78 protein-coding genes and 1 pseudogene are annotated in these 82,836 nt (G+C 71.9%); 47 read left to right on the plus strand and 32 right to left on the minus strand.

The features are described 5' to 3' along the window. The first annotated feature begins 371 nt into the window (after nucleotides 1-371). From ACLBXO_RS21645 to ACLBXO_RS21675, 7 genes are all read left to right on the plus strand, one after another. A complete protein-coding gene (locus tag ACLBXO_RS21645) occupies nucleotides 372-1,121 on the plus strand; it encodes a pyridoxine 5'-phosphate synthase (protein ID WP_331318593.1) in 750 nt (249 codons plus the stop codon). After that, entirely contained in the window at nucleotides 1,118-1,528 is a 411-nt protein-coding gene (gene acpS / locus ACLBXO_RS21650; protein ID WP_331316994.1) for a holo-ACP synthase, read from the plus strand. Before ACLBXO_RS21645 ends, acpS begins: the two co-directional genes overlap by 4 nt. 158 nt (nucleotides 1,529-1,686) lie before the next feature. Further along, a complete protein-coding gene (gene lepB / locus ACLBXO_RS21655) occupies nucleotides 1,687-2,502 on the plus strand; it encodes a signal peptidase I (protein WP_331316995.1) in 816 nt (271 codons plus the stop codon). Beyond that, nucleotides 2,499-3,278: a ribonuclease III gene (rnc, locus tag ACLBXO_RS21660; protein WP_419539386.1), complete on the plus strand. Its 780-nt coding sequence runs from the start codon at nucleotides 2,499-2,501 to the stop codon at nucleotides 3,276-3,278. Before lepB ends, rnc begins: the two co-directional genes overlap by 4 nt. Next, a complete protein-coding gene (gene era, locus ACLBXO_RS21665; RefSeq protein WP_447686629.1) occupies nucleotides 3,275-4,273 on the plus strand; it encodes a GTPase Era in 999 nt (332 codons plus the stop codon). The genes rnc and era overlap by 4 nt, the downstream gene beginning before the upstream one ends. 151 nt (nucleotides 4,274-4,424) lie before the next feature. Next, the gene (locus tag ACLBXO_RS21670) at nucleotides 4,425-5,330 is read left to right on the plus strand and encodes a class I SAM-dependent methyltransferase (RefSeq protein WP_447686630.1); all 906 of its coding nucleotides are present in this window, start codon (nucleotides 4,425-4,427) and stop codon (nucleotides 5,328-5,330) included. Between the two features lie 13 nt (nucleotides 5,331-5,343). Then, nucleotides 5,344-6,084 carry a pseudouridine synthase gene (locus tag ACLBXO_RS21675; protein ID WP_447686631.1) on the plus strand — a complete coding sequence of 247 codons (741 nt, stop codon included), beginning with the start codon at nucleotides 5,344-5,346 and terminating at the stop codon, nucleotides 6,082-6,084. 17 nt (nucleotides 6,085-6,101) lie between these two features. On the opposite strand, the gene ACLBXO_RS21680 is transcribed toward ACLBXO_RS21675, so the two are convergent. Further along, nucleotides 6,102-6,359: a hypothetical protein gene (locus tag ACLBXO_RS21680; protein ID WP_447686632.1), complete on the minus strand. Its 258-nt coding sequence runs from the start codon at nucleotides 6,357-6,359 to the stop codon at nucleotides 6,102-6,104. A gap of 239 nt (nucleotides 6,360-6,598) precedes the next feature. Between ACLBXO_RS21680 and ACLBXO_RS21685 the strand changes: the two genes are divergently transcribed. From ACLBXO_RS21685 to dxr, 6 genes are all read left to right on the plus strand, one after another. Continuing rightward, complete coding sequence (locus ACLBXO_RS21685; protein ID WP_331291092.1) at nucleotides 6,599-7,666, plus strand: 30S ribosomal protein S2; 1,068 nt, start codon at nucleotides 6,599-6,601, stop codon at nucleotides 7,664-7,666. 118 nt (nucleotides 7,667-7,784) lie between these two features. Then, the gene (gene tsf / locus ACLBXO_RS21690; protein WP_331317005.1) at nucleotides 7,785-8,711 is read left to right on the plus strand and encodes a translation elongation factor Ts; all 927 of its coding nucleotides are present in this window, start codon (nucleotides 7,785-7,787) and stop codon (nucleotides 8,709-8,711) included. Nucleotides 8,712-9,173: 462 nt separating this feature from the next. Then, nucleotides 9,174-9,896, plus strand: coding sequence for a UMP kinase (gene pyrH / locus ACLBXO_RS21695; protein WP_026604897.1), 723 nt, complete (start codon nucleotides 9,174-9,176; stop codon nucleotides 9,894-9,896). 115 nt (nucleotides 9,897-10,011) lie between these two features. After that, complete coding sequence (gene frr / locus ACLBXO_RS21700; protein ID WP_012320386.1) at nucleotides 10,012-10,575, plus strand: ribosome recycling factor; 564 nt, start codon at nucleotides 10,012-10,014, stop codon at nucleotides 10,573-10,575. 19 nt (nucleotides 10,576-10,594) lie between these two features. Further along, nucleotides 10,595-11,452: a phosphatidate cytidylyltransferase gene (locus tag ACLBXO_RS21705; RefSeq protein WP_447686633.1), complete on the plus strand. Its 858-nt coding sequence runs from the start codon at nucleotides 10,595-10,597 to the stop codon at nucleotides 11,450-11,452. A 19-nt stretch (nucleotides 11,453-11,471) separates the two neighbouring features. Next, nucleotides 11,472-12,650 (plus strand): 1-deoxy-D-xylulose-5-phosphate reductoisomerase, encoded by a 1,179-nt coding sequence (dxr, locus tag ACLBXO_RS21710; RefSeq protein ID WP_331317009.1) that lies wholly within the window; start codon nucleotides 11,472-11,474, stop codon nucleotides 12,648-12,650. A 46-nt stretch (nucleotides 12,651-12,696) separates the two neighbouring features. On the opposite strand, the gene ACLBXO_RS21715 is transcribed toward dxr, so the two are convergent. After that, a complete protein-coding gene (locus tag ACLBXO_RS21715; protein ID WP_012320383.1) occupies nucleotides 12,697-13,335 on the minus strand; it encodes a TetR/AcrR family transcriptional regulator in 639 nt (212 codons plus the stop codon). 137 nt (nucleotides 13,336-13,472) lie between these two features. On the opposite strand from ACLBXO_RS21715, the gene ACLBXO_RS21720 reads away from it, so the two are divergent. The 9 genes from ACLBXO_RS21720 to lpxB all read left to right on the plus strand — a co-directional run bounded on the left by ACLBXO_RS21720 (nucleotide 13,473) and on the right by lpxB (nucleotide 25,195). Then, a complete protein-coding gene (locus tag ACLBXO_RS21720; protein WP_447686634.1) occupies nucleotides 13,473-14,723 on the plus strand; it encodes an HlyD family secretion protein in 1,251 nt (416 codons plus the stop codon). An 8-nt stretch (nucleotides 14,724-14,731) separates the two neighbouring features. Further along, the gene (locus ACLBXO_RS21725) at nucleotides 14,732-16,318 is read left to right on the plus strand and encodes a DHA2 family efflux MFS transporter permease subunit (RefSeq protein WP_447686635.1); all 1,587 of its coding nucleotides are present in this window, start codon (nucleotides 14,732-14,734) and stop codon (nucleotides 16,316-16,318) included. Nucleotides 16,319-16,484: 166 nt separating this feature from the next. After that, nucleotides 16,485-17,639, plus strand: coding sequence for a M50 family metallopeptidase (locus tag ACLBXO_RS21730; protein ID WP_331317015.1), 1,155 nt, complete (start codon nucleotides 16,485-16,487; stop codon nucleotides 17,637-17,639). 422 nt (nucleotides 17,640-18,061) lie between these two features. After that, entirely contained in the window at nucleotides 18,062-20,632 is a 2,571-nt protein-coding gene (gene bamA, locus ACLBXO_RS21735; protein WP_331317017.1) for an outer membrane protein assembly factor BamA, read from the plus strand. A 50-nt stretch (nucleotides 20,633-20,682) separates the two neighbouring features. Next, on the plus strand, nucleotides 20,683-21,744 hold the full coding sequence (lpxD, locus tag ACLBXO_RS21740; protein ID WP_331317019.1) for a UDP-3-O-(3-hydroxymyristoyl)glucosamine N-acyltransferase: 1,062 nt from the start codon (nucleotides 20,683-20,685) through the stop codon (nucleotides 21,742-21,744). A 109-nt stretch (nucleotides 21,745-21,853) separates the two neighbouring features. Next, the gene (fabZ, locus tag ACLBXO_RS21745) at nucleotides 21,854-22,330 is read left to right on the plus strand and encodes a 3-hydroxyacyl-ACP dehydratase FabZ (protein WP_331317020.1); all 477 of its coding nucleotides are present in this window, start codon (nucleotides 21,854-21,856) and stop codon (nucleotides 22,328-22,330) included. Then, complete coding sequence (lpxA, locus tag ACLBXO_RS21750) at nucleotides 22,327-23,145, plus strand: acyl-ACP--UDP-N-acetylglucosamine O-acyltransferase (RefSeq protein ID WP_331317021.1); 819 nt, start codon at nucleotides 22,327-22,329, stop codon at nucleotides 23,143-23,145. Before fabZ ends, lpxA begins: the two co-directional genes overlap by 4 nt. A gap of 11 nt (nucleotides 23,146-23,156) precedes the next feature. After that, a complete protein-coding gene (locus tag ACLBXO_RS21755; RefSeq protein WP_447686636.1) occupies nucleotides 23,157-24,020 on the plus strand; it encodes an LpxI family protein in 864 nt (287 codons plus the stop codon). Next, complete coding sequence (gene lpxB, locus ACLBXO_RS21760) at nucleotides 24,017-25,195, plus strand: lipid-A-disaccharide synthase (protein ID WP_447686637.1); 1,179 nt, start codon at nucleotides 24,017-24,019, stop codon at nucleotides 25,193-25,195. Before ACLBXO_RS21755 ends, lpxB begins: the two co-directional genes overlap by 4 nt. 9 nt (nucleotides 25,196-25,204) lie before the next feature. Here the strand turns inward: lpxB and ACLBXO_RS21765 are convergent, their stop codons facing one another. Both ACLBXO_RS21765 and ACLBXO_RS21770 read right to left on the minus strand, forming a co-directional pair. Beyond that, the gene (locus ACLBXO_RS21765) at nucleotides 25,205-25,894 is read right to left on the minus strand and encodes a peptidase inhibitor family I36 protein (RefSeq protein WP_447686638.1); all 690 of its coding nucleotides are present in this window, start codon (nucleotides 25,892-25,894) and stop codon (nucleotides 25,205-25,207) included. 22 nt (nucleotides 25,895-25,916) lie between these two features. Next, nucleotides 25,917-26,549 carry a 2OG-Fe(II) oxygenase gene (locus ACLBXO_RS21770; RefSeq protein ID WP_331317024.1) on the minus strand — a complete coding sequence of 211 codons (633 nt, stop codon included), beginning with the start codon at nucleotides 26,547-26,549 and terminating at the stop codon, nucleotides 25,917-25,919. 291 nt (nucleotides 26,550-26,840) lie between these two features. Between ACLBXO_RS21770 and ACLBXO_RS21775 the strand changes: the two genes are divergently transcribed. Together ACLBXO_RS21775 and ACLBXO_RS21780 are read left to right on the plus strand one after the other, a co-directional pair. Then, on the plus strand, nucleotides 26,841-27,158 hold the full coding sequence (locus ACLBXO_RS21775; RefSeq protein WP_331317026.1) for a hypothetical protein: 318 nt from the start codon (nucleotides 26,841-26,843) through the stop codon (nucleotides 27,156-27,158). Nucleotides 27,159-27,306: 148 nt separating this feature from the next. Then, nucleotides 27,307-29,418, plus strand: coding sequence for an ABC transporter ATP-binding protein/permease (locus ACLBXO_RS21780; protein ID WP_331317027.1), 2,112 nt, complete (start codon nucleotides 27,307-27,309; stop codon nucleotides 29,416-29,418). Between the two features lie 157 nt (nucleotides 29,419-29,575). On the opposite strand, the gene eda is transcribed toward ACLBXO_RS21780, so the two are convergent. The 3 genes from eda to ACLBXO_RS21795 form a co-directional block, all read right to left on the minus strand. Then, a complete protein-coding gene (eda, locus tag ACLBXO_RS21785) occupies nucleotides 29,576-30,202 on the minus strand; it encodes a bifunctional 4-hydroxy-2-oxoglutarate aldolase/2-dehydro-3-deoxy-phosphogluconate aldolase (RefSeq protein WP_331317028.1) in 627 nt (208 codons plus the stop codon). Between the two features lie 22 nt (nucleotides 30,203-30,224). Then, nucleotides 30,225-32,051 (minus strand): phosphogluconate dehydratase, encoded by a 1,827-nt coding sequence (gene edd / locus ACLBXO_RS21790; protein ID WP_447686639.1) that lies wholly within the window; start codon nucleotides 32,049-32,051, stop codon nucleotides 30,225-30,227. A gap of 310 nt (nucleotides 32,052-32,361) precedes the next feature. Further along, nucleotides 32,362-33,483, minus strand: coding sequence for an asparaginase (locus ACLBXO_RS21795; RefSeq protein WP_331317032.1), 1,122 nt, complete (start codon nucleotides 33,481-33,483; stop codon nucleotides 32,362-32,364). Nucleotides 33,484-33,653: 170 nt separating this feature from the next. Between ACLBXO_RS21795 and ACLBXO_RS21800 the strand changes: the two genes are divergently transcribed. Next, nucleotides 33,654-33,911 carry a hypothetical protein gene (locus ACLBXO_RS21800; protein ID WP_331317033.1) on the plus strand — a complete coding sequence of 86 codons (258 nt, stop codon included), beginning with the start codon at nucleotides 33,654-33,656 and terminating at the stop codon, nucleotides 33,909-33,911. A 29-nt stretch (nucleotides 33,912-33,940) separates the two neighbouring features. Here the strand turns inward: ACLBXO_RS21800 and ACLBXO_RS21805 are convergent, their stop codons facing one another. The 8 genes and pseudogenes from ACLBXO_RS21805 to ACLBXO_RS21840 form a co-directional block, all read right to left on the minus strand. Next, nucleotides 33,941-35,251 (minus strand): MFS transporter, encoded by a 1,311-nt coding sequence (locus ACLBXO_RS21805; protein ID WP_331317035.1) that lies wholly within the window; start codon nucleotides 35,249-35,251, stop codon nucleotides 33,941-33,943. Between the two features lie 147 nt (nucleotides 35,252-35,398). Next, on the minus strand, nucleotides 35,399-36,799 hold the full coding sequence (locus ACLBXO_RS21810; protein WP_447686640.1) for a sigma-54-dependent transcriptional regulator: 1,401 nt from the start codon (nucleotides 36,797-36,799) through the stop codon (nucleotides 35,399-35,401). Beyond that, the gene (locus ACLBXO_RS21815) at nucleotides 36,784-38,247 is read right to left on the minus strand and encodes a sensor histidine kinase (RefSeq protein ID WP_447686641.1); all 1,464 of its coding nucleotides are present in this window, start codon (nucleotides 38,245-38,247) and stop codon (nucleotides 36,784-36,786) included. The genes ACLBXO_RS21810 and ACLBXO_RS21815 overlap by 16 nt, the downstream gene beginning before the upstream one ends. Nucleotides 38,248-38,510: 263 nt before the next feature. Further along, nucleotides 38,511-38,714, minus strand: coding sequence for a hypothetical protein (locus ACLBXO_RS21820; protein WP_331317041.1), 204 nt, complete (start codon nucleotides 38,712-38,714; stop codon nucleotides 38,511-38,513). A gap of 104 nt (nucleotides 38,715-38,818) precedes the next feature. Continuing rightward, nucleotides 38,819-39,172, minus strand: coding sequence for a hypothetical protein (locus tag ACLBXO_RS21825; RefSeq protein WP_331317043.1), 354 nt, complete (start codon nucleotides 39,170-39,172; stop codon nucleotides 38,819-38,821). Between the two features lie 72 nt (nucleotides 39,173-39,244). Then, entirely contained in the window at nucleotides 39,245-40,054 is an 810-nt protein-coding gene (locus ACLBXO_RS21830; protein WP_447686642.1) for a YfdX family protein, read from the minus strand. A gap of 145 nt (nucleotides 40,055-40,199) precedes the next feature. Beyond that, a pseudogene (locus ACLBXO_RS21835) lies at nucleotides 40,200-40,522 on the minus strand (low molecular weight protein tyrosine phosphatase family protein). Next, a complete protein-coding gene (locus ACLBXO_RS21840) occupies nucleotides 40,519-42,306 on the minus strand; it encodes an ABC transporter ATP-binding protein (RefSeq protein ID WP_447686643.1) in 1,788 nt (595 codons plus the stop codon). Before ACLBXO_RS21840 ends, ACLBXO_RS21835 begins: the two are co-directional and overlap by 4 nt. Before the next feature lie 506 nt (nucleotides 42,307-42,812). Here ACLBXO_RS21840 and ACLBXO_RS21845 point away from each other — a divergent pair. Beyond that, complete coding sequence (locus ACLBXO_RS21845) at nucleotides 42,813-43,154, plus strand: Hpt domain-containing protein (RefSeq protein WP_331317047.1); 342 nt, start codon at nucleotides 42,813-42,815, stop codon at nucleotides 43,152-43,154. A 21-nt stretch (nucleotides 43,155-43,175) separates the two neighbouring features. Here the strand turns inward: ACLBXO_RS21845 and ACLBXO_RS21850 are convergent, their stop codons facing one another. The 7 genes from ACLBXO_RS21850 to ACLBXO_RS21880 all read right to left on the minus strand — a co-directional run bounded on the left by ACLBXO_RS21850 (nucleotide 43,176) and on the right by ACLBXO_RS21880 (nucleotide 52,097). Beyond that, complete coding sequence (locus ACLBXO_RS21850) at nucleotides 43,176-44,417, minus strand: sensor histidine kinase (protein ID WP_447686644.1); 1,242 nt, start codon at nucleotides 44,415-44,417, stop codon at nucleotides 43,176-43,178. Nucleotides 44,418-44,677: 260 nt separating this feature from the next. Next, entirely contained in the window at nucleotides 44,678-46,309 is a 1,632-nt protein-coding gene (locus ACLBXO_RS21855) for an ABC1 kinase family protein (protein ID WP_331317051.1), read from the minus strand. A gap of 153 nt (nucleotides 46,310-46,462) precedes the next feature. Then, nucleotides 46,463-47,164: a molybdate ABC transporter substrate-binding protein gene (locus tag ACLBXO_RS21860; protein ID WP_447686645.1), complete on the minus strand. Its 702-nt coding sequence runs from the start codon at nucleotides 47,162-47,164 to the stop codon at nucleotides 46,463-46,465. A gap of 60 nt (nucleotides 47,165-47,224) precedes the next feature. Then, a complete protein-coding gene (locus ACLBXO_RS21865; protein ID WP_447686646.1) occupies nucleotides 47,225-48,055 on the minus strand; it encodes an NAD-dependent epimerase/dehydratase family protein in 831 nt (276 codons plus the stop codon). A gap of 45 nt (nucleotides 48,056-48,100) precedes the next feature. Next, a complete protein-coding gene (locus tag ACLBXO_RS21870) occupies nucleotides 48,101-49,396 on the minus strand; it encodes an MFS transporter (protein ID WP_447686647.1) in 1,296 nt (431 codons plus the stop codon). Nucleotides 49,397-49,556: 160 nt separating this feature from the next. Continuing rightward, nucleotides 49,557-50,612, minus strand: a complete 1,056-nt coding sequence (locus tag ACLBXO_RS21875) for a lactonase family protein (RefSeq protein WP_447686648.1) — start codon at nucleotides 50,610-50,612, stop codon at nucleotides 49,557-49,559. Between the two features lie 177 nt (nucleotides 50,613-50,789). After that, complete coding sequence (locus ACLBXO_RS21880) at nucleotides 50,790-52,097, minus strand: alpha-hydroxy acid oxidase (protein WP_447686649.1); 1,308 nt, start codon at nucleotides 52,095-52,097, stop codon at nucleotides 50,790-50,792. Between the two features lie 178 nt (nucleotides 52,098-52,275). Between ACLBXO_RS21880 and ACLBXO_RS21885 the strand changes: the two genes are divergently transcribed. From ACLBXO_RS21885 to ACLBXO_RS21895, 3 genes are all read left to right on the plus strand, one after another. Further along, complete coding sequence (locus tag ACLBXO_RS21885; protein WP_447686650.1) at nucleotides 52,276-53,325, plus strand: LacI family DNA-binding transcriptional regulator; 1,050 nt, start codon at nucleotides 52,276-52,278, stop codon at nucleotides 53,323-53,325. Between the two features lie 84 nt (nucleotides 53,326-53,409). Next, complete coding sequence (locus ACLBXO_RS21890; RefSeq protein ID WP_331317062.1) at nucleotides 53,410-54,081, plus strand: aspartate/glutamate racemase family protein; 672 nt, start codon at nucleotides 53,410-53,412, stop codon at nucleotides 54,079-54,081. 2 nt (nucleotides 54,082-54,083) lie between these two features. Further along, a complete protein-coding gene (locus ACLBXO_RS21895; protein WP_331317064.1) occupies nucleotides 54,084-54,878 on the plus strand; it encodes a hydroxypyruvate isomerase family protein in 795 nt (264 codons plus the stop codon). Nucleotides 54,879-55,009: 131 nt separating this feature from the next. Here the strand turns inward: ACLBXO_RS21895 and ACLBXO_RS21900 are convergent, their stop codons facing one another. Both ACLBXO_RS21900 and ACLBXO_RS21905 read right to left on the minus strand, forming a co-directional pair. Next, nucleotides 55,010-56,041 (minus strand): hydroxyacid dehydrogenase, encoded by a 1,032-nt coding sequence (locus ACLBXO_RS21900; RefSeq protein ID WP_331317066.1) that lies wholly within the window; start codon nucleotides 56,039-56,041, stop codon nucleotides 55,010-55,012. A gap of 5 nt (nucleotides 56,042-56,046) precedes the next feature. After that, complete coding sequence (locus tag ACLBXO_RS21905) at nucleotides 56,047-57,252, minus strand: amino acid aminotransferase (protein ID WP_447686651.1); 1,206 nt, start codon at nucleotides 57,250-57,252, stop codon at nucleotides 56,047-56,049. A 238-nt stretch (nucleotides 57,253-57,490) separates the two neighbouring features. Between ACLBXO_RS21905 and ACLBXO_RS21910 the strand changes: the two genes are divergently transcribed. The 3 genes from ACLBXO_RS21910 to ACLBXO_RS21920 all read left to right on the plus strand — a co-directional run bounded on the left by ACLBXO_RS21910 (nucleotide 57,491) and on the right by ACLBXO_RS21920 (nucleotide 60,076). Then, nucleotides 57,491-58,624: a branched-chain amino acid ABC transporter substrate-binding protein gene (locus tag ACLBXO_RS21910; RefSeq protein WP_447686652.1), complete on the plus strand. Its 1,134-nt coding sequence runs from the start codon at nucleotides 57,491-57,493 to the stop codon at nucleotides 58,622-58,624. 211 nt (nucleotides 58,625-58,835) lie between these two features. After that, nucleotides 58,836-59,111, plus strand: a complete 276-nt coding sequence (infA, locus tag ACLBXO_RS21915; protein WP_012320343.1) for a translation initiation factor IF-1 — start codon at nucleotides 58,836-58,838, stop codon at nucleotides 59,109-59,111. Continuing rightward, nucleotides 59,108-60,076 (plus strand): DMT family transporter, encoded by a 969-nt coding sequence (locus ACLBXO_RS21920; RefSeq protein WP_447686653.1) that lies wholly within the window; start codon nucleotides 59,108-59,110, stop codon nucleotides 60,074-60,076. The genes infA and ACLBXO_RS21920 overlap by 4 nt, the downstream gene beginning before the upstream one ends. On the opposite strand, the gene ACLBXO_RS21925 is transcribed toward ACLBXO_RS21920, so the two are convergent. Beyond that, nucleotides 60,046-60,348 carry a hypothetical protein gene (locus ACLBXO_RS21925; protein ID WP_012320341.1) on the minus strand — a complete coding sequence of 101 codons (303 nt, stop codon included), beginning with the start codon at nucleotides 60,346-60,348 and terminating at the stop codon, nucleotides 60,046-60,048. The genes ACLBXO_RS21920 and ACLBXO_RS21925 overlap by 31 nt on opposite strands. A gap of 158 nt (nucleotides 60,349-60,506) precedes the next feature. Here ACLBXO_RS21925 and ACLBXO_RS21930 point away from each other — a divergent pair, with 158 nt between their 5' ends. Both ACLBXO_RS21930 and ACLBXO_RS21935 read left to right on the plus strand, forming a co-directional pair. Then, nucleotides 60,507-61,112: a sulfite oxidase-like oxidoreductase gene (locus ACLBXO_RS21930; RefSeq protein ID WP_091927177.1), complete on the plus strand. Its 606-nt coding sequence runs from the start codon at nucleotides 60,507-60,509 to the stop codon at nucleotides 61,110-61,112. Nucleotides 61,113-61,152: 40 nt separating this feature from the next. Next, nucleotides 61,153-61,884 carry an FAD-binding oxidoreductase gene (locus ACLBXO_RS21935; protein WP_447686666.1) on the plus strand — a complete coding sequence of 244 codons (732 nt, stop codon included), beginning with the start codon at nucleotides 61,153-61,155 and terminating at the stop codon, nucleotides 61,882-61,884. A 114-nt stretch (nucleotides 61,885-61,998) separates the two neighbouring features. Here the strand turns inward: ACLBXO_RS21935 and ACLBXO_RS21940 are convergent, their stop codons facing one another. Further along, the gene (locus ACLBXO_RS21940; protein ID WP_447686654.1) at nucleotides 61,999-63,096 is read right to left on the minus strand and encodes a calcium:proton antiporter; all 1,098 of its coding nucleotides are present in this window, start codon (nucleotides 63,094-63,096) and stop codon (nucleotides 61,999-62,001) included. A 320-nt stretch (nucleotides 63,097-63,416) separates the two neighbouring features. Here ACLBXO_RS21940 and ACLBXO_RS21945 point away from each other — a divergent pair, with 320 nt between their 5' ends. Then, entirely contained in the window at nucleotides 63,417-65,168 is a 1,752-nt protein-coding gene (locus ACLBXO_RS21945; protein WP_331317073.1) for a DEAD/DEAH box helicase, read from the plus strand. A gap of 51 nt (nucleotides 65,169-65,219) precedes the next feature. Here ACLBXO_RS21945 and ACLBXO_RS21950 read toward each other — a convergent pair whose 3' ends face one another. Further along, nucleotides 65,220-66,125, minus strand: a complete 906-nt coding sequence (locus tag ACLBXO_RS21950; RefSeq protein ID WP_447686655.1) for a hypothetical protein — start codon at nucleotides 66,123-66,125, stop codon at nucleotides 65,220-65,222. Between the two features lie 289 nt (nucleotides 66,126-66,414). On the opposite strand from ACLBXO_RS21950, the gene ACLBXO_RS21955 reads away from it, so the two are divergent. The 7 genes from ACLBXO_RS21955 (at nucleotide 66,415) to ACLBXO_RS21985 (ending at nucleotide 71,801) form a co-directional block, all read left to right on the plus strand. Continuing rightward, nucleotides 66,415-67,896 (plus strand): ATP-binding protein, encoded by a 1,482-nt coding sequence (locus tag ACLBXO_RS21955; RefSeq protein ID WP_447686656.1) that lies wholly within the window; start codon nucleotides 66,415-66,417, stop codon nucleotides 67,894-67,896. Further along, nucleotides 67,893-68,567 carry a response regulator gene (locus tag ACLBXO_RS21960; protein WP_012320334.1) on the plus strand — a complete coding sequence of 225 codons (675 nt, stop codon included), beginning with the start codon at nucleotides 67,893-67,895 and terminating at the stop codon, nucleotides 68,565-68,567. Before ACLBXO_RS21955 ends, ACLBXO_RS21960 begins: the two co-directional genes overlap by 4 nt. A gap of 3 nt (nucleotides 68,568-68,570) precedes the next feature. After that, entirely contained in the window at nucleotides 68,571-69,254 is a 684-nt protein-coding gene (gene tenA, locus ACLBXO_RS21965) for a thiaminase II (protein WP_447686657.1), read from the plus strand. Between the two features lie 181 nt (nucleotides 69,255-69,435). Further along, nucleotides 69,436-70,086: a DJ-1/PfpI family protein gene (locus ACLBXO_RS21970; protein ID WP_331317079.1), complete on the plus strand. Its 651-nt coding sequence runs from the start codon at nucleotides 69,436-69,438 to the stop codon at nucleotides 70,084-70,086. Between the two features lie 113 nt (nucleotides 70,087-70,199). Then, on the plus strand, nucleotides 70,200-70,661 hold the full coding sequence (locus ACLBXO_RS21975) for a tellurite resistance TerB family protein (RefSeq protein ID WP_447686658.1): 462 nt from the start codon (nucleotides 70,200-70,202) through the stop codon (nucleotides 70,659-70,661). Between the two features lie 15 nt (nucleotides 70,662-70,676). Beyond that, nucleotides 70,677-71,081, plus strand: a complete 405-nt coding sequence (locus tag ACLBXO_RS21980; protein ID WP_447686659.1) for a CidA/LrgA family protein — start codon at nucleotides 70,677-70,679, stop codon at nucleotides 71,079-71,081. Nucleotides 71,082-71,084: 3 nt separating this feature from the next. Then, entirely contained in the window at nucleotides 71,085-71,801 is a 717-nt protein-coding gene (locus ACLBXO_RS21985) for an LrgB family protein (RefSeq protein WP_447686660.1), read from the plus strand. A 4-nt stretch (nucleotides 71,802-71,805) separates the two neighbouring features. Here the strand turns inward: ACLBXO_RS21985 and ACLBXO_RS21990 are convergent, their stop codons facing one another. Continuing rightward, nucleotides 71,806-72,903 carry an NAD(P)/FAD-dependent oxidoreductase gene (locus ACLBXO_RS21990; protein WP_447686661.1) on the minus strand — a complete coding sequence of 366 codons (1,098 nt, stop codon included), beginning with the start codon at nucleotides 72,901-72,903 and terminating at the stop codon, nucleotides 71,806-71,808. A gap of 303 nt (nucleotides 72,904-73,206) precedes the next feature. On the opposite strand from ACLBXO_RS21990, the gene ACLBXO_RS21995 reads away from it, so the two are divergent. Further along, nucleotides 73,207-73,614: a MucR family transcriptional regulator gene (locus ACLBXO_RS21995; protein WP_273559390.1), complete on the plus strand. Its 408-nt coding sequence runs from the start codon at nucleotides 73,207-73,209 to the stop codon at nucleotides 73,612-73,614. A 41-nt stretch (nucleotides 73,615-73,655) separates the two neighbouring features. Here the strand turns inward: ACLBXO_RS21995 and ACLBXO_RS22000 are convergent, their stop codons facing one another. Then, the gene (locus ACLBXO_RS22000; RefSeq protein ID WP_447686662.1) at nucleotides 73,656-76,328 is read right to left on the minus strand and encodes an MGH1-like glycoside hydrolase domain-containing protein; all 2,673 of its coding nucleotides are present in this window, start codon (nucleotides 76,326-76,328) and stop codon (nucleotides 73,656-73,658) included. Between the two features lie 167 nt (nucleotides 76,329-76,495). Continuing rightward, entirely contained in the window at nucleotides 76,496-77,173 is a 678-nt protein-coding gene (locus tag ACLBXO_RS22005; RefSeq protein ID WP_447686663.1) for an HAD-IA family hydrolase, read from the minus strand. A gap of 199 nt (nucleotides 77,174-77,372) precedes the next feature. Between ACLBXO_RS22005 and trpA the strand changes: the two genes are divergently transcribed. The 4 genes from trpA (at nucleotide 77,373) to ACLBXO_RS22025 (ending at nucleotide 81,656) form a co-directional block, all read left to right on the plus strand. After that, on the plus strand, nucleotides 77,373-78,212 hold the full coding sequence (trpA, locus tag ACLBXO_RS22010) for a tryptophan synthase subunit alpha (RefSeq protein ID WP_331317090.1): 840 nt from the start codon (nucleotides 77,373-77,375) through the stop codon (nucleotides 78,210-78,212). Nucleotides 78,213-78,292: 80 nt separating this feature from the next. After that, nucleotides 78,293-79,189 carry an acetyl-CoA carboxylase, carboxyltransferase subunit beta gene (gene accD / locus ACLBXO_RS22015; RefSeq protein WP_447686664.1) on the plus strand — a complete coding sequence of 299 codons (897 nt, stop codon included), beginning with the start codon at nucleotides 78,293-78,295 and terminating at the stop codon, nucleotides 79,187-79,189. 8 nt (nucleotides 79,190-79,197) lie between these two features. Further along, entirely contained in the window at nucleotides 79,198-80,523 is a 1,326-nt protein-coding gene (locus tag ACLBXO_RS22020; RefSeq protein WP_331317093.1) for a bifunctional folylpolyglutamate synthase/dihydrofolate synthase, read from the plus strand. A 233-nt stretch (nucleotides 80,524-80,756) separates the two neighbouring features. Continuing rightward, nucleotides 80,757-81,656, plus strand: coding sequence for an outer membrane protein (locus tag ACLBXO_RS22025; RefSeq protein WP_331317095.1), 900 nt, complete (start codon nucleotides 80,757-80,759; stop codon nucleotides 81,654-81,656). A gap of 119 nt (nucleotides 81,657-81,775) precedes the next feature. Here the strand turns inward: ACLBXO_RS22025 and trxA are convergent, their stop codons facing one another. Both trxA and ACLBXO_RS22035 read right to left on the minus strand, forming a co-directional pair. Then, nucleotides 81,776-82,099 carry a thioredoxin gene (trxA, locus tag ACLBXO_RS22030; protein ID WP_010682902.1) on the minus strand — a complete coding sequence of 108 codons (324 nt, stop codon included), beginning with the start codon at nucleotides 82,097-82,099 and terminating at the stop codon, nucleotides 81,776-81,778. Between the two features lie 206 nt (nucleotides 82,100-82,305). Then, nucleotides 82,306-82,836, minus strand: a 531-nt coding sequence (locus tag ACLBXO_RS22035; protein WP_447686665.1) for a PD-(D/E)XK nuclease family protein, incomplete at its 5' end; no start/stop codon positions are given.

Here is an 82,836-nt window from a genome sequence, read left to right on the forward strand (position 1 = left end):
GCGGCGTGCGGGTGCGGACGATGACGCTGCCGGACGCCTACCAGGACCACGACAGCCCCGAGAAGATGTACGCCGAGGCCGGCCTCGACGCCAAGACCATCGTCAAGACAGCCCTCGACACGCTGCCCGAGCGGAAGGATAGCCGGTCGCGCCTGCGGCTCGCCTGATCGGGCGTCCCGGCCTCGCGGCGCCGCCGGCTCGGGCGGCGCCCGGTCGGCCGCGCGCGACCAACCGTGACGCCCCCGGCCCCGGCCGTCTTGCCGGCGCGCGCGATCCTCCGCATATCGCCGGCACGGGGTGAGGGCGCGCGGCGCCTTCCGAACCCCCGGGTGAGCCTGTCGCACCGCGCCGACACGGGGACGAACGAGCGGATGACCTCCGAGAAACTGCGCCTGGGCGTCAACATCGATCACGTCGCGACCGTCCGCAACGCCCGCGGCGGCGACTATCCGGACCCGGTGCGGGCGGCCCTGCTCGCCGTCGAGGCGGGCGCCGATGGCATCACCGCGCATCTCCGCGAGGACCGGCGCCACATCCGCGACACCGACATCGCGGCGCTGAAGCGCGGCCTGTCCGTGCCGCTCAATTTCGAGATGGCCGCCACCGACGAGATGGTGGCGATCGCGCTCGACACCCGCCCGCACGCCGCCTGCCTCGTCCCGGAGAAGCGCGAGGAGCGCACCACCGAGGGCGGCCTCGACATCGTCGGCGGCCGCGCGCACCTCGCGCCGCGCATCCGCGCCCTCGCGGAGGCCGGCATCCGCGTCTCGCTGTTCGTCGAGCCCGAGCCCGCGATCATGGACGCCGCACGCGCCCTCGGGGCGCCCGTGGTCGAGCTGCACACCGGCAGCTACTGCGAGGCGGCGCTGGAGGACGACGACGCCCGGACCGCGCGCGAGCTCGCCCGCATCCGGCGCGCGGCGGAGCACGGGGCCGGCCTCGGCCTCGAGATCCACGCGGGCCACGGGCTCACCCTCGGCAGCGTCGGGCCGGTGGCGGCCCTGCCGCAGATCCGGGAACTGAACATCGGCCACTCGCTGATCGCCGACGCGATCTTCGTGGGGCTCGACCGGGCGGTGCGCGACATGCGGGCCGCCATGGATCGGGCGCGGCACCCATGATCGTCGGGATCGGCTCGGATCTCTGCGACATCCGCCGGATCGCCCGGACCCTGGAGCGGCACGGCGAGCGCTTCACCCACAGGGTCTTCACCGACGGGGAGCGGGCCCGCTGCGACCGGCGGGCCGCCCGCGCCGAGGGCTACGCCCGCCGCTTCGCCGCGAAGGAAGCCTGCGCCAAGGCACTCGGCACCGGCCTCAGCGCGGGCGTGTTCTGGCGCGACATGGAGGTCGTGAACCTGCCCTCCGGGCAGCCGACCCTGCGGCTCGCGGGCGGCGCGGCGGAGCGGCTCGCCGGACTCCTGCCGGCCGGGCACGCGGCGCGGCTGCACGTGAGCCTCACGGACGATCCGCCGATGGCGCAAGCCTTCGTGATCATCGAAGCCTTGCCGGTCCCCGTCGCCGGTTGAGGCCGGGGTCGCGGATTAGCCAGCGGCGGTCGCGCGTTGCGGGGGGCTCGCGCATGGTCTAGACCGCCGATCACGGTGGACACGATTGCGGCGCATTCCTCGGGACAACCGCACATCAGGCCGCGCGCGGCGGGGCCGCGCCCCGCGGATCGCGGGCGATGAACCTCAACCGAAGACGGAACGCGCGCGTGGATTACGACGGCAAGCCGCTCAGGAAACCTGCCGAGACCGGCACCTGGGCCAGCATCCGCGAGACGCTGAAGGTCGGCATCCAGGCGCTGCTGATCGCCCTGGTGGTGCGGACGCTGCTGTTCCAGCCGTTCAACATCCCGTCCGGCTCGCTGGTGCCGACCCTGCTGATCGGCGATTACCTGTTCGTTTCGAAATATTCCTACGGATACTCCAAGTATTCGCTGCCGCTGTCGGAATACATTCCGATCCAGGCCGACGGCCGGATCTGGGGCGCCGACCCGAAGCGCGGCGACATCGCGGTGTTCAAGCTGCCCAAGGACAACTCGACCGACTACATCAAGCGCGTGATCGGCCTGCCGGGCGACAAGATCCAGATGATCGACGGCGTGCTCAACATCAACGGCAAGGCGGTCAAGCGTGAGCGGATCGCCGATTACGAGACCACCGATCCCTACGGCCAGCCGACCAAAGTGCCGCAGTACCTGGAGACCCTGCCCAACGGCGTGGTCCACCGGGTGATCGAGCGCGACGGCGACAACGGCTTCTGGGACAAGACCGAGCTGTACACGGTCCCGCCCGGTCACTTTTTCATGATGGGCGACAACCGCGACAACTCCACCGATTCGCGCGATCTCGCCAATGTCGGCTACGTGCCGTTCGCCAACCTGGTCGGGCGCGCCGAGATGATCTTCTTCTCGATCGACGAGGGTACGCCGGCCTGGCAGGTCTGGAACTGGCCGGCCCACGTGCGCTGGTCGCGCCTGTTCACGACGATCCATTGACCGGCCCGGACTTGGACGACGCCGCGCAGCCCCGGGCCAACGCCCGATCCCGGCGGGCCCACAAGCCGCGCCCGCCCCTGACCGCGCTCGAGGAGCGGATCGGGCACAGCTTCGGCGATCAGGACCTCCTCACCCGCGCGCTGACTCACACCAGCAAGGCGAGCGGCCGCGGCGGCAGCTACCAGCGCCTCGAATTCCTCGGCGACCGGGTGCTCGGGCTCGCGGTCGCCGACCGCCTCTACGGCGCCTTCCCGGAGGCCGACGAGGGCGACCTCTCCCGGCGCCTGGCCGCCCTCGTCCGGCGCGAGACCTGCGCAGCCGTGGCCGCCTCCTGGGAGGTCGGCCCGCACCTGATCCTCGGCCAGGGCGAGGTCATGGGCGGCGGCCGGCGCAACCAGACGATCCTGGCCGACGTCTGCGAGGCGATCCTGGGCGCGATCTACCTCGATGCCGGGTTCGACGCCGCCCGCGCGGTGGTCGAGGCGCATTTCCGCCCCGGCGAGCCGACCGCGGCGGCGCGGGGCCGCGACGCCAAATCCGCTCTGCAGGAATGGGCCATGGGCCGCAGCCTGCCGATCCCCACCTACGCGGTGGTGGAGCGCACCGGTCCGGACCACGCTCCCCGGTTCCGGATCGCCGTGCAGGTCGAGGGTCTGGAACCCGGTCTCGGTGACGGCACGTCGAAGCGGATCGCCGAGCAGGCCGCCGCCCGGGCCCTGATGGAGCGGGAGGGGATCGGGGCCTCCGCGGATGCGGAGCCGACGGAGACAGCATGAGCGCGCACGAGCAGGACGATCACGACGCGCAGGACGGGCCCGACGCGGCGCCGCCCCGGGAGCCCGCGCGCGACCCGTCCACCCTTCCCGGCACGCCCGCCGACGCCCGGGCCGGTTTCGTCGCGCTGATCGGCGTGCCGAATGCCGGCAAGTCGACCCTGCTCAACAACCTCGTCGGCACCAAGGTCTCGATCGTCTCCCGCAAGGTCCAGACGACCCGGGCCCTCGTGCGGGGCATCCTCATCGAGGGCTCGGCCCAGGTCGTGCTGGTCGATACGCCCGGCATCTTCGCGCCCAAGCGCCGCCTCGACCGCGCGATGGTCCACTCGGCCTGGAGCGGCGCGGCCGACGCCGACGCCGTCTGCCTGCTGGTCGACGCGCGCAAGGGTGTCGACCCGGAAGTGGAGGCGGTGCTCGGCCGGCTCGGCGAGGTGAAGCGCGAGAAGCTCCTGATCCTCAACAAGATCGACCTCATCCCGCGCGAGCGTCTGCTCGATCTCGCCGCCAAGCTCAACGCCGCCGCGCCCTTCGCCGAGACCTTCATGATCTCCGCGCTCAACGGCGACGGCGTGGCCGACCTGCGCCGGGCGCTGGCCGCCCGCATGCCGGCGGGCCCGTGGCTGTACCCGGAGGATCAGGTCTCGGACGCGCCCCTGCGCATGCTCGCCGCCGAGATCACCCGGGAGAAGATCTACGACCGGTTGCACGAGGAGCTGCCCTACCGCTCCACGGTCGAGACCGACCAGTGGCAGATCCGGCCCGACGGCTCGGTGCGGATCGAGCAGACGATCTTCGTCGAGCGGGAGAGCCAGCGCTCGATCGTGCTCGGCAAGGGCGGCCAGACCATCCGGTCGATCGGCCAGGCGGCCCGCGTCGAGATCGCCGAGGCGGCCGACGCCAAGGTCCACCTGTTCCTGCACGTGAAGGTGCGGGAGAACTGGGCCGACGACCCGGCCCGCTACCGCGAGATGGGACTGGAATTCCCGCGGGGCTGACGCGGCGGGACCCGCGCGGGAGGCTGGGCTTCCGGGCCGGTTCCGGTATAAACGCGGTGTTCCCCCCGGATGAACCGAGTCGGGCGCGGGTTTACCCCGCTCCGCCGCGGATTCGCGTTCCGGAATCGGCACTCCAAATCTCGAATTGTCTATGCGCCATGCCGTCTACGGCCTGCCGCCGGTGGACCTCGCCGAGGTCCCAGGCGACGCCGTCCAGCTTTCCCCCATGATTCCCGGCGCCGCGCGGCTCGAGGATCTCGCCGAGAACAGCCTCGACTCGGCCACCGTGCTCGCACCGCCCGGAACGGTCGAGCGGCGCTACGTGCTGGCCCAGGTGCTGCGCGCCCTCGGGCCGGGCGGCCGCATGGTCGCCCTGGCGCCGAAGGATCGCGGCGGCACACGCCTCGCCAAGGAGCTGACGACCTTCGGCTGCGCGGCCGCCGACCAGCCGCGCCGGCACCACCGGATCTGCACGGCGGAGCGCCCGACGGCGCCGGCCGGCCTCGCCGAGGCGATCGACGAGGGCGGCCCGCGCCACGTCGACAACCTCGCCCTGTGCACGCAGCCCGGCATCTTCTCGTGGGACCGGCTCGATCCCGGCACGGCGCTGCTGCTGGCGAACCTCCCGGCCCTCAAGGGTCGCGGCGCCGATTTCGGGTGCGGCCTCGGCATCCTGTCGCGGGCCGTCCTGGGGTCCGAGGCCGTGACCGCCCTGACCCTGCTGGAGATCGACCGGCGCGCCGTCGAGATGGCCCGCCGCAACGTTGCCGACCCGCGGGCGACGATTCTCTGGGCGGATATCCGGGCGTCCGGCGCCGTGCCGGACCACCTCGATTTTGTCGTCACGAACCCGCCGTTCCACGAGGGCGGGAGCGAGGATCAGGCGCTCGGCCGGGCCTTCATCGCGCGGGCCGCCGAGGCCCTGCGCCCCGGCGGGGCGCTGTGGCTCGTGGCCAACGCGCATCTGCCCTACGAGGCGAGCCTGCGCGAGGCGTTCCGACACGTCGCGGTGACCGTCCAGGCGAACGGCTACCGGGTCTACGAGGCCCGCCGGTGAGCGCGCCGTTTCCATGAGCGCGGCGCGATCCGTCCGCCTGGACAAGCTCCTCGCCAATCTCGGCTACGGCTCCCGCCGCGAGATCCAGGCGCTCGCCCGCGCCGGCGCGATCCGCCTCGACGGCGCGGAGCTGGCGGATGCCGGCGACCGGATCGCCCTCGCGCCGGACCTGCCGGAGCGCCTCACGATCGACGGCGAGGCCCTCGACCCGCTCCCCGGCCTGTGCCTGATGCTGCACAAGCCGCTGGGCGTGACCTGCTCCCACAAGGAGGCGGGCCCGCTGGTCTACGGGCTGCTGCCCGAGCGCTGGCGCCGCCGCGACCCGCCGCTCTCCACGGTCGGGCGCCTCGACAAGGAGACCTCGGGCCTGCTGCTGCTGACCGACGACGGGGCGCTCCTGCACCGGATCATCAGCCCGAAGGCCCAGGTGGCGAAGCGCTACCGCGTGACCCTCGACCGGCCGCTGACCGGCCGCGAGGCGGAGGTGTTCGCCGCGGGCACGCTCGTGCTGGAGGGCGAGGAGCGCCCGCTCCTGCCGGTGCGGCTCGACGTCGAGGATGCCACGCGCTGCGCGGTGACGCTGACGGAGGGCCGCTACCACCAGGTCCGCCGGATGTTCGCCGCCGTCGGTAACCACGTCGCGGCGCTGCACCGGGATCGGATCGGCGGTCTCGCTCTGCCGGCGGACCTGCCGGCGGGGGCGTACCGGGTGATAACGGCCGACGATGTGGCGGCGGTGTTCGCGGGCGGGTGATCCGGGCGGCGCGCCTGTCAGTGCAGAGCCCGGGCGAGGGCAACGACCGCGCCGATGACAGCGAGTGTCTGGAAGCCGATCAGGCCCGCCACCCAGCGCACGATCGCGGACCGCGTATCCGCCAGCTCGGCGCGCAGATCCGCCTTCGTGACGAGATCGCCCTGCAACGCTTCCGCCATGGCGTCGGCCAAGCTCTCCGCCTGCTCCGGGGAGAGCTTGGCCTTCTCCCGGAGGGTCCGGGCGAATTTCAGGGTGTCGCATGCGACCGCCGCCATGGTCCGAAGTATCGCGAGGCGAGGCCGTGTCTTGCAAGCGGTCTGAACGCAGGCTGTGATTCAGGGATGGCCAGCGCCGCCCCGCCGCACCTTGCCTTCGGACCCGCCCTCTGCTAAGCGCCCGCCCATCCCACACGCGGAGCCGGCCTCATGCCTGAATGAGGCGTTTCCGGTGGTCGTCCGAACTCTCGGCCGACCGCATCCCTCCGCGGCGGATATAACCGGAGAGCACAAGAGCCATGGCCGTCGATTTCTCTATGCGTCAGCTCCTCGAGGCGGGCGCCCATTTCGGTCACCAGTCCCACCGCTGGAACCCGAAGATGCAGCCGTACATCTTCGGCACCCGCAACAACATCCACATCATCGACCTCGCCCAGACCGTGCCGGCGCTGCACCAGGCGCTGCAGGCGGTGAGCGACACCGTCGCCAAGGGCGGCCGCGTGCTGTTCGTCGGCACCAAGCGCCAGGCGGCCGACACGATCGCCGAGGCGGCCAAGCGCTCGGCCCAGTACTACGTCAACTCCCGCTGGCTGGGCGGCATGCTCACCAACTGGAAGACCATCTCGGGCTCGATCTCGCGCCTGCGCAAGGTCACCGAGACGCTGGAGACCGGCGGCCCGGGCCTGACCAAGAAGGAGCGCCTGATGCTCTCCCGTGAGAAGGAGAAGCTCGAGAAGGCGCTCGGCGGCATCAAGGACATGGGCGGCGTCCCGGACCTGCTGTTCGTGATCGACACCAACAAGGAGCAGCTGGCGATCAAGGAGGCGAACCGCCTCGGCATCCCGGTCGCCGCCATCGTCGACACCAACTGCAACCCGGACGGCATCAGCTACATCGTCCCGGCCAACGACGACGCCGGCCGCGCGATCGCGCTGTACTGCGACCTGATCGCCAAGGCCGCCATCGACGGCATCTCGCGCGCCCAGGGCTCGTCGGGCATGGACCTCGGCGCCTCCGAGGAGCCGATGGCCGAGGAGCTGCCGGCGAACGACGACGCGGCCGTCACGGTCGAGTCCGACGCCCTCGACCCGGCCGACGTGGCGATGCTCGCCGAGTCGACCGAGCACTTCGAGCTGCTCGCCGCCCCGCGCGGCGCGCCGGACGACCTGACCAAGCTCAACGGCGCCGGCCCGCAGATCGTGCAGAAGCTCAACGACGCCGGCATCTACCACTACTGGCAGCTCGCCGCGATGACCCCCGAGGACGTCGCCAAGGTCGATGCCGACCTGAAGCTCAACGGCCGCATCGACCGCGATTCGTGGGTCTCGCAGGCCCGCGGCTTCGTCGAGGCCGCCGCCGCGGCCTGATCTAACGGGGCTTCGCGGCGGCATCGTCATCGGGCCGTCGCGAATCCAGGCATACCGGGCCCGGCCGCTCACCCGCGCGCCGGGCCTCTCGCATCCAGACCACACGAAAGGGACCGCCATGGCCAACATCACCGCCGCGATGGTGAAGGAGCTCCGGGAGAAGACCGGCGCCGGCATGATGGACTGCAAGGGCGCGCTCAACGAGACGCAGGGCGACATCGAGGCCGCCGTCGACTGGCTGCGCAAGAAGGGGCTCGCCAAGGCCGCCAAGAAGGCCGGCCGCGTCGCCGCCGAGGGCCTCGTCGCCGTCGAGTCCGCCGGTCACCACGCCGCCGTGGTCGAGGTGAACTCCGAGACCGACTTCGTCGCCCGCAACGACGCCTTCCAGGCCTTCGCCCGCGAGGCCGCCAAGATCGCCCTGAACACCGACGGCACGCTCGAGGGTCTCCAGAACGCCCACTTCCCGGGCGCCACCGAGACCGTCTCGGAGAAGCTGCAGGCCCTGATCGCCACGATCGGCGAGAACATGAACCTGCGCCGCGTCACCAAGCTCGAGGTCAAGAAGGGCGTCATCGCCTCCTACGTGCACAACCAGATCTCCGAGGGCCTCGGCAAGATCGGCGTGCTCGTGGCGCTCGAGTCCGAGGGCGACGTCGACGCGCTCTCGGCCCTGGGCCGCCAGATCGCCATGCACATCGCGGCGACCAACCCGGTGGCGCTGGACGCCTCGGGCGTCGATGCCGCCACGGTGGAGCGCGAGTCGAACATCCTGCGCGAGAAGAACGCCGGCAAGCCGGACCACGTGATGGCCAAGATCGTCGAGAGCGGCCTGAAGAGCTACTACAAGGAGGTCACCCTCCTCGAGCAGCCCTTCGTGCACGACGGCTCCAAGACCGTGAGCCAGGTCCTCAAGGAGGCCGGCTCCAAGGTCGGCGGCCCCGTGACCCTGACGGGCTTCGTCCGCTACGCGCTGGGCGACGGCATCGAGAAGGAAGAGGGTCCGGACTTCGCCACCGAGGTCGCCCAGCAGGCCGGCCGCGCCTGAGACCTTACGCGGTCCGCCCGTCCGGCCGGGCCGTCGTGAGATCAGCCCCGTCCGGCGCGAGCCGGGCGGGGCTTCTCGTTTCCGGGGTCGCCCGGTCGATCGGCGCCGGGACGTGCTGCGCCGCACAGTCCGCTGTGCGCCGCCGCGCCAGGTTCCTGGCATGCCTCTGAAGCCCTTCTCTTACCTCATGATCGGCGTGTTCGCCTCCGGCCTCGCCATGACCGTCTTCGGCGCCGTCGGCGTCCTGGCCGGCAGCTGAGAACGGGCGCCGCTCCGGACCCGGACCGTACCGGCGGCGCAGACGTCCTCCCCGGGCACGCGTCTCTCACACATCGCTCGCGCGCCGGTAGCATTTCGGCCCACGATCCCCGCCGGATCGGTGCCGGGGCTCTCGACGGCGCTCGGGCGGTTGACGTAGAAGCCTCCCCGCTCACGCGATGCGGGATGGAGCCGGGGGCCCAGATGCCGGAGACGACGCCGTTTCGCCGTATCCTCGTGAAGCTGTCGGGCGAGGCGCTCGCCGCTCCGGACGGCTACTGGTTGCATCCGCCGACGCTGGCGGCGCTCGCCGAGGACATAGCCCGCACGATCGAGTCCGGCGCCGAGATCGCCATCGTGGTGGGCGGCGGCAACATGATCCGCGGGGCGCGGATCTCCGCGGCCGGCTGGATCGACCGGGCGACCGGGGATTCGCTCGGCATGATGGCCACGGTGATGAACTCGCTGGCGATCGAGACGGCGCTCAACGCCGCGGGCGTCCAGGCGCGGACCATGTCGGCGGTGTCGATGCCGACCATCTGCGAGACCTACGCCCGCCAGCCGGCCCTGCACCATCTGGACAAGGGCCAGGTCGTCGTCCTCGCCGGCGGCACCGGCAACCCGTTCTTCACCACCGACACCGCCGCTGTGCTGCGCGCCGCCGAGCTGCGCTGCGACGCGGTCCTCAAGGCGACGCAGGTGGACGGGGTCTACTCGGCGGACCCGAAGAAGGATCCGAGCGCGACGCGCTACGACCGCATCACCCACGACGAGGCGATCGCGCGCGACCTGAAGGTGATGGACACCGCCGCCTTCGCGCTGGCCCGGGAGAGCCGCCTGTCGATCGTGGTCGGCTCGCTCCACCCGCCGAGCTCGATCGCCGCGATCCTGTCGGGCGACGCGCCCTCGACCCTCGTGGCGCCCTGACGCGGCAGCAGAAACGGCGCCGCGACCGTTTGCGGCCCTGAAAAAATTCGTCCATTGAGGCCGCGACTGCCCGCGCCGGGCTCAAGACCACGTCAGACGTCTCGGGACGACCCTCATGGCCACACCGGAATTCGATCTCAACGACATCAAGCGCCGCATGCAGGGCGCCGTCGCCTCGCTCTCGAAGGATCTCGGCTCGCTGCGCACCGGGCGCGCGACGCCGTCGCTCCTCGACCCGATCCAGGTCGACGCCTACGGCTCGATGATGCCGATGGCCCAGGTCGCCACCGTCAGCGTGCCGGAGCCCCGGCTCCTGTCGATCTCGGTCTGGGACCGCAGCATGGTCACGGCCGTCGAGAAGGCGATCCGCGAATCCGACCTCGGCCTCAACCCGCAGACCGAGGGGCAGACCATCCGGCTCCGCATCCCCGAGATGAACGAGCAGCGCCGCAAGGAGATGGTCAAGGTCGCCCACAAGTACACCGAGGAGGCCCGCGTCGCCGTGCGCCACGTGCGCCGCGACGGTCTCGACCACCTCAAGAAGCTCCTGAAGGACAGCGCCATCTCGGAGGATGACGAGAAGCGTCAGGCCACCGACGTTCAGAAGGCGACCGACCAGTACATCGCCGAGATCGACGGCGTGCTGGCGTCCAAGGAGAAGGAGATCATGCAGGTCTGAGGCGCGGGACGGGACGCGCGTGACCTCCGCCGCCGCACCGGCCGCGCGTCCCTCGGGACGGCGCGAGCTGTGGCTGCGCGTCGCCTCGGGCCTCGTCCTCGGGGCCGGCGTGCTGGCCGCCTTGGTCTATGGTGGCTGGCCCTTCGCGGGGATCTGGCTCGCCGCCGGCATCGTCGGCTTCGCCGAGTGGATGGTGATGAGCCGCACCGAGCCCCGCGAGGTGCTGATCGCGCTGGGTGCGGCGACGCTCGGCGCCCTGCTGCTCTGCCAGCGCGGCGGCGCCCCGACGCCGGCCTGCCTCGCGGTCCTGCTGCTCGGCGCGGCGGCCTGCGCCACGGTCGCGCGGACCGGCCGGGGCCGGCTCCGCGCCTTCCTCGGGGTGCTCGGCGCGGCCGCGATCGCGGCCGTGCCGGTGGCCCTGCGCGACGACCCCGCCATCGGTCTCGTCGGGCCGGCCTGGATGTTCGCGGTGGTCTGGTCCACCGACATCGCGGCCTACTTCGCCGGCCGGAAGATCGGCGGCCCCAAGCTGATGCCCCGGGTCTCGCCCAACAAGACGTGGTCGGGCGCCCTCGGCGGCCTCGTCGGCGCGGTCGTCGCCGGGACGCTGGTCCCGGTCGTCGCCGACCTCGCCGGCATGACCCTGCCCAGTGCCGCCTCGCTCCCGGTCGTGGCGGGCGTGAGCGCGCTCGCCTCGGTCCTGAGCCAGGCCGGCGACCTGATCGAGTCCGGCCTGAAGCGCCGTTACGGCGTCAAGGACTCGGGCAAGATCATCCCGGGCCACGGCGGCGTCATGGACCGGCTCGACGGATTCTTCGCGGTCGCCGTGCTCGCGGCCCTCTATCTCGCCCTGCGCGGGGGCGGTCTGATCCCGTGACGATGAGGGAGTTCAACCCGTGACCCAGGTCGTCACCGTCTTCGGCGCCACCGGCTCGATCGGCCGCTCCACCGCCGACCTCCTGGCGCAGCACGCCGACCGGTTCCGCGTCGGCGCCCTGGTGGGCGGCAAGGATCCCGTCGCCCTGGCCAAGGTCGCCCGCGAGCTCGACGCCTCCTTCGCGGCGCTCGCCGACGAGGCCGCCGGCCCGGCGCTGGCCGAGGCCCTGTCGGGCTCCGGCATCCCGAACGGGGCGGGGGAGGCGGCCGTCATGGAGGCCGCCGCCCGCGACGCCGACATCGTCGTGGCCGCCGTGAGCGGCGCGGCGGGCCTGAAATCGACCCACGCCGCCCTGCGCCTGGGCCGCAAGGTCGCGCTCGCCAACAAGGAGAGCCTCGTCTGCGCCGGCGACGCCTTCATGCGCGACGCCGCCCGCTACGGCGCCACGATCCTGCCGATGGATTCCGAGCACGACGCGCTGAGCCAGGCGCTGGCCGGCCGGCCGCTCGCCGACGTCCGCACCATGATGATCACGGCCTCGGGCGGCCCGTTCCGGACCTGGACGCGCGAGCGGATCGCCGCCGCCTCCGCGGCCGAGGCCGCCGCCCATCCGACCTGGTCGATGGGCATGAAGATCAACATCGATTCGGCGAGCCTGATGAACAAGGGGCTCGAGCTGATCGAGGCGCACCACCTGTTCGGCATCGAGCCCGAGCGCCTCGACGTGGTCGTGCACCCGCAATCGGTGATCCACGGCATGGTCTACTGGCTCGACGGGGCGGTGACCGCCGAGCTGGCGCTGCCCGACATGCGCGTGCCGATCTCGCACTGCCTCGGCCTCGGCGACCGGCTGACCATCGAGCGGGGCCGGCCCCTCGACCTCGTCAAGCTCGGTTCGCTGACCTTCGAGGCCGCGGACGAGGCGCGCTTCCCGTGCCTGCGGATCGCCCGCGCGGCCCTGGCCGCGGGCGGCGCCGCGCCTACCGTGATGAACGCCGCCAACGAGATCGCGGTGGCGGCCTTCATCGCCGGCCGGATCGGCTTCTACGGGATCAGCGATCTGGTCGAGCGTGCCTGCACCCACTTCGCCGGCCAGTACCGGACGGCGCCCGCCGACGTCGACGAGGCGCTCGCCATCGACGCCCACGTGCGGATCTGGAGCGCCGAGGCCCTGCCGGAACTGCGCGCCGCCGGCTGAACCCGGTCATTGCGAGCGCAGTGACGTTTCCCGCCTGAGCCGCGCCTCAGCGCGCGGGGCCGTACCCGGCCAGGAACACCCGCACTGCCTCGTCGACCTGATGGCGCATCTCGGCCTCACCGGCGATGCCGCCCGCCGCGAACAGCAGGCGGGTCAGCAGACCCGCCTGGCAGAGATGCAGGAAGTGCCGGGCCGCGAGCTCGGTGTCGGCGATCGTCAGGCGTCCCGCCTGGACCTGCGCGTCGAGGTAGCGCGAGAGTCGCTCGACGCCGCGGGCCGGACCGGCCTGGTAGTAGACCTGCCCGAAGCGCGGAAACTTCTCGCTCGCGCCGATGACCATGCGGACCAGCGAGACGTGCGCCGGCCGGCACATCTCGGTCAGGAAGCTGCTTCCGAGCCGCGTCAGGACGCCCGGCACGTCGGGATCGTCCGCGTCCAGGGTGAACAATGCCTCGGCGAGGCTGGCCTTCTCCTGGATCGCCAGCGCCTCGAACAGGTCCTCCTTGTTCTCGAAGTAGACGTAGAGCGTGCCCTTGGAGACGCCGGCCGCGCGGGCGATCTCGCCCATGCTCGCGCCGTCAAACCCCGCCGCGAGGAACACCGTCCGCGCGCCCTCGAGGATCTGCTGCCGCTTGTCGCCCTCGTGCTGGGCCTGACCCCGCTCCAGCGCCGCACCCTGAGCCATCATCCCGCTCCGCACCGTGACACCGTCACGCTTGACCGAACCGTTCGGTCAAAATAACCTGCGGCTTCTTCGGGGGCGCGTCAAGCCGCTCCCCGTCATTGACCGAACGGTTCGGTCATCGATGTCGAGGCGCTTCAATGTCCCTTCGCGAGGACGCCGATCGGCCGAGTTCCGGTCTCGAGACCCGCATCGAGGCCGGGGACGAGCCGCGTGCCGAGCGCTCCGCGCCGCCCGCGCCGGCCCCCGCCGCGGCGGCTCTGCCGACGCCCATGCCGGCCGAGGCGCCGCCCGCCTGCAAGCGCTCCGTGAAGCGGCTCGTCCTGCTCGGGCTGCTCACGGCCGCCCTGGGCGGCGGCGCCTATCAGGGATGGCAGTGGTGGACCGTCGGGCGGTTCTTCGTCTCGACCGACGACGCCTACGTCCAGGCCGACATCTCGGTCCTCGCGGCCAAGATCCCGGGCTATCTCCAGTCGGTCCCGGTGGTGAACGGCCTCGCGGTGAAGAAGGGCGACGTCATCGCCAAGCTCGACGACGGCGACTACCGCCTCGCGCTGCAGGCGGCGCAGGACAAGCTCGCCACCCAGGAGAGCACCATCGCGCGGATCGGCCGGCAGGCCGAGGCGGCGCAGGCGCAGGTCGCCCAGGCCGCCGCGCAGCTCGACGCGACCCGTGCCGACGCCGTCCGCGCCCAGGCCGACTTCGCCCGGTCGACGCAGATGCAGGCGGATTACGTCGCCAAGTCGCGCATCGACCAGACCCGCGCCGATCGCGACCGCACCGAAGCCTCCGTGAAGGCCATGGAGGCCGGACTCCTCGCGGCCCGCGCCAACGTCGACGTGCTCCAGGCGCAGAAGCGCGAGGCGGAGAGCCTCGCGGCGGAGCTCCGCACCGCCGTCGACCGGGCCCGGCGCGACCTCGACTTCACGGCGATCCGCGCGCCCTTCGACGGGGTGGTCGGCAACAAGGCGGTCGAGGCCGGCGCCTATGTCGGGCCCGGCACGCGGATCGCCGCGCTGGTGCCGCTCCAGAGCGTCCGGATCGACGCGAACTTCAAGGAGACCCAGGTCGAGCGCATGCGTCCCGGCCAGCCCGTGACCGTGACGGTCGACGCCTATCCGGACCGCGAGATCCACGCCGTGGTGGAATCGTTCTCGCCGGCCTCCGGCTCGGTGTTCAGCCTGCTGCCGCCCGACAACGCCACCGGCAACTTCACCAAGATCGTCCAGCGCCTGCCCGTCCGGGTGCGCGTGCCCGAAGAGGTCGCCCGCGAGGGCCTGCTGCGGCCGGGCCTGTCGGCGGTGGTGCGGGTCGACACCCGCACCGGCGCGGACCGCTCCGTCCTGGACCGCGCCTCCGCGCCGCGGCCGGTCAGCACCGCGAGCCGCTGAGACCGGTCATGGCCGCCAGCGCCGCCCTCGCGCCCGGCGCGCCGACCCGCGCCGCCGAGCCGCCCCTCGACCGCCGCCGCATGGTGGCGTTCGTCTGCATGGTCTTCGGCATGTTCATGGCGATCCTGGACATCCAGATCGTCTCGGCCTCCCTGAACGAGATCCAGGCCGGGCTCTCGGCCTCCGGCGACGAGATCCCCTGGGTCCAGACCAGCTACCTGATCGCCGAGGTCATCTCGATCCCGCTCTCCGGCACGCTGTCGCGGGTGCTCTCGACGCGCTGGATGTTCGCCATCTCGGCGGGCGGCTTCACCCTGATGAGCCTGATGTGCGCCACCTCCTCGTCGATCGGCGAGATGATCGTCTGGCGGGCGCTCCAGGGCTTCATCGGCGGCGGCATGATCCCGACCGTCTTCGCCGCGGCCTTCACGATCTTCCCGCCCTCGAAGCGGACGATCGTCTCGCCGATGATCGGTCTGGTGGCCACGCTGGCGCCGACGATCGGGCCGACCGTCGGCGGCTACCTGACCGACCTGATGTCCTGGCACTGGCTGTTCCTGATCAACGTCGTGCCGGGCATCTTCGTGACGGTCTCGACCTGGATCCTGGTCGATTTCGACGAGCCCAATTACGGCCTGATCAGATCGTTCGACTGGGCCGGCCTCGCCTTCATGGCCGGCTTCCTCGGCTGCCTCGAATACGTGCTGGAGGAGGGCCCGAACCACGACTGGCTGCAGGACGAGGCGGTCTTCGCCTGCGCGATCGTCTGCGCGACGTCGGCCCTGCTGTTCTTCTGGCGGGTCTTCACGGCGAAGCAGCCGATCGTCGATCTGAGGGCCTTCTCGGACCGGAACTTCGCCAGCGGCTGCGTGGCCAGCTTCGTGCTGGGCATCGGCCTCTACGGGCTGACCTACATCTACCCAGTCTACCTCGCCCGGGTGCGCGGGTACTCGGCGCTGATGATCGGCGAGACGATGTTCGTCTCCGGCCTGTGCATGTTCGCCACCGCCCCCATCGCCGGCCGGCTCTCGGGCAAGGTCGATCCCCGCATCATGATGGGGATCGGCTTCGTCGGCTTCGCCTGCGGCACGTGGATCGTCACCGGACTCACCAAGGACTGGGACTTCTACGAGCTGCTGCTGCCGCAGGTCCTGCGCGGCTGCTCGCTGATGCTGTGCATGATCCCGATCAACAACATCGCGCTGGGCACGCTGCCGCCGGCGCGGATGAAGAACGCGTCTGGCCTGTTCAACCTGACCCGCAACCTCGGCGGCGCGGTCGGGCTCGCGCTGATCAACACGATCCTCAACGACCGCTGGGACCTGCACCTCGCCCGGCTCCACGAGCGCTTCACCTGGGCCAACACGGCCGCGCTGGAGCGCCTCGACGCGCTGCAGCGCGGCTTCGACGCCTACGGCAGCGCCGCCTCCGACATGGCCCTGAAGGCGATGACCAACACGGTGCGCATCCAGGGCCTCGTCATGGCCTTCGAGGACGTGTTCCTGGCCCTCACCGTCCTGTTCCTCGCGATGGCCTGCGCGGTCCCCATGATCCGGCGGCCGAATGCCGGCGCGGGCGGAGGCGGCGGCCACTGACGGGCGGGACCTGCCGCGCGCGGCCGGCCGGTGCGGAATCGGACGGCGCGTGCGACCTTCCGCGGCCGGCCCGCAGGATTGCGTTGGCGGTCGGCACCGCCGATCTGCTAGACAGGCGCATGGCCGGCCCGAGAAGCCGGCGCCGAGACGGCCAGGAATACGGCTTATGGACTTCCTCAACGCGATGGGCGGCACCGCCGGCGGTTTCTTCGGCGCCGTGATCCCGTTCCTGTTCGTGCTCACCGTCGTGGTGTTCGTGCACGAGATGGGCCACTTCCTGGTCGGGCGCTGGTGCGGGGTCGGCGTGCACGCCTTCTCGCTCGGCTTCGGTCCCGAGCTGTTCGGCTTCAACGACCGGCGCGGCACCCGCTGGAAGATCTGCGCGATCCCGCTCGGCGGCTACGTGAAGTTCCACGGCGACGTGAACGGCGCCAGCATGCCGGATCCCGAGGCGGTTGCCCGGATGAGCCCGCAGGAGCGGGCGATCAGCTTCCCGACCCAGCCCGTGGCCAAGCGCGCCGCGATCGTCGCCGCCGGCCCTGTGGCGAACTTCATCCTGGCGATCCTGCTCTTCGCGGGCGCCATCTGGCTCGGCGGCCGCTACGAGCTGCCCGCCCGGGTCTCGTCGGTGGAGCCGAACAGCGTCGCCGCCCAGGCCGGCTTCCAGCCCGGCGACGTGATCACCGCCATCGACGGCGAGAAGATCGGCGACTTCAACGCCATGTACCGCACGGTGACCGGCAGCGCCGGGACGCCGCTGACCTTCACGGTGGAGCGCAACGACCAGCCCATCACCATCCAGGCGACGCCGGCGACCTTCGAGGAGAAGACGCCGTTCGGCCGCCACCGGATCGGCCGCCTCGGCATCCGCTCGCCCGCCGGCTCCGAGGCGCGGCTCGTGCAGTACGGGGCGCTCGACTCGCTCAATCTCGGCGTGAAGGAGACCTACTTCGTCGTCGAGCGCACCTTCTCGTATCTCGGCAAGCTCGTGACCGGCCGGGAATCCGCCGACCAGCTCTCGGGCCCGATCGGCATCGCCCGCGTCTCCGGCGAGGTCGCCAAGACCGGCGGCGTCGGCGGCCTCGTCGGGCTGATCGCCCTGCTCTCGGTGTCGATCGGCCTGCTCAACCTGTTCCCGGTGCCGCTGCTCGATGGCGGCCACCTGCTGTTCTACGCCTTCGAGGTGGTGCGCGGCCGCCCCCTCAGCGAGCGGGCCCAGGAGATCGGCTTCCGCATCGGCCTCGCCCTGGTGCTGATGCTGATGCTGTTCGCCGCGTGGAACGACATCCTCAACCTCGGCGCCTCCTGGCGGAACACCTGATCCGGGGCCGGCGGGGATCCCGGGATCCGTGCCGGATCTCCACCGGAAACGCTGCCCCAATCCGGCCGCGATCTCGCCCGGAGACCGCCCGGATGACGCCCCGCCGGCGCGTCGAAACGGGGTTAAGAACGCGTTCACGCGGTCGCGAGCACGGCAAAAAAGCCGCGATGGCACAGGCGTTTACGGCGCGTTCACCATGATCCGCGGTTTGCCCGCAGCCTGACCGCACCGTTAAGTGGCGCGAAGGCCACGACCCCCCAAAATCCCCTGACGATGGCCTCCCGCGCGTTTGCTTGGCAGGGGAATCCCGCTAAGAGCTACGCTTGGACCGAAGCCACGCTTGGACCAGGTGACGGGACGGCCGATCAACGGTCGCCTGTGACGGGCTAACCCCCGCGACCAGAACAGAAACGGGCGATTGCATGATGTCGTTGACGGGGAAGCCCCGACGTAAGTCGGTGCGGAAAACCATCGTCCTAGTCACTGCCGGTCTGGGTGTCGTCCTGAGCGGGGCTGCCCAGGCGCAGCAGATCGTCGTCCAGGGCAACCAGCGCGTCGATGCCGACACGATCCGGTCCTACGTGACCGGGACGGCGTCCGGCTCCGCCGAGGAGGCCCGCCGCAACCTGCTCGCGAGCGGGATGTTCTCCGACGTGAAGGTCGCCCAGTCGGGCGGCCGCACGGTGGTGACGGTCCGCGAGAACAACCTGATCAACCGCGTTGTCTTCGAGGGCAACAAGAAGGTCGAGAAGGCGACCCTCGAGGGGATCGTCGAGGCCAAGGCCCGCGGGCCGTACAGCGAGGCGATCGTCAACGCCGACCTCGCGCGCATCCGCGACGTCTACAAGCGCTTCGGTCGCGGCACCGCCAAGGTGACCTACCGGACGGTCGACCTGCCCAACGGCCGCGTCGACGTGATCTACCAGATCGACGAGGGCGATAAGACCGGCATCCTCTCGATCAACTTCGTCGGCAACAACGCCTACTCGGAGCGGACGCTGAAGGGGCTGATGAGCTCCTCGGAGATGAACTTCCTGTCGTTCATCAAGACCTCCGACGTCTACGATCCCGACCGCATCACCAACGACCTCGACCAGGTCCGCCGCTACTACCTGAAGAACGGCTACGCCGACTTCCAGGTGGTCAGCGCCGACGCGCGCTACGTCGAGGGCGACAAGTCCGGCTACGTCATCACCATCACGGTGAACGAGGGCGAGCAGTACAAGGTCGGCGCCGTCCAGGTGGATTCGCGCCTGCCGGGCCTCGACACCACGCAGCTCGACAGCGACATCGCGACCTCGGTGGGCGACATCTACAACGCCGACGACGTCGAGAAGACGCTCAACAACGTCACCCGCCAGGTCAACCGCGCCGGCTACCCGTTCGCGCAGGTCCGCCCGACCGGCCAGCGCGACCCGGCGAGCCACCAGGTCTCCCTGGGCTTCGTGGTCGAGGACGGCCCGCACGTCTACGTTGAGCGCATCAACATCCGCGGCAACACCCGCACCCGCGACTACGTCATCCGCCGCGAGCTCGATATCGCCGAGGGCGATGCCTACAACCGCGTGCTGACCGACCGCGCCGAGCGGCGCCTGAACGGCCTGGGCTTCTTCAAGAAGGTCCGCTTCTCCAACGAGCCGGGCTCGGCTCCGGACCGCGTGATCATCAACATCGACGTCGAGGATCAGCCCACGGGTTCGTTCTCGGTGGCGGGCGGCTACTCCACCCAGGACGGCATCATCGGCGAGGTCTCGGTCTCCGAGTCGAACTTCCTCGGTCGCGGCCAGTACGTCCGGCTCGCCGGCACGGGCGGCCAGTACTCGCGCGGCGTCGACTTCTCCTTCACCGAGCCGTACTTCCTCGGCTACCGCCTCGCGGCGGGCTTCGATGCCTTCTACAAGTACTCCGACCTGACCCGGTACTCGCGCTACGAGACCACGGTGTACGGCGGTCAGCTGCGCCTCGGCCTGCCGATCACCGAGGAGTTCGGCATCACGCTGCGCTACTCGCTGTACAACACCGAGCTGAAGGTGCCGAACACCCTCAAGCGGCCGTATAACGACTGCTCGATCCCGATCCCGGGCTACACCGCCACCTACGCGGCGGGCACGATCGACCCGAACACCGGCCGGAACATCGGCGGCCAGTCGATCTACCCGAACTGCGCGTATGACGGCGAGGCCTCGATCGCCATCAAGGGCTCGCAGGGCAACACGCTGACCTCGCTGGCCGGCCTGACGCTCGCCTACTCGACCCTCGACGTGATCGGCGCGCCGCGCAACGGCCTCTACGCCGAGCTGAAGCCCGACGTCGCCGGCCTGGGCGGCGACTCGAAGTTCTTCCGCGTGACCGCCGACGCGCGGTACTACAAGGAGATCTTCGAGGACGTCGTCGGCTTCATCCGCTTCCAGGGCGGCCACATCTCGTCGCTCAACAACGACCCGCTGCGGGTGACCGACCAGTTCTTCCTCGGCCCGTCGCTGGTCCGCGGCTTCGCGCCGAACGGCATCGGTCCGCGCGACGTCGGCATCGCCGACGCCCGCTCGAACGCGATCGGCGGCTCCACCTACGTCGGCGGCACGCTCGAAGTTCAGTTCCCGCTGCCTCTCGTTCCGCGCGATCTGGGCCTGAAGGGCGCGCTCTTCGCCGATGCCGGCACGCTGTTCGGCTATCACGGCCAGCGGAACTTCAACGTGAACGGCGACGCCTTCATCAACGGCATCTCGCCGACGACCGGGAAGTGCAACTTCAACGCCTTCACGATCGGCGTGGAGCCGGAATGCGTGAACGTCCGCGACACGGCGGCGATTCGCTCCTCGATCGGCGCGTCCATCCTGTGGAACTCGCCGCTCGGCCCGATCCGGTTCGACTACGCCTACGCTCTGTCGAAGGACGAGGGTCAGAAGGTGTTCGTCCCGATCCTCGGCAAGTTCGGCCATATCGGCGCGGATCAGGTCCAGGCGTTCCGCTTCTCCGGCGGCTCGCGCTTCTGATAAAAATCCCGCGCGCCGGCCGGATTGTCCCGGCCGGCGCGTTGCCCAGCATGTCAGATCCCATTTTCTTCACCGCCGCCGCCGCCGGGCTCACGCTGGCCGAGATCGCGGCGGCCGCCGGCACGGGCCTCCCCGAGGGGGCCGACCCGGATCGCCGGTTCAGCGGCGCGGCCTCCCTGGAGAGCGCCGGTCCGGACCACCTCGCCTACATGGACAATGCCCGCTACGGCGACGCCCTCGCGGCGACGCGGGCGGGCGTCTGCCTGGTCTCCCCCCGCTTCGCGGCGCGCTGTCCCGCCGGGACCGTCGCCCTCGTCAGCCGCGATCCCTACCGCGCCTACGCGGCCCTGCTCGGCCGGCTTCACCCGGACGCCCTGCGTCCCGGTTCCCAGTTCGCGGTCCGCGGCGTCGCTTCCGGCGCCCACGTCCATCCCGAGGCCCGGCTCGAGGACGGGGTCACGGTCGATCCCGGCGCGGTGATCGGGCCGGGGGCCGAGATCGGCGCCGGGACGGTGGTCGGGCCGAACGCCGTGATCGGACCGGGCGTCCGGATCGGGCGCGACTGCGCGATCGGTGCCGGCACGACTCTGAGCCACGCCCTCCTCGGCAACCGGGTTATCCTCCATCCCGGGGCCCGGCTCGGGCAGGACGGGTTCGGCTTCGCCATGGGCGCCACCCACCTCAAGGTGCCGCAGGTCGGGCGCGTCATCGTCCAGGACGACGTCGAGATCGGCGCCAACACCACGGTCGACCGGGGCGCCTCGCGCGACACGGTGATCGGGGAGGGCACCAAGATCGACAACCTCGTGCAGATCGCCCACAACGTCGTGATCGGGCGCCACTGCGTCATCGTGTCGGGTGTCGGCATCTCGGGCTCGACCACGCTGGAGGATTACGTCGTCCTCGGCGGCCAGGTCGGCGTCGTCGGCCACCTGCGCATCGGCCGCGGCGCCCAGATCGCCGGCTCGTCCAACGTCAACCGCGACGTGCCGCCGGGAAGCCGCTGGGGCGGGACGCCCGCCAAGCCGGTGCGGGCGTGGTTCCGCGAGCTGACGACGCTCGCGCGCCTCGCCGAACGCTCGGGCAAGGAGCCCGCGGGCGACGACGCCTGACCGGGAAGGCCTTGCGCTTCCGGCGATTTCTTCCGAAGAGGGCGGTCGGCGCGCCGAAGGCGGCCGGATTGCGGGCCGCCGAAGGCGGCAAGTCGAGGTGCGGATTTCGATGAGTGAGGCGGCGCGCGAGACCGGCACCGAGCTGGGCATAGCCGACATCCAGACGCTGCTGGAGCTGCTGCCGCACCGCTACCCGTTCCTGATGGTGGACCGCATCGTCGAGATCGACCGCGACGAATCCTGCGTCGGCATCAAGAACGTCACGGCCAACGAGCCGCAGTTCATGGGCCATTTCCCCGACATGCCGGTCTTCCCGGGCGTGCTCCTGATCGAGGGCATGGCGCAGACGGCGGGCGCGATCTGCTGCCGCCACATCCGGGCGGACGGGCGGAACACCAAGCAGGTGTTCTTCATGACCATCGACAAGTGCAAGTTCCGCAAGCCCGTCACCCCCGGCGACCAGGTGCGCTTCCACATGACGAAGCTGAACCAGCGCCGGACCATGTGGTGGTTCCGCGGCGAGGCCCGGGTCGACGGCACGCTGGTCGCCGAGGCCGAGATCAGCGCCATGCTGGTGACGGAGTGACCGCGCCCGTCATCCACCCGAGCGCCGTGATCGAGGCCGGCGCCCGGATCGGCGACGGGGCGCGGATCGGCCCCTTCTGCCATGTCGGGCCCGAGGTCCAGCTCGGCGCGGATTGCGAACTCATCAGCCACGTGGTCCTGGCGGGCCGGACCGCGATCGGCCCCCGCACGCGGATCTTCCCCTTCGCGTCGATCGGCCACCAGCCGCAGGACCTGAAGTACCGCGGCGAGCCCTCGACCCTGACGATCGGCGCCGATTGCCTGATCCGCGAGGGCGTCACCATGAACCCGGGCACCAGCGGCGGCGGGCTGGAGACCGTGGTCGGCGACCACTGCACCTTCCTGGCCAACTCGCATGTCGGCCACGATTGCCGGGTCGGCGCCCACGTGATCTTCTCCAACAACGTCATGCTGGCGGGCCATTGCAGCGTCGGCGACTACGCGATCCTGGGCGGCGGCGCCGCCGTGATCCAGTTCGCGCGGGTCGGCGCGCACGCCTTCGTGGGCGGCCTGTCGGGCCTGGAGAACGACTGCATCCCCTACGGCATGGTGCTCGGCAACCGGGCCTACCTGTCGGGGCTCAACATCATCGGGCTCCAGCGCCGCGGCTTCGCCCGCGAGGACATCCACGCGCTGCGGCGCGCCTACCGCCTGCTCTTCGCCCCCGAGGGCACGCTGATGGAGCGGGTCGAGGACGTGGCGGCGACCTTCGAGTCCCACGCGGCGGTCGCCGAGATCCTCGACTTCATCCGCCTCGGCGGCAAGCGCTCGATCTGCACGCCGCGCGAGGTTCCGACCCCGATCAGCGCCGCCTGAGCGGCCGGGCCGTGACCGATGCCGATCCCGCCCCCGAGGGGGCCCTGGTCCTGATCGCCGGGGCCGGGCGCCTGCCGGAGCTCGTCGCCGAGTCGCTCCGCCGGGCGGGCCGGCCCTTCCGGGTGATCGCGCTGCGCGGCTTCACCGGGCCGGCCCTGCGTGCCGGCGCCGACGCCACGGTCGACCTCCTCGATCTCGCCGCCACCCTGAGGCTGCTGCGGCGCTGGGGGCCGGCGACCGTGGTGCCGGCGGGCGGGGTCTCCCGCCCGAGCCCGGCCGCGATCCTCAACGCGGGCGCCGCCCTGCGCAACCGGGAGGCCCTGCGGGCGATCGCCGGCGGCGGGGACGACCGCCTGCTGCGGGCCGCCGTCGCGCTGGTCGAGGAGGCGGGCCACCGGGTCGTCGGCGTCCACGAGGCCGCGCCGGACCTGCTCTGCCCGGACGGCCCCCTCGGGCGCCGGGCCCCGGACGCCGAGGCGGCCGCCACGATCCGCACCGGGCGCGGCGTCCTCGACGCGCTCTCGCCCTACGATCTGGGGCAGGCGGTGGTCCTGGCCGGCGACCGGATCCTCGCGGTGGAGGGACCGGAGGGCACGGACCGCATGCTCGCCCGGGCGCGGGCCCTGGGACGCCGCCCCTTCGGGTTCGGCCGAGCGATGCCCGCGACCGTGCTGGTGAAGGCCCCGAAGGTCGGCCAGGACCGCCGCATCGATCTCCCGGCCGTCGGCGCGCGGACCGTGCGCAACGCGGCCCGGGCGGGCTGCGCCGGCCTCGCCCTGGAGGCGGGCGGGACCCTGGTCATCGACCGGGCGGCGACGGCCGCGGAGGCCGACCGCCTCGGCCTGTTCGTGGTCGGGTACGGAGGCGCGCCGTGACCGGCCGGCCCCGGACGATCTGGCTCGTGGCCGGCGAGGATTCCGGCGACCAGCTCGGCGCCAAGCTGATGCGCGCCCTGCGCGAGGCCGCGCCCGACACCGTGTTCGGCGGCGTCGGCGGCGAGGCCATGGCGGAGGCGGGATTCGCGTCCCTGTTCCCCCTCGATGACGTGGCGGTGATGGGCTACCTGCCGGTCCTCGCCCGGGCCCGGACCCTGCTCCGCCGCATCCGCGAGACGGTCGAGGCGACGGTCCGCGCCCGGCCCGACGTGCTGGTGATCATCGACAGTCCGGGCTTCACCCACGCGGTGGCGCGGCGGGTGCGCAGGGCGGCGCCCGGCCTCCCGATCATCGACTACGTGTCGCCGAGCGTCTGGGCGTGGCGGCCCTGGCGGGCGAAGGCCATGCGGCCGTTCATCGACCACGTCCTGGCCCTGCTCCCCTTCGAGCCCGACGCGCATCGGCGGCTCGGCGGACCACCCTGCACGTATGTCGGGCACCCGCTGATCGAGCGCCTCCCGGAGCTGCGGCCCGGCGCGGCCGAGCGGGGACGGCGCGAGGCCGTTCCCTACAGCCTCGTGGTCCTGCCAGGCTCCCGCCGGTCCGAGATCGAGCGGCTGATGCCGGTCTTCGGGGCGGCGCTGGCCCGCGTGGCCGAGGGCCTGGCGGTCGAGGCGGTGCTGCCCGCCGTGACCCGGCACAGGGACCTGATCGAGCGGCTCTCGGCCGACTGGGCGGTGCCGGTCCGCATCGTCACCGGCGAGGCACCGAAGTACGCCGCCTTCCGGGAGGCGCGGGCGGCGCTCGCCGCCTCCGGCACGGTCACGCTGGAGCTGGCGCTCGCGGGCGTCCCGATGGTCGTCGCCTACAAGGTCTCGCGGGCGGAGGAGTTCATCGCCCGCAGGCTGATCCAGGTCCCCAGCATCGTGCTGCCGAACCTGATCCTCGCCGAGAACGCGATGCCGGAATTCGTCCAGGCCGACTGTACCCCGGACCGCCTCGCCGGCGCCCTGCGGCCGCTCCTGGCCGGCGGTGAGGACCGGGAGACCCAGCTCGCCGCCCTCGGCCGCATCGACGGGCGGATGCGGCTCGCCGCGGAGGACACGCCGAGCCGCGCGGCGGCGCGGATCGTCCTGCGCGCGGCCGAGGGGCGCGGGGCGGATCCGGCGGCGTGACGGCACCGCTCAGCCGGCGCGGCGCCCGCAGCGGATATAGGTCGAGGTCCCGCGGCTGCTCGACCAGGTCAGATGCTCGCCGTCCACCTGCAGGCGGACCTGCGACGACCAGTGACGGCCGCGATCGCTGCACTCGGCGGCGGTGACCCAGGCGGCGCCGCTCCGACGCGTGTCGTGGAAGACGCAGAGCGTGCGGCCCGCGCGGGCGCGATCCGCCGTGATCGTGGCCGGGATGTAGCCGCGCCGCCGCGACCGGGTCCCGCAGGCCTCGGGTGTCGGCCCCCAGACACCGACATACTCGGCCGGGGCGACCGCCGGGGCCGCGGCAGGGGCAGGGGCAGGGGCGGGCGACGGGCGGGCGGTCGCCGCCGCCGAGGGTACCGCCGCGGCGTTCTGGGCGGGCGCCGGCGGCGACGAGGCCGCCATGGCGGTCTGGCTGGGCGGCTCGGCCGGGGGCGCGAACTGGTCGGGCTCGTCGAGCATCACGACGCGGCGCGCGGCGCGCGGGCCGGAGGAGCCGTCCGCGGACGGGCTCGCTTCCGGCCTGGACGGGCGGAACGGCAGGTCCTCGGTCAGGTAGGCGGCGCTGTAGGCGAAGAGGCCCACCCAGCCGAGGATGAGGAGCGTCGGCAGGGCGAAGCGACGCCAGGAGCCGGAACGCGCCCCGTCGCCCGGATCCGCCAGCACCACCGCCCCCATGGCCTGCCCCCCTCTCGTCCGATCAGCGGCCGAAGATGCCCTTCAGGAACTGCGCCGTACGGTTGCGCTTGCGCTTGCGCTCCAACTCCGAGGCGTCCTTGAGCCACGCCACCTGCACCACGCGCCGCTCGCCCTCGAAGGGCTCGTGGCCGTGCCAGGAATTGTCCGCCCGCAGGAACGCGAACATCGTGCCCATGGTCGGCGGAACCTCCACCGCGAAGGGCTCGTAGTTGCGTCCGTCGTAGAGCACCCGCAGGCGGCCGGCCGCCGGGGCATCCCAGGCATCGTTCATGTAGACGAGCAGGGTGAGCACCTTCGACGGGCCGTCGGTGTGGATCGAGCCGTATTTCAGCTGGCTGCGGCGCATGATGGTCGTCAGCCGCGGGCAGGAGACGAGGTCGATGCCGAACTTCTCGCCGAGAATCTCCGAGAAGGCGTCGCTCTCCAGCTCGTCGATCAGCGCCTTGAACCGGCCCTTCAGCGCGACCTCGTCCACCGTGAGGTAGCCGGGCTTGCCGATGTCCGGGAAGTCGCGCCGGATGTCGTCGATCGCGTCGGGATTCAGGACGTTGCTGCCCAGCGTGTAGGCGTAGGGCTCGCGGGAGACGGGCGCGGCGCGCACGGCGGAGATGTCGAGGATCGAGAGAGCGGACATCGCTGGGTCCCTTGGCTCCGGCGCCGGTCGGCCGGCACGCGGGGCGCCGGAGACGCGTGCCGGGGGGCCGGTCCTGCCGTCGTGCCGGGGCCGCCCGCGCAGGCGTCCACGACCACAGATCTACAGCTGCTTCCGGCGATCCCGGAATCTCCTAATCCGCCGATTGCGGCGGTCCAACGGCGAAAGCGGCCCGGTGGCGCATTCCGGTGACAGTCTCGGACGGCCCGCTTGTGCAGGATGGCGCCAGACCCGCGGGCTTTCTTCCCGGGTGCGTACCGGAATCCGTGCCCGATGAGGCCGTTGGCCCTCGCTCTGCTGTTCACCCACCTCGCCGCAGTCGCGGCCGGGGTCGAGGCCCATGCCCAGTCCCGCCCGCCCCGCGGCTCGATGACGGCGCGCATGACCTGCTCCGAGGCGATGGCCCTCGTGAGGAACGAGGGCGACGTGATCATCGCCGCCGGGTCGGCGCCGGAGCGCTTCGTCAGCAATCCCGGTCAGTGCAGCGGCTCTGAGATCGCCGAGCTGCGCTTCGCCCCGACGCGGGACAACCCGCAATGCCCGATCGGCTACCATTGCCGCGAACCCGGCTTCGAGGAGTGGAACTGGTAGCCGCGCCGCCGGCGTAAATCGCCGCACCGCCGGAACGTGACCAAAGTTTCACGCGACAGCGCGGGCACAGTGCCACTATCTGGCCATCTGCCGGGGCCAAGGCCGCCGGCGGCGTCCCGAGCGGGCGCGCACGGATGGGGGATCGACGGTGGCAGCACTCAGGACCGGACTGGGTATCCAGGCCGTGCTCACGGCCCTGGCCGCGCTGATCCTGCTGGCGTTTCCCGGAATCCCGAGCCCGCCGCTCTACGTCTCCCTCGCCGGCTTCGCGATGGCGGGCATCCTGATCGCCTCGAACGGCATCTCGGCCTACCTGAAGGTCTTCGTGTCGGTCTACGGCGTCGGGTACCTGCTGCTCGCCGGCTCGAAGACGGTCGCCGCCATGGGGCTGCTGCCGCCGGTGATCGCGGCCCTGCTCCCGCCCGCCTTCGCGGCCACCGGCGCGGTGGTCTTCGCCGCCATCGTGCTCGGCATCTCGCATCTCGAGCCGATCCGCGCGATCACCAACATCGCCGACCCGTATTTCGCCAATCGCGACAAGCCGACCAAGGAGATCGGCCTGTTCCGCTGGTTCGGCACCACCGAGGGACGGATCGGCCGCAACCTCGTGGCGCTGTCGATCTTCGTCAACTTCGCCGACGTGGCGCTGACGCTGCGGTTCAACTTCTTCTACCGCGACATCTACAACTCGCTCCAGGAATACGACGCCAACGCGTTCTGGTACCAGCTGCTCTGGGTGTTCGTGCCGCTGGCCACGCTGAACATCGCCATCGGCATGTTCGACCTGTTCGTGGATTCCTCGCTGCTGATCCGCTGGCGCACGTGGCTGACGCACAGCCTGTACGAGCGCTGGCTCGGCAACGGCACGCATTACCGGATCCCGTTCACCGACGAGGAGGCGGATAACCCGGACCAGCGTATCCAGGCCGACGTCAACAGCTTCATCGTGCAGACCACGACGCTGTCGATCCGCCTGCTCAGCCAGGCCGCGCAGCTCGTCTCGTTCATCGTGATCCTCTGGACCCTGTCGCGCGACTTCGTCGTGCCGTTCACCGACACGGTGATCCCGGGCTTCCTGGTCTGGCTGGTGATCGCCTACGCGGTGGTCGGCACGTGGCTCACCCACCTGATCGGCCGGCCGCTCATCGGGCTCGACTTCCGGCAGGAGCAGGTCGAGGCGAATTTCCGCTTCGCGCTGGCCCGGAACCGCATCTACTCGGAGCAGATCGCCCTGCTGCGCGGCGAGCGTGCGGAGGCCTCGCGGCTGTCGACGCTGTTCCACAGCGTGATCGACAACTACGTCGGGATCATCTTCCGCCGCATCAAGCTGATCGCCTTCACGTTCAGCTACCGGCAGGCGAGCGTGATCTTCCCGATGGTGCTGGCGGCGCCGTCCTTCTTCGCCAAGAAGATCACGCTGGGCGCACTCCAGCAGACCTCCCAGGCCTTCAGCCAGGTGCAGAGTTCGCTGTCGTTCTTCGTGGATTCGTACACGACGCTGGCGGCCTACAAGGCCAACACCATCCGTCTCGGCTCCTTCCGCCGGGCGATGACCAAGGCCGAGGCGCTGGAGGCGGCGGGCTACGGTCTCGTCCAGGGGAACGAGAGTGCCGGCGACGTCACCGCGCGCGATCTGGTCCTCGCCCTGCCGAACGGGAAGCCGATCGTCACCGCCGACGCGCTGACCCTGCCGCGCGGCGGCGCGACCCTGGTCACCGGTCCCTCCGGCTCCGGCAAATCGACCCTGTTCCGGGCGATCGCGGGGATCTGGCCGTTCGGCAAGGGCCGGGTCGACGTGCCCGCCGGGCAGTCGGCCCTGCTGCTGCCGCAGCGGCCCTACATCCCGCAGGGCACCCTGCGCGGCGCCGTGGTCTACCCGAACACCACCGACCAGTTCCCGGACACGGCGATCCGGGACGCCCTGACGGCCGCGCAGCTCGCCCACCTCGTCGACCACCTCGACGAGAGCGACACCTGGGAGCGGCGGCTGTCGGGCGGCGAGCAGCAGCGACTGGCCATCGCCCGCGCGCTCCTGGCGAAGCCCGAATGGCTGTTCCTCGACGAGGCCACGGCCTCCCTCGACGAGCCTTCCGAGGCGGCCCTCTACCGGATGCTGCGCGAGCGGCTCCCCGGCACGACGATCGTGTCGATCGGCCACCGCTCGACGCTCGACGCCTTCCACGACCGGCGCATCGCGCTCGAGCCGGAGAGCGGTGTGTTCGTCCCGCGGGTGCAGAGGCAGCCGCTCCCGGCGGAGTGAGGGGCTGCAACAGCTCCCACCTCTCTCTGCGGGTGGGGGCCGTGCCCTCTCCGTCATCACGAGCGCAGCGAAGTGACTCAGGGCAGCGCGACATCCTGGAGATGTGGCGCGGCCCTGGCTCGCTTCGCTCCGCTCGCAAGGACGGCGGTTGCGGGGCTCACGCCGTCCGCAGCCCCGCGGCGGCCCGGGCGGCCCGCTCGATCGCCGCCGGATCCGGCGTGCCGGGCTTCACCACCCAGCTCCCGCCCACGCAGAGCACGGACGGAATCGACAGCCAGTCGGGGGCGGTCGCCTCGGTGATCCCACCCGTGGGGCAGAACCGCACCGCGCCGAACACCGCCGCGTGCGCCTTCAGCGCCTTGATCCCGCCCGCGGCCTCGGCCGGGAAGAACTTGAACCGGTCGAGCCCGTGGTCGAGGCCGCGCATGATGTCGGCTGCCGTCGCGACGCCGGGGAGGTAGGGCACGCCGTTCGCCTTGGCGGCGTCGGTCAGGGGCGCCGTCAGCCCCGGTGACACGATGAACTCGGCGCCCGCCGCGAGGGCGTTCTCGAGGTCGCGCGGGTTCAGCACCGTCCCGGCGCCCACCACCGCGCCCTCGACCCGGGTCATCTCCCGGATGACGTCCAGGGCGGCCGGGGTCCGCAGGGTGACCTCCAGGGCAGTCAGGCCCCCCTTCACCAGGGCCTCGGCGATGGGCCGTGCCTGGGCCGCGTCGTCGATCACCAGGACCGGAATGACGGGCACGGAGCGCATCAGCGCGTCGATGCTGGTCAGATCGTTCATGGTCGGCAACTCCCTGCTGATTTCAGAGGCCGGCGGCGGCGAGCATCGCCGAGGCGCCCCGCTCCGCCGTGTCGGCCCCCTGGCGCATGAACGCGAACAGCTCCCGCCCGGTGCCCGTCGCGGGCTCCGGCGCCTCGGCCTCGGGGCGGGCCGCGAATTCCGCGTCGTCGACGAGAACCTGCAGCAGCCCGTCGGCGGCGCTGAGCCGGACGATGTCGCCGTCGCGGATCCGCCCGATCGGGCCGCCGCCCAGCGCCTCGGGGCTGAGATGGATGGCGGCCGGGACCTTGCCCGACGCGCCCGACATCCGCCCGTCCGTCACCAGGGCGACCTTGTGGCCGCGATCCTGCAGCACGCCGAGCGGCGGCGTGAGCTTGTGCAGCTCGGGCATGCCGTTCGCCTTCGGGCCCTGGAACCGGACCACGACGACCACGTCCCGCTCCAGCTCCCCGGCCTTGAAGGCCTTCAGCACCTCGTCCTGGTCGGAGAAGACCTGGGCCGGGGCCTCGATGGTGCGGCGGTGCTCCTCCACGGCGCTGGTCTTGAACGTCGCCCGGCCGAGATTGCCCTTCACGAGCCGCATGCCGCCGTCGGGCTGGAACGGGTTGCCGGGCCGGCGGATCATCGTGTCGTCCAGGCTCTCCGGCACCGCGTCCTCGAAGACCAGCTCCTCGCCGTCGAGCTTCGGGTCGCGGGCGTGGTCGCGCAGCGACTGGCCCGCCACGGTCAGGATGTCGTCGTGCAGCAGGCCCGCGTCGAGCAGGGCCGCCATCACGAAGCTCATGCCGCCCGCGGCGTGGAAGTGGTTCACATCGCCGGCGCCGTTCGGGTAGACGCGGGCGATCAGCGGCACGGCGCTGGAGAGGCGGTCGATATCCTCCCAGTCGATGACGATGCCGGCCGCGCGCGCGATCGCCGGCAGGTGGATCGCGTGGTTGGTCGATCCGCCCGTGGCGAGGAGCCCGACCGCGGCGTTGACGATCGCCTTCTCGTCGACGCAGAGGCCGAGCGGCCGGTAGTCGTTGCCGGCGCCGCCGATCTCGGTGAGGCGGTGGATCGCCGCCCGGGTCACGGCCTGGCGCAGCTTGGTGCCGGGATTGATGAAGGACGCGCCCGGCATGTGCAGGCCCATCATGTCCATCATCATCTGGTTGGAGTTGGCGGTGCCGTAGAACGTGCAGGTCCCGGCCGCGTGGTAGGAGGCGGACTCGGATTCGAGCAGCTCCGCCCGGCCGACCTTGCCCTCGGCGTAGAGCTGGCGGATCCGCTGCTTCTCCTTGTTGGCGAGGCCCGACGGCATGGGCCCGGCGGGGATCAGGATCGTCGGCAGGTGGCCGAAGCGCAGCGCCCCGATCAGCAGGCCCGGCACGATCTTGTCGCAGATGCCGAGCAGGGCCGCGCCGTCGAACATGCCGTGGCTCAGCGCGACCGCGGTCGAGAGCGCGATCGTGTCCCGGGAGAACAGCGACAGCTCCATGCCGCTCTGCCCTTGCGTGACCCCGTCGCACATGGCCGGCGTGCCGCCCGCGACCTGCGCGGTGGCGCCGCGCTCCCGGGCGAACAGCTTGATCTGGTCCGGGTAGCGCCCGTAGGGCTGATGGGCCGACAGCATGTCGTTGTAGGCGGTGACGATGCCGATGTTCATCACCGTCCGCTCGTCGCGGATCGCCGCCTTGTCCTCGCCGGAGGCCGCGAAGCCGTGGGCGAGGTTGCCGCAGGCGAGCTTGCCGCGCCGGACCCCCGCCTCGCGCTCGCGGGCGATCAGGTCGAGATAGGCGCGCCGGGTCTCGCGGGAGCGCGTCACCACGCGCTCGGTGACCGCCGCGACCTCGGGATGAAGCTCGGTCATGCTTGTTCCTCCAGGCTCGGTGCCGACGGGGGCGGGGCCGATGCCGCGAGTCGGGATCGGCCGCGCGGCCGCGTCGGTGCCCGGTATCTAAGGGGTGCGCCGCGGGATGTAACCCGGGGCGAGCGCCGGCGACGCCGCGCGGGCCGCCCGCCGCACCGTCACCCGCGGAGCGACGTGACCCAGGGCAGCGCGACCCCGGACGGCTTCGCTCCGCGCGCGAGGACGGCCACCGCGCGCCTCTGCCCGGACGCCCGACGCCGGCCCGCCCCAGGACGGGGTCGAGCCCCGGGGACGCGGCGCGCCCCCGGACTCAGTACTCCCAGAAGATGCGCTGCAGCTCCTTGGTGTCGCTGGTCTTGGTGAGCGCCACGGCCGCCAGGATCTTGGCCTTGGCGGGGTTCAGGTCGTGGGCGACCACCCAGTCGTACTTGTCGTCGGGCTGCTCGGCGTTGCGCAGGACGAAGCCGTCCGGCACCCGCGACGAGCGGATCACGATGGCGCCCTTGGAGCGGATGTCCTTCAGCTTGTCGACGAGGTAGCCGGGCACCGAGCCGTTGCCGGTGCCGGCGTTGACGATCGCCTTGGCGCCGGCCTGGAGCTCGGCGTCGTAGACGCCCGGGATCATGTTGCCCGAGCCGTAGACGATGCCCACCAGCGGCAGGCTGTCGATCTGGTCGATGTCGAACTCGGAGCTCATGTTGTGCCGCTTGGTCAGCGAGCGGAAGAAGTAGGTCTTGCCCTCGACCACCATGCCGAGCGGCCCCCACTGGCTGTAGAAGGCGCTGGGCACGATGTTGGTCCGCTTGTTCACGTCGCGGCCGCACTGGATGTAGTCGTTCATCGTCACGGTGACGCCCTGGCCGATCGCCTCCTTGCTGGCGGCGACCGTGACGGCGTCGAGCAGGTTGAGGGCGCCGTCGGCCGAGATCGCCGTGCCCGGCCGCATCGAGCCGACCACCACGATCGGCTTGTCGCTCTTCACCACGAGGTCGAGGAAGAACGCGGTCTCCTCCAGCGTGTCGGTCCCGTGCGTGACGACGATCCCGTCGACGTCGTCCTGCTTCAGGAGCTGGGACACGCGCTTGCCGAGCTGGACCAGCTGCGCGTCGGTGAAGCTCTCCGAGGCGATCTGGAAGACCTGCTCGCCGCGGACATTGGCGATGGTGTTCACCTGCGGCACGGCGGCGATCAGCTTGTCGACCGGCACCTTGGCGGCCGTGTAGGTGGCGCTGTTGGCGGCGTCCGCCCCGGCGCCCGCGATCGTCCCGCCGGTGGCGAGGATCACGACGTTCGGCTTCTTCGCCGCGGCGGCCGTGCCCGCCTCGGGCATCTCGCGGGCGCTGAGGGGCGCCGCCCCGAATCCGCTGGCCAGGGCCAGGGCGAAGACCGCTCCGCGCAGGGGAAGAGCCGCGCCGCTTCGGCAGGAGAACATCGGAGATCCTCGATGGTTGACGGGAGAGCGAGTGGGACTCGACGCGGGGATGGTAGCCGCGCCCCGCTCCGAGGCAAGGATCATGCAGAGCGCCGACGCGCAGGGCGTGACGGATCGTTACGCAAGCTCGGACGTTTATGGGGGTTGCTGTCCGCTCGGAGGTAGATCCCATGCTGCATCTCGCCGGCCTGCTCGAGGAACTCGAGCGGAGCGAGCCCGCGCGGGCCGCGATGTCGATCCTCGAGACGTCCCTCGCGCGCCGCTCGACGGAGGAGCAGGGCGCGTTCTGGCGCGCCGTCGACATCTACTACGTCTCGCGGAAGGCCCCGCCGGAGGCGACCGTGCCGGGCCAACTCGGGTCAAGTAGAGTCGTGCCGGCCGAAGTCGTGCCTGCCGAAGTCGTGCCGGAGCTGGCCGCCGCGTCCTGAGGCTGGCCCCCCGGGTCGGCGGGCCGCGCTCAGGCGCTCGCCGGCACGGCCGGCGGCATGCCGGCGCCGCTCTCGGGCTCGCTGCCCGCGCGCACCGCGCCGCGGGTCTCGGGCATCAGCGCGAAGTAGAGGACGAAGCCGAGCGCCGCGATCGCCGCCAGCGCCAGGAAGGCGGTGGAGTAGCCCGCCGACACGATGATCACGCCGGCCAGGGTCGCGCTCAGGGAGGCGCCGATCCCCTGGGCCGTCGCCACGGCGCCCTGGGCCGCGTTGAACCGGCCGCCGCCGCGGGTCAGGTCGGCGACCACGATCGGGAACAGCGCGCCGTAGACGCCGGCGCCGATGCCGTCGAGGAGCTGGACGCCCACCAGCCAGAACGGGTTGTCCGACAGCGTGTAGAGGACGCCGCGCAGCGCCAGGATGCCGAAGGCGGTGAGGAAGATCGGCTTGCGGCCGATCACGTCGGCCTTCGCGCCCACGAAGATCGCCACCGGCACCATCACGCACTGCGCCGCCACGATGCAGACCGCGATCAGCGAGGTCGCGTGGTCCTTGCCCGAGATGTGCGTCAGGAGCTGGCCCACCGAGGTCAGCATCGCCGCGTTGGCGAGGTGGAAGATCGCGCAGAGCACCGCGAAGATCAGCAGCGCCCGGTTCTGCAGCAGGGTGGCGAGGCCCGAGGGCTTCTCCTGCGCCTCCTCCTCGTCCTCGGTCATGCCCCGGGCGAGGTCGTTGTCGATCGCGTCGGCCGGCACCATCAGCATGGCGCCGATCGACAGCGCCGCCAGGATGCCCATCAGCCAGAACACCACCACCGGCCCGAAGAAGTAGGCGAGCCCGCCCGCCAGGGCGGCGGAGACCGCGTTGCCGGCGTGGTTGAAGCCCTCGTTGCGGCCGATCCGCTTGGCGAACATCTTCGGTCCGACGAGGCCCAGCGTGATCGCGGCGAGCGCCGGCGGGAAGATCGTCCCGGCGACGTGGGCGATCGATTGGGTCGCGGTCACGAGGTAGAAGTTCGAGATGAACGGCAGGACGAGGCAGCTGGCCGTCACCGCGATGGCGCCGCCGATCACCACCGCGCGCTTGTGGTTGGTGGCGTCGATCAGCGCCCCGGCCGGCGTCTGCGCGACGAGGCCGAGGATGCCCGCGATGGTCATCACGAGGCCGGTCGTGGCCTCGTTCCAGCCCTGGTCCGGACCGCGGACGGCGATCAGGTAGATGGCGAGGTAGGGGCCGAGGCCGTCGCGCACGTCGGCCAGGAAGAAGTTGAGCGCGTCGAGCCCGCGCAGGGCCTTGGCCGAGGGCGTCCGGCCGCCGGCACCCGTCTCGATCCTGTTCATCCTGCCGCGATCCCCCGACCGGCCGTCGGCAGGCCCCGATCGGGGCCGCACCGCTGCACGCGGGGCTCGACGCCCGCGTGCGCCATCGGTTCCCGCGTCGCCGGGACCTCACGCGGGATGTGAACGATTCTCCGGCCGAAGCGGGCGTCAGGCCGTGTCGGTGCCCGCCGAAGCGTCGGGAATCCCGACAGTCTCTGTCGTCTCTTCCGACAGATCTGTCCCCGGCGCGCCGAGGCCGTAGCGCTCGATCTTGGCGTAGAGGAGCTGCCGCTGGATGCCGAGCCGGCGCGCGGCCCGGGCGCGGTTGCCGTCGGCCTCGCGGAGCGCGGCGGCGATCATGGTCCGTTCCAGGCGGGCCACCGCCCCGGGCAGGTCGCCGGCGAGCCAGTCGGCCACCGCGTCGTCGCCGCGTCGCTCGGATCGCGAGGCCGGCAGATCGACGGCCTCGGCCGCGATCACGCCGCCGCGCACCAGCACGGCGGCCCGCTCCACCACGTTGCGCAGCTCGCGGACATTGCCGGGCCACTCGTAGGCGAGCAGGCGCGAGGCGGCACCGCCGCTCAGGCGCTTGCCGGAGGGGACCAGGAAGTGCTCGGCGAGCGGCACGATGTCGGCCAGGCGCTCGCGCAGGGGCGGCAGGGTGATCGGCACGACGTTCAGCCGGTAGTACAGGTCGGCGCGGAACGCACCCTCGGCGACGAGGGCCGGCAGGTCGCGATGCGTCGCCGCCACGAGCCGGACATCGACCCGCGCGGACCGGCCCCCCAGCGGGGTCACGACGCAGTCCTGGATCACCCGCAGGATCTTGGCCTGCATCGCCGCCGGCATGTCGCCGATCTCGTCCAGGAACAGGGTCCCACCCTCCGCCTCGTGAAAGGCGCCCGCGCGGTCCGAGACCGCCCCGGCGAAGGCGCCCCGGACATGGCCGAAGAGCTCGCTCTCCAGGGCCTCGGCGGGAATCGCCGCGCAGTTCACCGGGATGAACGGCCGCGCGCGGCGCCGCGAGAAGGCGTGCAGGGCCCGGGCGACCTCCTCCTTGCCGGTGCCGGTCTCCCCCTGGATCAGGACCGTGGACGCGCTGTCCGCGACGAGGCCGATGGTCTTCTGGACCTTCCGCATGCCCGCGCTCGATCCGATCAGCACCGGGTCGCCCGGCGGCGGGGCGGCGCTGCCGGGATCGGAGCGGGCGCCGCGCAGCATCGCGTCGAGGGCGGCGGCGAGATCGGCGCGGCCGATCGGCTTGGTCAGGTGATCGTGCGCCCCGAGGCGCATCGCCTCGATGGTGTTGGCCGGGCTCGCGAAGGCAGTCAGGACCGTCACGGGGGGCGGCTCCGGCAGGGCGCGGATCCGCGCCAGCGTGGCCATGCCGTCGAGGACGCCGGGCATGCGCAGGTCGAGGAGCACCGCCGCCACCGGACCCGCGCCCAGCCGCGCCAGCGCCTCCGCGCCGGAGGCGACCGGGAGCGCGGTGTGCCCGAGATCGGTCACCGTCTCGGCGAGCCCGTCGCGCAGGGCTCTGTCGTCGTCGACGATCAGGATGGTTGCCATGGCAGATCCAGGACAAAGGTGGTCTCCGGCACGTCCTCGACCAGCCTCGCCTCGCCCCGATGCGCCACGGCGATCTCGCGCACGATCGCGAGCCCGAGGCCCGTCCCGTCGGGCCGGCCGGTGACGAAGGGCTCGAACAGGCTGGCGCGGATCGCCGGATCGACCCCGGCGCCGGTATCGGCGACGCTGAGGCGCAGCCGCAGCGCGCCGTCGACCGTCACCCGCTCGGCGCCGAGGCGGACGCGCCCGCCGGCCGGCGCGTGCTGCAGGGCGTTCAACAGCAGGTTGTCGACGGCCCGGGCGATCTGCGCCCGGTCGAGATGCGGATGGTCCGCGGCGGGCAGCCCGTCGGCGGTGACCGCGATCCGGACCGACCGCGCGCTCGCGAGGTCCTCGTGCAGCTGCGCGCACTCGGTCAGGAGCGGTGCCACCGGCGTTGGCATCCGGTTGAGCGGCCGCGCCTGCGTGAGGTTGAGGAGGTCGCGCAGCAGCGTGTCGACCCGCGCGATCTGGCCGAGCACCGCCTCGAGGGCGGTGGCGGCGCGGTGCGCGTCGCCGCTGACGAGGGCGTTCTCGGCCTTGAGCCGCATCGCCGCGATGGGATTGCGGATCTCGTGGGCGATGCTCGCCGCCAGCCGGCCGACGGCGGCGAGGCGCTCGGTCGCCACGATGCGCGCCTGAGCCTCTCGCAGCCGCCCGCCGGCGGCGTTGAGGGCGTCCACCAGCCGGTCGAGTTCACGCTCGCCGGTGCGGTCGAGATGGGGCAGGTCCTGCCCGTCCGGGCGCGCCGCGGCGAGCGCGGCCTCGAGCCGGGCGATCCGCCCGGAGAATCCGTACAGGAACCAGCTCAGGAACGCGGCCGATCCAAGCACCGTGGCGGCGAGGAAGCCGAGGCCCGCGAGGAAGCGCGTGTAGGTCGGGCCGTCGTTGACGTGCGCGCGCGTCATCGACCACGCGGTCAGGCCGGTCTCCGGCCCGTGCAGCGGGCAGGCCTGGAGCATCAGGACCTGGGTCCGGCTCGGCCGCCGCTCCGAGACCGCGTGGTCGACCCGCAGCGCCTGGGCGTTCAGCGCCGCGACGGCGTCGCGCTCGGCCGCCGGGAAATCCGTCTTCGGCCCGGATCCCTCGTAGGTCGGATAGGCGTACGCCACGGATCCGCGCGCGGCGCTCCAGATCCCGCCCTCGAGGCCCGGGAAGCGCGCCAGCGCGGCCGACACGGTGCCGACCAGGTCGGCCTCCGCGCCGCTCGCGCCGCGGGCGCGCACCAGGGCGGCGTACCGGTCGATGATCTCGCGGCAGGCCCGCCCGACCGCGAGATCGGCCTGCGCCACCTGGACGCCCGTCGACTGGTCGTAGACGCCGAGCATCAGGTAGGCGGTCGCGGCCGCGGAGGCGACCAGCAGGACCCAGAGCGCGAGCAGCCGGGCGCGCAGGCTGTAGGCCGTCACGGCGTTGTCCGACCCGGCATGGCGCTGGCTCCTGCGGCGCCGTCGCGCGCCCGGACCCCGTTCCTAAGCCATCGACCGGTCCCCTGGCCACGCGAGGACGGTTCGTGCCGTGCACGTGGGACCGCGATGACCGGCGCGGCCTGCGCGTGCGGCCCCCGGACCAGACCCGAACGCGTCCGGAGAGGGACGCCGCGACGGGGGCACCGCGTCCGGTGCCCCCGTCGTGGCGGGAAGACGTCAGTCGCCGATGCGGGCGCGCGCGCTCACTTGCGGTTCGTGATGAGGCTGTCGACGTTCTTGTTCGCTTCCTTATTCTCCTTCCGCTGCATCGCCATCTCGCGCTTGGTGTCCTTCATCGACATCTCGTCGCGCTTGCCCTGCGGCATTTCCTTCGGGGCCGCCAGGGCGGGCGTGACTGACCAGAGACAGGCCAGGCAAAGAGCAGCGCGCGCCGTAGTCTTGAACATGATGCCTCCTCCATTCGATCGGTAGTGCGAGACGTCTTGAAGACATCGCCGGTTCCTCATGCGGGGATCACGGAGGTGCGATCCGCCGCGTGGCGGTTCACGCCTCAGGGCGGACCCGAGGGGTTGATCGGCAGGGCGTGGCTTCCGAGCTGCACGCAGGTCAGCATCGCCACGTAGGACGGGGCACCGCCGATCTGGCTCTCCGCCGCGCAGGTCCGGCGCTCCGCCACGTCGAACGTCGCCCAGCGCTTGGCCAGGGCGCGCCGCGCGGCGGCCTCGTCGGACAGGCAACCCCGGTAGCTCGCCCGATCGACGGCGTCGGAGCCTGCCCGGTGCTCCGGCGCGCAGATCGCCCGGATGTTGAAGTCCGGAACCCCCGCCGTCCGGGCGGAGGCCGCCAGGGTCCCGCCGAGGAGCAGTTCGAGTCCCAGGATGGTCGAGATCCAGAATCGCCGCATGCGGCCCTCCCTTCCGCGCGCCGACCGGGCCGCGCCCGAGATCCGTCGGGCGCGGCCGTCTTCAGCGGTCGGTCACTTGCTGGTCTTGGTCCCCGCGGTCGAGCCGGTGGCCTGCGGCGCCCCCTTGTCGGCCGTGGCGGCGGTCGCCTTCTGGGGCACCGCGACCGCGTCGATCACGTCGAAGCGCATATTGTCCTGCGCGGACTTCAGGGCGGCGTTGGCCTCGTAATACTTGCCCTGGTTGATCAGCGTCGCCGCCTGATCGACGTCGGTGATGGTCTTGTTCAGGGGCAGGACCGCCATGGTGAAGTTGACGTCGACGTGGGCGAGCTTGAGCTTCTCCAGGGCGCCCTTCTGGTCCCCCTGGGCGAGGTTCTTGTTCGCCTCGGTGACCGCGGAGGCCTTGGCGGGCGTGGCCACGAAATCGTCGCCGAGGGTCAGCTGCGCGTCGACCGGGACCCAGGCCACCTGCTCCGTGGAGGCCGTCTTGGAATCGGCCTTGGCGCCGGCCTTGGCGTCGGCCTTGTCGCTCGGCGCAGTCGCCTTGTGGGCGGCCATGTCGGCCGGGGACTTGAGATCGGCCTCGGCCTTGGTGAACACCGCGTCGTCGGTCTTGGCCTTCGCGAAAGCCGCCTGCGCCTTGGCGATCATGTCCTTGGCCTGGCCGGGATTGGCCTCGAAGATCGCGAGGCGGGTGAGCTGAAGATCTCTGAAGCCCTGGGCTCCGTCCTTCGAGAGCTTGCCGACATCCTTGTCGACCGCGGCCTGACTCGCGCTCATCTGCGTGCCGTTGTGCTGGACGGCCTGCTCCGCCGCGAAGGCAGTTCCACCGAGGATTGTGGTGAGCACGAGGGCCGCAGCCATAGATTTGCGATAGGACATAGTAATATCTCCCTCTGCTGCCGGAGATAAGGCCTTCATCTGCATTGGCCTCATTCATTCCGTGTTCAGATAATAGAGCAGCCATCATTTGGTCGCATGACCGAAGGATTAAAAAACGGCAATGCGCCGGCCGCCGTCGCGGGGCTCAGCGCTGCAGGAAGCGGCCGGCGCGCGCCTCCAGCAGCGCCACCAGCGCCGGCGCCATGAAGGCGTGCACGTCGGGGATGTCGAGGCAGACGAGGCGGGTGCTGCGCAGGGCGGCCTCGAAGCGGCGCATCAGCTTGCGCCGGTGCGCGCGCTCCATGACGACGACGATCCCCGCCCAGGCGAGATGATCGGCGTCTACCGGCTCGTCGGCGTCGGGTGACACGCCCGCGCTGGCCGTCTCGATGCGGGCAGGCGCGCGAAGATCCGTTCCGCGGTCGGGCTGCGGGCGCGCGCCCGGCCGCAGACGAACAGGATCCTCACGCGCTCTTTGCGAGGTCGGATTGCCGCTCGAACAGGGCGCGGTACGCCCCGTTCGGGCGGCGCAGCAGGGCGGCGTGGGGCCCGTCCTCGACGATACGGCCGCGGTCGAAGACGAGGATCCGGTCGAGGGCCCGCACGGTGGACATACGGTGTGCGATGACGATGGCGGTGCGCCAGCGCATCAGCCGCGCCATCGCCTCCTGCACCAGGGCTTCCGATTCCGAATCCAGGCTCGAGGTCGCCTCGTCGAGGATCAGGATCGGCGCGTCCGCCAGGAAGGCGCGGGCCAGCGCCACCCGCTGGCGCTCGCCGCCCGACAGCTTGACGCCGCGCTCGCCCACCAGGGTCGCGTAGCCCTTCGGCAGCCGCGCCACGAAGTCGTGCGCGTTGGCGAGGCGCGCCGCCCGCTCGATGTCGAGCGCCGAGGCGCCGGGCCGGGCGTAGGCGATGTTCTCGGCCAGGGAGCGGTGGAACAGCACCGGTTCCTGGGGCACGAGGGCGACCTGCGCCCGCAGGCTCGCCTGGCTCGCCGACGCCACGTCCTGCCCGTCGATCGTCACGCGCCCGCCCGACACGTCGTAGAGCCGCTGGATCAACTTGACGAAGGTCGTCTTGCCGGAGCCCGAGCGCCCCACCAGCCCGACGCGCTGGCCCGCCGGGATCGTCACGGTCAGCCCGTCGTAGAGCGCCCGCGTGTGGTCGCCGTAGTGGAAGCGCACGGTCTCGAAGCGGATCGCCCCGCCCGCGACAGCGAGCGGGACCGCGCCGGGCCGGTCCGCGACGCCGACGGGTTCGGCCTCCAGGGCGACCAGCTCCTCCATCTCGTTGATGGCCCGCTGCAGGTGGTTGATGTGGCCGCCGATGTCGCGGAGGTAGCCGTGCACCACGAAGGTCGCGGTCAGGACGTAGGCGACGTCGCCCGGGCTCGCCCGCTCCCGCCACCAAAGCCACGGGGCGATGGCGACGATGACGGTGCGCAGGACGAGCAGCAGCCCGAGCTGGCCGGTGCCGCCCCAGGTGACGATCATCCACGTGCGCCGAGTCCGCCGCTGCCACTTCGCCAGCAACCGGCCGAGCCGTGCCTCCTCCCGCGCTTCCGCGGCGAAGGCCTTGACGACGGCGTTGTTGCCGATCGCGTCGCTCAGCGCGCCGCCGAGGCGGGTGTCGAGGGCGTTCGAGAGCGCGGCCGCGGGCGCGATGACGCGCGTCGCGAGGAGCACGGTCGCGCCGACATAGGCGCTCGCGCCGATCGCCACCGTCGCGCCGAGGGCCGGCCAGTGCAGGCCGAGCACCAGGGCCGTGCCCGCGAGGACGACGAGCGCGGGCAGGAGCGCCAGCAGCAGCGTGTCGTTGAGCCCGTCGATCGCCCACATGCCGCGGGAGATCTTCCGGACGGTGGAGCCCGAGAAGGTGTTGGCGTGCCACTCGGTCGAGAAGCGCTGGACCCGGGCGAAGCCGTTGCCGACGATGTCGCTCATGGTGCGCAGGGAGAGCGGCACCGCGAGGCTCCAGGCGATGTGCCGCAGCAGCGCGGTGGCGAGGCCGAGCCCGGTCATCGCCAGGAAAGCCGGCCAGGCCGCGTCCAGCGCCGCGCGGCGGTCGCTCCCGGAGAGCGCGTCGACCAGGCGTCCCGCGAAGAGCGGCAGCAGGACTTCCGCCAGGGTGGCGAGCGTGATCGCGCCGATGAGACCGGTGACGAGGGGCCAGCGCCTGCGCCAGCTGCGGACGACGAAGGCCAGGACGCGGCGGACCGCGTCCGCCTTCCGGGGAGACGACAGAGACATGCGCGTGCCCGACGCGGGAGGGCGTCGGCTCCGGGTGACGCGGGCGTCCCATCGCGAACGATGCGCGCCGGCGAGATCAGGCGGGACTGGGTTCAGAGGCGCCGGGCGGCGGGGCCGGGCGCGGGCGGGGAGCGGCTAGCTGCCCTGCACGGGGCCGCCGACACATCCTGTACGGAAGGTAGCGTACACAGCGATCATGCAGCTCCCTCCCTGGTGCGAGCTCGACAGGATCGTGAGGCTACGAGAGCCCCGACTGATTCGCAACGCGCGTCGCGACGCTTCGGTTAGCCGGGACGCGCCGGTCCCGCGTCCTTGAGGTTCTGCCGCCGCGGCGGCCGATCCATGCGCCCGGATCAATCCTGCGCGGCCCCGCGAACGGCCGTGCATTGTTGAAAAGCTGACGCAACGCGGTGTAAACACTTTGGGGCAAACTTGGCCGTTGAGCGGTGCCTTGGTTGCGCGCCTCTCTCGGATCGCTGTCGCGGATCCGTACTTGGAGACCGACGGTGTCGCACTCCCTGGTGAACCGGGACGCGCTCGAGGAACTCACGGCCGTGATCGGCACGGAGAAGCTCGTCCGCATCCTTGACCGGTTCGTCGTCAGTCTCACCACCGCCTTCGAGGGGCCGGATCGCGCCAACGACGATTACGGTCGCGAGGCGCACACGCTGGTCTCGATGTCCGGCATGCTCGGCTGCGCCGAACTGTCCCGGGCCTGCCGCGGCCTCGAGGAATCGGCCATCGCGGGCAACGATCTGACCCGATCGCTGGTCGATCTCAGGACCCTGCGCGACCGGACGGTCGCCGCCCTGCGGGACCTTCAGGCGGAGACGCGGCTGAGCGCCTAGCGCCGCGCAACCACATCCGGGTCAGGCCGCCAGAACCACGTCGAGGGGCGCCTCGAAGGTCAGGACCGCGCCCTCGCGCGGGTAGCTCATCTGGGCAGTCCCGCCGAAGCTGTGGGCGAGGCTGCGGGCGATGAGTCGCGTGCCGAATCCCGTGCGGGTCGGCGGCGTGACGGGCGGTCCGCCGCTCTCCTCCCAGCGGAACCGGAGGGTCCGGCCGTTCGCCGCCTCGGCCACGTTCCAGGTGATGCATATCCAGCCGGCGGCCACCGACAGCGCCCCGTACTTGGCCGCGTTGGTTCCGAGCTCGTGCAGCATCAGCGCCAGGGTCATGCCGTGCCGCGGGCCGAGCGTCAGGTCGGGACCGGCGATGCGGAACCGGCCCGCGACGCCGTCCCCGTGGAGCGACACGGCCCCCTCGACCAGGCCGCTCAGGGAGGCCTGCGTGAAGGATCCCTGCAGCAGCACGTCGTGCGCCTTCGCGAGCGCCAGGAGCCGCGCGGCCAGGGCCTCGCCGGCCGCCTCCAGCGACGGCGCGTTGCGCATGGTCTGCGTCGCGACGGCCTGAACCATGGCCATGGTGTTCTTCATCCGATGGGCGAGTTCCTGCATCAGCAGCGTCTGTCGCGCCTCGGTCAGCTTCTGGTCGGTGATGTCGCGCGACACCGCCAGGATCCGCTCGGGCCGGTCCGGCGTCGCGCCGATCGGCGTGACGGCCACGTCCCACCAGCGGAGCGCTCCGCCGGCCTCCGACTGGGCCTGGAACCGGCTCGGGCGGCCGAGCCGCGCCCGATCCAGCGCCTCGACCACCGCCTCGCGGTCCTCAGGCCGCGTCCAGGCGTCGATCCAGAGTCGGCCGATCGCCTCCGCCTCGTCCCCGGCCGCTGACAGGGCCGGGCCATCCTCGCTGGCGGTGATCAGGCGCCCGTCGCGGTCCAGCAGTTCGAGGTAGTCGTTCGGGGCCTGCGGGAGACCGATCGGGCGTGGGCGGCCGGAGGTGCGCGGCTTCGCCTCCGGCCCGAACCCGGCCGGCTCGCCGGGCGTCGGCCCGCGCGGCGCCTCGGCCCGCTCGGCCGCCATGCGTCCGGCCTCGGCGCGGCTCGCCGCCTCGATGATCCGGCCGAGCCGCCGGCTCCGCTGCCGCTCCCAGTCGGCCTGCGCGGTCGCCGCGCTCAGCAGGCTGCGCAGGCGGATGTTCTCCGCCTCGAGCGTCTCGACGCGGCGCTCCGCCCCGTCGATCCGCGGCCGTACGATGTCCACTTCCATCGCCCGCCCCCCTCGTCATCCCGACGGAGCGCCCGTGCGCGGCGCGCCGCCGGAGGTCCCCGACCGCGCGGCGCGGCAACGGATGTCGATGGCAGGGCCGCACCGGCGGTTCAGACCGCTTCTGGTACCGGTTCCCCGCCCGCAGCCGAGCGAATCGTTGGATGTCTCACGCTAGCATGGTGCGCGGGATTATCAAATCAGTTCGGTATTCGCCTGCGGCTGAGAACTTGTGTTGGGCCTCTGTGCGGGTGCGAAGACGGTTACTTGTTTCGCATCAGCAGCACGAGCCAGCCGATCCCGAGGATAAAAATAATCAAGCCGATCGAGACGAACACGGGCGTCCCGAGGTCGATGAGGCGGGGCGCGAGCTGCGTGGCGAAGGCCGCCACGACCAGGGCGACAGCGACTCGCGCGGCCGCGCGCTCGATGCCGCGCGTGACCTTGTCGAGGCCCTTCACCTCGATCTCGACGGTGACGCGACCCTGCTTCAGCCGCACCAGCATCAGGTGAATCAGGGTCGGCAACTCCGAGGCGGCGCCGTAGAGGCCGACGCCCAGGGCCTCGGCCTTCTGCTTGAGGGCGGAGAGCGAGAACTGCGTCTGCATGCTCGCCCGGACCGTGGGGCCGGCGGCGGCGAACAGGTCGAAATTCGGGTCGAGGTGGCGCATCACGCCGTCGGCTGTGACCAGCCCCTTGAACAGGATGGCGAGGTCGGTCGGCATGGCGAGGTCGTTCTCGCGGGCCATGTTCATGAAGTCGGTGAGCACCAGCCCGAGATTCAGCGGGATCGACGAGTGGCTCTCAACGAAAGACTGGGCCGAGACCTGGAGGCGGGTGAGGTCCGGGTTGCTGGTGCCGGTCCAGTCGAGGAGCACGGCCATGAGCCCGTCGGCGTCCTGCTTGAGCATGGCGCCGATCAGCACGAGCAGCTGCGAGCGCCGCCGCTGCGACAGCCGGCCGATGATGCCGAAATCGATGAAGCCGATCTTGTTGCCGGGCAGCGCCAGCATGTTGCCGGGGTGCGGGTCGGCGTGGAACACGCCCTCGATCAGCGCCATCTGCAGGAACGCGTCGGTGCCCTTCTGGGCGAGCAGCTTCTTGTCGATGCCCGCTGCGCGGAGGGCCGCCTCGTCGTTGGGCGGGATTCCGTGGATGAAGTCCTGCACCAGCACCCGCTCGGAGCAGTACTCCCAGTGGATCTTCGGGAAGACGATGTCGTCGCGGTCCTCGAAGATCTGGGCCAGCAGCTCGCAGTTGCGCGCCTCGTTGAGCAGGTCGAGCTCGCCGTTGAGACCCTCCGCGAGGTGGCGCATCTGCTCCCGCGGCTGGTAGCGGGCCATGTCGGGCCACTCGTTCTCGACGATGCGGGCGCCGTGCGCCATCAGGCGCAGATCCGCCTCGATGATCTTGCGCAGGTTCGGCCGCAGCACCTTGACGATGACGTCCTCGCCCGAGTGCAGTCGCGCCCGGTAGACCTGGGCGATGGACGCCGAGGCGATCGGGTTGGTGTCGAACTCGGCGAACACCTCCATGGGCGAGCCGCCGAGATCGAGCTCGAGCTGCGGGCCGATCTGCTCCCACGTCACCGGCACGACCTGGCTGTGGAGCTTCTGCAACTCCTCGGTCCAGGCCGGCGACAGGAGGTCCGGCCGGCTCGCCAGCACCTGCCCGAACTTGATGAAGGTCGGCCCGAGCGCCTCGATCGCCCGGCGCAGGCGCTCCGGCTCGGATAGGCGCGTGACGTCGACCCGGGGCTGGCGGCGCGGCAGGAGCGGCAGGTAGCGCAGGCCGAGCCGGTCCACGACACGAGTGACGCCGAAGCCGATGAGGATCGTCGCGATCTCCGACAGCCGCTGGCGGTCGCGGGCGGCAACGAAGGCTGTCTTCAGCATGAATGGAGCGATCCGGTCGGACGGGATTGGGCGTCCGGACAGCACGAGCATAAGGACTTTTTTGCGGTCGCGAACCCCGTCCCGCCCCGGCGCCTCAACTTAAGCGGCGCAGGGCGGGGCCGGAATGCGCGCGATCGGGAGGGCCGGCCGCCGTCAGAAGGCCGGCTCCAGCCCGCTGGTCCGGTAGGCCTCGGCCGCCTGCGGCGTCGTCAGCCCAGCGACGAACCGGGCCGCGCCGTCCCGGTCCGCTGCGCCGCGCAGGATCGCTGCCGAGAAGGTTGTCATCTCCTGCACCGGTTCTGGGAGGGGGCCGACCACCTCGATGCCGGGCACGACCATCAGCTCGCTGACCTGCTGGACGGCGATGTCGGCCTCCCCGGAGACGAGCTTCTCGGCCGTGAAGCCCTGCGGGATGATCGTCGCCCGGGCGTTCACCGCGTCGGCGAGGCCGAGCCGCGGCAGCAGGCCGGCGAAGTAGATCCCGCTGGCGCCCGTCCGCGAGTAGGCCACCGACCGCGCCGCCAACAGGGTGCGCTTCAGCGCCTCGACGCTCGCGATGTCCGGATGCGGAGCCCCGGCCTTGACGGCGATGCCGTAGCGCGAGCGCACCACGTCGACGCGGCTCTCGGGCTCGACGCGGCCCTCGGCGACGAGCCGGTCCATGGCGTCCGACAGGACGAGTACCGCGTCGGCGGTCTCACCCTCGGCGAGGGTCTTCATGATGACGGTGGTCGGCGCCCAGTGGATCGCCGTCCGGCCGCCCGCGGCCTCGAAGGCCGGGACCACGTACGCGTCGAAGGCGCCGCGCACCACCAGGGCGCATTTGAGGCGTGTCTCGGGTCGCTCGTTCGGCATGGTGTGTCCAGTCTCTCGTCCCAGGAGGTGCGGGCGGCCGAGCGCCGAAGCATTGGACCGTCACCGCGAGGGCTCGACGCGGGAATAGTCGATCGCCGTGAATCCGCCGCCCTGGTAGCGCTCCGCCACCGGGTTGCCGCTCGTCTTCCCGTCCAGCGCCGCCGCGTGGGAATCGGCGCTGTCCTGCGGTGCCCAGCCGATGACGGCGCGCCCGTCTTTCCGCCACCAGGTCATGCGGCTGTTGTTCGACGCGCCCCAGATCACCACCGAGCCCGTCGGGCCGAGGTCCGGGGCCAGGGTGGCGCGGGTGATTAGCCGGGTCAGGTCGGCGTAGGACAGCCACGTGGCGAGCATCCGCGCGTCGGTCGGCTCCGGGAAGCACGAGCCGATCCGCAGAAAGACGCTCTCGACCCCGTGCTTGTCGCGGTAGAGGCCGCCCATCAGCTCGCCGTAGGCCTTGGACAGGCCGTAATAGCCGTCGGGCGCGAGGCCGCAATCGTCGTCCAGCACTTCTGAGCGCGCGTGGAAGCCGATCGCGTGGTTCGAGGAGGCGAAGATCATCCGGGCGCCCTCGCGCCGGGCCGCCTCGTAGGCGTGGTACAGGCCGCGGATGTTCGGGCCGATCACCGTCTCGAACGGGTGCTCCACCGAGATCCCCCCGAAATGGAGGATCGTGCCGCAGCCCTCGGCCAACCGGAGGATCGCCGGCCCGTCCTCCAGGTCGGCGACCTGGAAGCGCGCGCCCTCCGGCAAGGGGTCGGGAAAGGGGAGGCGGTCCGTGAGCCGGAGCGCCCAGCCCTGCGCGCCGAGCGCGCGGGTCAGGACGCGCCCGAGGGCACCGGAGGCTCCGGTCAGGAGGACGGGTTTGGGCGGGACGGTGTCGGCGCTCATGGGACGCTGCTCCAGATTCCGGCGGCCTTGGCCGAATGCTGTTGATCAGACGGCCTTGGCCGCCGCGAGGGGGCCGGCTTCCGCGGGGTCGCGCGGCCGCCGCACGAAGATCGCCATCGCGACGACGCCGGCCGCCGCGATCACGGCGGCGATCACGAAGGCGCTGGCGTAGCCCCCGAGATACTGCACGGCCAGCCCCGTGGCAGTCGGCCCGATGATGCCGGAGATGTTGCTCAGGAGGTGGATGAAGCCGCTGACGCCGCCGACCCGCGCCTCGGGCACCAGCTCGTGGATCGTCGCCCAGCAGGATTGGACGGAGCTGGTCAGCATCAGCACGGCCAGCGCGATCAGCGAAACCGCCATGGCGGTGCTCGTCGCGGCGTTGACCGCGAGCAGGGCCACGCCCGCGACGGCCAGCGGCACGATCGTGGTGATCTTCCGCGCGGTGAGTTTGTCGCCCATGCGCGTGTAGACGAAGTCGGCCACCACGCCCCCGCCGACATAGCCGACGAAGCCGCAGGCCCAGGGGATCGACGCCACCAGGGCCATCTCCTTCACCGGCATGTGCAGCGCGTCCGTGAGGTAGCTCGGGAGCCACGAGAGGAAGATGTAGAGGGTGTAGTTCACCGCGAACATTCCGAGCCCGAGCGACAGAGTGCTCGGCAGGAACAGGTACTCCCTGAGCGACCGGGCATGGTCGGAGGGTGCGAGGTGCGTGACCGCCCGGCTGCGCTCCACGAGGGCGATCTCCTCCGGATCGACCCGGGGATTGTCCTGCGGCCGGTCAGTCATGAACATCCGCCACGCCACGACCCAGAGCAGGCCGACGGCGCCGATGGCCACGAACGCCACTCGCCAGCCGTACTGGATCGCCAGCAGGCCGACGACCGGCGCCGCGATGGCGCTGCCCACCGTCTGGCCCGAGAAAGTGAAGCCGATGGTCCGCGCGGTCTCCTCGCGGGGGAACCACGTGGTGATGGTGCGGTTCGTGGTGGAGTTCATCGGCCCCTCGGCGAAGCCGAACAGGGCGCGGACGATGAACATCTGGGCGAAGCCGGTCACCGCCCCGGTGAGCATGCACAGGACCGACCAGGAGGCGGCCGCCCAGGTGTAGACGCTGCGCGGCCCGTAGCGATCGGCGAGCTGGCCGCCCACGAAGGCGAACAGCGCGTAGCCGAAGAAAAACGTGCTGAAGATGACCCCCAGCTCCGAGGGGGACAGGTTCAGGTCCTGCTTGACGAAGGGCGCGGCGACGCCGAGCGCCGCTCGGTCCATGTAGTTGATGATACCGGCGATGAACAGCAGGAACGCGATCAGGAACCTGTAACGCTTGGCGAACATGGGCATCCTCCAAAATATTTATGATTTTCTTTTCTTATTTGATTGGTGCGGTCCGGCGGTCAGAGGTCACGGTTCGATTGCCGCCGGTTCCGTTTCTCTTGCCCTTCGAGGGGCACGGTCGGGCCCGCTCGCGGCGCGGGCCTGAACGCGTCGGCGCCTCCTACAGGAACGCGACCGTGCAGGGACTGAGGCTCGGGCGCGAACCCGCCCGGGTCAGGTTTCCGGTCTCCAGATCGACGGCGAAGGCGACGAGGCAGTCGCCCTGCTCGTTGGCGACGAGCAGGTGGCCTCCGTCCGGTGCCAGGACCATGAAGCGCGGGTCGCGGCCGCCGGAGGGCGTCCAGCCCGCAGGTAGGAGGCGCCCGGTCGGGTCCACCCGGAACCGCGCGATCCCGTCCTGCCCGCGGTTCGACGCGTAGACGAACCGTCCGTCGGGCGTGACCGCGATGGCCGCGGCGGTGCTCGCGCCGAAGAAGTCCGGCGGCAGGGTCGAGGCGAGGTGCAGGGGCGTCAGCGTCCCGGCCTCCGCGTCCCACCGGCAGGTCGCGACGCTCGAGTCGAGTTCGTTGACCAAGAAGGCGAGGGGCTCGTGCGGGTGGAACGCGATGTGGCGCGGGCCGGCGCCGGGACGCATCGCGGTCTGCGACACGATGGCGAGCCGCTCACCCGCGAGCTTCAGGACGAAGACGCGGTCGAGGCCCTTGTCGGGGACGATGACGTGGCGACCGTTGGGCGACAGGACCACGTGGTGCGGGTGGGCGCAGGCCTGCTCGGTCCGGTGCGGGCCCGGCTCGCCCGGCAGCGGCAGGACCTGACACGCGGGCTCCAGGCCGCCATCGGCGCGCACCGGCATGAGGGCGACCGATCCGCTGGCGTAGTTGGCCACGATCAGGAACCGACCGCCGGGGTCGAGGGCCTGGTGCACGCTGTTGGTGCCGCCGGTGGCGGCGCTGCCGAGGCCGCGCAGGGTGCCGTCGGGCTCGAGCGCGAAGGCGCTCGCCGCCTCGCCGTCGCCCTGGACCGTGTAGAGGATCGCGCGCGCCGGGTCGGTCACCAGGAAGGACGGGTTCGTCAGGTTCTCGACCCGGCCGAGATGCGTCCAGTCGCCGAGGTCGCGACCGGTCCGGTAGATGTCGATGCCCCGGCCGCGCGCCCGGCGCCGCTCGGTGGTGAAGCAGCCCACGAAGGCGAGGCCGCGGGGGGCGGGGTCGGTCATGCGGAGCATCCGGATCGAGGATGGGTCTGCGGGGGCAGCCGGCGGGATCGACGGTGCGGGGATGCCGGTCGCCCGGGCGCGGCGGCCCCTGCGCCCGGGGAGGCGATCCCGCTGCCGCTCTCCGGCGCGCCGCGCGTGTCCGGGAAGCCGATCACGGTCGATCCTCCCGCCATCGGCTCAGGCCCGCCGCGGGGTGCGGCGCAGGAAATCGGGATTGAGTTCGGACAGGCGGTTCACCCCGATCAGCGCCATGTCGCGGTTGAGCTCCTCCTTGAGGATCCGCATCGCGTGCTCGACGCCCGCGACGCCGCCGAGCGCGGCGGCGAACATGAAGGGCCGGCCGAGCAGGACGAAATCGGCGCCGAGCGCCAGGGCCTTCATCACGTCGGTGCCCCGGCGGATGCCGCTATCGACGATGATCTTCAGCCCGCCCTTCCGGGCGGCGATCTCCGGCAGCACGTCGAGGGGGGCGACGGCGTAATCGAGCTGGCGGCCGCCGTGGGTCGACAGGATCACGCCGTCCGCGCCGCAGTCCCGCGCGATGTCGACGTCCTCCGGCGCCAGCAGGCCCTTCACCAGCAGGTTGCCGGACCAGCGCTTGCGGATCGCCTCCAGGTTCTTCCACGAGAGCTGGTCGCGGGCGATGGTGTTGCGCACCGCGCCCTGGGACATCATCGGCGGCCCGCGCTCGGCCTCGGTGTTCTCGAAGTGCGGGGCCCCGTGCTTGAGGAAGGTGCGGGCGACGGTTCCGAGCAGCCAGCGCGGGTGGGTGGCGCTCTGCCACGCCACCTTCGGCGTGACCTTGATCGGCATGGAGAAACCGCTGCGGATGTTGTGCTCGCGGTTGCCCAGCGTCGGCGTGTCGGCGGTCACCACGAAGGTCCGGTAGCCGGTGGCCTCGACCCGGTCGAGGAGGCGGTCGATCCGGTTCTGGTCGCCCGGCAGGTAGCCCTGGAACCAGGCCTGCGGGTTCTGGGCGTGGACGTCCTCCAGCCTGATCAGCGAGGAGGCGCTCAGGCACATCGGCAGGTTCATCCGCCGGGCCGCCTCGGCGAGCACGAGGTCGCCCCGGTAGGCGATGAAGGCGGCCCCGCCCAGCGGCCCGATCCCGAAGGGCGCCGCGTAGGTCTGGCCGAACAGCGTGGTCGCGGTGTCCCGCGCCGAGGTGTCCCGCATCAGGCGGGGGACGAGGGCGTAGTCGGCGTAGGCGCCGCGGCTCTGCGCCAGGGCCGAGCCGGTCTCGACCCCGCCGGAGACGTACTGGAAGATCATCGACGGCAGGAGCTTGCGCGCGTGCCGCTCGAAATCGTCGAGCGCCAGCAGGTCGCGGAACCGGTAGGGCGTGACAGCGTCGCTGCGCTTCAGGCTGGTGACGATGGCCTCCGGGGCCGCGATGCCCGCCGCCGTAGCGTCCGCGCCGCCGACCGTCGGCGCGGCGCGCTCGGGGGCTCCCAGTCCGGAGGCCGGCCGGTCGAGCGTCGCCATCGGGTCCTCCTGTGGGCCGCGGGATCGAGCGGCTCTTTGAAAGCGCTTTCGGATAGCCAGCGGCCGGGTGGGGTGTCAATATACTGCCGGTTCGCGCCGGCTCTGCTGGCCGGGCCTCGCCGCGTCGCGTATCCGGGGGCGAGGCGCTCGGGGCCGCTCGGGAGGAGGATCGATCTCAGTGCTGGACCTGCCGGAGGAGATCCTGGAGCCGTCGACGCGCAGCCCGGTCGCCCGGGACGTCGCCCGCCGTGCCGGTGTCTCGACCGCGACCGTCTCGCGGGTGCTCAACGGTTCCGCCGGGGTGCGGGCCGACAAGCGCGAGGCGGTGATGCGGGCCGCGCAGGATCTCGGCTTCGTCGCCAACGGCGCGGCGCGGGCGCTCTCGACGCGCCGGTTCATGGCGGTCGGCGCCGTCGTGCCCAACATCGAGAACGAGGCCTTCGTGCGCGTCCTGTCGAGCTTCCAGGACCGGCTGCGGCAGGCGGGCTACACGCTGGTGGCGGCCAACGCCGGCTACGACCTGGAAGACGAGCTGCGCGAGGCGACCTTCCTGCTGGAGCGCGGTGTCGACGGGCTGATGCTGGTCGGTGACATCCACCACCCGGACCTCCACGCCCGGATCGCCCGCGCCGGCATCCCGATGGTCCAGACCTTCAGCCTGTCCCGCGAGCGCCCCTGCGTGGGCTTCGACAATGCCGCCTCGGCCGCCCGGGCGGCCAACTACCTGATGGATCTCGGTCATCGCCGGATCGGGGTGATCTCGGGCCTGCGCAAGGACAACGACCGCGGCGGCGCCCGGGTGACGGGCATCGCGGCGGCGCTCGCGGCCCGCGGCCTGCAACTCGCCCCGGAGCACGACATCGAGATCTCGTACGGGATCGGCGGCGGCCGCGACGGCTTCCGCCAGATGCTGGCGGGCGGGCCGCCGCCGACCGCGATCATCTGCGGTACCGACCAGATTGCCTTCGGGGCGATGATCGAGGCGCGGGCAAGGGGGCTCTCCATTCCCGGTGACCTGTCGGTGATCGGCCACAACGATTCGGATTTCGCCCCCTTCCTCGACCCGCCGCTGACGACGATCCGCATCCACTCCGCCGAGATCGGCCACGCCGCCGGCGATCACCTGATCGCCCGGATCCGGGGACGGCCGATGGTCCGCCTCACCGAGATCGACGCCGAGCTGATCCTGCGCGCCAGCACGGCCCCGCCCCGGAACGCCGGTGGCTGACCTGCGCTATCTTGCCACCCGTCTGAAATCGCTTACAACGTGCGGACCGGCCCCGGCCGGACTGCGGCCACTCCGGAACACAGCATGGCACCCCGCATCGTTCTCCTGCACGCGACGCCGGTCGCCATGGCGCCGATCCAGGCCGCCTTCGCCGAGCGCTGGCCCGAGGCCGAGACCGTCAACCTGCTCGACGACGGCCTGTCCCTCGACCGGGCGAAGGAGCCGGGCGCGATCTCGGAGGGGATGATCGAGCGCTTCGTGCGGTTCGGCCGCTACGGCCACGACATGGGCGCCGACGGCATCCTGATCACCTGCTCGGCCTTCGGGCCGGCCATCGACCGGCTGATCGAGACCGTGCCGGTGCCGGTGCTCAAGCCCAACGAGGCGATGTTCCGCGCGGCGATCGCGCAGGGCGCGCGCATCGGCATGCTGGCGACTTTCGGGCCCTCGGTCGGCACGATGACGGACGAGTTCGAGGAGTTCGTCGCGGAGTCCGGGCGCCCGGCGAGCCTCCGGACAGTCCTGGTGGACGACGCGATGGCGCGGCTGCGCGCCGGCGATGCCGAGACCCACAACCGGCTGATCGCCGAGCGCGCGCCGGACCTGCGCGACTGCGACGCTATCATGCTGGCGCATTTCTCCACCTCGCGGGCGGCCGAGGCCGTGCGGAAGGCCGTCGACGTCCCTGTGCTGACCGCGCCCCACGCAGCGGTGGACCGGATGCGGGCGATGATCGAGACCGGCGGGAGCGCCTGACCATGAAGCTCGGTGCTTTCAGGAATCGTCTCAGCGGCCATTGCGGCTTCCTGTTCACGGAGCTGCCGCTCTCGGAGCGCTTCGCGGCCGCCGCCAGGGCCGGATTCCGCGCGGTGGAGCACCCGAATTTATTTGCCACCCCAGCCCGCGAGGTGGCTGGCTGGCTGGAGCGGGCGGGCGTGCCTTTGGTCCAGACAGGCTTTCCAGCCGGCGACGCGTCGAAGGGCGAGAAGGGGTTTGCGGCCCTGCCCGATAAGATCGACTACTACCGGTCGACCATCGAGCCGACCCTGGACTACGTCGCGCAGCTCGGCTGCCGCATGGTCCATCCGATGGCGGGTGTCAGGCCCGCGGGGGCCGAGCAGGCGAAGCTCTGGGACACGTACCTCGAGAACCTCGCCTTCGCGGCCGACGCCGCCAGGGCCCGCGGTATGACGGTCATCGTGGAGCCGATCGGTCCCGGCTCGATCGCCAACTACGTGATCGATGACCCACTGGTGGCGGTGGACGCGATCCGGGCGATCGGACGCGATAACGTCAAGCTGCTGTTCGACGCCTATCACTGCGTCTGCCTGGGTCACGACCCGGCGGCGCTGATCCGCGATCACGCAGCCCTCATCGCCCACGTCCAGATCGCCGATGATCCCGGCCGTCACGAGCCGGGAACTGGCACGATCGCGTTCGATCCGATCTTCGCGGCGCTGGAGGAGGTCGGTTATGCCGGCTTCGTCGGGTGTGAGTACCACCCCGCTTCAGGCACCGAGGCTGGCTTAGGCTGGATGAGGGCGGCGGTTTAGCGGGTCCGATTCAACATCACCGCCGTCTTGGCGAGCGCAGCGAAGCAATCCAGCCGCGCCACGCTTCCTGATGTTCCACTGCCCTGGGTTGCTTCCCTGCGCGCGCATTGACGGGGCGCGCCGCCTGAAGCTCAGCCGAGCAGCCGTGCCCGGCGCTCGAGGACGGTTGGCCAGACCTCGGGATTGACGAGCCTCGGCGGCATCTCGCCCCGGAGCAGGCCGACGATCTGCTCGGCCCCCCAGGCGGCCACGTTGCGCCGCGCCTCGTGGGTGACGCCGGCGGTGTGGTAGGTCGCCACCACGGTGTCGAGCTTCAGCAGGGCCGCGTCGAGGGGCGGCGGTTCCGGCGCCCAGACATCGAGGCCCGCCCCGGCGAGATGTCCGGCGGTGAGCGCGGCGGCGAGTGCCGCCTCGTCGTGGACCCCACCCCGGGCGGTGGTGATGAACAGCGACCCCGGCTTCATCGCCCCGAAGGACGCGGCGTCGAAGCTGCCCCGGGTGGTGTCGTCGAGGGGGCAGTGCAGGGAGACGATGTCGGCCTCGGCGAGCAGTCGCGCCCGGTCCACCGGCTCCGCGCCGCGGGCCCGGATCTCCGCGTCCGGGAGCAGGGGATCGTGGGCGAGGACCCGCATGTCGAAGCCGCGGGCCAGCTTGGCAACCTCCCGGCCGGTATGGCCGATCCCGATCAGGCCGAGGGTCGCGCCGCCGATCTCGTGGCCCATCAGCGATTCGCGGGTGAAGCCGCGCGCGGTCCGGAGCAGGCGGTCCGAGACGCAGATCTTGCGCGAGACGGCGAGCATCAGGCCGATCGCCAGCTCCGCCACCGAGCGGGCATTGCCGCCCACTTGGTTCACCACCGCGACGCCGGCCCGGGTGCAGGCGGCGGCGTCCACCGTGTCGAAGCCCGCGCCGGCCGACGAGACCGCGATCAGGTTCGGGCATTCGGCGAGCAGCGCGTCGGTCACGTGCCAGCGGCGCGGCAGCTCGTCCCGCGCCGGCGAGACGTGGAGGACGTGGGCCCGCGCGAGCAGCGCCGCGAGCACGTCCTCCGGTCCCTGCAGGTCGCCGACCTGCAGGTCGATGTCGGGCTCGGCCCCGAGGCGCGCGTCGAAGACCGGGTTGATCCAGACGTTGAATCGGCAGACGCGCTTGGGGGCCGCCACCCGGTTCAGCCCTTCACCACCGCGTCGATCGCGTCGATGACGTGATCGATGTTGTGGGTGTTGACGGCGGCGACGCAGATCCGGCCGGTCTCCAGGGCGTAGACCTCGTGCTCCTCGCGCAGGCGGGTGGCCTCGGCGGGGCTCAGGCCCGTGTAGGAGAACATGCCCTTCTGCGCCTTGATGGCGTCGAAGCCGCGCTCCGGGTGGCGCTGCTGCAGGCTGTCAGCCATACGCTCGCGCATGGCGCGGATCCGGTCGCGCATCTCGCCGAGCTCCCGCTCCCAGTCGGCGCGCAGCTCCGGATCGGTGAGCACGATCTCGACGATGGCCGCGCCGTGGGTGTGCGGGTTGGAGTAGCTCGCCCGGACGAGCCGCTTGGCGAAGGCCTCGACCTTGGCCTTCGCGGCCGGGTTCTCGGCCACGATGGTCAGGGCGCCGACGCGCTCGCCGTAGAGCGAGAACGACTTCGAGAACGAGGAGGCGACCAGGAACTCCTGGCCCGACGCGGCGAACAGGCGCACCGGCTCGGCGTCGGCGTCGAGGCCGTTGCCGAAGCCCTGGTAGGCGATGTCGAGGAACGGGATCAGGCCGCGCGCGGCCATCAGGGGCACGAGGTCGCGCCACTCGTCGAGGCTGAGATCCGCGCCGGTCGGGTTGTGGCAGCAGGCGTGCAGCACCACGATCGAGCCCTTCGGCAGATCCTGGAGATAGGCCTTCATGGCCGGGTAGTCGGCGCCGCCGGTCTCGGACGAGAAGTAGGGATAGTCGACCACCGTGAAGCCGGCCTGGCCGAACAGCGCCTTGTGGTTCTCCCAGCTCGGGTTGCTCACCGCCACGGTGGCGTTCGGGTAGAGCTTGGCCAGCAGGTCGGCGCCGGTCTTCAGGGCGCCCGTGCCGCCGATGCTCTGGAGCGTCGCGGCCCGGTTCTGGGACAGGATCGGCGAACCCTTTCCGAACAGGAGTTCCTGGACCGCGTCGCGGAACGGCTTCGTGCCCTCGATCGGCCGGTAGGTCTTGGGCAGGCCCTTCTCGATCCAGCGCTTCTCGGCGGTCTGCACGGCGCGCAGGCGCGGCACCTTGCCGTCCGCGTCCGTGTAGACGCCGACCACGAGGTTGAGCTTCTTGGGGCTCGGATCAGCGTTGAAGGCCTCGAACAGGCGCATGATCGGATCGAGCGGCGCGTCCTGGATGCCGGCGAACAGCGAGGTCATGATCGTCAATCGTCCCAGAGGGTCTCGGCCGGCGACGCGGGGCGGGGCGCCGGCACACCCGGCGACGGGCCGGGCCGACGCCCTTATTCCGCACAACGCGCCCGCCCGCCAGCGCTTCCGCGCGCATCAGCGTCCCGATCCGCTCAACGTTCTGCGCAACGACGCGCCCGACGACGGGCCGGGCGATCGAAATTCGGCGCCCTTCCGGTTGGGGCGCCGACGGTCCTAGAGTACTGCCATGATCCGTCGCCTCGTCCCGTTCCTCGCCTTTCTCCTGACGGCCGCCCCGGCCGTCGCTCAGGCACCGGTGCGGATCGGTCTGTCGGCGCCGCTGACCGGACCGGACGCCGCCTTCGGCCAGGGACTGCGGCAGGGCGCCGAGCAGGCGGTCGCCGACCTCAACCGCGCCGCGGGCGGGCGCCCGCGCTGGGTCCTCGTCCCCGCCGACGACGGCGGCGAGGCCCGGCAGGCCGCCGCCGTCGCGAAGAAATTCGCCGCCGACGGCGTGCGCCTCGTCGTCGGGCCGCTCGAGTCCGGGGTGGTCGCGGCCGCGGCGCCCGTCTACGAGGAGGCGGGCGCGGTCATGGTGGCGCCCGCGGCGGCCTACGGACCGCTGACCGGGCGGGGCCTGTGGAACCTGTTCCGGCTCGGTCCGAGCGACGCGCAGCAGGGCCGGGCGGCCGGGGCCTACCTGGCGAAGGCTTTCGCGGGTCGCCGGGTCGGGATCCTCAGCGACCGCTCGACGTTCGGGCGCGGCCTCGCGGACGCGGTGGCGGCGCGGCTGAAGGAAGCGGGCGCGCCGGAGGTGCTGTTCGACGGCTTCCCCCGGGGCATCCGCGACCTCACGGACCTCGTCGCGCGGTTGAAGGCGGCGCGCCTCGACGCGGTGTATTTCGGCGGCCTCGCGCCCGAGGCCGCGACCCTGCTCCACGCCATGCGCGAGGCCGACCTCGGCACGACGCTGGTGGCGAGCGACGGCATCCTCGATCCGGCCTTCGCCGCGGCGGGCGGGGACGGGGAGGGCACCGTCATGACCCTGGCGCCCGACCCGCCGCGCCTGCCCGATGCCCGCGGCGCCCGCCCGGCACCGCGCTCCCCCGAGGCGGAGAGCGTCGCGGCCGGGGGCTACGCGGCCGTGGAGCTGCTGGCGCAGGCGACCGAGCGCGCCCGCGCCGCCGATCCCAAGACCGGCCGCATCGCCGACGGCCGCAAGGTCGCCGAGGCCGTCCGGACGGGGCCGTCGCGGACGCTGCTCGGATCGGTAGCCTTCGACGCGCGGGGCGACCGTGCCGGCGCGCCGATCGCCCTTCGGATCTGGCGCCGGACGCCGGACGGGCGCCTCGACTACGCCGGCAACGACGCGGAGCCTTGAAAGCCGGCAGAACGTGTCGATGACGGTACGTGTTCGGCGTCCGTGACTTGCGGCCGGTTCCCGCGGGGACTACATGCGGGCGGTGCTGCTGAGCTGGCGCGGGCGGTCCACCGGATCGGATCCGCGCCCTGCGGCGTTTCCCGAGCTCGATGACAGCCGAACACGCATTGCCGGAACGCCTGCTGCCGGACGGTCCGACTGGAGAAGGTGCATGGCGAAAGAAGAATTGATGCAGTTCGATGGTCTCGTGATCGAGATCCTGCCGGATGCGCGCTACCGCGTGCAGCTCGACCAGGGCCACGAGATCGTGGCCTACACGGCCGGCAAGATGAAGAAGAACCGCATCAAGACGCTGGCCGGTGACCGGGTGACGGTCGAGATGTCGCCCTACGATCTCGAGAAGGGCCGCCTCGTGTTCCGCCACAAGGACGAGCGCTCGTCCGGGCCCCGCCCGCCGGTGCGCGGCGGTCAGTTTCGCCGCCGTTGACGACCGGGCGCGCGAGCCGGATCTCCCCGGCCGCGCCCGCTTACCTCCTGCTGACCGTCACGGCGCTCCTCTGGGCCGGCAACGCCGTCACCAGCCGCTGGGCGCCCGGTCACGTCTCGCCCCAGGTCATCACGACGCTTCGCTGGGCGGTCGCCTGCCTGGCGCTGATGCCCTTCGCCGGGCGCCGGCTCGCCGCCGCGTGGCCGCTGCTGCGGCCGCACTGGCTGCGCATCCTGCTGATGGGCGGCCTCGGCTACACGGCCTTCAACTGCCTGTTCTACGCGGCCGGGGTGCATACCGGCGCGATCAATCTCGCCCTGTTCCAGGGGGCGATACCCGTGCTGGTGATCGTCCTGAACCGGCTCGCCTACCGGGTGCCGGTCACGCCGGGACAGGTGCTGGGCGTGGCGCTGACCCTGGTCGGCGCCGGCCTCGCGGCGACGCACGGCGACCTGTCCGTGCTCACGAGCCTAGCGTTCAACCGCGGCGACGTGCTCGTCTTCGGTGCCTGCCTGCTCTACGCGGGCTACACGATCTTCCTGCCGACGCGCCCGAAGGTGCCGGCCCTGGTGTTCTTCGCCGCGATGGCGGTCGCGGCCCTCGTCACCTCGCTGCCGCCGCTCGCCGTCGAGTGGGCCACGGGCCACGCCGTCTGGCCCAACCGCGAGGGCTGGCTGATGGTCGTTTTCGTCGGCCTCGGGCCGTCGCTGCTGGCGCAGCTCTTGTTCATGCGCGGCGTCGAGATCATCGGCCCGAACCGCGCCGGCCTGTTCGTCAACCTCGTGCCGATCTTCGGCGCGATCCTCGCCGTCCTGCTGGTCGGCGAGCCGTTCGGGACGACGGAGGCCGCCGCCCTGGCCCTGGTCCTGGCCGGGATCGCCTGCGCCGAGCGCCTGAAACCGGCGCCCGCCGCGGCGGCGACTCCGGAAGCCGCCTACTCGCAGACGCGGACGCGGCGGATGTAGACGTCGCCGTAGGCATCGTAGGTCCGGCGGCGCTCGAAGTGGCAGACCGGGCCGTAATCCTCCTCGACGTAGACCGGCGGCGGGGCGCGGTAGACCGGGCGGCCCGGGTAGTAGCCGTTGTTGGCCGACGCGATCGCGCCGCCGACGGCCAGGCCGCCGAGCACGCCGAGGGCGGCCGCGCCGCCGGCGCCGATGCCGTCGCGGGCCTGGGCGGCCGGCGCGAGCGTGGCGAGGCTCCCGACGACAAGGCTCGTCGCGAGAAGGTACTTCATGACATCCCCCTGAAAGCAGGCGATTCGTGCCGATCGATCGGCACAGAGCTGCTACCACATCCGAGCTTTGGGGCGTTTGTTCGGCCGCACGTGCCGGCTTGACGTGAGGTGCTCCGCCGCACCAAACCCGGGGGCGAGCGAGAGGAGCGGCGACCGTCATGGTGACACGGGGCTTCGTCGGACGCAGGCAGCCGCCCGAGACCGGTGCGCGCCTGCCGCCGGGTCAGTACCTGACCGACGACTTCCCGATCCTCCAGATCGGCCCCAACCCGACCGTCGACATGGCCACGTGGCGGTTCACGCTGCGCGAGGGGTCGCGGCCGATCAAGGCGTGGAGCTGGGCGGAGTTCGAGGCGCTGCCCCGCACCACGTGGCGCGGCGACATCCACTGCGTCACCAAGTGGTCGAAGTTCGACACGACCTGGGAAGGCGTCAGCTTCGACGACATCCTGGCGGATGCCGGGATCGCGGCGCCGACCGGCTACCTCCTGGCCGAATCCCACGACGACTACACCACGAACGTGCCGGTGGCCGACCTCGTGGGCGGCCGCGCCCTGGTGGCGACGCGCTACGAGGGCCAGCCGATCCATCCGGATCACGGCGGCCCGGCCCGGCTGTTCGTGCCGCACCTCTACTTCTGGAAGAGCGCCAAGTGGGTGAAGGGCCTCCGGTTCACCCAGACCGACACGGCCGGCTTCTGGGAGCTCCGCGGCTACCACATGTACGGGGATCCCTGGCGTGAGCAGCGCTACATCGGTGACTGAGGCGGTGGCTGAGGTGGTGACTGGCGCGGTGACGGACACAGTGACTGACTCGGCCTTCGAGCCCGTGGTCTTCCGCTGGCACGAGGCGGAGATCACCGCGATCGCACCGGTCACGCCGCACGTGAAGAGTGTCCGGCTGCGCTGCGGTCTCGCCGAGTCCTACCGGGCCGGGCAGCACGTCGACGTCCGGCTCACCGCCGAGGACGGCTACCAGGCGCAGCGCAGCTACTCCATCGCCTCGGCGCAGGACGGCAGCGGCACCCTGGAGCTGATGATCGAGGGCCTGCCGGACGGCGAGGTCTCGGGCTGGTTCTCGCACTGCGCCGAGGTCGGCGACCGGGTCGAGCTGCGCGGGCCGATCGGCGGCTCGTTCTCCTGGGACGGGACCGACGGCGGGCCGCTGCTCCTCGGCGGCGGCGGGTCCGGCGTGGTGCCGCTCCTGGCGATGCTGCGGCGGCGGGCGCAGCACTGGCGGGCGATCCCGGCGGCGCTGATCTACTCGGCCCGCACCCGCGCGGAGGCGATCGCGGTCGCCGAGCTGGAGCGGCTCGCCGAGACGGATCCCAACTTCTCCCTGCATCTCGCCACGACCCGCGAGCCCGGCGGCAAGCGGATCGACGCGCCCCTCGTCGCCGACGCCCTGGCGCGGATCGGCGCGCCCGGGAAGGTGTTCCTCTGCGGCTCGAACCGGTTCGTGGCCGCGGCCTCGGACCTGATCCTGGCTCAGGGCGTCGCCCCGGGCCTGATCCGCACCGAGCGCTTCGGTGCCTGAACGAGGCCTGGCGCTTTCCGGTGGAGGATCTCGGCTCTGTCGTCATCGCGAGCGGAGCGAAGCAACGATGATAGAGCGGGTTGCGCCGACCGAAGCGTTCAGCCGGAGGCCGTATCAGGGGCTGAAGATCAGCACGAGGTAGACGAAGAACAGCACGAGGTGCACCGCGCCCTCCAGCACGGTGGTGCGCGAGCCCGAGAAGGTCTGGGCGCTGAGGATCAGCGTCACGGCGAGCAGGGTCATCTCGGTGGGCTTGAGGCCGAGCACCACGGTCTGGCCGGTGAGCAGCCCGATGGTCAGGATTGCCGGCACGGTGAGGCCGACCGTGGAGGTGGCCGCACCCAGGCACAGGTTGATCGCCCGCTGGAGCTCGTTGCGGGCCACCGCTTTGAGTGCCGAGATCCCCTCCGGCGTGAACACGATGGCGGCGATCAGCACGCCGCCCAGCGCCGTCGGCGCGCCGAGCGCCGCGATGCCGTGGTCGAGGATGACCGCGAGGCTCTTGGCCAGGATCACGATCGGCAAGACGTTGGCGAGCAGCAGGCCGACATGCTTGGCCACGCTGCCGCCGGAGACCGGATCCGCGCCGTGCGACGGCTCCGCCGCCTCGAGGACCTCCGCGTCGATGAAGAACTCGCTGTGGCGTCCGGTCTGGATCAGCAGGAACACGCCGTAGAGGGCGAGGGTGAACACCGAGAACGTCACCGCCTGCAGGGTCGTCAGGGTCCCGTCGCTGGTGGAGCTGGTGAAGTTCGGGATGATCAGCGCGATGGTGGTGAGCGGGATGATCACCGACAGGAAGGCCGAGGCACCCTGGAGGTTGTAGCGCTGCTGGTGGTGGCGCAGGCCGCCGACCAGCAGTCCCAGCCCGACCACGCCGTTCAGCACGATCATCAGCACCGCGAACATCGTGTCGCGGCCGAGCGTCGGCGCGTCCTTGGCCGACAGCATCACCGCGGAGATCAGCGCCACCTCGATGATGACGATGGCCAGAGTCAGGACCAGGGTGCCCAGGGGCTCGCCGAGGCGATGCGCGAGCTCCTCGGCCTCGTGCACCACGCCGAAGGCCGCCCAGACGATCACGCCGAGCAGCCACGCGAACAGGCTCGCCGCGAACAGGGGCTGCGACAGGTCTCCGAGCCAAGCCTTGCCGAACCACGCGAAGGCAACAACCGTCGCCCAGGCTACCGCCACCCGCAGGGCTGCCATCATGATGAACGTCTACTCCGGCCGGATCGCGTGAAGGCTGCGATGTGCGAGCCTCGACCGTGCCTTAGCAGGTCGCCGCACCGGTGTCGGCCTCTCGTCCGCGCGACGACCGGGCGGGCGGTCAATCGTCCGGCAGGAAATCGTCGCGAGCCGCGCCCGCCGCGGATCGAGCGGGCGCAACCGCCCCATGTTGCGGCGGGAGTGGTCAGTCGCCGCACTTGGCGTTACCTTATCCAGTGCCCGAACAAAGTCCGGCGCCTGATTCCCCCGCCGCGCGATGGCGCGCTGCCGGGCGCGGCACGGCCGTAGAGAGTTTCCGAAGCTTGCCTTTCCCGACCCTGCCCGCCCCCCTCGCGCGGGCTCTGAGCGACCGCGGCTACGCCGACCCGACGCCGGTCCAGGCCGCCGTGCTGGAGGCCGCCGCCGGCTCCCGCGACCTCCTCGTCTCGGCCCAGACCGGGTCGGGCAAGACCGTGGCCTACGGCCTGGCCATGGCCAGCATGCTGATCGGGGAGGCCGACCATCTGCCGCCCCCGGCGGCACCCCTGGCCCTCGTCATCGCGCCGACCCGGGAGCTCGCCCTCCAGGTCCAGCGCGAGCTGTCCTGGCTCTACGGCCCGGCCGGCGGCCGGGTCGCGGCCTGCGTCGGCGGCATGGATCCGCGCCGGGAGAGCCGGATGCTCGCGGAGGGCACCCACATCGTGGTGGGGACGCCGGGCCGCCTGCGCGACCACCTCGAGCGCCGCAACCTCGACCCGACGGCGCTGCGCGCCGTGGTCCTCGACGAGGCGGACGAGATGCTCGATCTCGGCTTTCGCGAGGACATCGAGTTCATCCTCTCGGCGACGCCGCCGGAGCGGGCCACGTACCTGTTCTCCGCGACCCTGCCGAAGGCGATCGAGACGCTGGCCGAGCGCTACCAGCGCGGGGCCCTCCGGCTCGCGATCAAGGGCGAGACCAAGGGCCACGCCGACATCGCCTACCGGGCGGTGCGGATCATGCCGCGGGAGACCGAGCACGTGGTGCTCAACCTGCTGCGCGAGGCCGATGCCAAGACCGCGATCGTCTTCTGCAACACCCGCAATGCCGTCCGGCACCTCCAGGCCAGCCTGACCGAGCGGGGCTTCTCCGTGGTGGCGCTCTCGGGCGAGCTCGGACAGGGTGAGCGCAACGCCGCGCTCCAGGCCCTGCGCGACGGCCGCGCCCGCGTCTGCGTCGCCACCGACGTCGCCGCCCGCGGCATCGACCTGCCGTCGCTCAGCCTCGTCATCCACGCGGATCTCCCGCACGACGCCGAGGTGATGCAGCACCGCAGCGGCCGCACCGGCCGCGCCGGCCGCAAGGGGACCTCGGTTCTGCTGATCCCCAATTCCCGTCGGCGCCGGGCCGAGCAGATGTTCGCCATCGCCAAGGTCAGCCCCGAATGGTCGGGGCCGCCCTCGGCCGACGAGATCCGCCGCCTCGACGGCGAGCGCATGCTCTCCGACCCGCTCTTCGCCGAGCCGCCGGCCGAGGAGGACGTCGCGCTCGCCGAGACGCTGCTTGCAGGCAAGAGCCCGGAGGAGCTCGCCGCGCTCCTGGCCCGCGTGTACCGCACCCGCCTGCCGGCCCCCGAGGAGGTCAGCGACCCGGGCGAGGGTCGCGCGCCCCGCGGCGAGCGGCCGCCCTACGACCCGATGGACCCGGAGCGGATCGCCGCCATGGGACCGGCGGTCTGGTTCCGGCTGAACCTCGGCCGCCGCGACAACGCCGACCCGCGCCGGCTGCTGCCGATGCTGACCCGTCGGGGCGGCATCGGGCGCCAGGAGATCGGCGCCATCCGCATCTTCGACCGCGAGACCAAGTTCGAGGTCCGGGGCAACGCGGCGGCGCGCTTCGCCGAATCCTTCGCCCGCAACGGCTCGCCGGAGATCCAGGTCGAGGCGCTCGCGGGCGATGGGGCGCCGGCCGAGCGCAGGGGGCCGCCTGCCGGGCCGAAGGGGTTCGCGAGCCCGCGCGCCGGCAAGCACCAGCGCAAGGCCGAGCGTACCGGGCCGAAGGGCGACAAGGCCGGGCGCCAGACAGGCCGGGCCTGAGCGCCGGCCCCGATAGCCGTCCGGCCCCGTTATCGGGGCCGGCGCGGCGGATCAGAAGACGTTCTTGACGGCGTCGCCGAGGGCGTCGACGCTCTCCTTGAGCTTCCGCCCAGCCGGCGCCAGGGACGGGAGCTTGATGCCGAGCACCTCGGTGTCCTCCGCCTCGGCGGGCTCCGCCTGGGCAAGGGTCGCGGCGGCGCCGCCCTTCGCCTTTTCGGCACTCCGCGTCGGGGCGGGGGCCTGGCGGGTCGCCGCCTTGGTCGCAGGCTTCTCGGCGCGCTCGGTCTTCTCGGATTTCCCGGAGCGCTCCGTCCTCTCGGCCCGCTCCTTCTTTTCGGGACGCTCGGCCTTCTCCGCGCGCTCCGTGGTCTCCGCCACCGGCTTCGGCGCGGCCGGCTCGACGAGCTCGCGGGCCCGGACCGTCTCGGAGGCGCGGGGCGTCTGGAGCGCGGCCGTGCGGACCGGCGCCAGCGGCGCGACCTCCCGCGCGGCCGCGACCGGCGTCACGGGCGTCGGAACCGGGATGCGCTGCGTCGGCGCGATCGGGGCGGCGGCGACCTTCGCGGGCTGCGCGGCCGTCGGCCGCGGGGCGGCGGGCGGGGTTGGGGCGGGCGTGATCGCCGCGAAGGCTTCCGGCAGCGACACCATCCTGAGCGCCGGCGTCTCCGGCTTGGCGGGCTTTGCCGGCGCGGCCGCCGCCTGGACCGAGCCCTTGATGGCGGGCAACCCGTCCTTCAGTTCCGGCCAGTCCGCGGCCTGCCGGGACGTGACGATCTTGACGGGCGTCGGCGCCGCGAGTCCGGCCATCACCGTCGAGGCGGCGACGCCGAAGCCGACCAGCGCGCTCGCGCCGGCCACGCTGAACAGCACGACCCTGAGATTCAGCGACGGCCCGGGCTTGGCCGACAGCGTCCGGTCAGGCCGGGTCTCGGACGGGTCGAGGTTGAGATCGATCATAGGCCGGGGTCTCTGACACGATACACGCCGCGCGCGACCGGGCTCCCCTTCACCGGCCGCCACACTCCGAGGATTCGAAGGTGGTTCGACTCTGGAGGCGATAGAGGAGCTGCAATACGGCGCAATGATGTCGGTCCGAATTGCCTGCCCAGCCAGTCCTGGCGCGGCTATCCACAAGATTACGCCGTGCCGCTTAAGAATCGGTGTTCGCGCCGGCCGCGCCGGTATGCGCGAGGTCGCCCGAGCGTGCGCAGGATCGCCCGCCCGCGGCACGCCCGTGGCGGTCGCCATGGACTTCGCCCGCGGGGTCGCTATGCGTCACCGCGTGGACACCAGCCCGAACCTGATCCCGCGTTCCGAGACGACCGCCCCGCCGGACGCGCCCCGGCTCCGCCGCTGGCCCTGGTCGGCGTGGTCCACCCGCGCGCGGCTCGTCGCGGTGGTCCTGCTGATCGACGCCTTCGCGGCCGTGATCTCCTGCGCGGTCATCGTCCTGAACGCCCGGTCGGCCGTGCGCGTCGAGACCCGCGCGTCGCTCGCCACCGTCGAGTCGCTGGTGGCCGACACGATCCGCCTGTCCGACACGGCCGCGCCCGACACGCTGCTCCAGACCCTCGACCTGCGCTTCAAGGTCCTCCGGCACGTCCGCGTCGCGGTGCTCGACGCGGACGGGGATCAGGTCGGCCGGCCGCTGCCGCCGCAGCGCGCCGACCGGGAGGCGCCGCACTGGTTCGCCGACCTGATCATGCCGCCGATCGAGCGCCATGCTCTGCCGATCGTCGTCAACGGGCAGCGTCTCGGGACCGCGCAGATCACCACGCAGCCGATGGACGAGATCGACGAGATCTGGGGCTATGCCCGGGCGCTCTCGCTCACCACCCTGGCGATCAACGCCGCGATGCTGATCGCCCTCTTCATCGCGCTGGGCCGGATCCTCGCGCCGCTGCGGCGGCTCGGCGCCGGCCTGACCCAGCTGGAGCACCACGACTACACCGCCCGCCTGGAGCCGCCGGGCGCCCAGGAACTGGCGGTGATCGCCGAGCGGTTCAACAAAGTCGCCGAGGCCTTGGGCGAGGTTCGGGCTGCCAACGGCCGCCTCAACCGCCAACTCCTGACCGCACAGGACGACGAGCGCCGCCGGACGGCCTTGGAGCTGCACGACGAGTTCGGCCCGTGCCTGTTCGCCCTGGAGGCCAACGCCGCCTCGATCGGCCGCATCGCCTCCGGCGCCGCCGAGCCGAGCCGCGAGAAGCTCGCCGCCCGGGCCGCCGAGATCAGCGCGATCGTCGGGCAGGTCCAGACCGTCAACCGGGAGCTGCTGAACCGCCTGCGGCCGCACGGCCTCGGCCAGGCGCCCCTGGCAACCTGCCTCGACCTGCTCCTGCGCGGCTTCGCCCAGCGCCATCCCGGGATCACCTTCGCGGGCCGCTTCGACGGCCTGGCCCGGGGCTACGGCGACCTCGTGGACCTCACGGTGTTCCGCTGCGTGCAGGAGAGCGCAACCAACGCCGTGCGGCACGGCGCCGCGACCCGGGTGGAGGCCGAGGCGGCCGAGACCGCCGGCCGGATCGATCTCACCATCCGCGACAACGGTACCGGAATCCCGCCGGAGCACGGCACCGGGCTCGGTCTGTCGGGGATGCGCGAGCGCGTGGAGGCCCTCGACGGCACCTTCGCCCTTGACAATGCCGGCCCCGGGGCGATCGTCCGGATCACGATCCCCGTTCCGCCCGACCGGGGCGACGAGAACAACGCCGCGCCGAGCGCATGAACGCCATCGCCTCCCAGATCGACGCCGCCGCCACGCGCCTGCCGGTTCTCGTCATCGATGATCACCCCATCGTCCTGCAGGGCTGTCGACGGGTGCTGGAGGATTCCGGCGTCGAGACCATCGCGGAGGCGACGACGGTCGTCGGCGGCTACCGGATCTTCCACCGGCTCCGCCCGCCGGTCGTGATCTGCGACCTGACCTTCCAGGGCAGCGGCATGGCCGGGCTCGGCCTGATCCGGCGCATCCGGGCGGTCGCGCCCGAGACGCGCATCCTGGTCTTCAGCATGCACAACGACCCGGTCATCGTCGCCCGCGCCCTCGAGGCGGGGGCCCTCGGCTATGTCCTCAAGGACCACGCGTCGGCCGAGCTGTTCGAGGCCTTCGCCAAGGTCCGCGTCGGCGAGGTCTATCTCGACCGGCGGCTCGCCACCGAGGTGGCGATGCTGCGCGCTGACGCCCGCCGCGCGCCGGAATCGCAGCTGACCCCCCGCGAGCAGCAGATCCTGGCGCGCCTCGCGCAGGGCCGCTCCTACGGGGCCATCGCGGCCGACCTGTCGGTCAGCTACAAGACCGTGACGAACGCCTGCTCGCAGATGCGCCAGAAGCTCGGCGTGCGCACCCTCGCCGAGCTGATCCACGTCGCCGTCACCCACGCGCAGCGGCAGGGCTAGGCCGTGGCATCCCCCGGACCTGACGACGCCTTCTCCCAGGAGGCCTGGGCGCGCAACGCCGCCGCCTACGAGACCATCCGGTCGATGCCGTTCAACGCCGAGCTCGCCGCCGGCACGCTGCCGCAGGACCGGTTCCGGCACTACATCGTGCAGGACGCGCACTACCTGATCGGCTTCGGCCGGGCGCTGAGCCTCGCCGCCGCGAAGGCGCCGGATCCGGACACGATCGTGCAGTTCTCCGCCGCCGCGCAGGAGGCGATCGTTGTCGAGCGCGCCCTCCACGGCGGCTTCTTCCGCGACTACGGCATCGGGCCGGACACCTTCGCGGCCACGGCCCTGACGCCGGCCTGCGACCACTACGTCAGTTACCTCACGGCCACCGCCTACGCCGAGCCCTACGCGGTCCTCTGCGCGGCCCTGCTGCCCTGCTTCTGGATCTACAAGGCGGTCGGCGACGACATCTTCGCCCGCGCGGCGCCCGATAATCCGTACCGCGCCTGGATCGACACCTACGCGGGCGACGATTTCGCCGCGGCGGTCGCCGCCATGATCGCCGCCACCGACCGGGCGGCGCGGGACGCCTCGGAGGCCGAGCGCGCGCGGATGCACCGGGCCTTCACCCAGGCTACCCGGCTCGAGTGGCAGTTCTGGGACAGCGCCTATCGCGACGCGGCCTGGGCGCTGTGATCCACCCGGCGCGCCCGTGACCGCGCCCGCGATTTCACCCGGGACCGCGCCGGAGGTCCGCCGCCGCGATCTCGCCGCCGCCGCGCTCGCCGCCGCGCTGGTCGCGCCGCTCCGTCCGGCCGTGGCCGCCACCGCCTGCGCGCCGGCACCGGTCCCTCCGGAACGCCCCGTCCGGATCGCCATGCTGGTCTATCCGGGCCTGACCGCGCTCGATCTCGTGGGGCCGCAGACATTCCTCGCCGGTCTCGCGCCCGGCAGCCTCCACCTTGTCGGCGCGGAGGCCGGGCCGGTGACGAGCGACACCGGCCTGGTCCTGGTGGCGACACACGGCTTCGCGACCTGCCCGACGGATCTCGACGTCCTGTTCGTGCCCGGGGGCGACGGCACGCCCGCCCAGATGGGTAACCCGGCGCTGCTGGCCTTCCTGCGCGACCGCGCTGCCCGGGCCGGCTGGATCGCCAGCGTCTGCACCGGCTCGCTGATCCTCGGGGCGGCGGGCCTCCTGCGGGGCTACCGCGCGACGTCGCACTGGAGCGTGCGCGACGCGGTGCTGCCGCTTCTCGGCGCCCGGCCGGTGGCGGAGCGCGTCGTCTTCGACCGCAACCGCGCCACCGCCGCCGGGGTCTCGGCGGGGCTCGATTTCGGGCTGGCGCTCGCGGCGCGTCTGCGCGGGGATGCCTACGCCCGCACCGCGCAGCTCGTCGCCGAGTACGCCCCCGCGCCGCCCTTCCGGGCCGGCACACCCGCCGGGGCCGGGCCGGTGACGGTCCGGGCGGCCGAGGCGATCCTCGCGCCGCTGGTGACGGGGGCGGAGGCAGCAGCGCGCCGTTGAGCGCCGCGCCGGCGATGCAACCGAGCCACGGTCCGGCGCGACGTGTGGCGGCGTGCTTGACGGCGCGCCGCCGGGGCCCGAACTGTTGCGGTGCACGATCCCCCGGAGCCGCCATGTCCCTGATCGCACGCCTGCGCGCCTACGCCGCTGAGGCTCTCGGCGTCGGCACGCAGGAGGCCGTGGACGAGACGCATCTCGCGGCCACCGCGCTCCTCGTCCACGTCGCGCGCGTCGACGGCATCCTGGCGCCGGCCGAGAGCGAGCGCCTCTCGCGCCTCGTGCAGGGACACTACGCCGACGGCCCTGACGCGGCGCGGGTGCTGATCGAGCGCGCCGCCGCCATGGATTCGGAGGTGCGCGACGTGGCGAGCCTCGTCGAGATGATCCCGCATGAGGCCGACCGGTCCGAGCGCGAGGAACTGCTGACCATGGCGTGGTCGGTCGCCGCCGCGGACGGCCACGTCGACGAGTTCGAGGAAGCCCTTGTCGAACGCCTCGGCCGCCTGCTCGGCTTCGACGAGGCCGCCATCGCGGCGGCCCGGCGCAGCGAACAGCAGGGCGTCGCGGCCGCGTAGCCCCGGCCGCCCGCGATGATCGCCAGTCTGGCCTTGATCCTGCTCGCCCAGCTCATGGGCGAAGCCCTCGCGCGCGGGGCTGGCGTTCCGATCCCAGGCCCTGTGATCGGCATGGGCCTGATGTTCGCGTTCCTGTTGCTGCGCGACAGCGCCCGCCTCGGCCTGCCGCGCGTGCTGCCGAAGCCGCTGACCGACGGGACGCTCGAGACGACCGCGCGCGGGCTGCTGATGAACCTGTCGCTCCTGTTCGTCCCCGCGGGCGTCGGCGTCGTCGGCCGTCTCGACCTGCTGCGGGCGCAGGGCGCCAAGCTGGCCCTGGTGCTGGTCGTCTCGACCGCCCTGTCGCTGCTGGTCACCGTCCTGGTGTTCCGCGCCGTCGCCGCGCTGGTCGAGCGGCGCGGGACCGACGGGGAGCCCTGACGGGTGGGCGGCGACTTCTCGCTCTGGGTCTACCTCGCCAAGACGCCGCTCCTGTGGCTGACGGTGACGCTGACCGCCTACGTCCTGGCGGACCGGGTCGCCGCCGCGACCGGCCGGCACCCGATCGCCAACCCCGTCCTCATCACGGTCGTCCTGGTCGGGGCGGTCCTTGCCATCACCGGCACGCCCTACGGGGCCTATTTCGAGGGCGCGCAGTTCGTCCACTTCCTGCTCGGGCCCGCCACCGTGGTGCTGGCGATGCCGCTCTACGAGCGGCGGGCGACCGTCCTGCGCGCCCTCGCGCCGATGCTCGCGGCCCTCGCCGCCGGCTCGGCCACCACCCTGGCAGTGGTGATCGGCCTCGCGCGGCTCCTCGACATCCCGCAGCCGATCCTCGTGTCGCTGGCGCCGAAATCCGTCACCTCGGGCGTGGCCATGGGCATCGCCGAGGCGCTCGGCGGCGACCCGACGCTCACGGCCATCCTGGTGATCCTCACCGGCATCATCGGGGCGATCCTCGTGACGCCGATGATGAACCTCCTGCGGATCCGCGACATGCGCGCCCGCGGCTTCGCGGCCGGGCTCGCGGCCCACGGCATCGGGACGGCCCGCGCCTTCCAGGTCAGCGAGGTTGCCGGCACCTTCGCGGGCATCGCCATGGGGCTCAACGCCTTCCTGACGGCGATCCTCGCGCCCCTGGCGCTGCACCTGCTGTTCTGAGGCCTCAGGCGTCCAGCCGGTCGGCCACGGCCTCGGCGAGTGACAGGCTGGCGGTCAGGCCCGGGCTCTCGATCCCGAACAGGTGCACGATCCCCTGGAGACCGTGCTCGGCTGGCCCGTCGATCCGGAAATCGGCCGCCGCCTCGCCCGGCCCGGTCAGCTTCGGCCGCAGGCCCGCGTAGTCCGGGTACAGCGCCCCGTCGGGCAGGCCGGGCCAGTAGCGCCGGATCGCGCCGTAGAAGGCCTCGGCGCGCCCGGGATCGACCCGGTAGTCGAACCCGTCGACCCACTCCACGTCGGGCCCGAAGCGGGTGCGGCCGGCGAGGTCGATGGTGAGGTGGATGCCGAGGCCGCCGTCGATCCGCGGCGCCGGGTAGATCAGCCGCGAGAAGGCCGGCTTGCCGGTGCAGCCGAAGTAGTTGCCGCGGGCGAGGCGCAGCGTCGGGACGCGCTCGGCCGGGTAGCCCTCCGTGCGGGCGGCCAGGGCCGGCGCGCCGAAACTCGCGGCGTTGACCACCGCGTCGAAGGCCATCGTGCCGGGCTCGGCGCCCCCGAACGCGGCCTGCCACTGGCCGGCCCGCCGCGTCAGGTCCTCGACCGGGGTGCGCAGGGCGAGCGCGCCGCCGCGATCCTCGATCTCGCCGAGCAGGGCGAGCATCAGCGCGTGGCTGTCCACGACGCCGGTGCGCGGCGAGTGCAGCGCCACGGTGCAGGCGAGATGCGGCTCCAGGCGCCGCGCGGCGTTCCCGTCGAGGAGTTCGAGGCCGGGGACGCCGTTGGCCTCGCCCTGGCGGCGGATCGCCGCGATCTTCTCGGCTTCCGCGTCGTCGGACGCGACGATCAGCTTGCCGCACGCGCGATGCGGGACGCCATGACTCGCGCAAAAGTTGTATAATCGGCGGGCGCCCTCGACGCAGTGATGCGCGCGCTCTGATCCACTCGGGTAGTACATGCCGGCGTGGATCACTTCCGAGCTGCGGGACGAGACACCCGTTCCGAAGGCGTCCTCGGCTTCCGCCACGATGACGGCGTGCCCGCGCAGCGCGAGCGCCCGCCCGACGGCGAGCCCGACGACGCCGGCTCCGACGACCAGGGCCTCCATGTGTTCGCGTTCTCCTTCGCGCCCGGATGGGCAGGTGAGTCCTCAATACCGCACTGGAGCCGGAACAACGACGCGTCCGTTGATTCGTCGTTGACCCTAAATCTCAATCCTAAGTAGAAATATCGGCGCGATAAATGCGCGGCTCGGTTGTAGCGACGGCTGACTGGCGCATAATGAGGCCATCCGCCGCCTCCGGCCGAGGCCGAGAACGTCTCAGGGACATGTACCGGCCGTCGGCGGCGAAGAGCCCGACGGAAACCGACGAGAGCCACATCCGAAACACATAGAATCGAGGTGACGACCATGCAGATGACATCGCCGAGCGTCGAACTCGCCGCAAAGATCCTGAGCGCCTACGTCACGCGCAACAGTGTTCCGGCGGGAACGCTGCCCGACCTGCTCTCCGAGGTACACCGCTCGATCACCGCCCTGGACCAGCCGGCGGAGCCGCAGGTCCGGCGGCCGACCGAGGCGCAGATCCGGGCCTCGATCCGGCCCGACACGCTGATCAGCTTCGAGGACGGCAAGCCCTACAAGGCCCTGCGCCGGCACCTCACGATGCGCGGCCTCACGCCCGAGGCCTACAAGGCCAAATGGGGCCTGCCCGTCGATTACCCGCTGGTCTCGGCGGTCTACAGCGCGCGCCGCTCGACGATCTCGCGGCAGATCGGCCAAGGGCAGCGCCTCCGGATGCAGCAGGCCGCGGAGTAACGGGACAGCGGTCGCCGGCGCGCGCGGCCGGCGACCCATCCTCACGGCCAGCCCGGATCCCTCGCCTCGGCGGCGGCGGTCGCCACTTCCTGGATGAGCAGGGCCACGAGCCCCGACCACCCGGTCTGGTGCGACGCGCCGACCCCGCGGCCGCTGTCCCCGTGATAGTACTCGTAGAACAGGACGTGGTCGCGGAAATGCGGATCGTCCTGCTCGATCCGGCTGTCGCCGTAGACCGGCCTGCGCCCGTCCGGCCCCCGGGTCGAGAGGCTGATCAGGCGCCGTGACAGGTGTGCCGCGATCTCGCGGAGCGCGTATGTCCGGCCCGATCCGGTCGGCGCCTCGACCCGGAAATCCGGGCCGTAATAGTCGTGGAAGCGGTTCAGCCCTGCGATGAGCAGGTAGTTGACCGGCATCCAGACCGGTCCCCGCCAGTTCGAGTTGCCGCCGAACAGCCGCGAGCGCGACTCGGCCGGCTCGTAGGCGAGCCCCAGGTCACGCCCGTCCCACGCGAAGCAGAACGGCCGGTCCGCGTAGACGCGGGACACGGCGCGCAGCCCGTAATCCGACAGGAATTCGTTCGGGTCGAGGGCGCGGTGGAGCAGGGCCTTCAGCCGGTGCCCGCGCAGCAGCGACAGCAGCGCCGTCTGGCCCTCGCCGGGCTCGTTCCAGCGCGAGACCAGCGTCGCGAGGTCCGGGCGGTTCTTGAGGAAGAACACCATCCGGCGGCGCAGGGAGGGCAGCCGCGCGAGGTCGCACTCGTTGATCACCGCCACCGCGAAGATCGGGATCAGGCCGACCATGGTCCGGGCGCGGATCGGGAGGCGCTGCCCGTCGCGGGTCTCGATCACGTCGTAGAAGAAGCCGTCCGGCTCGTCCCACACGCCCGCGCCGGTGGCGCCGGCGATGAGGAGGAAGTGCTCGAAGAACTTCTCCGCCATGTCCTCGAAGGTCGGGTCGTCGAGCGCCAATTCGATGGCGATCCGCATCAGGTTCAGCGCGTAGGTCGCCATCCAGGCGGTCGCGTCGGACTGCGTCAGCGTGGCGCCGTCGCCCACCGGCTTCGACCGGTCGAAGATGCCGATGTTGTCGAGGCCCAGGAAGCCGCCCTGGAACAGGTTGCGGTCGTCGGAATCCTTGCGGTTCACCCACCACGTGAAATTGAGGGTCAGCTTGTTGAAGATCCGCTTGAGGAAGGCGTGGTCCGGCTCGCCGGTGAGCGCCCGGTCCAGCTCGAACACCCGCCAGGCGGCCAGCGCGTGGACCGGCGGGTTGGCGTCCCCGAAGCCCCATTCGTAGGCCGGCAGCGCGGCGTTCGGGTGGGTGTAGGCCTCGTCGACCAGGAGCAGGAGCTGGTTCTTGGCGAAGTCGGGATCGATGAGCCCGAACACGATCGCCTGGAGAGCGAGATCCCAGGAGGCGAACCAGGGGTACTCCCAGGCATCCGGCATCGAGATGATATCGTTGGCGCGCAGGTGTGCCCAGTCGCTGTTGCGGCCGTTCCGCCGCTCCGGCGCCGGCGCGGGCTGCGCCGGGTCGCCGGCGAGCCACTCGCGCACGTCGTAATGGTAGAGCTGCTTCGACCAGAGCATGCCGGCGAGCGCCTGGCGCTGCACGCGCCGCATCTCGGGGTCGGCGATCGGCGCCTGGAGCGCCCCGTAGAAGTCGTCGGCCTCCGCCGCGCGGGCGGCGAAGACCGCGTCGAAATCCGCGAAGGGCGCACCCGGCGCGGCCTCGGCGCGCAGGCGCAGGCGCAGGCTCCGCGTCTCGCCCGGGCCGAGACGGAGATCGTAGCGGGCGGCGCACTTGGTGCCCGACAGGGCGTTGACGGCGGCCGGGTCGCCGCCCACGACGCGGCGGTCGATGCCGTCCTTGTAGAAGCCCCCTTCCGGGCCGCTGCCGAACAGCCGGTGCGTGTTGGTCTCGTTCTCGGTGAACAGCAGCTCGCCCGCGCCCTCGGCGAAGAAGCGGAAGGTCGGCATCTCGGGATGGCGCGCCCAGACCGAGCCCTCCGAGCCGGCCACCAGTTCCGGCTTCGGCGTGCCCTGCTTCCACGACCACGTGTTGCGCGCCCAGAGCTGCGGCAGCAGCGTCAGGTCGGCGGCGTCCGGGCCGCGATTGGTCGCGGTGACCCGCATCAGGATGTCGTCGGGCGCGGCCTTGGCGTAGGCGATCTCGACGTCGAAGTAGCGCCCCGCGTCGAACAGACCGGTGTCGAGGAGCTCGAATTCCGGGTCGTCGAGGCCGCGCCGCGCGTTCTCCTCGACCAGGCGCGCGTACGGGAAGGCGGCCTGCGGGTACTTGTACAGCATCCGCATGTAGGCGTGGGTCGGGATCCCGTCGAGGTAATAGTATAGTTCCTTGACGTCCTCGCCGTGGTTGCCCTCCTGGTTGGTCAGGCCGAACAGCCGCTCCTTCAGGATCGCGTCCCGCCCGTTCCACAGGGCGAGCGACAGGCACCAGTTCAGGTGGCGGTCGCCGAAGCCGCCGATCCCGTCCTCGCCCCAGCGATAGGCCCGGGACCGGGCATGGTCGTGGGGCAGGTAATCCCAGGCGTCGCCCTTCGGGCTGTAATCCTCCCGCACCGTGCCCCATTGCCGGTCGCTGAGATACGGCCCCCAGCGGCGCCACGCCGGATCGGAGCGGGCCGCCACGAGCCGGCGGCCCTCGGCGGTCTCGAAGAGGTGCGGCGGCACGCCGTCGGGCTCGGTCATACGCGCGCTGCTCCTGCCCCCGCGGATCCGTACCGGATAGAGCCGCGCCGCCAGAAGGGAAAGTCAACGCCCCGCCGCGGCCGGATCCGGCCGGATCCGGGCGGTGCCGGCCCGGACCGTGCGGATCGCCGGCGCCGGCCGGCGGCGGGAGAGGGGCGGGGGGATCGTCAGGCGATCCGCGTCACCCGGATCCCCGCCGGCTCGGCCGTGACGCGCAGCCCGGTATAGTCCGCGATCGCCGGGTGGCGGGTCCTCACCGGCTCGGGATGGGTCGCGGTGACGACCACGACGGCCGCGTCCGCGGCCTCGGCCGCCCGGATCCCGGCCGGGGCGTCCTCGAATACGAGGCAGTCCGACGCGGCGACGCCGAGGCGCTCGGCCGCCAGCAGGAAGCAGTCCGGCGCCGGCTTGCCCCGCGCCGCGTCCTCGGCGGCCACTAGCAGGTCGGGGGTCGGCATGCCGGCCGCCGCGAGGCGGCGCTCCGCCAGCCGGCGGGGCGCCGAGGTGACGATCGCCCAGCGGTGGCGCGGCAGCGCCTCCAGGAAGGCCCGCGCCCCCGGGATCGCGACGATGTCGTCGACATCGGTCATCTCGGCCTCGGTGATCGCGGCGGCCTCGGCCGCGGGATCGACGCCCGGCAGGTTCAGCCGCCGGATTGTCTCGACCGATTGCACGCCGTGGATCGTCGGCAGGAAGGACGCCACGTCGAGGCCGTGCGCCTCCGCCCAGCGCGACCAGATCCGCTCCGCGGAGGCGATGGAGCTGATGATCGTCCCGTCCATGTCGAACAGGAGCGCGGCCATAGGGCGCGACGGAAGGCGCGGCGGGAGGGCTGACTCGGGCATGGGCGAGGGCTAGGCCGGCGCCGCCGTCCCGGCAACCGGCGCGCGCGCATGGCCGCGTCTCGCCGGCGGCCGGGCCCCCGGGGCCGCCTCCGGCCGCGGCCGCGGGACGGCCACCCGCTTCACGGGCCGGTGCCTTTGGTGTAGCGCGGGTGCAACCCCGGGCCGTCGGCGGCCCTCCAGAAGCGAATATCGACCGACCATGCCGAGCCGCATCGACGCAACTTTCGCCCGCGCCCGCGCGGAGAACCGGTCCGTCCTCGTCACCTACGTGATGTCCGGCGATCCAGATCCCGAGACCTCGCTGCAGGTCCTCGAGGCGCTGCCGGGCGCCGGTGCCGACATCCTGGAATTCGGCCTGCCGTTCACCGACCCGATGGCGGACGGCCCGGCGATCCAGGCGGCCGGCCTGCGGGCGCTCAAGGCGGGCCAGACCGTGTCGGGCACCCTCGACCTCGTGCGCCGCTTCCGCGCCGGCAACGACACGACGCCCGTCGTGCTGATGGGCTACTACAACCCGATCCACACCTACGGCGTCGACCGCTTCCTCGACGACGCGGTGGCGGCCGGCGTCGACGGGCTGATCGTCGTCGATCTGCCGCCCGAGGAGGATTCCGAGCTGTGCCTGCCGGCCCTCGGCAAGGGCCTCGCCTTCATCCGACTCGCCACGCCGACCACCGACGAGCGGCGCCTGCCGGCCGTCCTCGCGAACACGGCGGGCTTCGTCTACTACGTGTCGATCACCGGCATCACCGGGACGGCGACGCCGGATTTCGGCAAGGTCTCCGAGGCGGTCGCCCGCATCCGGCGCCACACCGAGCTGCCCGTCGTTGTGGGCTTCGGCGTCAAGACCGGCGCCCACGCGGCGGCGATCGCCAAGGGCGCCGACGGCGTCGTGGTCGGCTCCGCGCTCGTGGACGCCCTGGTGCGCTCCCTCGACGGCGAGGGCCGGCCGCAGGCCGGGAGCGTCGGGGCGGTGACGGAGCTGGTGCGCGAACTCGCCGCGGGCGTGCGGGGATCGGGCGTCGGGCAGGCCGCCTGACCGGCCGATCGGGCACCCCTGGCGGCGGAGCGTGCCGCACCTGATATCTGCGCGGGCTTGAAGCGGACGGACGCGAGTCGATGGTCGAACCGATGAACTGGATCTCGGAGGTGGTGCGCCCCCGGATCAAGACCTTGTTCAAGCGCGAGACGCCCGAGAACCTCTGGGTCAAGTGCCCGGACACCGGGCAGATGGTGTTCCACAAGGAGGTGGAGGCCAATCACTGGGTCATTCCCGGCTCCGAGCATCACCTGAAGATGGGCGCCCAGGCGCGCCTGAAGATGATGTTCGACGAGGGCACGTGGATCGACGTGGCCCTGCCCGAGGTCACCACCGACCCGCTGAAGTTCCGCGACGAGAAGCGCTACGTCGACCGGCTCAAGGAGGCCCGGGCCAAGACCGGCCTGCAGGACGCGTTCAAGATCGGCTTCGGACGGGTCGGCGGCCTGCCGATGACGCTGGCCGCGCAGGAATTCGGCTTCATGGCCGGGTCGCTGGGCATGGCGGCGGGCGAGGCCTTCGTGCGCGGCGCCGAGACGGCTCTGGAGAAGCGCACGCCCTACGTGCTGTTCGCGGCCTCCGGCGGCGCGCGCATGCAGGAGGGGATCCTGTCGCTGATGCAGATGCCGCGGACCACCGTGGCGGTGCGCCGGCTCAACGCGGCGCGGCTCCCCTACATCGTGGTGCTGACGAACCCGACCACGGGCGGCGTCACCGCCTCCTACGCGATGCTGGGCGACGTCCACCTCGCCGAGCCCGGCGCCCTGATCTGCTTCGCGGGACCGCGGGTGATCGAGCAGACGATCCGCGAGAAGCTGCCGGACGGCTTCCAGCGGGCGGAGTACCTGCGCGAGCACGGCATGGTCGATCAGGTGGTCCACCGGCACCAGCTCAAGGAGACGATCACGCGTCTCTGCAGCCTCCTGACCAACGTGTCCCGGGCCGCCGCGCCGGCCGCGGCCTCCGAGGCGGCCTGAGCCCGGCGATGGCCTCGTCCGACGCCCTGATGGCGCGCTTCCTGGCGCTCCACCCCCGCACCATCGACCTGTCGCTGGGCCGGATCCAGCGTCTGCTCGCGCGGCTCAACCATCCCGAGCGCCGCCTGCCGCCGGTGATCCACGTGGCCGGCACCAACGGCAAGGGCTCGACCATCGCGTTCATGCGGTCGATCCTGGAGGCCGGAGGGCTGGCCGCCCACGTCTACACCTCCCCGCACCTCGTCCGCTTCCACGAGCGGATGCGCATCGGCGGGATCGGCGGCGGCCACTTCGTGGACGAGGATCGTCTGGCCGACGCCTTCGCGCGCTGCGAGAGCGCCAATGCCGGCGAGCCGATCACGATGTTCGAGATCACCACGGCCGCGGCGTTCCTGCTCTTCGCGGAGAGCCCGGCCGACGTGCTGCTCCTGGAGGTCGGTCTCGGCGGCCGCCTCGACGCCACCAACGTCATCGACCGGCCGGCCTGCGCGGTGGTGACGCCGATCGGCCGCGACCACGCCGAGTATCTCGGCGACACCGTCGAATCGGTCGCGACCGAGAAGGCCGGGATCTTCAAGCGCGGCTGCCCGGCGGTGATCGCCGCCCAGGACTACGCCGAGGCCGACGCCGTCCTCTGCCGGCGCGCGGAAGCCGTCGGGGCCGGGCCCGTTCTGGTGGGCAACCAGGACTTCTCCGTGCACGAGGAGCGCGGCCGGCTCGTCTACCAGGACGAGACCGACCTGTTCGACCTCCCGCGGCCGCGCCTCGCCGGGCGCCACCAGCTGGTCAACGCCGGGACGGCGATCACCGCGCTGCGCGCCGCCGGGTTCGGCGACATCGGGACGGCGGCCCTGGAGCGGGGACTGACCGAGGTCGAGTGGCCGGGCCGGCTGCAGCGCCTCGGGCGCGGGCGCCTGGCGGCCCAGCTCGATCCCGGCACCGAGCTGTGGCTCGACGGCGGCCACAACATCGACGGCGGCCGGATCCTCGCGGCCGCCATGGCGGATCTCGGCGAGAAGAGCGACGTGCCGCTCGTCCTCGTGGTCGGCCTGCTCGGCACCAAGGACGCCGACGGGTTCCTGCGCAACTTCGTGGGCCTGGCCCGGGCCCTCGTCGCGGTCCCGATCACCGGGACCATGGCCGCGCGCCCGGCCGAGGAGGTCGCCCGGATCGGCGAGGAGGTCGGCCTCTCGACCTACGCGGCGCCGAGCATCGAGGCGGCCCTCGCCCTGGTGCGGGACATCGCCTTCGAGCGTCCCCCGCGAATCCTGATCTGCGGCTCGCTCTACTTGGCCGGCATGGTTCTCGCCGCCAACGACACGCCGCCGGTCTGAGTCGTCCGCAGTCGGGAAGTCCCGCGGGCGGCCGCTGTATCCAGTGGCCGGCACGGCTGAGACCTGCGAAATCCGGATTTTGCATTCGAAAATCCGTCGAATCGCCGCAATCGCCCGGATGGAGACCCGCGCACGGCCACGCTTTCCTCCCGCTGTGGCAGCTAAGCTACATCCTCGCGGGGCCCGATCGCATAATTTCCCCCTCGATCGGGCTTATGCTGGGGATCACAGTAATGAAGAAGCTTCTCACCTCTCTCGCGGCGTTCACCGCGCTCACGGCCGCCGCTTCGGCCGCCGACCTGCCGCGCCGCGCCGCGCCGCCGCCGGTGTTCACCCCCGTTCCGGTGTTCACTTGGACCGGCGCCTACTTCGGTATCAACGCCGGCTACGCGTTCGACGCCAGCAGCAACTCCACCCGCGGCTTCGTCCAGACCCCCGGTAACCCGGTCGCTCTGGTGCCGGGCGGTCTCGTCCCCTACCAGGCCCTGGCGCCGAACGGCTCGTCGCTGATCTACAGCAACGACAGCCGCGAAGGTTTCTCGGGCGGTGGCCAGGTCGGCTACAACTGGCAGCTGACCCCGGGCAACGGCGCCGTGTTCGGCGTCGAGGCCGACGCCCAGTACCTCGACTTCGGCCGTCGCGCCCGCTTCGCCACCAACGCCGTGGCGATCAACCCGGGCTTCATCCCGGTCAACGGCACGCTCAACACCATCGACTTCTTCGGCACCGTCCGCGGTCGTCTCGGTTACGCCTTCGACCGCACCCTGGTGTACGCCACCGGCGGTTTCGCCTACGCCACCGGCACGGATGACGGCGCCCGCGTCGGCCTGCAGAACTTCGCTGGCCGCCGGAACGACTTCAAGACCGGCTGGACCGTCGGCGGCGGTGTCGAGTACGCCCTGCCCACCGACTCGTTCCTGAACTTCTTCCGCTCCTCGGCCGTGACGCTGAAGGTGGAAGGTCTGTACGTGAACCTCGACAACAACAACGGCCGCGCCCAGCTCCCGCTGGTCGGTGCCGCTATCTCCCCCGTCGGCCTGGTGCCGGTGTACACGCTCGCCGGCGCCAGCCGGAACGAGAACGCCTTCGCCGTCGTCCGCGCCGGCCTGAACTACAAGTTCGGCTCGTACTAAGACGGGATACGGGATCCCGGCACGAACCGGGATCCCTCAAAAAAACTTGGGCTCGAAACCGAGAAAGCCCGGCCTCGCGGCCGGGCTTTCTTTTTGTCGTTCGGAGCCGTGCGGCCGGTTCAGGCGGTCTGGGCGCCGATCCAGCGCGACAGGTCGCCCTTCGGGGCGGCGCCGACCTTCTGGTCCACGCGCTCGCCGTTCTTGAAGAGCAGCAGCGTCGGGATCGAGCGGATGCCGTACTGGGCGGCGATCTGCGGGTTCTCGTCGACGTTGACCTTGGCGATCTTCACCTTGCCCTGCAGGTCGGTCGCGATCTCCTCGAGGGCCGGGCCGATCTGACGGCACGGGCCGCACCACTCCGCCCAGAAATCCACCACGACGGGCTCGGCGGACTTGAGAACGTCCTGCTCGAAGCTCGCGTCGGTCACTTTCACCGTCGCCATAACGTCACCTTTCGGAATCCGCCGCCCCTCGGGCGGCGTCGAACGGGCAGAGGCCCGCGCGGTCCGGTCAGAATTGGCGACGGCCCGGCGCCCGGTCAAGAAGTCCGGCCTCCGGGTGTGGGCCGCGGCGCGGGCGACGCACGGTTCGCCGGGTGAATCGGCGCGCCGCGCCGGACGGTCCCCGGGCGCCCGGCCTGCGCGGCGCGTCACGCCTCGATGCCGATCCGCTCCAGGGCCGCGGTCACGTCGCCGGGGGTCAGGGCGCGGATCACCGGGCCCGAGGTCCAGACGAGGACCGGCCGGATCGTCCGGCCCGGGTAGATCTGCGCGAGGAGGCGCGCGTAGAGGGCGATCTGGCCCGCCTCCGCCTCGGGCAGCGGCGCGCCCGGCTCGGGCGGGCGGCCGGTCTTGAAGTCGGTGAGATGCACCGCGTCCGCCGTCACGGCGAGGCGGTCGACGCGGCCCTGAACCATCCTGTCCGTCCCGCCGGCCCGCACGCGCCCCGACAGCGCCACCTCGGCGCGGGCGTCGGGGGCGAAGAGCGGCGCCAGCTCCGGGGCGTCGACGATCCGGAGGACCGACCGGACGATCGCGGGCGCGGCCGCGCGCGGCAGCCCGGGCGCCCGGGCCCGCACGAAGGCGCGCCCGGCCGTCTCCCGGCGGTCCGGCTCGACCCGGGGCAGGTGCTGCAGCAGGGCGTGGGTGAGGATGCCGCGGCGCCGGGCCTGCGCGCCGGC

The organism is Methylobacterium sp. C33D, from assembly GCF_053345825.1.

Excerpts from the sequence above, each read along its gene's own strand:
- ACLBXO_RS21975 (WP_447686658.1), top strand. The coding sequence starts at position 70,200 with ATGTCCCTGATCGCACGCCTGCGCGCCTACGCCGCTGAGGCTCTCGGC.
- ACLBXO_RS21725 (WP_447686635.1), top strand. The coding sequence starts at position 14,732 with ATGGCCGCCAGCGCCGCCCTCGCGCCCGGCGCGCCGACCCGCGCCGCC.
- ACLBXO_RS21970 (WP_331317079.1), top strand. The coding sequence starts at position 69,436 with ATGCTGGTCTATCCGGGCCTGACCGCGCTCGATCTCGTGGGGCCGCAG.
- ACLBXO_RS21675 (WP_447686631.1), top strand. The coding sequence starts at position 5,344 with ATGAGCGCGGCGCGATCCGTCCGCCTGGACAAGCTCCTCGCCAATCTC.
- edd (WP_447686639.1), bottom strand. The coding sequence starts at position 32,051 with ATGACCGAGCTTCATCCCGAGGTCGCGGCGGTCACCGAGCGCGTGGTG.
- bamA (WP_331317017.1), top strand. The coding sequence starts at position 18,062 with ATGATGTCGTTGACGGGGAAGCCCCGACGTAAGTCGGTGCGGAAAACC.
- fabZ (WP_331317020.1), top strand. The coding sequence starts at position 21,854 with ATGAGTGAGGCGGCGCGCGAGACCGGCACCGAGCTGGGCATAGCCGAC.
- ACLBXO_RS21720 (WP_447686634.1), top strand. The coding sequence starts at position 13,473 with ATGTCCCTTCGCGAGGACGCCGATCGGCCGAGTTCCGGTCTCGAGACC.
- infA (WP_012320343.1), top strand. The coding sequence starts at position 58,836 with ATGGCGAAAGAAGAATTGATGCAGTTCGATGGTCTCGTGATCGAGATC.
- accD (WP_447686664.1), top strand. The coding sequence starts at position 78,293 with ATGGTCGAACCGATGAACTGGATCTCGGAGGTGGTGCGCCCCCGGATC.
- lpxD (WP_331317019.1), top strand. The coding sequence starts at position 20,683 with ATGTCAGATCCCATTTTCTTCACCGCCGCCGCCGCCGGGCTCACGCTG.
- ACLBXO_RS21685 (WP_331291092.1), top strand. The coding sequence starts at position 6,599 with ATGGCCGTCGATTTCTCTATGCGTCAGCTCCTCGAGGCGGGCGCCCAT.
- acpS (WP_331316994.1), top strand. The coding sequence starts at position 1,118 with ATGATCGTCGGGATCGGCTCGGATCTCTGCGACATCCGCCGGATCGCC.
- ACLBXO_RS22020 (WP_331317093.1), top strand. The coding sequence starts at position 79,198 with ATGGCCTCGTCCGACGCCCTGATGGCGCGCTTCCTGGCGCTCCACCCC.
- ACLBXO_RS21800 (WP_331317033.1), top strand. The coding sequence starts at position 33,654 with ATGCTGCATCTCGCCGGCCTGCTCGAGGAACTCGAGCGGAGCGAGCCC.
- ACLBXO_RS21715 (WP_012320383.1), bottom strand. The coding sequence starts at position 13,335 with ATGGCTCAGGGTGCGGCGCTGGAGCGGGGTCAGGCCCAGCACGAGGGC.
- ACLBXO_RS21680 (WP_447686632.1), bottom strand. The coding sequence starts at position 6,359 with ATGGCGGCGGTCGCATGCGACACCCTGAAATTCGCCCGGACCCTCCGG.
- ACLBXO_RS21730 (WP_331317015.1), top strand. The coding sequence starts at position 16,485 with ATGGACTTCCTCAACGCGATGGGCGGCACCGCCGGCGGTTTCTTCGGC.
- ACLBXO_RS21645 (WP_331318593.1), top strand. The coding sequence starts at position 372 with ATGACCTCCGAGAAACTGCGCCTGGGCGTCAACATCGATCACGTCGCG.
- ACLBXO_RS22005 (WP_447686663.1), bottom strand. The coding sequence starts at position 77,173 with ATGCCCGAGTCAGCCCTCCCGCCGCGCCTTCCGTCGCGCCCTATGGCC.
- ACLBXO_RS21775 (WP_331317026.1), top strand. The coding sequence starts at position 26,841 with ATGAGGCCGTTGGCCCTCGCTCTGCTGTTCACCCACCTCGCCGCAGTC.
- ACLBXO_RS21770 (WP_331317024.1), bottom strand. The coding sequence starts at position 26,549 with ATGTCCGCTCTCTCGATCCTCGACATCTCCGCCGTGCGCGCCGCGCCC.
- frr (WP_012320386.1), top strand. The coding sequence starts at position 10,012 with ATGGCCACACCGGAATTCGATCTCAACGACATCAAGCGCCGCATGCAG.
- ACLBXO_RS21905 (WP_447686651.1), bottom strand. The coding sequence starts at position 57,252 with ATGACCTCGCTGTTCGCCGGCATCCAGGACGCGCCGCTCGATCCGATC.
- ACLBXO_RS21865 (WP_447686646.1), bottom strand. The coding sequence starts at position 48,055 with ATGAGCGCCGACACCGTCCCGCCCAAACCCGTCCTCCTGACCGGAGCC.
- pyrH (WP_026604897.1), top strand. The coding sequence starts at position 9,174 with ATGCCGGAGACGACGCCGTTTCGCCGTATCCTCGTGAAGCTGTCGGGC.
- ACLBXO_RS21925 (WP_012320341.1), bottom strand. The coding sequence starts at position 60,348 with ATGAAGTACCTTCTCGCGACGAGCCTTGTCGTCGGGAGCCTCGCCACG.
- ACLBXO_RS21910 (WP_447686652.1), top strand. The coding sequence starts at position 57,491 with ATGATCCGTCGCCTCGTCCCGTTCCTCGCCTTTCTCCTGACGGCCGCC.
- ACLBXO_RS21995 (WP_273559390.1), top strand. The coding sequence starts at position 73,207 with ATGCAGATGACATCGCCGAGCGTCGAACTCGCCGCAAAGATCCTGAGC.
- ACLBXO_RS21870 (WP_447686647.1), bottom strand. The coding sequence starts at position 49,396 with ATGTTCGCCAAGCGTTACAGGTTCCTGATCGCGTTCCTGCTGTTCATC.
- ACLBXO_RS21850 (WP_447686644.1), bottom strand. The coding sequence starts at position 44,417 with ATGGAAGTGGACATCGTACGGCCGCGGATCGACGGGGCGGAGCGCCGC.
- ACLBXO_RS21855 (WP_331317051.1), bottom strand. The coding sequence starts at position 46,309 with ATGCTGAAGACAGCCTTCGTTGCCGCCCGCGACCGCCAGCGGCTGTCG.
- ACLBXO_RS21880 (WP_447686649.1), bottom strand. The coding sequence starts at position 52,097 with ATGGCGACGCTCGACCGGCCGGCCTCCGGACTGGGAGCCCCCGAGCGC.
- ACLBXO_RS21860 (WP_447686645.1), bottom strand. The coding sequence starts at position 47,164 with ATGCCGAACGAGCGACCCGAGACACGCCTCAAATGCGCCCTGGTGGTG.
- ACLBXO_RS21830 (WP_447686642.1), bottom strand. The coding sequence starts at position 40,054 with ATGTCCTATCGCAAATCTATGGCTGCGGCCCTCGTGCTCACCACAATC.
- ACLBXO_RS21840 (WP_447686643.1), bottom strand. The coding sequence starts at position 42,306 with ATGTCTCTGTCGTCTCCCCGGAAGGCGGACGCGGTCCGCCGCGTCCTG.
- lepB (WP_331316995.1), top strand. The coding sequence starts at position 1,687 with ATGAACCTCAACCGAAGACGGAACGCGCGCGTGGATTACGACGGCAAG.
- ACLBXO_RS21670 (WP_447686630.1), top strand. The coding sequence starts at position 4,425 with ATGCGCCATGCCGTCTACGGCCTGCCGCCGGTGGACCTCGCCGAGGTC.
- ACLBXO_RS21810 (WP_447686640.1), bottom strand. The coding sequence starts at position 36,799 with ATGGCAACCATCCTGATCGTCGACGACGACAGAGCCCTGCGCGACGGG.
- ACLBXO_RS22000 (WP_447686662.1), bottom strand. The coding sequence starts at position 76,328 with ATGACCGAGCCCGACGGCGTGCCGCCGCACCTCTTCGAGACCGCCGAG.
- ACLBXO_RS21955 (WP_447686656.1), top strand. The coding sequence starts at position 66,415 with ATGGACTTCGCCCGCGGGGTCGCTATGCGTCACCGCGTGGACACCAGC.
- ACLBXO_RS21875 (WP_447686648.1), bottom strand. The coding sequence starts at position 50,612 with ATGACCGACCCCGCCCCCCGCGGCCTCGCCTTCGTGGGCTGCTTCACC.
- eda (WP_331317028.1), bottom strand. The coding sequence starts at position 30,202 with ATGAACGATCTGACCAGCATCGACGCGCTGATGCGCTCCGTGCCCGTC.
- ACLBXO_RS21950 (WP_447686655.1), bottom strand. The coding sequence starts at position 66,125 with ATGATCGATCTCAACCTCGACCCGTCCGAGACCCGGCCTGACCGGACG.
- ACLBXO_RS21940 (WP_447686654.1), bottom strand. The coding sequence starts at position 63,096 with ATGATGGCAGCCCTGCGGGTGGCGGTAGCCTGGGCGACGGTTGTTGCC.
- trpA (WP_331317090.1), top strand. The coding sequence starts at position 77,373 with ATGCCGAGCCGCATCGACGCAACTTTCGCCCGCGCCCGCGCGGAGAAC.
- tsf (WP_331317005.1), top strand. The coding sequence starts at position 7,785 with ATGGCCAACATCACCGCCGCGATGGTGAAGGAGCTCCGGGAGAAGACC.
- era (WP_447686629.1), top strand. The coding sequence starts at position 3,275 with ATGAGCGCGCACGAGCAGGACGATCACGACGCGCAGGACGGGCCCGAC.
- trxA (WP_010682902.1), bottom strand. The coding sequence starts at position 82,099 with ATGGCGACGGTGAAAGTGACCGACGCGAGCTTCGAGCAGGACGTTCTC.
- ACLBXO_RS21890 (WP_331317062.1), top strand. The coding sequence starts at position 53,410 with ATGGCACCCCGCATCGTTCTCCTGCACGCGACGCCGGTCGCCATGGCG.
- ACLBXO_RS21825 (WP_331317043.1), bottom strand. The coding sequence starts at position 39,172 with ATGCGGCGATTCTGGATCTCGACCATCCTGGGACTCGAACTGCTCCTC.
- ACLBXO_RS21960 (WP_012320334.1), top strand. The coding sequence starts at position 67,893 with ATGAACGCCATCGCCTCCCAGATCGACGCCGCCGCCACGCGCCTGCCG.
- ACLBXO_RS22025 (WP_331317095.1), top strand. The coding sequence starts at position 80,757 with ATGAAGAAGCTTCTCACCTCTCTCGCGGCGTTCACCGCGCTCACGGCC.
- ACLBXO_RS21805 (WP_331317035.1), bottom strand. The coding sequence starts at position 35,251 with ATGAACAGGATCGAGACGGGTGCCGGCGGCCGGACGCCCTCGGCCAAG.
- ACLBXO_RS21820 (WP_331317041.1), bottom strand. The coding sequence starts at position 38,714 with ATGTTCAAGACTACGGCGCGCGCTGCTCTTTGCCTGGCCTGTCTCTGG.
- ACLBXO_RS21930 (WP_091927177.1), top strand. The coding sequence starts at position 60,507 with ATGGTGACACGGGGCTTCGTCGGACGCAGGCAGCCGCCCGAGACCGGT.
- ACLBXO_RS21895 (WP_331317064.1), top strand. The coding sequence starts at position 54,084 with ATGAAGCTCGGTGCTTTCAGGAATCGTCTCAGCGGCCATTGCGGCTTC.
- ACLBXO_RS21765 (WP_447686638.1), bottom strand. The coding sequence starts at position 25,894 with ATGGGGGCGGTGGTGCTGGCGGATCCGGGCGACGGGGCGCGTTCCGGC.
- ACLBXO_RS21795 (WP_331317032.1), bottom strand. The coding sequence starts at position 33,483 with ATGTTCTCCTGCCGAAGCGGCGCGGCTCTTCCCCTGCGCGGAGCGGTC.
- ACLBXO_RS21980 (WP_447686659.1), top strand. The coding sequence starts at position 70,677 with ATGATCGCCAGTCTGGCCTTGATCCTGCTCGCCCAGCTCATGGGCGAA.
- ACLBXO_RS21990 (WP_447686661.1), bottom strand. The coding sequence starts at position 72,903 with ATGGAGGCCCTGGTCGTCGGAGCCGGCGTCGTCGGGCTCGCCGTCGGG.